Raw genomic sequence first — 115,343 nt, 5'->3', positions numbered from 1 at the left:
CGGCCTTTCGTAAAAATACTAATGGTTTGGCTACTCGGATCATATTCTGAATACCCAGCCCTGGTTACTTCTGTTTCTTTAATCAATTGTTGATCCGTATCTTGGTAAAAATAAGTAATCGGCAGTGGCGTCAGATCAAATTGATCTTCGTCTCTTCGGTATAAAAAATAATTCTGGAGCAGTTGATAGGCCGTCGAGCCACAAACAAGGTGCACAAGATACTCATCTTCACCCACACGGTAAACATTAGAGGCCGCTTCTGTGAGCTCCGATTCAAATCTAAACTCTTGGCAAAGCCCCAATTCTTCCCGGTTTTCCATAAGCTCCGGAATGATTGCTTGGCTAATATCAGGGGAGGAATAATTCTGATCTACTGCTTCTACTTCCTTCGTATCGGCCCCTTGAGAATTGACTAGGGGCAATGGTTCAGCGGGAACAGGAATTGGTTCTTCTGTCGGATCGGTAGGTGTCGTTCCGTCGGGTTCAGGGGCAGAAGGATTAGACTGATTTTGGCAACTGCCTAACCCCAAGCCAAGGCTGATCAGGGTACTAAAAGCAATGCATTTAAACCTCATATATCTGACCTCCACGCACTAAATCATAAGAAAATTGACCAGTTAATTAAAGAGCCAGGGAAGAACTTAATTTCGCAAAAATCATCCGTCCCGCAGAGGTTTGTAAAGATGAAGTAACGGTTACAGCAACATCGGAACCCATAAATTGTTTTCCTTCTTCGACAACAACCATCGTGCCATCTTCGAGATAACCCACCCCTTGTTTTTCTTCCTTTCCTTGCTTAAGAATTTTTACATCTAAATTATCTCCAGGGAGATAGATCGGACGAATCGCTTGGGCAAGGTCATTAATATTTAAAATCTCGACTTTTTGGAGATTAGCAACCTTTTGCAGATTGTAATCATTGGTCAAAAGAATCCCATTAATTTCCTGGGCTAAATGCACTAGTTTAGCGTCCACAGTAGCAATGTCATCGTAGTCTGCGGGGTTGACAGAAACCCGTTTGGGAAAACGATTTTGCATACTCTGGAGAATATCTAAGCCCCGACGACCCTTGGCGCGTTTCTGGTCGTTACTGGCGTCGGCGAGTTGCTGTAATTCGTTGAGGACAAAAATTGGAATGAGAATTTGTCCTTCAATAAAACCTGTTTTAAGGAGTTCTTCTAGGCGACCGTCAATGATACAGCTTGTGTCGATGATCTTTGTCGGCGAAGGACGGAGGGTTCCTTCAGCAACGAGCAGAGTATCTAAACTATTGGGGTTGATCAGCCGCAGAAAAGTGCGCCCGTGAACATCGGCGAGGCTCACACCAAGGTAGGCAAAGGTGATACTACCGAGAATGGCAAAGGTGGGCTTAAGAAAACCAAACTCTGAAGGAATGGGCAACAGAAAAATGGGAGCAAGCATTAAATTTGCCACCAAAAGCCCAATCACTAAACCCACAGCACGGGTGACGATAATTTCGATGGGGGTGCGCCGAAATTGTTGCTCGAAGCGGCGATAGGTACTCTGGGCGAGAAGACCGATGGAAAGGCCCAGGAGTGAGGCAAAACCGGCCCCCACCCACCGGAGGGCGTCAATGTTGGAGGCTTGGTCACGCACAGAGGCAGGGAGTAAATCAATGACATCAAATCCCACAAGGGCGATCGCCACCACAAAGATCAGAACAAGGAAAATATCGAACATAGGTCTTACCCGGCTATAAGTCCCAGTTTTAGGGGGAATTTGGGGTTTAGGATAATGGAGAATAATGCCCTCATTATATCGGTGGGCCTTCCATTCCTTCGCGCCTCTGGGAATTAACAAAATTTGTTGATTTCTGCGCCAATTTTCCAGCTAAATGCTCCCTATTCCCCATTGAGACTGTTCTACCGTGGTTACCAGTGCCTACCTCCATCTCCCCTTCTGTTTACGCCGCTGTTTTTACTGTGATTTTCCGATTACGGTGACGGGGGAAAAACAAACGGCGGGGATTCGCGCCCAGATGGAGGAATACGGGGAGTGGCTCTGTCGGGAAATCCGCGCAACACCGATCCTGGGGGGCGAGTTAAAGACGGTGTTCTTTGGGGGCGGCACACCCTCTTTATTTCCGGTTGACCTTTTGGAGAAAGTTTTAAGTACCCTTGATCAGCGATTTGGCATTGCCCAGGGAGCAGAAATTTCCCTCGAAATTGATCCAGGCACTTTTTCTTTAGAACAATTGATCCGGTACAAAAATATTAGTATTTCTCGCCTAAGCCTTGGGGTACAAGCTTTTCAGGATAATTTGCTGGCAAACTGTGGGCGATCGCACAGGGTAATAAATATATTTACTGCGTGTGATCACCTGGAGCGATCGCAGATCCCCTGGAGTTTGGATCTGATCTCTGGATTGCCAGATCAAACCCGCGACGATTGGCAGGCTTCCCTTGATCAGGCGATCGCCCTTAATCCCCACCACATTTCCTGCTATGACCTAGTGATCGAACCCCAAACCCCCTTTGGCAAACAATACGAACCTGGTGAACGCCCCCTTCCTTCCGATGAAAATACCGCTGCCATGTATCGCCTCGCCAGTGAAACCCTCCGCAAAGCAGGCTATGACCACTACGAAATCTCCAACTACGCCAAACCTGGCTACCAATGTCAGCACAATCGGGTGTATTGGGAAAATCACCCCTACTATGGTTTCGGCATGGGGGCCGCCAGTTTTACCCAAAATCAGCGCTTTTCTCGGCCCCGCACCCGCGCCGAATATTACGCCTGGGTTGAACAATACGAACAAAATAATGGTGTTTTAGACGTGGCGGTCTTAACAAAAGGCGATCGCCTCCTTGAAACCTTGATGTTGGGTCTCCGTTTAACGGAAGGTTTGGATTTATCTCAACTGATCACAGAATTTGGCCAAAGTAGTGTGGATCAGATTCTAGAAATCCTAAAACCCCCTTTCCAGAAAGGCTGGGCTTTCCTTTCCCCCACAACGCCACCACGTCTTGCCCTAAGCGATCCAGAAGGATTACTGTTCTCCAACACCATTCTCGCGGAACTTTTCCACCATCTCGACCCAGAAAACCCCGTAGAATAATCACGCCTTTCCCTTTCTCTTTCCCTACCCATGATTGATCTTTCCCAGAAAAAAATCCTTGTCACTGGCGGCGCTGGCTTCCTCGGCCAACAAGTAATTCACCAATTGCTCCAAGCAGGTGCTCAACCGGAAAATATTACCGTCCCCCGTTCTTCCAGTTGTGATCTACGTCGTCTCGAAGCCTGTCAAAAAGCAGTCCAAGGTCAGGATATCGTCATTCACCTGGCGGCCCATGTGGGGGGAATTGGCCTCAACCGCGAGAAACCCGCTGAACTTTTTTATGACAATTTAATGATGGGCACCCAGCTCATTCACAGTGCCTACGAAACGGGGGTCGAAAAATTTGTCTGTGTCGGGACGATTTGCGCTTACCCGAAATTTACCCCTGTACCTTTCAAAGAAGAAAATCTTTGGGCAGGCTATCCCGAAGAAACCAATGCCCCCTATGGCATCGCCAAAAAAGCGCTCCTCGTGCAACTAGAAGCCTACCGCCTGCAATATGGTTTCAATGGCATTTATTTACTACCAGTTAATCTCTACGGCCCTGGGGATAATTTCAAGCCGGAAAGCTCCCACGTGATCCCCGCTTTAATCCGTAAAGTCTACGAAGCGCAACGGGATGGCGTTAAACAGCTCAAGGTTTGGGGGGATGGCAGCCCGACCAGGGAATTTCTCCATGCAACGGATGCGGCCCAGGGCATCGTTTTAGCAACGCAAAAATATAATGAGGCAGCCCCCATCAATCTAGGAACCAATACAGAAATTTCTATTAAGGATTTGGTCGAGCTAATTTGTGAACTAATGGCCTTTGACGGAGAGATTATCTGGGAAACGGATAAACCCAATGGACAACCCCGCCGTTGCCTAGATACCCAGAAAGCCAAGGAAAAATTTGGTTTCGAGGCGGCGATTGGTTTACGGCAGGGTTTACAGGAGACTATTGATTGGTATTGCCAGAACCCAGGATAAATATTTCCCTTTGGGGAAAATCTAGGGATTGGCCGCGTTCTGTAGATCGGTAACGGTGGGTTGTTTTAGCTTACTGGCTAATCCCATACGCTCCAAGAGACAAATAAAAGAATAGGTAAAGTCCGGTAGGTATTTCACCTTACCTTTTTGAATCGTGATTCCGTGGCGTACCGACCAACCAAAGGCGTGGTGCAGATTGTGCCAACCTTCTCCAAGGGCAAGGACGGCAACCCAACCATTGTTACGACTGTGATCGGTGGTTTGGAAAGGGCGATCGCCCCATTTGTGACAGACAGAATTCACGAAAGCGACACCATGGAACAGGAGGGTGGTGCTGATAAAAAATGCAGCCAGATATTCCAGGCCGCCGACCCCATAGGACAATGCGCCTAGGGCAATGAGGGGCACAAAATGGAAGCGATCAATCAGTTTCAGGATTGGATCTCGCTCAATATCAGCGGGCAATTTTTTCGGGAAGGTATTGGGAGAAATGAGCCAGCGGTAATGAGCCCACCAAAACCCCTCCTTAGAGCTGTGGGGATCGCCTGGGTGATCGCTAAACCGATGGTGATCTTCGTGATGGGCTTTCCACCAACTCGGCCCCATTTGCCCCGCCGAGGCAGTAATAAAACTGCCGATCCATTTCACCCAAGGGGAAGCTTGGTAGGCTTTGTGGGTGAGGAGACGATGGTAAATGGCGGTGGTACCGAGCATTCTCAGCCAGTACCAAAAAATAATCCAAAGGACAGCTCCCCAACTGAGACCTGTAAAAAAGGCGATCGCCATGCCGAGATGACAAAGGATAATCCAGACTGGGCCAGTGGCATAGCTGAGGAGCGTTAGTCGAGAATAGTTGCGGGGACGGGGATTAGGTTGTGGTGGTGTAGAGGGAATCGGGTCAAGAACGTTACTGTAATGCGTCAAAATGCTTTCCTAACGAGTTGAGAATATCTTCTATGAAACCGTGTTTTTACATAACTTTACAACTCGTAAGTCCCGAATCCCTTGCGGTCGGGTCAAATAAATTCGGAAATGTCTTCGTCACAGTCATCGGCTAAATAAGATAAGGAACGGAAGCGGAGGCCGACCAATTGTTCATAGAGGGGGTTGAGTTTGCACATTGGCGGAATATGGACAATTTTTTTGCCAAATAGCTTGATATCCCGCTCAAAGGGGCATTGGGGCGGCACCATCTTACAGATGAAGCGGGCCACGCGGGGATCGTCAATGTCCATGCCATCGAGCCAGTTGCGGATTGGTTTAAGGGCATCAAGGTGAACTTCTGGTTGGGGGGTTTCGGTGGTGACAGTTTCGGGGTCGTAGAGGGTTTTTTCAAGGTTATGGAGGGCGCTGAGATCTACCCCAAGGGCTTTCCCAAAGGCTTTGATTTGATCGGCTTCAACAATGGAGTAGACCCCATCGGCGATCGCCATCATCACCGCTGTCCGGAGAAAATTTTCGCGGATATTGAGATCTTCTCCGAGATCAGCCGCCAACTCTTGACCCGCAATCGGTTCTAAGTCTCCTAGGCTACTGTGGGGGGCGAGTTCGTCCTGGGTCAGTCGCGTAATGAGCTCTTGCTCTTCGGCATCAAAATGACCGTCGGCCCAGGCAATGGTCAGTAGTCCCCGTAACCAAGCCGTGATTTGGCGATCGCTGTAGACAGTTGTGCTCGCAGAACTCATAGCTGTTTCAAAAATCTGTAACTCTTTCCCCATTGTAGGCAAGAAATCAAGAAGCCATAGAAAATACAGTGAAATTAATCCATGCCCCAACAAGATTAAGATCTAATTATCAATTTTTCGGGCTGCTTTAACTAAATTAATGAGGTAAAATCGATGTTATTTATTGATTTTTAATAAGCTAATTTTCTAAACACTGTTTTGTGATTTACAGAATATTTTCTAAGTATTTGTTTGGGGTAGATCAAAACCAAAAGTAAAACAAAATTTAGCCCCTTGATTAACCCGTGTTTCGGCCCAGATCTGTCCCCGATGCACTTCGATAATACGTCTAACAATTGCTAAACCAACTCCCGTTCCTTCAAATTCAGATTGGGTGTGGAGTCGCTTAAATGGCAAAAAAATCTCTTCTAAATGTTCTGCGGTAAAACCAACACCATTATCTTCTAGGCAGTAGGTTTGAGAATCGATTTTATAAAATTTTATTTGAGGATTTTTGACCTTGCTGGTGTATTTCCAGGCATTTTCAAATAGGTTTTCAAAGGCCATCTTAAGGAGCGGGCGATCACCTAGGATAATTAGAGCCGGTTCGATTTTAATTTCTATGGCTCGATCAGGGGTTTCACCTTGGAGATCCTGAATAATTTCTATGGCAATTTCACTTAAATTAATCCTCTCAAGGGTTAATTGCTTTTCTTTAATTTCTGCAAGGCGCATCAAGTCAGAGATGATATGATTCATTTCCTTAGCAGAATTCGCAATAATCTCTAACGTCTCTAAGGTCTCTTCGTCAAAGGTATCAACATCACCTAAGAGCAAGTCACAAAACCCTAACAATTTCGTTAATGGCCGCCGTAAATCATGGGAAACCATATAGTTAAAGGATTTTAGATCTTGATTGATCTGGGCTAACTGGTTATTTTTTTCTTCAAGCTCCTGGGCATTACGCAAAATCTTAAGTTGATTTTCAACGCGTACAAGCACCTCATACATATCAAAGGGCTTATTAATATAGTCAACGCCCCCTAAGGAAAAAGCCTTCACCTTATCGAAAACATCATTTAAAGCACTGATGAAAATAATGGGAATTTTGGCGGTGTCTGGATTAGCCTTTAGCCGTTGACAAACGCCATAACCATCTAAGATGGGCATTTTAATATCCAGCAGGATCAAATCAGGGGGATCCGCTGCCACTGCTTTGAGGGCTTGTTTACCATTGATCACCTGTCGCACTTCGTGGCCCTTTTCAACCAAAATTTCTGAAAGAAGTTGTAGGTTTTCCGGAACATCATCAACAATTAAAATATCGCCTCGGTGCTGCAGATAAGAATCTTGAATCATAATGCTTAAGTTCACCACATTGGCTTTGGAATTACCCCTGGCAGGATGGCATTGAAATGATGAGAATTACGCGCGTTAAAACATTGGTTTGGCTTAAACCCTAGTTTTCTTTTATTATTCCATTAATTTTTTTAGAAAAATGTAAAGAGTTCAAAAAGTATGCCATCCGGCTTTCATGATGCTTATTCTGATGATACAAACGTTAAAATTCTGGGGCGCTCTGGATTGTGTGTGGGTTTTTGGTTTCGGGGTGCATAAAAGTTAAGGCTGTGGCCTGGAGATGTAGACGGGGGGCGGCCCGGTTACCATAGAGGCGATCGCCAAGGATCGGATTGTTTAACCCGTCGGGATGGGCGCAATGGACCCGGAGTTGGTGGGTGCGGCCTGTAATTGGCTTGAGTTTGAGGCGATGGGAATCTAATTGAACGAAATAGGTTTCGCTGGGTTTGCCCCGTTGCGCATCTACTTTTTGCCGGGGGCGATCGCCAGGGTCTGCCCAGAGGGGAAGGGTAATCATTCCTTCTGGACGCTGAATTTTTTCCTCTAGGAGAGCTTCGTATTCCTTATGAATTTTGCGGCGGCGAAACTGGGTTTGCAGATTCTGTTGGGTTTCAGCGTTTTTGGCAAATAAAAGAATTCCGGACGTATCTTGGTCGAGGCGATGGACAAGGAAAATATCCTGATAATCGCGGCGCAATCGGGAAAAGGCACTGTCATAGGTCTGGCTACTGCGCCCTGGAATCGAGGGGAGACCAGCAGGTTTGTGGATGGCAATTAGGCTGTGGTCTTCGTAGATGATTTCTAGGGGAATTTCTGGGGTCGTCAAAATATCTTGAAAAGATTTCCCCCCCAAGCCCGAAAGCAAAAAGCCGAGGATCGGTTGGCAGCGCTCTTCACAAGCTAAATAGAATTCGCCTACTTGTTTGTCAGGGCTGTTTTTCCCCCACCAGAACTCGGCCATGGCCAAGGGTTTAAGGTTCTGTTTCGCGGCATAGTTGAGAAGCTTAGGCGCACAACAATTGCCGGTGCCGGTGGGTAAACCAGTGGGAAATAAATCGGCGATCGCCTTTGATTCTCCTTGAAAATTTTTGAGGTGATAGACCTGGTGCATCCGTTTTTGGAGGGTGCGAGACAGGGTTTTGCGGCGTTGGCGGAGCCTTTGTAAGTCTTGATCGGCCTGGTGAATCATCGCAGTGAGAGGATTAATCTCTTGATCCCTGGCCTGTTTAAGATCGCGTTTGTGGTTGCTTTCCTGGCGACTTTCTTCTTCAAGGGCGGCGATCGCTTGCGCTAATTCGGCTCCCGTTAAATGGGTCTGGTAAACTTCGCGTTTTTGGCGGCGTACCTGTTTTTTCTGGCGACGCTCTTGATTAAACTGCGCGATTTTTGTTTGCCATTGTTGCTGCAACGTTTGGTAAGTTTTTCGTTCTGGTAGGGTTTCTAGGCGTTGGATTTCCCGGCGGATCTGGCGTAACTGGGCGAGAATTTCTTGCTCTTCTAAAATCAGGCGATCGCCCCCATCCATCGGTGGCACCCAACCGGGGAGGACTTTTTCGCCTTTAAGTAGTCCCGAAAATGCCTTGAGAAATACCCGTTGCCCGGTGGCCGTTTCTGCTAGCAATACCCCATACATTTTCCTTTCCCAATTAAAATCCGGATTTTCCCTCAGTTCCGCCATTAATTCACGGGCGATCGCCTCAGCATTTTTGGTGCGGGGGAGACGACAAAGTTGTTTGGTAGCCGGACAAACCCCCTCATACCAAGCAGTAACAACATCGGGTTCCAATTGTGGTTGATAGGGGAATCGGGGCGAAGCCATGACAATACGACGCTCATCTTTTGTAAACGTAAGCCCTTTATTTTAGGCGTGAGCACACCGTTTGTCCGCTGGTGACCTATGCGATTGCCAATAGTTGGCGCAAACATAATATTGATTGGCGTGCCTCAAACTTAAATGCTGCCGTGACAAAAATATAGCCGAAAATAAGCATACCCACGGGAATAAAACCGATTAGAACAGTAGATAATTCTAGTAAATGAAAAGCGGCGATCGCTAACAATCCAGAAGCAAAACCCAGCCAGCCAACCATGAAGCAGATTATTAAAATATGCGGGGCCATTGTCACTTTAATAACGCTTCCTTCCCCTGTGGACTTAATTTTACCTTTCATAATCGGCAGAAAAGAATTTGTGTAATGGATCACACGTCGAATTTCAAATGTGTTTTGGCTGACGGTACCTCGAACAATCTGATTTTGAATGGCATCGGCTAATCTTTGTCGTACTGCTGCTGGTTGAAGATGTGTCTTGAGAATTAACTGAGTAAAAGGGCGAAAAGTCATCGGTTGGTTTGGTCTTGGTTGCGTCTTTAGAATACTTCGCCGCCGTCTAGGAGCTGAGCCATTGGTTGCGGTTGCTTCTGGAGATGCTGCTGGAGGTGACGGGGATGATCAGTAATGAAATAATCAATGTTTTGTTCTACAAGGCGATCAATCTGGGCTAATTCTTGGGCCAATTTTTTTGGGTTTTGACTTTTATGGGGTGGTGAAAAGATCGTCCAAGCGCCGACGGCTAATTGGTGTTGATGGAGTCGCTGAATGGTTTGTTTTTTAAATAGATTAACGTTGAGACTGACTAAGCTGGCATCGAGGATTTTTTCTAAAATGTGACTTTCAGTAAATTTGCGAATGAAGAAATTTTTGGTCACCAAAGGCGAGTAGAGAATGCCTGTTTCAATGGGGTGATGGGTGAGCTTCAGCCAGATCAAAGCCCAAATACTAAAGGAGGTAACAAATGCTTCCTGTTGCAGCCCCATTTTTTCAATCAATTGGGCGACGGCAATGCCTGTTTTCCGTTGCTGGAGGTTGAGGCGGGGGGCTTTCATCTCGATATTGATTAACAATTTGCCCCGCAGTTCGCTCAACACATCTTCAAGGAGAGGAATTTTTTCGGGTTGGGGATAGGTGTAGGTTTGTTTGCCGATTTTGAGGGACTCTTTAATGCGCAGGGTTTGGATCTCTGGCCAGGTCATTTCGGTAATTTTCCCCGTGACCCCCGTCAGCCGTTTGGTATAGAGGTCATGGAAAACTACCAATTTGCCATCCTTTGTGAGAAAAGTATCGAGTTCAACGCCGTCTAAACCCAAGGCGATCGCCTTTTGGAAACCCGCCATGGTATTTTCTTGGTGATCGGTCACAACTCCCCGATGACCCAAGATTAGGGGATGTGCGGACGGCTGAAAAAATCTCGATTGCATCGCGGAAAAATCCTCTAATCACTTCTCCCACGGTAAAAAGTAACAGCGCGACAGGGCATAATGGGGACAGTAAACTTTACAAACAGTTACAAATTCCATGACATCTGCGGCGGTTTCCCTCGATAAAGTCACCAAGGTTTTTAGTAAAGTCCCGGTGGTCAATGAGCTTTCCTTTGCGATTCAAGCTGGGGAAATGTACGGTCTGTTGGGGCCAAACGGGGCGGGGAAATCCACCACGATCCGGATGTTGATCACCCTCACCGAACCCACAAGCGGCAAAATTTCCATTGCTGGGGAAGATGTGATGCAAAATCGCGCCCATGCCAAACGCAATATCGGCGTGGTGTTGCAACAGATGAGTGTGGATGTGGATCTCACTGTTTGGGAAAATCTAGAGTTCCATGGCCGCCTACACCATATCCCCAACCCTCGTCGGCAACGGTTAATTCGTCAGTCTCTGGAGTATGTAGAACTGAGCGATCGCCGCGATGCTCTGGTGAAAACCCTATCGGGGGGGATGAAACGCCGTGTCCAGATCGCCCGTGCTCTGTTGCATGAACCCAAAATTCTCTTTCTCGATGAACCCACCGTTGGCCTCGATCCCCAAACCCGCCGTCGTCTCTGGGAAATTATTCGTGACCTCAACAAAAATGGCATGACGATTCTCCTCACCACCCACTACATGGAGGAAGCTGCTACCCTCTGCGATCGCATTGGCATTATGGAAGCGGGCCGCCTGATCGACGAGGGCACTTTCGAGGAACTCCAGGCAAAACATGGCAAAGGTTTAGTCGTCAAACAAAAAGGCGATCGCTGGGAATACAAATTTTTCCCGACCCTCCAAGAGGCAGAACATTATCTCGACAACTTGCCCGATAAAACCAGCATGATGGTGCGCGAATCCAACCTCGAAGATATTTTCGTCGAACTCACCGGGCGGCAGTTGGACTAAGTTTTGAACGAAGTCAACGCTCACCAAATGGTGCTCAAATCCAATTGAAAATTCGGTAAGACAGTTGCGCCATCGAGAAACTCAGGTTGCTCAAGAATTTCTACGGGTTGACCGCTGCGATACACCTCAACTTGCCGATTTTGACGATTAATTAGCCAACCCAACCGCGACCCATTGTCGATAAATTCCTGTAATTTGGCTTGGGTGCGGGCTAGGGAATCCGTCGGTGACAATAGCTCCACAACAAAATCTGGACAAAGGGGTAAAAACCTCGTCTTTACTTCCGGTGCGAGGGCTTCCCAACGGGCTACGGGAATCCAGGCAGCATCAGGCGATCGCATCGCCCCATTGGGCAAAATAAACCCGCCGGAAGAATCAAAGGCCATACCTAGCTTTGTACGACGGTTCCAAGCCTGAAGTTGATAGGACAGATCAATATTGCGGTTGCTAGTTTCGCCTCCAGTGGGGGACATAATCGCTAAATCTCCTTGGGCATTCCGCTCAAAACGGAAATTTTTATTTTGCTGGCAGAGTTGAAAAAATTGTTCGTCGCTGAAATTGCAATTTTCAAGATTTAACTCTAAAGGAAGGGTCATGTCCATTGCCTAAACTTCCACCGGTGGGCTACTACTGCCATTATAGTGAGCTTGTCTAAGGCTTAAATTAACCTCAACTATGTTTCAGATCGGTTTGCGGCGGCCTGCTGAAAAAGAGCTGTGTATTGTTCAAACCCTCCCGGAAAAGCAACGTTAATTTGTAACGGATCAGCCGGATCGGTAATGCCTTCAATCACTTGGGTTTGACCATTGATTGTCCCCAGTTTTAAAGGAATCCGGTTTTTTAATTCTCCCTGGGAGCTGTCGATATACACGACGAGATTGCCGCTCTTTGCCCATTTACCAATGTCTTGGACAAGCTGAAGGAATAGGCGATCGCTCCCTCCCCGTCGAACTTGATCGCCTTCGGTGTGGCTTGTGACCGTATCGCCGACGCCAACGATTAATGGCATCAATTGCGGATCAAAATTCTCTTGGACAAGCTGTAACAATTCCTCGTGGTTTTGGGGCGCTTGGCGGGCGTTAAAGGTTTCCCCTAGGGGATAGTGGCCCGTGCGTTGGGCATAGTAATAATTCAGCAGCACTAAAACCCCCGCTTCTTTGACGGCACCACGCACCATAAACTGAAAATCTGTGGTGCCAGAATCCTTGGCTGTGGCAAAGCGGACAATTTCTTTCCCCACATTATCTCTGCCTAAATTGGGCGCATAGTGCACGAAAAAACTATTGTCTAAACCCTGTTGACTCGCTTTTTCAAGCAAATCATTCATCAGGGTTTCCATGGTGCGCTGGAGGTCTTGGTAAATCTCAAGGCGATCGCCTAAATATTCGGCCAGGACATTTAAATTTGCCGTTGGCGAAACGAGATTATCTAAAACAGAAGCATGGATCAGCTCAGGTTGAAGCTCAGCGGGGAAAATATCAGCGTATTGAGTAAAAAATTGCCCTAAACATTGACCAATCAAATCTGGTACCGTCCCAAGGAAATCCAGTTCTGCTCGGCTGACACCGGGATGGGAAATTTGACCATTATCCGTCTGCCATTGCACGCCCCCCGCCGCTAAACCGGGTAAATAGCTTGTTTCATCTTTGGCTTCAACATTGCGAAATGCCCGTTCGACGATGCGATTTACTCCCCTTCTGCCTTCATGTTCACCGTTGGTGAGGACAAAAAAGTGGTCTTTAAACTTGCGTGTGGCACGAATATAGCCAGGATCTATTTTGCGGGTTAAAGGGTCTTTGACTAACCCCATGCAAACCCCATCAAGATCCTGAATAATGAGTAGATTTTCTGTGTTGCTGAGGGTTGAAAGGAAAGCTTCATGATCAAGGGAATAATGTTGGTCATGGAGCAGTAAAGCAGTCATAAAGTCTTTTTAAATTCAATGGGTGTGCAGTAGTTGGGGGAATTCGCATTCCCTAGATCTTCTTTGTGAAGGGGGACTTGCTGTGGGCAGAAGCCCTCCCCAAGGAGGAAGTTTAGGCCCAGTTTTTCGCTCGTTCAACGGCTTTTTGCCAGACTTTGAAATGGGCTTGGGCTTGGGAGGCGTTGGCACTGGGTTTAAAGACGTAATCAATTTTGCGGTTTTGCACCAGGGTTTGGTAATCATCCCAAAAACCGACGGCTAATCCGGCGGCAAAGGCTGCCCCCTGGGCCGTGGCATCGAGGACAGCGGGACGTTCTACAGGAATGCCCAATACATCGGCTTGGAATTGCATCAGAAAGTCGTTATTGCACGCGCCGCCATCGACTTTTAATTCTTGGATTGGCGTACCAGAATCTTGGTTAATTGCTTCGACTACTTCTTTGGCTTGGTAGGCGATCGCCTCTAGGACAGCCCGTACCATGTGTTCTTTTTTGACGCCTCTCGTTAAACCGAGAAATGCGCCCCTGGCACTCATATCCCAGTGGGGGGCCCCCAGGCCACTTAAAGCCGGAACAAAATAAGCGCCGCCATTATCATTCACCCCTTGGGCAAGATCATTCGTTTCCGCCGCCGTTTCGATAATTTGTAGGCCATCGCGCAACCATTGGATACAAGCCCCAGCGGTGAACATACTCCCTTCGAGGGCATAGCCAATATCGAGATTTGTGCCATCGTGATGGGCTTGGGTGCAGGCGATGGTCGTTAGGAGCTTATGTTTGGAGCGTTTAATCTCGTCGCCCGTGTGCGCCACCAAAAACGCCCCTGTGCCATAGGTGCATTTCAATAAGCCGGGGCGATCGCAACCATGGGCATAGAGGGCCGCCTGTTGATCCCCAAAGATGGCGGTGATCGGAATTGCCGCCCCCAATAAACTTGGATCAGTTTTACCAAATTCCCCTAGGCTCGACTGCACCGTTGGCATCATCTGGCGAGGAATATCGAATAAATCCAACAAATCCGGATCCCAATCTTTTTGGTTGAGATTAAGCAACATTGTCCGGCTGGCGTTGCTGTGATCTATGGCGTGGACTTTGCCTCCCGTGAGGTTCCACAAGGCCCAGGTGTCAATGGTTCCAGCGAGAACATTATTGGGATTAATGGCGCTATTTTCCTTAGCCCAGCTTAATAACCAATTCAGTTTCGTCGCCGAAAAATAAGCATCCAACACCAAGCCCGTTTTATCGTAAATTTCTGCCGCTTTGCCTGCCGCACTGAGGGTTTGACAGAGGGGAGCCGTCCGTCGATCCTGCCAGACAATTGCTTTATGAAGTGGTTTGCCAGTGGTTTTATCCCAGAGGACACAGGTTTCCCGCTGCACCGTCAAGCCGATCGCCGCGATATCCTGGGTTTCAATGCTGCTATTGTTGACGACCTGTTGCATGACGGCTTTGGTGTCGTTCCAAATTTCCATCGCGTCATGTTCGACCCAACCGGGCTGGGGATAATATTGGGTTAATTCTTTATAGGCTTGGGCAACAATATCGCCTTTGTGGTTAAACAAAAGGGCACGATTGCCAGTGGTACCGAGGTCTAACGCAAGAATGTATTTTTGATGGGCCATGGTCATTATTAAATAAAGTTTTTTAAATGGGTTAAATTAGGTTAAAAAAGTGTGTTTTCTAGGCTCGAAAGACATTATTTAAGGAGGAATTTCAGATAACAGAAAACCTTCGCCATTGTGCAGGTGAATTTGGGCTAAGTCATGGATGGTGTTGAGCTTCAAAGTCGGTGTGGCGATCGCCACCTGCCAACGATCCAAATCCAGGGCGAGCCATTTGCCAATCTCAACGGTCTTCGGAGCCCCGGCCATGTGCGCCACTAACACAAGCCGCTGTTGGGTGTCGGGATTGGTGCGCCTGCCGTAGAAAATGGTGCGTTGGTGATCCGACCAATGGTGCAGGCGATCGCCCCCTGTCGGATCGAGATGATTTCGCAGCCAAGGCTGGGCCTGGCGATATTGCCGCAAACGTAAATTAAAGCTCGCCCGCTCATCCGGTACCGATCCACAATAATGGGAGACCCGACAAGTCTCGTGGCCATCCTCCATAAAGGCGATCGCTATTTCCTTCAGGTTGGCAATGGTAATCGGCTTTAAAAAATCAAATTGTGGTTCTAATTCGGTTTGCAGAAAAATCGCCAGCTTTGGTAGATCATAGCCAATCGCTTCAATGGCCTGTTCCACTGCCTTAAAGAACTGCCGCATTAACGAGAGATCATAAAAGCCCATGGTTTTAAACCGCCGAAATGCCCAGGATTGTCGGTAAATTTCCGGCGTAATTTGCCAATAGAGAAAGCCAATTTCGTCCGCCATAATTTTGACGGCATATTGGTCATCTGTATTCCGAAAAAAGCCCCAGGGAGTATGCATTAATGCATTTAAAAAATCCATCGGAATTCCTGGACTAAAGCCATGAATCCACAGTTGGGTTGCCGGATTATCGTAGGCATTTTGTAAAATTTCCGGCAAAGAATCCCCTAAATATTCATTAATGCGAATTGCGGCGGTATTAATGTGGTTGCCCTTGCGTACCGTGTCGTGGTTGGCGCAACCGGTCACCCAGCGATCGCCATGGGCCATAATTTTGCACACATCCCGCCATTCCCGTTGCCAAAATCCCTGTAACGTGGGCGTATTATGCTCAAAGATCAACGGACTCCACTGAAAACAATCGGGCTTTAGGTAAATCAAATCTAAATGGGTGGCCATATCTTCCCAACCGACATTGGGCCAGGGGCGGCCATCTTCATAAATGGTGTACAACTCGCGGGTCGCTGTACCAACGGTTTGGGGTACCGCAGCCATCTTCAGCAGAAAATCATTGTCATAGTCTAGTTGGCCGGAAATGGCGTCGGACACCTGAAAATCTTGACCCCCATCGACCCGAATCCCATCGGCCCCTAAATTAATTTTTCGCCGTTGCAACTCCAGGAGGACAGCCCGCACCATCGGATTTTGCTGATTTGTATCATGGCCATACATATTTGCACCCCGGAAAAATTGCGCATTGATTAATCCCAGGGCTTGGTGATGGATATGCCCATAAACCAGGTCAAAAATAATCTGGATCGGGCGGGCAAAGGCGGTGTGGAGCGTGGCAATAAAATCCACAACTTCGGCGGGTCTGAGGGTACTGAGGAGGGCGGGACTGGTGGCCGCGGCCCCTAAAATCAGATCGTCGTAGCCCCAATTTTGGGTGTCTGGTTTTTTCAGGTGGACTTGCACTTCTTGGTTGGCGATCGCCCTAATTTGCCAAAAAGCATGGATTGTTTCGTTTTCTGCAGGGCGAAATTCCACCGTGGGTTCAATGGGTAACAGTTCAATCGCATCAAAGCCCACATAGTTTTTTTCAGCGGCGGTGAGGGGCTGATGATTCCCTAATTTGCGGGCGAGGTCACGGTAAATGCGTGTGAGTCCGGCTAGGGTGCCGGTGGGGGAGGCAGTGCCGACATGGATTTGCAAAATATTGCGGGGCGGTGTGACCCAAGTTTCCTGGTGAAAATAGTCGCGGTCGGCCCTGTCTCGCTCCAGTTGGGCTATGTCGTAGAGCTCGGCTGGCGCAAACACACCGTAGGGGAGGGAGTGGGCAAAGACATCGCGGACAATCTGTTCACCACTGCGCAACCAGTAAAACGATCCCGCTTGGGTACGGGTACCAGCCTTGAGACCCGCCACAACACCCCAGGCAAATTCCCCTTGGCGCGGCAGTTCTAGCACCTCCCGACGGAACGGAATGACTTGATCGGCAAGGCGAAAATCGATTGCCTCCATGGGCGTAAAAATTTCGAGGTAAACGGGGCGATCGCCCACCTCCGGAATCCAGAATCCTATTTGGGTTAGGCCATCACTGCCATAGGTTGCGCCCAATTTCTGACTCAGTTGTTGCCCCCGCTGAAATGGGTCTGGGGTGCCCGTGGCGATCGCCTTAGCCCAGGTCAATAAAGCTTGGGTGGGGGCTTCGACAAGTTGAATGGGGGGTGAAATATTCACGCGAACCTTAGGGCAAAACTGTAATTGACAATTTACCCGTGCTTGCTACAGTCGCCATTTTACTATGTTGACCTTAGTGACAAAAAATTCCAAAGCTAGTTTGTCACAATAAAGTTGATCGATGCAGTGCTCCCAATTATGGGACAGAAAATTTTTTTGACTGTGGCGATCGCCTTGGATTATCTGCCAAAGATGATCGGAATAATAATCGCCAATGTTGCCGCCACAATCAGGCTAAAAGCAAGGTTAACGACTTGGGTAGAGGCTTTTTGGTATGTATCGACGCGGTCATTAATAATCCGCACATCACCATCTAACTTGCCGACCTTATCGCCAAGGGAACTGATTTCAGAACCCAATTTTTCCAAAGTAGCTTCAATTCGGTCTAGTTTTTCACTGGTTCCACTTTCAGGCATGAGCATCATTGCTTAGGATAATCTCATTTTACACTGCCCAGTAAAGTGGCTAAAACACCATCAAGGGCATCGGCTCTGGGCAAATAGTGTTAGTTTTTAGACTGTTGCGTGAACTTGTTAATGTCCAATCCGTCTTCTAATCCACCCCACCAGGCCCTTGCTCCCCTCAAACTGAGTACCCAACTGGCCTATGGTGCAGGCACCGTTGGTGTTTCTATGACTGGGAATATCCTGGTCTTTTTTGTCTTATTTTTCTTTACGGATGTGGCGGGTTTACCACCGGATAAAAGCGCCTTAATTCTGATGGTGGGCAAGGTAATGGATGCCATTAGTGATCCTGTTGTGGGCTGGTTGAGCGATCACACTACTTCTCGCTGGGGGCGGCGTTTTCCCTGGATGATCTTTGGGGTGGTTCCCTTTGCGTTGTGCTTTGTGGCTATGTGGGGCATTCCTACCACGAACACCCAGTGGTTGTTGATCTATTACATTACCTTGGCGCTGATTTTCAATACAGCCTACACGGTGATTTTTTTACCCTATGTCGCCCTCACCCCAGAGTTGACGTCTGATTATAATGAGCGCACCCAACTCAATAGTTTTCGGTTTACCTTTGCCATTGGGAGCAGTATTTTGGCGCTGGCGCTGGCCCAGGGAGTTTTTCGGGTGGTGCCGGTGGTGTCCCAGCGTTATCTTGTGTTGGCGGTAATCACAGCGGCGATCGCCCTTGGCAGTATGTATTGGTGTGTGCGTGGTACATGGCAGCGGGTGCAGTTCATGGAACAGTATCGCCAACAGCACCAACAGCGCCACCAACCCCGTTTATCCTTGGTGCAGCAACTACAGATTGTTTTTAATAATCGCCCGTTTCTGCTGGTGATGGGCATTTATCTCTGTTCCTGGCTGGGGGCGCAACTTACGGCGGTAGTGATGCAATATTTTGTGGTGAGTTGGCTGGGACTTTCGGATTTTGTCTTCACCCAGTTTGCCCTAGTGGTGCAGGGAACAGCCCTACTGATGTTATTTGTCTGGAGTCGCCTCAGTCGCCGTTGGGGTAAACGCACCGTTTATGCCCTGGGCATGGGGTTCTGGATTGTCGCCCAGGCAGGGTTATTTTTCCTGCAACCGGGTCAAGAAAAATGGCTGTTTTTGTTGGGATTTATGGCGGGCCTGGGGGTTTCAACGGCCTATTTGATTCCCTGGTCGATGTTGCCGGATGTGATCGAACTCGATGAACTGCGCACCGGGCAGCGACGGGAAGGGGTTTTCTATGCGTTTATGGTGATGCTCCAAAAGCTCGGCATTGCCTTTGGGATTTATATTGTCGGCAAAGCCCTTGATTGGGCGGGCTACATTGAGCGGGTTCCGGGTAGTCCCCCGGCGGTACAGCCAGATTCTGCCCTCTGGGTGATTCGGTTGGTGATTGGCCCTTTGGGGACGGTATTGCTCATTGGGGGATTGATCTTGGCTTATTTTTATCCAATTACCCAAGGGTTTCATGCTGAGATCCGCCGCAAACTCCAAGCGGGCGATCGCCTATCCAGTCCAGCCAAATAAAACAGGATTGATCCTGTAAGTAAATACTTAATTTTTTGTTCTCTAGATTGGTTGGGATAGCTTAGTTTTTTATCGCAAGATTGCAAGATGTAAGGCTTTTATAGCGGGCTAAACGTTCTTCGCTATGGTGAAAAAAATTGTGGCGGCATAGAACAAGTTTATGGCAACCAAACAGAACAATATTCTTTGGCGACGGGTAATGGCGATCGCCGCAATCCAGGCAGCGATCTCTTTAATGTGGATTGCCTATCGTGCCTATCTCGGTACGTTGTTGGGTGGGTGGGGATTCTCAGAGGATTTTACGGCGCAACTGTTGACGGTAGAGGTTTTACTGGCGGTAGTGATGGAACCGGTATTTGGGGCCTTGAGCGATCGCCAACAGCGTTTCTTGGGGAGTCGGCTGCCTTTAATCAGCTTGGGGGTGATTTTAGCGGCGGCTATTTTCATTGGCCTGCCAATCTTGGGGGCGCTGCAATTGCCATTGCGGTGGGTGTTGCCCGCAGTTGCCATTGCTTGGGCCTTGGCGATGACGATGTTTCGTACCCCGATTTACGTGCTACTGCTCAAAAGTACCCCCAGCCGCGCCGAGTTGCCCCTCGCCATCTCTGTGCTGACGATGGTGATCGGGGTGATGGGCGTTCTGAAACCGAGTATTCAAAATGGATTGTTAGCGGTGGGAGCTTTACCGGCTTTCCTCGCGGGATCGGTGACGTTGTTAATCGCCTCTTTGTGTTTAGGTTTGGTGCTACCGAAGCCTGCTGCGCCCCTAATTGAGGAAGCACCAACCCCAAGCCCCTTACCCTGGTTGGGTTTTGTACAAACGATCCTCATGGCGATCGCTTTCACGTGGGGGAGTGCAATTGTTTTACAGCGGTGGCTCGATTTATTTGGTTCAATTCCGCTGACGTTAGGGATCAGTGTCGGCCAAGGCTTAAATTTGCTGGTGGCGATTTTGGCGATTCCTGTAGGTTGGCTAACGCTCCGGTGGCAGCGATATCCCCTCTTGGGTGTTGCCTTTGGTTGGTTGACCGTCATTCTTTTACTGCTGTTGGGGGCGCCCGCCCAGGATGGCGGTTATGTGGTGATTGCTCTGCTCTGGGCCTGGGCCTTGGCGACCGTCAGAAACGGCACTTTACCCTACATTTTTAAGACAATTCCGGGGGATTGGGCTGGTTTGGGGATCGGCATCTTTTTTGGAATTTCTGGCCTTGCGGGGATGGTTTTGTCCCAGTGGATACCGGCAGAGGCTAATCGTTTGCAGGGCTTAGTCGGAGTGGTTTGTTTGGCGATCGCCACGACTCTGGCTCTCATCTCCCAACATAAAAATGCGAGTGCATCCCTAGCTAACGAAGCCCCAAAATCATAACTGTGCAAGCTGCCACTTTTGTCTTGATGCTCCCTTTGTTCGGGGTTGAAGCCACTTTCTTCAACCGACTATATTTGGCCGTATTTTATTACGGTCTGCTCTGGATTAATGAGGGGAATCTATAACAGAACACACTTCAAGTCGATGAAGAAACGGCGGTGAAAATAACAGATTTTTCAATGGAGAAATTGTCAAAGTTAGGCCTCAAGATTCGGAAAAGTTCATAAGAAATATTTCAATGCAAGCTGTTTTGTAAAACAGAATACTTTTTTGCTGTAATATGCAGCTTTAGGATGCAAAAGTAATGGCATTACTTGAATTTGCTTGCATTCAGCTTAAATAAAACGACTCAGCACTCTCAGCAAAGATACAAGTTTTTTGAAGTTTTTCCCACTGAATCTTAATAATTTTCTTTGGATATAAGTTTGGATATAAGACAGATTACGTGTGGTGTCTATATCCAATGATTAAAATCGAAATTTTCCTGAAACTCTCTTTTGGCAGTAGTTTCGAGGCTTCATTAATAATAATTCCAGTTCATAACCATCAAAAACTGCATAGGACAAATTTTTCTATAACTACTACCTTGCAACTGATTCATAACTGACTAACTTTTTACAAAGACTAAGAATTATGTTTAACTTTGATTCCTCTCCCCTCCTCAAAAATGCCGCCCTTGGAAGCTTACTAACGCTGGGATTCGTGGGCACAGTCCAACCCGCCCAAGCCCAAAGCACCATTCCCTACTGTATCTCTGTCAAAACTTACACAGATTCCGGCTCTGGTACAGATAATCCCATTTACATGACGATGCACGGCGAAAACGGCACGAGTGAACAATTCACACTGCAAGGTAGCCATGAAAATAATGATTTAGATGAATTTGTCCATGAAACCTTAGATATTGGCCTTATCAATAGAGTCACCATTGATGTCGATGGCTGGCTAGCCGATAAATGGGCCGCCAACTATGTCCGGGTTTACCGTGATACCACCTGTAATCGTAAAGATGATGCAGACGGATGGTCTGAATTCTCAATTCGTAAATTTTTAGATTACGATCCCGTCTCCTTCAATCGCACAGGGGGAGCACTGCCTAGGGTAACGGTTACGCCTGCTGGCCCCGTTGTGAATAACCCGATCAGAATTACTTTGGCCCAATTCAGCAATAACCCAGGTACTCTTGAGCAGGAAGTAATGCGCATTACAGAAAGCTGGAGTCGGGTTGATGGCGTTTCTGTATCTAAAGACACGACTAATACCGTCGGCGCTGGAATTTCGATCACCTATGAAAGTCCGGAGACCGTGGCTGGAACCTTTGGGGCAGAGGCCCGTGCAGAATGGCAACGTTCCATTAATGAAGCAAGTTCCGAATCCCAGGAAAAAATGAGCGCTTCGGAATTTAATTGGGCATTTATGGCACCAGCTCATACAGCGATCATCCGTAAGATAACGTTTGAAGTTCCCTATGCTGAACAGGTGTATCGCTCCTCTACGGGTGAAAGTCGTGCTATCCGCAAAGTTGGTGCGCAAATTCGTCCCGTTAGTTCAGGTGATTTCCTCGTTATCCCTCAGCGCAACGAAGATGGTTCAATTACAACAATTGGCTTAGATACACTAGAAGACGAATGGTTTACGCATCTCGATCCTGACCAAGTCAATACGATTCGTCGTCAATATTTACCCAAGTGGTTGCAAGCAGGTTGGGTTGTCTCTGGTCAAGGCGGTCAAACCATTGGTCAAACACCATCCACGCCAGCACCTCCCACAAACCCGACACCGCCCGTAAACCCAACAACTCCTACACCGAATGCCGTAACCGGAACCCTGATCAAATTTGCGAATGGCTATCTGCAAGAAACAAGTCCTGGGGTTTGGCAAGAGTTCAATGCCAACGGTCAAGTAACATTCACCTTCCAGGAAACAGGACGCGACGACTGGTCTGTTTATCTCAATGACGCCTCTCGGAATGTCCAGCTTCAGTTGGATTTGTACCGCAAGATGATCTCCTATGGGCAAAATAACGGGCCGAAAAGTGATCTATATCCGATTACGGCTTCTGACGTCACCCTAGCGAGATTTGCAAATGGTCATCTACGAGAAACAAGTCCTGGGGTTTGGCAAGAGTTTAATGCTAATGGTCAAGTAACATTCACCTTCCAGGAAACAGGACGCGACGACTGGTCTGTTTATCTCAATGATTCCTCCCGGAATGTTCAACTTCAGTTAGATATTTATCGCAAGATGATCTCCTATGGACAAAATAACGAGCCGAAGAGCGATCTATATGCTGTGACTTCTTTCTACCGCTAATACCGGATATGACGATCAACAAATTAGTAATCTAAGGGCTTCAAAACAAGGAGCCTATTTTACTTATCAAGTATTTTACGGTAAGCATCTCAAACACAAAGTAATCAGATCAAATATTATTTAGGTCAAATTCAACCTCAAAATACACCCCAGTAAAGCAACAAAATTACTACTCAAAGCGACAAAAATTATGTTTAACAAACTTGCTCTCTTTTCCTGTTTCACAACTTCAACGATTAGCCTCCTATTTTCTTTGAGTTTACCTGCAACTGCAAATACAACTCGTGCCGTTGAAGCTGGACCAATTTGGAATCAAAGTGATGCGAATATCAAGTGTCCCCGACTCGCTCAGGAAGAAGGAGGAACCTGGACTGGTCACTGGTGGACAACAATTTCAGGAGTTATGTCTGTCTGCCAGCTTGAATTTTCAAATAATCTTGAGAGCAAAAGTTTCTCTATTCTCAATTACAATGTAATGCTCTTAAGCCGCAATATTCCCGGCCAAGGCAATCTCATGCAAAATTACCGCGCCCAAGAAATTGCCACAGCGATTCGTAATTCAAACCCATGGGATGTCATTGTCATTAATGAAGCCTTCGATAATGAAGCTCGAAACAACTTATCGCGCAGTTTAAAAGAAGCGGGGTATTCCTCTGCTACTGAAGTAGTAGATACAAATAATGGAAAACTAGAAGATGGTGGGGTATATCTGCAAAGTCGCTGGCCGATCATGGCAACTGACCAGATTATTTTTTCTGATTGTAGTGGCTTTGATTGTCAATCCAATAAGGGGGCTGTGTACGCCAAAATTAATAAAGAAGGGATCGTTTATCATATTTTTGGGACTCATCTACAAGCAGATACGGAAAATAGCGGTGTCAGAGCAAATCAATTAAGACAATTGGAGACTTTTATTAATCAAAAAACAGGGGGTGCACAAGCACGGAGAGAAGCAATCATTATCGCTGGTGACCTGAACTTTAATTATCAAACTGCTGAATATGACAATGCTCTTGAGACTTTAAATGCTCAGTTTTTAGGAAATATTCCCCAAGGTTATACTTTTGATCCTCGCATGAATGATCTCGCAAAATATCGCTATCCAAATGATCCATCTGAATGGCTAGACTATGTATTGGTTAGTAATGAAAGTATTCAACCGAATCGCACAACACTTGATCTTACAAAGTTTCGTACAACCTCCCAGTATGAACTGCCAGGGAAAGGTGATTTTTTGAATTTATTTGGTGGAACAATGGTGCGTGACTTGTCAGATCATTATGGACTATCTGCAACCTATCTTTTCTGATTTTGCAACATCATTCGATGATCCTAGGATTAATGATCTAACAAGACCATTAGCTTTTACTCGTCAAAAATACGCTCAAGAACGAGGCCTTGGCTATCTTTTAGTTCAAAGATCTTTAGCGCATCTTCTGTTTGACCAATGTCTAAACCAGGGGTGGCGATCGCCACACGCCATTCAGAAAGATCCAACTGGAGCCAATCACCGAGGGTAATGGTGGTTGGCTCGCCGCCCATGTGGGTCACCATCACGATTTGTTCTGGGGTTTGATCGTTCTCTTCGGCAAGGGGTTCCGTGCGCAGACCGTAAAAGATTGTGTGTTCTTCGTTACTGAGACGATTAAAGCGATCGCCTTCCTGGAGATTTTCCCGCAGCCAAGGGTGAGCGCGACGATATTCCCGCAGGGCTAAGTTAAATTTCGTCTGGGCGGAATCAACCCGGTCGAGATAATGGGAAACCCGACAGGTTTCGTGGCCATCCTCCATAAACGCCATGGCAATGGTCTTCAGTTTCGGCACCGTTAAATGGTCGAGGAAAGCCTGGTGATCGGACTCCCCAATTTCTTGCATCGGTTTAACTTCACAGACCCCGTCGGGATTGCCGATACAGCGTTGGCACAGATCGGCGGTTTTCTGTAAATCGTAATCTGTGACGATCATCGCCTCGTTTAAGGCGCGCATAAACCGCTTCAGAAAATCTAGATCCTCAAAGCCCAACTGTTTGAGATGCCGAAAGGCCCAGGGTTTAGCAAATAATTCTGGGGTAATCTGCCAGTCCAAAAAGCCCACTTCCTCCGCCGCGACTTTGACCCCATAAAGTTCGTCAGTATTGCGGAAAAAGCCCCAGGGTGCCCGCATCAAAGAATTAATAAAATCCATCGGCAGGCCGGGCATAAAGCCATAGACCCAGAGGGTGGTCGCCGGATTATCGTAGGCATTTAAAATAACTTCGTTGAGGGTCGCGCCCAAATGCCAGTTAATGGCGGCGGCTTGGGCATCGATTTGGTTCCCCCGGCGCACCGTATCGTGGTTGGCACAACCGGTGATCCAGCGATCGCCTTGGAACATCACTTCAATAATGCGGTTCCATTTGTAATCCCAAAACCCTTCGATGGTGGGTGTATTGTGGGCAAAAATCAATGGCCCCCATTGGTAGGATTCTGGGCGCAATTCGATCAAATCGCGATAGGTTGAAGAATTTTCCCAACCTTCTTCGGGCCAGGGCCGACCGTCCTCAAAAATGGTAAAGAGTAACCGTTGGCGATCGCCAATATCCTGAATCACATCACTCATCGCCAACAGATAAGCATCATCCTGCTCAACCCGACCGGAAAGGGGATTAAAGAAGCGAAAATCTTGCCCGCCATCAATGCGAATGCCGTCAGCCCCGGAGTTAATGCGTCGCCGTTGCAACTCTAGAAGGATCGCCCGCACTTGGGGTAACTGGTGGTTCAGATCCTGCCCGTACATGTTTGGGCCTTTGAGGTATTGATTGTTCAAGAGCTCCAACGATTGATTGTCCGCATGGCCATAGACCAGATCATAAATAATTTGGATCGGCCCCCCCGCAAAATTATGGAGGGTACTGATAAAGTCCACCAATTCATCGGGACGAAGGCTACTGAGGATCGTTGGGTTGGTCGCCGCTGACCCTAAAATCGGCACATCATAGCCCCAATTTTGGGTTTTGGCCTTGCGGAGGGTGACTTCTACTTCGAGGCCACAGGCCATTTCTCCCGTTTCAATAGCTTCATTGGGGGCGATCGCAAAAAATTCGTGGTGGCGGTTGTCCCCCTCAAGGCGATATTCAATGGTAGGTTCAATGGGAAGCAATTGCAGCGCGTCGTAACCGACATAATTTTGTTCGGCAGCGGTGAGGGGTTCTCCGGCAGCAATCTTTTCCGAGAGGCGCTGGTAAACCTGGGTCAGGCCCGCCAGGGTTCCTTCGGGGGAGGCTGTTTTGAGGTGAACCTGCAAAATATTTAAAGGGGCTGGCACCCGGGGCAGCACTTCATTGGCATTATCAAGGATCGGCCGTTCCCAGGGGGCTTGGTCGGGGTCGAGGGGGGTCGAATGGGCCTCAAAATAGGCAAGGTCTGTCCGCTGCCGCTGGAGGCTGTCCATGTCGTAGAGTTCCGCTGGCCCAAAAACCCCATAGGGCAGAGAATAGGCCAAAACGTCGCGGATGATCGAAATTTCATTCTGGAGGCGATCGCAGTAGCGCAACCAATACAGAGAGCCCATGTGCTCCCTCGTGCCTGGGTGCATCCCCGCAACCACACCCCAACAGAATTCCCCCTGCTGTTTGAGTTCTACACAGTCCCGGCGGCACTTAATGGTTTGGCTGGGAGCGCTAAAGTCCACCGCTTCGAGGGGGGTAAAGACTTCCAAGAAGATGTCGCGGTTTGTTTGGATCACTTCCCCTGCCAGTTCCGGTGTCCAAAAACCGATCTCCGTGAGGCCATCCGCCCGGTAATGGGCCCCCAAGCGTTTGGCGAGGCGTTGCCCCTTGTGGAAATAACTTTCATTGGAATGGGTCACTTGGGCTGCCCAATCTAACAAAATTTGGGTGTCTGCTTCGCTAAGCTGAATTTGAGAGGCCGTATTCACTATCTAAGTAACCGTAACAACAACTAATTCATTGGATCGGGTGCCTGGGGCGATCGCCCGTTGCCAACCCATGCATCCTCGCATCTGCCGAATGACTTATCTTTTGATCGCAAAACAGCAAAGATAACTGATGAGTCGATGAGATAAATCAATATATCCTGACAGAATCAAATTATTTTTTCGGCTATCAATTTGTCGGCGATCGCCCCCAAAAAATCACTTTAAAATGCGGCTATTCATACCTTAATTACTTCAGAAAGCATCAGGAATCTTTGTGATGCATCGATTTTTTGAGCTTAAAACTACCTTAATTTAAGATTAAGTTTTGCCCGAAAGATTAACCTTTCGACGGGCTTTCACCCCACAGATAACCGTTTAAATAAAAAGTCCCACCCATAATAAATCATTATCTTTCCCTCCGGCAAGCCATCACTAACTCAGCCAAAAACATAAACTGAGAAAAATGTTATAATGAAAAAGTGTCTAATTGAATACGATGGCCATTTATCGACCATTTTTGTAGTTTTTACGGCCCATGAAACAAGCCCTCGGAAGTTTTGAAACCCAGCTTCCCCAGGTGAGCTTCCCCACTAAATTTGCCGTTCATCGGGAAATAATGGCAACGCCCTTTACACTGGGCCTCTAAATATTTGTTGGTGAGCATCGCCCCAGTGTTGTGCCTCTGGTTGTGGGGAGTGAGTTCAAGGCTAGAGCCAATGGTTGATTTGGGTGCTGTGTAACGGCGATCGCCAACGGTTTGCCTCCCAAGATCCAGGTTGCAAATCATTTTTACCCGGTGCCCCCGGCCCACAACATCTGCTGGACACAGGCCCATTGTTACCGCAAGCGGCCTTTTTTTATCTGAACCATACCAACCCCTGGAGGTCTTAATGAAATCTTCTCTCGTCATTCTCTACCATAGGGAACCCTATGATGAGGTGCGCGAAAACGGTAAAACCTTCTACCGTGACAAAACAAGCCCTAACGGGATCATGCCGACCCTCAAAAGCTTCTTTGCCAACGCCGAACAAAGCACCTGGGTCGCTTGGAAACAAATCTCTGGCAAACAACAAGAAAATTTCCAAGCCAAGATGGCATTTCCCGGTCAGGAAAACTCCGTGGTTCACCGCATCCCCCTGTCCGCCGACCAGGTCAAAAACTTCTATCACATCACCTCAAAAGAAGCCTTCTGGCCAATTCTGCACTCCTTCCCCTGGCAGTTTACCTACGACTCCTCAGACTGGGAAAATTTTAAGCAAATCAACGAGATGTTTGCCGAGGCTGCCTGCGAAGATGCCGACGATGACGCCCTCTTTTGGGTCCATGACTATAATCTCTGGCTGACCCCCTACTTCATCCGCCAGAAGAAACCCAACGCGAAAATTGCCTTTTTCCACCACACGCCATTTCCGAGTGTTGATATTTTTAACATTCTGCCGTGGCGTGAAGCAATCGTAGACAGTCTCCTCTGCTGTGACCTGTGCGGTTTCCATCTGCCCCGCTATGTGCAAAATTTTGTCGCCGTCGCCCGGAGTTTGCGCAAGGTCGAAATTACCCGCCAAGTGCCCGTCGATGAGCACGCCTTTACTGCCGTAGGCACCGCCCTCGCAGAACCCGAAATTACCACCCAGTTGAAATATAAAGATCACCTGGTGAATTTGGATGCTTTCCCCGTGGGCACAAACCCCACCCAGATCCGCGCCCAGGTAGAGAAAGCCAGTACCCAGGAGCGAATCCGCAAAATCCGGGAAGAACTGGGCAGCAACAAGCTGATTTTGTCCGCTGGCCGGGTGGACTACGTGAAGGGCACCAAGGAAATGTTGGTCTGCTATGAACGCCTGTTGGAGCGGCGACCGGAGTTACAAACCAAGGTAAATCTGGTGGTTGCCGCGGCCAAGGCTGCCTCTGGGATGCGGGTTTACAAAAACGCCCAAAGTGAAATTGAACGGCTTGTGGGTCGGATCAATGGTCGCTTTGCCAAGTTGAACTGGACCCCGATTTTGCTCTTTACCAGTGCCCTCTCCTACGAGGAACTTCTCGGTTTCTTTGGGGCCGCAGATATTGCCTGGATTACGCCGCTGCGGGATGGCTTGAATCTGGTCGCTAAAGAGTATGTGGTCGCCCATGGTTGCGATGATGGGGTCTTGATCCTGTCGGAATTTGCGGGATCAGCGGTGGAACTGCCCGATGCGATCCTCACCAATCCTTACGCGGCGAAACGGATGGATGAATCCATTGATCAAGCCCTGGCCATGCCCGTCGAGGAACAACAGCGGCGCATGAAGAGTATGTACCAGGCGATCCAACGCTATGACGTGCAGCAGTGGGCGAATCATATGTTCCGGGAAGCCAAGGCAACGGCAGTCCTGGGTAAGGAGCCGACCCCCGTCTAGGTCGTTTTTTTGCTTAACCTGGGGGAGAGGCGATCGCCGCCCCAAAAATCCCCTGGGTTGGGTAGTGAGACAAAAACGGTGGATTGCACCAGTCATGACCCAAGCCAACTAACCGCACAAGTTTGACCCTAATTCCCAACCTGAATAATGCGAGATTTTCAAACCATTCAAAACACAACCTACGATCTAATCATCATTGGTGGCGGCATTAATGGCGCTGGGATCGCCCGGGACGGGGCCTTACGGGGCTTAAAAACCTTGCTCATTGAAAAGGAAGATTTCGCCAGTGGCACCACCAGTTGGTCTACCCGTCTGATCCATGGGGGCCTCCGTTACCTAGAGTATTTAGAGTTTCATCTAGTGCGGGAGTCCCTCCACGAGCGAGAAGTGCTCCTGCGTACCGCGCCCCACCTGGTGCAACCGCTTCAAATGACGATCCCCCTCTACAAAGGGGCGGCCCGGGGCTACTGGCTCATCCAAGCGGGGATGTTGCTCTACGATATTTTGAGTTTTGATAAAACGGTCCCCTCCCACCGGATGTTGAGCGCCCGAAAGTTCCAGAATCTTTTCCGCACGGTGCGATCGCAGGATGTGGTTGGGGCCGCCCAATATTACGACGGCCAGGTAGAATACGCCGAGCGACTCTGTTTAGAAAATATTTTGGATGCCCAGGCAGCGGGGGCCACGGTTTTAAATTACACCGCCGTCACAGCTCTCCAACGGGATGAGAATACCGCCACAATTCAGGCGATCGCCTGTGAAGATCAGCTCACGGGCCAAACCTTTACGGTTCAAGCTAAAGGCAGCATGGTCGTGAATACCTCCGGCCCCTGGGTTGATGAAGTCTGTCAGTTAGGCCGCGCCGCCGGCGAAGCTAAACCCATCGGCACAGAACAAAAAATGGGTGGTACCAAGGGAAGCCATATTGTTGTCGATCCGTTCCCTGGAGCTCCCCAAGCCGCCCTCTATGTGGAAGCGGCCAGCGATAATCGCCCCTATTTCATCATTCCTTGGTTGGGTAAATACCTCATTGGCACCACGGATCTGAAATATACCGGGAGCCTCGATCATGTGAAGGCCGACAACGACGAAATTGATTATCTCCTCGCCGAAACCAACCGGGTATTACCATCGGCCCAGCTCAGTCGGGCTGATATTCGCTTTACCTATTCCGGGGTGCGGCCCTTACCCTATGTGGGGGACAAAAAACCCGGCAGCATTACCCGCAGTCATATCTTGTTTGACCATAGTCCTGAAGGGGCGAGAAATCTTATTTCCCTAATTGGTGGAAAACTGACCACTTATCGGCAAGTGGGCGAAGAAATGGTGGATTTGGTCTACCGCAAGTTGAATCGTCCCGCTCCCCCTTGTCCCACTCGCAAACGGACTTTACCGGGGGCGATCGCCGCCGATTCCCACACCATTGAGACCATGATCCGTCGTTATACACCCACCGTTGATCGCACCACGATCCAACATCTGTTCCGGATGTATGGCGCTAAAGCTCCGGAAGTCCTCGCCCTTGTGGATGATGCCCCTGACCTGGGCGATCGCCTGGTGCCCTATCTCCCAGATATCAAGGCCCAAGCGGTCTATGCGGTGCGCTCTGAACTTGCCCATAACCTCAAGGATATTTGCCGCCGCCGCACCACCCTCGCGATGTTGGCCAACTACGGCTATGATGCCCTGCCGACCCTCGTGGCGACCCTCAAAACCCACTGTGGTTGGGATGATGCCGAAGGCGATCGCCAAGTGGCCGATTACAAAACCTTCATTGAGCAGAACTGTCTGCCTGACTATCGCATTGAAGCCCAGGCCCAGGCCTCAAAAACAGAAGTTTATTCCTAACGGTTTTGCCGTAGATCCTTACTTACACTAAAGCAAACAACTTCACCGGTAGGCGGTTGGCGTTGTTTTCGTTCCCGACTCAAGTTTGTTAGACCCGATTTTTCTGAGAAGATAGATGACAACCATTTCTCCCAATGACCTTGACCAAGACGCCCAATCCCTTAATACTGTTGTCCCGACAATACGTCTAAAGTCTGTGAATACAAACCGTAAAACCATTGCCATGCTGGGGACTGGGGCCTGGGGTTCCGCCCTCGCCACCCTCGCCGCCGTGAATGACCATGATCTGCGGCTCTGGTCGCGCCGGGGTGAGCTTTCTCTCGAAGAGGCGATCGCCGACGCTGACATCATCATTTCGGCCATCTCCATGAAGGGGGTGTCCGACGTGGCAGAGCAACTCAAGGCGATTTCCCTCCCCGCCAAGGCAATTATTGTGACGGCCACCAAGGGTTTAGATCCCAAGACCACCCGGACTCCGTCTCAAATTTGGCAAGAAACTTTCCCTGACCACCCAGTAGTCGTGTTATCGGGGCCGAACCTCTCGAAGGAAATTGAAGCTGGTTTGCCCGCCGCGACGGTAGTAGCCAGCACTGACCTAGAGGCCGCGGAAACTGTCCAAGAAGTGTTTGCGTCCGACTGTTTTCGGGTCTATACCAACAATGACCCCCTGGGCACTGAATTAGGCGGCACCCTAAAAAATGTGATGGCGATCGCCGTGGGAGTCTGCGAAGGCCTCAAGCTCGGTACCAATGCCAAATCAGCTTTAATTACGCGGGCGTTACCGGAGATGATTCGCGTAGGGGCGCACCTGGGAGCCCAGCCGGAAACCTTCCTGGGTCTTGCAGGGCTGGGGGATATGCTTGCTACTTGTACCAGTCCCCTCAGTCGCAACTATCGCGTGGGCTACGGTCTGGCCCAGGGCAAATCCCTCGAACAGATTCTCGAAGAGCTGGGAAGTACCGCCGAAGGGGTAAATACCACCGCTGTATTGCTCGATTTGGCTAACCGTGAGGAAATTCCCATCCCCATTTCCCGGCAAGTTTATCGTCTCCTCAAGGGCAAAGTTACGCCCATGGAAGCGGTGACAATGTTGATGGAACGGGATCTGAAGCCAGAGGCCTGTGATCTGCTGGAGTAAAAGTAATCTCTATGGCCCCAGAGCTCTAGTTGCAAAGATTTCAAACATGATTAGGGGCGATCGCCGCCTCTTTTTTTGCAGTGTTGTGCTAAATTCGCACCATGGTTATGGCGTAGGGAACTTTCATGCGGATAAAAATTTGTGGGCTGACCCAGATAGACCAGGCCCAGGCGATCGCCAAGGTGGGAGTAACGGATCTGGGATTTATTTGTGTCCAAAAATCGCCCCGGTATGTGACGCCCACCCAACTAGCGACCCTGACGGAAGCCTTGCCCGCGCACATTGGCAAAGTGGGTGTTTTCGCGAACCAGACATTGCCTGAAATGCTGGCAATCATTAGTCAGGGCAACCTCACCACCGCCCAACTCCACGGCGATGAATCCCCAGAGTTGTGCCAGCAACTCCGCCAGCAACGGCCCGACCTGGAAATTATTAAAGCCCTGCGAATCCGCGATCGCCATTCTTTAGCCCGGGTAAAACAATACGAAACTGTGGTCGATGCGCTGCTCCTCGATGCCTATGATCCCCAACAACTCGGCGGGACGGGCCACCAGATTAACTGGGATGATCTACGTCAATTTCACCCAGCAATTCCTTGGTTCCTCGCAGGGGGGCTCAATCCCGATAATATTGCCGTCGCCCTGGGCCAACTGCATCCCGATGGCATCGATCTGTCGAGCGGCGTAGAACTGTCCCCCGGCATTAAAGACCTCAGCAAAGTTCAAGCCTTGATGACTGCCCTCCAGCCACTCCATGTCTAATTCTGTACCAATTTTTATTTTGCTTGGTGGAAAAAGCCAGCGCATGGGCACCGACAAAGCCCTTTTGCAATGGGGTGAACAAACCCTGCTCCGGCGTACCCTTGAGATAGCCACGGCCCTCAGTGACGAAATTTATCTCTTGACCCCCTGGCGTGATCGCTATCAACCCTATCTCAGCACCACTGTCCACTGGCTCGATGATCCGGCTCAACAGGGGGGACTCGTTGCTTTACATCAGGGTATGAAAACCCTAAATCTCCAGGGCTGGGTTTTACTGCTCGCCTGTGATCTGCCCAAGCTTGATCAGGGGCAATTAGAGCAATGGCTCAAGCAACTCGCAGCAATTCCAACAAAGTACACCGCCGCCCTCGTCAAGCAAGGGCAACTTTATGAACCCTGCTGTGGTTTCTATCGCAATACGGCCCAAACTTCGCTCCAACAATTTATCGAGCAGGGGGGGCGCTCTTTTCAAAAATGGTTAGCTACTGTGCCTGTTTTTTCGCTGGCGATCGCCAACCCAGCAATGCTCTTTAATTGCAACACCCCCGCCGATTTCGCTACCTTGAAGACGCAACCGCCCTCGCCGTAGCCAATCAATTGACCGACCCAGTGCCATGCAACAAACCGCCCTTAACCTAATCGCCATTGGTGTTTTCTTGATGACCATGACCAGCCTTTTGGGAGGGATTTTTCAGTTGTCTCCCTTTGTCCCCGCTGGCATTACCGCTGCCGTGATGGCCTTTGCCACCGTGGATACGTTCAATTGGCAAGGGCGAGGCATGACCTTATTCCTTGATTTGTTTACCCCCGCCGAACAGCGCCAACGCATTTTGCACCACGAAGCGGGCCATTTCCTGGCGGGTTATCTCCTCAGCATTCCAATTACGGGCTACAGTCTGACCCCTTGGGAAGCGATTAAGCAGGGTCAAACGGGTCAAGGAGGCGTCAGTTTTGATCTCGAAAGCGTCGAAGCTTCCCTCAAAAATCCCCAGCAGATGAATCTTTTACTCGAACGTCTCAGCACCACCCTAATGGCAGGGATCGCCGCCGAAACGACGATCTACGGCAAAGCCCTAGGGGGAGCCAACGACCGCGACCAACTCCGCCAACTGTTAGCTAAACTCGGCATTTCTGTCGCCAGCTACCAACAACGGGAGCAATGGGCCCTACTCCAAGCAAAAAACCTCTTAGATCGCCACCAAGATGCTTTCCAAAATTTGGTCACCGCAATGGCTGACCGCGCCCCCCTAGAAGAATGCTTTTCCCTTTTAAATGACGAATCCCAAGCCTAATAATTTGATCAAACTCAAAAATAAGTGTTGTTGGCGAACATTACATTTACATTAAAAGCTTTATCTTATTAAGCCTGCTAACGATAGCTTAAGTGATTATTTGGTAAGCTAATCATCTTGGCAAAGTTGCTGATAACGAAACTTACTGTCAATTTGATGAAGATATGGCTGTACCCAGGCGCAACCATAGCCCACAATCTGTTGCATGTCGATTAAATGATCCATCTCCCAAAGAATCACCACATCATCTAAACCACCAGAAACCAGCAAAGGACGATGGTTCTCATCCACAGCACGAAAGGCGATATCCAGAACCCGGTCTTCATGACCCTCCAGGGTGAGATGGAGAGTGCCATCTAGACTCCATAATTTAACCGAATTATCCCAACTTCCTGTCACGATAACGGTACCCCACTCCGTTGGTAAGCCAGTATTGGCGGGAATAAAAGTTACCGTATTCACCCGTTTTTCATGACCCTTAAGGGTTGTGAGTAAAGTACCATCCATGGCCCAGAGCTTCACTGTTCCATCTTCACTCGCCGTTGCAATCCTCTGACTGTCGGGGCTGAAGGCTACATCCAGGATGGTATCGCTATGACCTTGCAGTGCAAATTGGGGCTGAAGTGAAAAATGATCTGTTTCACTCCGTCGCCATAGCCAGAGAACTTTTTCTTCCCCCGCAGTTGCAATCCATTGATTGTCAGGGCTAAAGGCGACTGTATATAGTCGGTCATGATCTTTAGTTAAGGCTTGTATCAATGTGCCTTCTTTCTGCCATAACTTGACGGAGCCGTCCCAACTGGCTGTTGATAGTTCCTCGCCGTTAGGACTAAAGGCCACATCAAATACCACATCCTGATGGGCGTTGACCGTTTTTTGTAATTGGCCATCTATGTTCCACAAACTTAATTGACCATTGTTATGGGCGGCGGCGATCGCCTGACCATTTGGACTGACAGCCACCGACCATATTTCACCACTGGCACCGGCACCAAAGGCTAAGGTTTGCAGGAGTTGTCCGGCTCGATTCCATTGTTTAATTGTGTTGTCAGCACTGGCTGAAAAGATTGTGCCGTCAGGGGCAATGGCAACCCCCCATATCGAGGATTGATGGCCTCGCAGAATTGTTAAATTATGCGGCTGCGGTTGCCAGGTGCGGAGCATAGCGTCCCCTCCCCCCGAAACAATTTGTTGACTATCCGGGGTGAAATTTGCTTCCCAGGTGCCAGTAACATGACCCATCAAACTTTTAATCTGGTGGCTAGCTTGATCCCAGAGCAGCACCCGATTATCCCAACTGGAAGAGGCGAGGGTTTTTCCATCAGGACTAAAATTTAGATCCACAACGGCACTAGTGTGGGCGGCAATGCTTTGCTGTACCGTCCCATTTAAATTCCACCAAACCAGATTGCCATACCAGTCCCCGGTCACCAAGGTTTGCCCATCCCGGCTAAAGGCAACGCTGACGAGACGATTTTCGCCACGGTTACTTTCGGTGGGATTAGACCATGTTTGCAATGTATCACCCTGCAAATTCCAGAGAATCAGCGTATTGTCCCAACTCGCAGAAGCGAGGGTTTGGCTATCCGGACTAAAGGCCACATCCCAAACAAAGTTCTGATGTCCTCTAAATGTGTTGACCAATTCTCCCTCTATCGTCCAGAGCTTGACGGTGTTATCTTCGCTGGCCGTCGCGATCCATCGTCCATCGGGACTGATATCAAGGGCCATCCCTCTGCCCCGGTGTCCATCGATGGTTTTGAGCAGAGTGCCATCCGCGGCCCACAACCGCAGGGTGCCATCTTTCCCTGTAGAGGCCAGGACCTGACCGTCCGATGAGAACGCAATGTCATGCACTTCCCCTTGATGGCCGGCAAGAATTTTTATCTGGGTCCCCTCTGCATTCCAGAGGACGATTTCCCCCTGGTGATGGGCCGAGGCCATGTGTCCATTGATCGGATTTAAGGCAAGGCCGAGGATGATTCCCTGATTTGTATTAATCCGGTTACGTTCCACGGCTTGAAATGTTGCTTTGCGTAGGTTTTGTTCAACCTGGTGCACCAATGGACTGGGGGGCCACCAGAGTTTTTGGATACGGTTTTCGGCCTGGAGGGCAGTGACTAGAGCATCAAGGCGATTCCCAGAAGCGAATTGGGCTTCCGATTGATTGGCGATCGCCGCAATTTCTTGCAGAGCAAACTGATGCTTTTGGTGCCATGCAAAGACAGCCAATGTACTGGAAATTAAAAAAGCGGCACTGACTGAGCCGAGTAACCAGCGTTGCAGGCGCTGCCGTTTTTCCTGTTCAACGAGGCGGGCTTCTACTTCCCGTAGCCGTTTTGCTTCCTCCTTACGTTTGACTTCATCGAGGTCGGTACTTGTCCCAAACCATTTGATCACTTCTCCGTTATGGTCACAAATGGGCACCGCTCGATTTAAAAACCACCGATATTGTCCCTGGGCGTCCTGCATCCTCAGCTGTACTTCATAGGCTTGCTTGGTGGCAAAAGCCCGGTCCCAAGCCGCTAAGCTGGCATGAAGATCGTCGGGATGGATCAGACTATGCCGCTGGGTGCCAGCCAGATCTTGGAGGGACAGACCCGAAAAATCATGGCCCTGTTGGTTGGCATAGGAGAGATTACCATCCGGTTCAACAATCCACACAATCTGAGGAACCGCCTCCGCCAACTGCCGAAAAAAGCGTTCACTCTCTTGTTGAGCATTAAGTGCTGCCTGAATCCGTTGCCGTTCAATATCCTGACTGGCCGCTAAAAACTGATAATCTATATCACTCAGGCTTTTGTCTCTGGCCCACTGTTCAGCATCTCGCAGGGATTGCCCCTGTAATAGATAGGATTTATCTTGACGACCCGAGGCCAGCCATTGCTCCAGGATATTAGCGTATGGGCGCAGCTGATGGAGTTGACGGTCAACCCAGTTGAGGCTAAAAACCTGCTGGTAAATGCGGTTCTTGATGGTGAGTTGATTTCCCTGACGAACGACTAATCCCGAGAGTACTAAATCGGTTTGTTCACGGCTGTCATCGGTATAGACAGGTTCCTCCTGCAGCAGTTGTCGATAAATACCGAGTAAACGACCTGTGCGATTTTCACGCCAAAGTAGATGATCGCGGATAGTACGTAAATGAATAGGCTCATCCTGAGATTCCCAGTTTTCGATGAGGTGCGATCGCACAATGCCTTCAACCCAAACTTCGACCATCCCTGCTGATAACGCTAACGGCACCTGATCAGCCTGTTGCGCAGTCTGTAGCACAAGATCACACAGCTTTTGGGTCAAAAACGGTTGCCCGCCTGTCCAATCGAGAATGCACTTCAAAACCTGTTCTGGATCGCTAACCCAAGGCTCTAAGCCCGGTTGGAGGGGTTTACTTTCAGCTAAGGTGAAACCTGTGAGGGGAATAGCACGGCCCAAATTAAAAGGAGTACGTTGCTTATCAGCGATCAGATCGGAAGGGGTTGTCACCCCAAATAGCCCAAAGGTTAGACGACAGTAGCGTGGATCATGGGAGCGCTGGTTATAGCAGGAACGCATCCAGGCAAAAAAATCGTCGGTAGAAAAATCTAGGCTCAGCAGACTGTCAAGCTCATCGATGAAGATATACAAGGGTGGCCCCTCAAGGTCAGGAAGTAACAGTTCTTCTACAAGCTGATTTAGGCGTTGTACTAGGGTTAAGGCTTGATTTGCCTGCCACCATTGACAAAAATCCTTCTGGTACCCTAACCCCAGACTCTCAAGTATACTCATGCTCACCCCGGCATACCATTGGGTTTGAATCAGACCGATACTGCCCAACCGTGTCATATCCACATAGGCACAGCGGGCTCCGGTTTGTTGCAATTGTTGTTGCACTCGCACGAGGAGAGATGATTTACCCATCTGGCGGGCACTGAAAACATAGCTAAACTCTCGCGCTTTTAATGCTTCATAAAGCTTGCTATCCGCCTGTCGCACGACATAATCTGGAGAATCTGCTTGTAAACAGCCACCAACGTTATAGTGCAGGTTAGTCATGCGGCTACATCCATCTAAGACCCTACTTAAGGGCTGAATTTATAAATCAATTTTGCCTTATGTTTGGGAGAGAGCATGGGTTAGGTAGTCTCGATATAGATTTAACTTAATGAACCACCCTCCGGAAGTACGCTCAATGAGCCCTGCTGCCTCTAATTGATAAGCCAAAATTGTGTCTAGGGAAACGGGGTCATCGCCCATGACTAAAGTTTTGAGTTGAGCAGTTTGTTCTGGGCCATCTTGTACGTTGACCAAGAGCCGTCGTAGATATGAGTAAAAGATACTGTTGGGCGTTGCCGCTGTACGAATCAATTCGTCGAAACTGAGGTCGGCCTGGCTGAGATGGTAAAAGGCGAGATTCAGGAGATATGGGTGACCACCCAATAGAGCGAAGAGGCGATCTAAATTGAAACTTTCCAGCGATAAGCCATAGTTCTGCGCTAGGGTCTGTACCTGGGCCGGGGTAAACTCTGACAACAAAAGCGGCAAACCAATATTAAAAGGTGATTGGTTGATATCTAGTGGTAGGTAGTGATCCGTCGCATAGGTCACCACCTGTCGTAATCTGCCCCAGATCCCATTGCGGCGGGATTCTTCATGCCAAGATCGCAACATGGGCAAAAAAGCTTGGGCACTTGCTGGGTAGGCAAAGAGCCGATGTAACTCTTGGATACTGAGTAGTAATGGGGTGGAGTGGGGTTCTAGTAGTTGTTCTCGTACATAGGTCGTCGCGCTGAGGGTATTGCCTAAAATATCGCTCCAATGATCTTCTAGGTTTGGCGATCGCCCAAGACTAAGGGCAAAAACACTGCAAAACCAGCGCAAGAAATTGCCACTATCGGCCAGGATATCAGGATCTGCCTGTTTCAAATCAACAAAGGCAATCCCGTGATTTAGTTGTTCCCCATGGGCCAAAATCCGTAGCAGTAATGAACGCTTGCCAAACCCAGATGGTGCTTTCAACCGGACAACACAGCCTGGTTGTTCAATTTCATGGCAGGCCCTGGTCTCAAGGGGAGGACGGGGAATGTAAAAGGGGGAATCTAAGGGGAGAGGCCCGCTGGGATAGGTTAATCCTTGGGATGGCTTAGCTGCCGCAGCAGACGCGGTGACTGTTGTTATTCCTTGTGCTGCGTAATGATCCTCAGAAAATTGATAATCAACAATATCTAATTCAAGGTCAAATGCTCTAAACAAAGCAACCAACGACCGTCTATCAACGCTAGAGTCATTGGACCAGATCCGACTAATAGTTGCTGCCGAAATCCCTGCCCGCTGACTAATCTCTTTGAACAGGAGTGGCTTGCTCTGATTCTCTGTTTCTTCTACTTGCCGGATGGCTTGTTGTAAACGCTGGCGACCATAGGCACTTAAGACAACCCCTCGTTTTCGCTGGCTAGAAAGATGATCACTCACTTTTTGATATTGAAAGACACTAAATATATAAACAAATGTAAAAGACCAGAGATATTAAGATTGTAAGCGAAATCTGTTTTATTTCCATAGTTTTTTGTTGATTTAGGTAGCAACCTCTTCTCTATCTTTTTTGTGACACAATTCTTTGTGCTTATTTCATTTATTTCATTTAAGGTTGTCCCTATCTGGAATTGATTGGTAGTCCCAAATGTGAATGTTAATAAAAATTGATTTGCGAAAAGTTTTTTATCTTCTTTTCATATTTGTAAGGCGGCTATCGTCATGTTTATGGAATAGTATTAAGGGACTAAATAATCTTATTAAATTATGTCGGTAACCCTAAAGAAAATTTCAACCCTAAGCATTGCCAGTGTGCTCATGACCAGTCAGGGGCTGGTGTGGAACCTTGCAGCTTCTGCCGAAGTGCTCAGTCGTTACCACGGACGTTGTAAGCTCAGTATCAATAGCTCAACAGCCTATGATGGTTATTGCACAACGCAGCATCTGCAAAATGGTCAGTATGACCAGTCAGTTGTCATTCAATTGGATAATGGAACCCAATATGATTTTCGTGGTAGCAGTCTAGACTATCTAGAAGTTCAGGATTGGGATGGTATTCACTCAGTTACCCACCAATATGACCGAGACCGTGAAATTTTCATCTGGAATACGGCAGGGAGTCAGAATCGTCTCTCTGTGAAAGTAGACACCGCACATCCGCCCCAAGCATCCCATGATGATGACAGCCATGGTAATGGTAGCACCGTCGGAGCCCTCGTTGGTGCCGGTTTAGGCTTACTGATCGGCAGTTTGTTTAGTGGTGGTGGTGATAATAAATCTCCGAGCAATTCATTGCCGGACAATCCCTACGCAGACAAGATGGATTACTACAATGCAACTGCATATTTCAAATGCTCCGTAGGAGATGCGGATAAAGATCAGCAATGTCCTGGGGGTATTAAGCGCCATGGTGGCGGCGATGCCTCTATCACTGTACTTTTCCCTAATCGTAATGAGGTTACCTATAATTTCAATGGTGGTGATGTAACCAGTTCTTTTAGTAATGATCTCACTTGGGGCAAGTCAGGGGATACTTGGTCTATTGGTATTGATCGTAATTTGTTCATCGATATTCCCGATGCTGCAGTTTATGGTGGTTAAGACTTCATTCGAAAAAAATTACGGCATTTCCTCAATTAATTAAGCTGGTGTTCTCGCAAGAATGTCTCTCCAAATAAGACCTAAAAATCATAGGTTCTCGCCCAGAGAAATTTCATTCTGGAAGTGCTGCTTCATTCAAACAAGAATGATTCAATAATTGTGTTTAAATTTGAGTAAAACGCTCATTTGTTTTCACAAAAACTTAATATTTGATGCCAATCAATCCTTTCAATTTAACTAAAATGTAGGCGTGTGACTTGTAGTTAACAACTCACTCAGTCCCACCTCGCTACTCTTCTAAATTTATGAAAAATACAGTTCAGAAATTAGGCTTTGCTGCGGCCACCCTGCTTATCCCTGGTGCTGTGGTGTTGAGCCCTGCAGCCCATGCGGAGATGTGTCACCATCGTGATATTCGTTATGACTGTGGTGATGAGCATGTAGACGGTCGATTGTCTAAATACAACTTCATCAGTGCTCCCTTCCTCAGAATTAAAGACTATCCAACGATTGTTAAAGATCTCCAGGTTCTACTACATGAGTTAGGGTATTACGAAGGAAAAATCACTGGTGAATATGACTCCGCCACAATGCTAGCTGTCAGAGCATTTCAAGATGCCTATCAGCTCGAAGTAACAGGTGAAGTGAACGACATCACTTGGATGGCGCTCAAAAGCCATGAGGAAGATGTTGTCTTTGAGGCAGGCGATCGCCTTGACATCGCCACCGGCACCTACATCAACGTTCAGAGCAGTTCTGCCGCTGCTGTCGAGTCTACAACAGCTAGTTCTTCGGCATCCGTCAGACAAACAGAAGTGGTCGAACAAAGAACTACTGTTCGTCAAACCGTGACCCAAACGAGTGGTAGTGCGACACAAATTAGTGAAACAACCCAAGCCAAGCCTGTCCGTGGACTTTGGTAATTCGACTTTTCTCAATCCTGCTCTTTTCTTGAGTTGCTTTCAGTAAAACTGTTAATTAATACAGTTTTCATCCTTACCTAAAACATCATGTCGTGAGGAATTTCCCATGGGACTAAATCCTAAATTATTTACCCTGTTTGTTTCTTGGTTTATCACCAGCATTTTGACAGTTTCTTTCGGCCCAGAAGCTGCTCAGGCGAGAAGTTTGAAGCCAGTGGCCCCTGAAAGCCCTGCTGCTTCTCTGGTTGCTCAGGGACCCAACCAAGCTGAGTATCTAGATGCTTTCTTCAACTCCGGAAAGTACACTTACTGTGATGCCCAAGTTCTGGGGAACTACTGGGGAGAATCTGCCGGTAACGCGAAAGTTCGTATTGGGATGATCTTATTAGGCGAGATCAGTAGTCCCAATCAACTCAGTGCAGATCAAAGACAGGCTCGTCAGGTTGCCGTTGATCGCCTTTGGTCTAGTCAGCAGCTCTGCTTTTTTGATCAAAAGGGTCTTACCTATGATGATGCTGTTGATCTAGCGAACTATTGGGGTAGTCAAGATCCGTTCCACGCTAAATTGTACGTCGAAAAACTCTTAATTCGGGGCGACTATCAAGAATTTGGTCGTTCGATGGACGCCGCTCGTCGTCAATATGATGGCGTCTAAGGCAACTTGATAATATTTTTGAACTAGACAGGGTAGTTTGCCCTGTCTTAATTTTTTCTACTCAATAATGACGACCCTAAATTGGAAAATTGGCTTCGAGCTTGAACTGCTTGCCCCCAAAGGCTTCAGTCGACAAGATTTAGCAGAAGCGATCGCCGAGAAATATCAAGGCTCCGTCCAGCGTTTCTTTTCTCTCCAGTCAGAACCCAGTAAAGTCCCCGGTAAACCAGTCTTTCAGAACTTAACTCATGGTTTCGAGGTTCTGGATGCAAAGGGAAATTTTATCGCTCGCTGTGTGGATGATCTCACTATCCAAGCAGATCTAGATAAAAGTTGTCCTAGCCTACCGGATTGGTATCGCATTGTGAGTGATGACGCTAGGCTTTTACATCTCATCAAACGTCAGGTCAATCCAGAGGATGCGATCGCCGATATTTTGCAACCCATTGCCGAATTATTTGGCACACCAATGACAGAGAGTGAGGGAATGTTTCGTGTCAGTGATGAGGTTGGTGCCTCTGTGGCGATCGCCGTGCCCTTACCAGGGGAGCGGGAACGTCCCTGTGAATTAGTGACAGCCCCCATTGAAACGGATCATTTTGCTGTCTTAGATAGTCTCTTAGCCATTGCTCGGGAACTGGGATTTACAATTCCCACAGAGGCGGCTACCCATTTCCACTTTGATGCCACTCGTCTCTGCTCTACCCCTATTTTTTATAATCTCGTCAATACCCTATGGGAAGAAGGGGAGCATTTACGTCAAAAAGTAAGGACAAATCCCCATTGTCAACGCTTAGGAAAATGGCCCGAAGAACTCCTTTTCTTGGTTAATACTCCAGGTTTTACGGCTCTTAGTTGGGATGAAGCGGTGACACATCTCAAACAACTGGAATTGACGAAATATTGTGATTTTAATATTAAAAATTTTATTTACCGACTTCCCAATAAAAATACCTTTGAGGCGAGAATTTTTCCCGGTTGGCTAGAGACAACGCCGGTTATCGAAGCCGCTAAACTCATGGAAGATATTTTATGGTCAGCCGTCGGTTGATCTCTGCTTTTAGGTTGCAAGTTTATAAAAAATACATTACCGACAATCCTACTGATTATGCTGCACACTCAATTTCACCAATCTACCTTATCGCTCTTTATCGGCTTTATCGCTGTGGGTAATGTTTTGAGTCTGCCCCAGTTGGCGATCGCCCAAGATGTTCAACCTTCCGAGGTCTCCCTCAATGATCTATTGCTGTCTTCAGTCAAAGCGCCGCTACCTCCTTTAGGCAGTCCGACCACTTATCTTCCAAGCATTAACCAGCCAGTGCGTCTTCATCTGCAGCTTGGAGAACGAAAAGTTTATGTTTACCAGGGTGACCAATTGAAAGCGAGCTTTCCTGTGGCCATTGGCAAAGCAGGTTGGGAAACCCCCACCGGTGAATTTTCTGTGATGCAAATGATCAAAAATCCCGCCTGGGAACATCCCTGGAACGGGAGTATTATCCCCCCAGGAAAAGATAATCCCCTCGGGGAACATTGGATTGGTTTTTGGACAGACGGCACAAACTTCATTGGTTTTCATGGCACACCAGACGAAAGCGTGATGGGTCAAGCGGTTTCCCATGGTTGTGTGCGAATGCGCAATGCAGACATCAAGCAACTTTTTGAACTGGTCAGTTTAGAGACGGCAGTCGTCGTTCAACCTTAGGCTCTGATTAATCGAGAGGAAGGAGCAAAGACGTTGCCACATCCTTTTTAGACATCCTCTAAGCTTCTTTGTGGAAGGACGCTTACCCCAGTTATTCTCAACTCTAGCTGAATCATTGGGAGAAAATCATTTCTATCTTCGATTATTTGATGGAGATTCGGAAAGTCATTTATGCCACTAACACCATTGACTCTTTAAATCGCTCTCTGTATAAAGTAATTAAAATAAAAGCTGTATTTCTTGATCAAGATTCCGTATTTAGGCTAATGTATTTAGCAATGAGGAATATTGCTCATAAATGGAAACGTTTCATGCGAGATCGAAAAGCTACTCTATCCGATTTCTCCATCTTTTTCCGGAATGTTTTCTTCTTCAACTCTCTCTACATAAAACTTAGATCACTCTCATGCAGGTCTACACAAGCTTTGTATTTCAGGATATTTTTCTTGATTTAATAATCTCAACATGTTTCATGAGCTCTTTCCACTCAAAATTCTTCAAGTTATCGAAACTCTAGAGATTTATCTTGTATATTTAATTGAGGGATTTTATTTTGAAATGAGAACTACAAGACTCCGAAGATTAATACAAAGTTTAGCGTATTTCATTAATCTTTTTCTACTGATTTTTACATTGCTCATAAGTTGTCTATTTCCAACTTTTGCTCAATCGTTTACTAATTCAGAATTGCCGGAAAATACTCTGATCTCTGATAATAATACCCCAATGTTCAGGAGAGGAAATCTAAACGTTTCCCCTGTTTTTCTGAGTGGAAAAATGCTTGGGACTATCCCCTCATTCGTCGAATTAAGAACCGACAATGATATTCTGGAAAGCATCTATGATGCGTCAACCCGCTCTTATATTTTACATAGCAAGCTTGTCAATGTCTTAGAGAATATGCTCCGTTATACTCGAGAGATTGTTCCCCAAAATATTGGATTAGAACAACAAGAGAAAATCCTAGAGGAACAATTAATTACCAGTGTTGATGAGCAAAAAGGTATAACTGTAGTCCTTGTTTCCTTTCCAAAAGAAAATTTACCAGAGGTACTGTTTTCAGTAACTCAAGCTGATATTGAAAGGCCTCGATTGGGAGGCTCACAACCTTTTCAGATCGCAGATAACGTAGCGACAAGAGCTAAGAGTGATCTTATTCAAGCTTGGAAAGAACGTCAAACTCCTCACTTATTATCTCAGGCTCAACAGGCCCTTTTGATTCTGACTGCTCTGATTGGAGCTAATTTTTGTCTATCTCGAGGGCAGAAATGGTTATTTGCTAAACAAAACAATCTTGATGAATTCTTTTTAAATTCAGAAGATAAAGCTTCTCAAGATCAAATCGTTGATCAATTAAAGAGTTGGAGAGGCATGGAAGTCACTGAACTGCAATTTCAGAACTTTTCAATGAGCCCAAAATCCAACTTGAATGCATTGTATAGATCAGTTTTATTTTGGACTCAATGGCTGGTATGGCTCCTTGGAATTGGTTATCTTTGTAGCCTCTTCTATTGGTCTCGTCCCTTCAGTAATTGGATTTTAGGGGTTACGATCCGTGGGACTTGGGCTGGAAGCGTTGTTCCGAGTTGGGCTCCCATAGATTGGTTGATTAGCCTTGGTCGGCAAGCAACACTAGGTACACCATTACTTATGTTAGTGCTCGTGCTGACCTCAAGGTTGGCAATTAAAATAGGTGATGTTCTCTGTGAATACTTAGCCCAAAAATCTTCTGAAAGGCAACTACAACAGCGCCTGACGATACGATCTCGTACCTTGTCCAAAATGTTCAAAGATTGGCTCAGGACGATAATTTATTTGTTATTAGGTTCTGCCATTGTTTATCATCTTCATGAGCTAGGTAGTATCAACCAATCGGTTGCCTTTTTCTTTGGTTTCTTCGGCTTTGCAATATCTTTAGCTTCCCAAAGCTTACTTAAAGATTTAATTGCTGGGGTGATTATTTTATGGGAAGATCAGTACGCTGTGGGGGATACTGTAAAAATTGGCGATCAAAATGGTTCAGTGGAGAAAATTTCTTTACGAGCGACCCAGTTACGTAATTTAAATGGTGAATTGATTACCATTCCGAATGGGTCAATTGGAGTGGTACAAAATTTATCGAGTGATTGGTCACAAGTTAATTATGCTATTGAGGTAAGTTATGAAGCTGATGTCGATCACACCTTAGAAGTGATCGACAATGTGGTACAACAACTGTATAGTGATCCAGCATGGCATGAGAAAATTATCAAGAAACCTGAGATCTTAGGAATTGATAAAATTGCTCATACAGGTATCTTGATTCGTTTGCTTATTAGAACTAGACCACTCGAACAATGGTCTGTGGAACGGGAATATAGCCGTCGCTTGAAAAAAGCTTTTGATGAAAATAACATTGAAATAGGCATTCCAAAACTTCAATTAAAAAGTAATAGCAATCCTTAGATAGTATTTATAAATTTAAAATAAAGAAGACAAAAAGTCTTTTTCTGGGGCAGAGTAACAAATTATATGAGAGAGAAATAAAAAAATGATAATGAAGCGTAATTCTTTTTCCCAGATATCAGTGTTGACGGGTGTCACAATGCTGCTGTTAAGTTCTCCGCTCATGGGCTGCCAGACGACGGAGACAAAAATGCCCAACTCATTTTCTGAAGTATCCATGGAACAAACAACACAAGATTCACTGGATCCAAACCATTCCCTTGCCGATACAGACTGGTATCTTGTGGAGTTTCAATCGATGGATGACGCAATTGGCACCATTCGTCCCGATGATCCACGCCTGTACATTATGCGCTTAAAAGGCGACGGGACAGTCTCTATGAAACTAAACTGTAATCGTGGTGTTGGTGATTGGTCTGCCGAAGCTAACAACGAAACAAGCGGCGGTTCCTTTCAATTTGGCCCTTTAGAAACAACCCGTGCCCTTTGTCCTGAACCTAGTCTAGATGAAAAAATTGCCGCTGATACAGCATTTATTCGCTCTTACATCTTAGAAGATGACAAACTTTATCTGAGTTTGATGGCCGATGCTGGTATTTATGTTTGGCAACGATATGATTCTTCCATCGGTGCACTGTTCCAAGCAGAACCAGACCCAGCCATCGAAGCGGCCATTCTCGATGCTTTCCCTGACTATAGACAAGAAATTATTGGTGAAGATGGACAGCAGGCACGCTATGTTTACAGTCGAGTAGACTTAAACGGAGATGGAAAAGAAGAAGTTTTAGTCTATCCAATGGGTTCTATTTTCTGTGGCACAGGAGGATGTGATTTATTGTTGCTAACCCCGGAAGATTGCGCTTATTCCCTAATCAATTCTTTTCCGATTAGTCGTCTGCCGATCATTGTCACTGACGAGGTTGCAGCAGGCTGGCAAAATCTAATTCGCCCCGAATCTGGTGGTGGTGCTACACCGTCCTATGTTCTCCATGTTTTTGACGGTCAGCAATACATTGAACAGGAGCGGCTCCCAGGGGATGTGCAACCTGATGGGATATCTTACCTCCTGGGGGAACCCACATTTGATGAAGGGGCCATCCTCAAACTTAATTAACAATAGTTGGTCATGATCGTGACTGCAGGCGAATCCAGGCATTAATCTCGTCCCCTACCGAGAAAGACCCCACTGCCTGATATGATTTGTGCTACTTACCCTTGTCCGTTTACTATCACCATCCATGTCTAAAAAACATCCTATTGTTGCTGTCACTGGATCCTCCGGAGCCGGGACGACCACCGTAAAACGCGCCTTTGAGCATATTTTCCGTCGTGAGCAAATCAACCCCGTTGTCATCGAAGGTGATAGCTACCACAAATATAATCGGGTCGAAATGCGCCGCATGATGGCCCAGGCTTCCGCCGCCGGGAAAAACTTTAGTCACTTTGGCCTTGGGGCGAACGTCCTCGATAAGCTCGAAGCCCTCTTCAAAGAATATGGCGAACAGGGCTCTGGACAACAACGCTACTATCTCCACAGCCCCGAAGAAGCCGAACACCACAATGAAAGACTCGGTGTCAGTTGTCAGCCCGGAGAATTTACGCCCTGGGAAGATATCAAACCCAACAGCGATATGCTCTTTTATGAAGGGCTCCATGGGGGCGCCGTGGGTAATGGCATCGATGTGGCCCAGTACGTTGATCTGTTGGTGGGGGTTGTGCCCATCGTCAACCTAGAGTGGATCCAAAAGATTTCCCGGGATAATGCCGAGCGTGGCTACAGTGCAGAAACCATCGTTGATACGATTTTGCGCCGGATGCCTGACTATGTGAACTACATCACGCCCCAATTTTCCCGCACCCACATCAATTTCCAACGGGTGGCAACGGTTGATACCTCTAATCCGTTCATTGCGCGGGACATTCCCACCCCCGATGAGAGCTTTGTGATTGTCCACACCAATCGCTGCTTCTACGAGAGATTTTCCATCGATTTCCCTTACCTGCTCAGTATGATTCCGGGTTCTTTTATGTCCCGCCATACGACCCTGGTTGTTCCGGGGGGCAAAATGGGCTTTGCCATGGAAATTATTCTGTCACCCCTCATTGACCAAATGGTCGAAGAAGCCCGGAAAATCCGTTAGGAGTTGTTCTTAGATTTCTAAGCTTGAAATTAATCATGGGTTATCCAATCGCCTCTGCCGCTGGTGGAGGCGTTTGCTTAGGAGCCAGCAACCGTAACAAAATCTGCGGTTTGTGCCGGGGCGACTCAGCCAGGGGATAAGATAGAAACCACTGTGCTTTCCTGAAAATAGCAATGGTTTTTTCGTCAGTATCCGCAACGCAACAACGAGATTGGCCTTGGATTCGGCGGCGACTGGTGGCAATTGTCGGGCGGGATGGCGTTGTCCGGCGCAAGGAAGAAATTCTTACCTATGAATGTGATGGCCTCAGTGCCTACCGTAAACGGCCTGCCCTGGTGGTGCTCCCTAGAACCACTGCAGAAATTGCGGCGATCGCCAAATTTTGCCACGAGCAAGAAATCCCCTGGGTGGCGCGGGGGGCTGGGACAGGCTTATCGGGGGGCGCTTTGCCCCTAGAAAATGGCATTTTAATCGTGACCGCGCGGATGCGAGAAATCCTGAATGTGGATCTCGAAAATCAGCAGATTACCGTGCAGCCAGGCGTGATCAATAATTGGGTCACCCAAGCGGTGAGTGGGGCTGGCTTTTACTATGCCCCCGACCCTTCGAGTCAAACGGTCTGCTCCATTGGGGGCAATGTGGCGGAAAATTCTGGCGGTGTCCATTGCTTTAAATATGGCGTCACCACGAACCATGTGCTCCAACTCAAAGTCGTCACCCCCATGGGGGATGTGGTCACCCTTGGCGGCGTTGTGCCAGAAATGCCGGGCTATGACCTGATGGGCGTCTTTGTGGGATCAGAAGGAACTCTGGGCATTGCCACGGAAATTACCTTGAAAATTTTGAAGCGACCGGAAGCGGTTTGTGTGCTTCTGGCAGATTATACGTCCATCGAGGCGGCGGGAAATTCGGTGGCGGCGATCGTCAGTGCGGGGATTATTCCAGCGGGAATGGAGATTATGGACAACTTCAGCATTAATGCGGTGGAAGATATCGTCAAGCTGAACTGTTACCCCCGTGATGCGGCGGCTATTCTGCTGATCGAAATTGATGGGATGGCGGCAGAGGTCAAGGCAGCAAAGGAACGAATCAAGGAAATTTGCTTGGCCCAGGGAGCGCGGCACATCACCAGCGCCAATGATCCAGAAACCCGGCTGAAATTGTGGAAAGGGCGTAAATCAGCCTTTGCGGCGGCGGGTAATATTAGTCCCGATTATTTCGTTCAGGATGGCGTGATTCCCCGGACAAAGTTGGCCGAAGTTCTAACCGAGATTAATGCCATTGGCGATCGCCACGGGTACAAAATTGCCAATGTCTTCCATGCGGGGGACGGCAACTTACACCCGTTAATTTTGTATAACAGCGCCATTCCAGGGGATCTAGAAGCCGTAGAAAAAGTCGGTGGCGAAATCCTCAAGCTCTGTGTTGCGAAGGGGGGCAGCATTTCCGGAGAACATGGCATCGGTGCGGACAAAAAAATGTATATGCCGGATATGTTCAATGAGGCCGATCTCGAAACCATGGGCTACGTGCGAGAAGCCTTTAATCCAAAGGGATTAGCGAATCCCGGCAAGCTGTTTCCAACCCCCCGCACCTGTGGTGAATCGGCCAAGATGACCAATGTGGCGGATCTAAAAAATAGCGAGATTTTTTAATGGGTCAGCCTAGGTTCGCTGCCCACAAAATTGCTGGAAGATGATTAATTTGCTCCCATAGCCCTAGCGGGGCAAAACAAACCCCTTGCGCGCCAGTTGACTCCGCAGGGCTTGGATCATCACGTAGTCGAGGGTATCTTTGGCGTCTTCATCGCTGGGCAAGCTGCTGAGATAAGCTTCCCGTTGGGCCGTCAGGTCACGAATTTGGGCCTGAATTTGTTCGCGTTCTGCTTGGGTATTGGCGATGTAGGCTTCTTGTTCTGCCAGACTAAGACCCTGCAATTCCTCTGGGAGGGCCGTTTCTGCGAGGGTTTCAAGGCTTACTTCTGCTTCGGCGATCGCATCGACAAGATCCCAAGAACTATTGCGGTAGTAGGCAGAGCTTTTTGAGATTCCCCGCGTCACAATGGCGGCCCCAGCGTTCGCATCCTGTACCAATTGTCGCTCTAAGCCCTGCTCACCCAGACTGCCGTAGGGCAAATAAGTTTGGTTTAGTTCATCGTTTAGGCGACGAATTTCAGCGTCATAGGGAGAGGGTTGAATCACCACAGCGCGATTTTGGTCGATGTTAAAGTTGGCTCCGTCCCCTAATTCGGCCCCAGCAGCCCACAGATCCCGCTCGCGACTTTCGGCATTGCCGCAGTAGATCGTATTGACCAGCACATCTTGATTTTTGGCGAGATTCACCGCCTCGGCCCAGTTCACACTCCCCTGATCAAAGGGTTCATTCCCCGCAATAAAAATTGTCCGGAAGTCTTCGGGGTCGCTATCCCAATTGAGTTGGTTAATGGCATCTTGGATCACCCAGCCGCTATATTCCTGACCGCCATTGGTGCGGATCGTAAATAATGCTTCTGAAACCCCGTCCAGTTCCGTTGTGAAATCTGTCAGTTGACGGTTAAAGCCTTCGTCGGGGGGTAAAGAATCATTGCCATAGTGGTACAGGGCCACCTCTAGGTCGGGGATCTCGCCATCTTTGCGTACATCTGTTAGGGCATTGACCACCGTCCACAACTGCCGGCGGGTCTGGTCAATGAGGCCATCCATACTATTGCTAGAATCCAGCAAAATCGCAATTTGGATCGTGGGTTTTTCTGCCGCCCAAACTCCCCCAGTGATCATGGTTAAGCTAGTGGCGATCGCCCCTACCGATAACGTTCGTTTGAATTGAAACATCTTTACCATCTCCCCTTGAATGTTATAGAAAACGTTTATTCTTCCCTGACGTGAAAATCCCTCCTTTTGTTCAATGTCACTCATCCAAATTGCTTTCAGCTAAAAATTAAGGCTTAGATAAAGAGTCAAGTTTCCCTAAATGAGAATAGGTCTAAATAAAATTTCACTCAAGCAAAGAACATTACTCCCAATCTGTCCAACGCAAACCATCAACACGACTAAACTCCTTGACATTGTGTGTTACTAAGACCAAGTCATTTGCTAAGGCGATTGAGGCAATTTGTAGGTCATATGCCCCGATAATCAATCCACGCCTTTCTAAATTGGCTTTGACCTGCCCGAATGTCTCGGCTGCTCGACCATCAAAAGGCAAACTGACATACTGATCGCAAAACTGGCGATATATCCGTAAATTTTCCTCTCGTCGTTGACTTTTCCAGGCTCCATGGAAGAGTTCTGCCTTGACAACATCACACATGACGATTTCTCGACGAGGCACTGTCCAGAATTTTGCTAATACCCCACTACTACGGTTTGTCAAAAAACGAATACAGGTATTTGTATCAAGGAGATAAATCATTAATCCCAATCCCGCGGCGTTACCTCACCCTGATCTGCCCGCTCGAACTCACCCATCCAGCCCCCCGCAACTGTCTCAAAAAAATCTGCCGGATAACCTAATGCCTCAACGGTCTCTAGGCTTGGTTCTGTTTCTACGGTGATCAGCAGCTCAATTTCTTGACCCATCAATTCCGGTGGCATTTGGATATGAACCTTTCCATCTTGATCCACTTGGGAGCGAATCCGTAGTTGTGTCAGCATTTAACCTCTTCTCCTTGGCTTTTTTCCTTGGACAATATCAATTTAGCTAAAAACCTTGGACTTTTGAGAGACCCCCCTCTAACTCCCCTCCAGGGGCACCCCTCTAACTCCCCTCCAGGGGAGAATACCCTGCGGCCACTTCCCTCTAGGGAGGATAGTTCGGGGAGGGAGTAAAGGCGATAGACTGAAAGCTGTATTTAATCATGAGATCAGCCCGTCCCTATGAGTCTGTTTGCGGAACCCCCTGTCATCCCCGATTGTGCCTGGAAACGTCCCCTTGGTTTAGGATGGGATCACCCCTACACCGTCCGCTATGGCAGTAATTTAGACGATGGCCCCTGGCATGGGATGCCCCTCGGTGGGTTTGGGGCGGGTTGCATCGGGCGATCGCCCCGGGGAGATTTTAATCTGTGGCATTTAGACGCGGGGGAACACACCTTTCGCAATGCTGGTGCTTGTCAATTTAGTGTCTTTGAACAGCCGGAGGGAGAAGCGGCCCAAGCCTACGCGATGAGTACCGTCGCCCCAGAGGATGGCACCTTGGACAGTTGGCAATGGTATCCCGCCGAAAAAGGTACCTATGCGGCCCTATACCCGCGCAGTTGGTACGAATATCAAGGGGTTTTCGCCGCAGAGCTGACCTGTGAGCAGTTTTCGCCGATTATTGCCCAGAATTACCAAGAAACCAGTTATCCCGTTGCCGTGTTTGAATGGACGGCCCACAACCCCACCGATAAGCCGATCACTGTCAGTATTATGATGACTTGGCAAAATATGGTGGGTTGGTTTACCAAGGCCCAAAAAACGCCGGAAGTGGTGCTGCGGGATGATGGCTCCCCGGTGTACGAATACCAATCCCGTTGGGGCGATAGCACTGGCAATTTAAACCAATGGGTGCAAGACCGCTACCGGGTCGGCTGCCTGCTGAATCGGGTGCGGCCCCATGCGGATCTCAGCGAAGGGGAAGGCCAACTGTGTTTTGCGACGGTGACGAATCCGACTTTGGAAGTCTTTTATCACAACCGTTGGAACCCGGTGGGGGATGGCCGCGATGTGTGGGATTATTTTGCCGGGAATGGCTCCCTGCCAGACATTGAAGATGAAACACCGGCTGCTCCTGGGGAACAAATTGCCGGGGCGATCGCCGTACGCTTTACCCTCCGACCCGGCAAAACCAAGAAAATCCCCTTTTTCCTCGCCTGGGATTTGCCTGTGATGGAATTTGCGCCGGATATCACCTATTTTCGCCGCTACACAGACTTTTTTGGCCGCAGTGGGAATAATGTCTGGACAATGATCCGCACGGCGATGAAACATAGCGATCTCTGGAAAGAACGGATTGCGGCCTGGCAACAACCGATCCTGGGGCGGGATGACCTGCCGGATTGGTTAAAGATGGCGTTATTTAATGAGCTGTACCTCTTAACCCAGGGGGGAAGCCTCTGGACGGCGGCCACGGAAAATGATCCCGTCGGTCAGTTTGGGGTTTTAGAATGCCTCGACTATTGCTGGTACGAAAGCCTCGATGTGCGGATGTATGGTTCTTTTGGTTTGACGATGCTCTGGCCGAGACTGGATAAAGCGGTGCTAGAAGCCTTTGCCCGGGCGATTCCCACCAGTGACGATACCCAACGGATGATCGGCTACAACAAGACCATGGCCACCCGCAAAGTCGCCGGGGCAACGCCCCATGATCTGGGGGCGCCGAACGAACATCCTTGGGAAGCCACCAATTACACCGCCTACCAGGATTGCAACCTCTGGAAAGATTTGGGGTCAGATTTTGTTCTGCAAGTGTACCGGGATTTTGTGATGACCGGGGCCGAGGACACGGAATTTCTCTGGAGCTGTTGGGGAAGTGTCGTCACGGCCCTCGATTACCTCAAGACCTTTGACCTAGACGGCGATGGCATTCCCGAAAATGGGGGCGCACCGGATCAAACCTTTGATGACTGGAAACTCAAAGGGATCAGTGCCTACTGTGGGGGGCTGTGGATTGCGGCCCTTGAAGCGGCGATCGCCATGGCAAAAATCCTCCAACAAAGTCCCAGTCACTTTGAAGAACACCAAAATCAAGTCTCCGCAGCAGAATTTGAGCAGGCGATCGCCACCTATCAAGCCTGGCTCGACCAGGCCCGGCCCCGCTACCAAGACACCCTTTGGAACGGCAGCTACTACACCCTAGACACCGGTAGCAATTCCCGCGTGGTGATGGCCGATCAACTGTGCGGTCAATATTACGCCCAACTGCTGCGTCTCCCGGATGTGAACCCCGGCGATCGCACTGCCACAACCCTAGCTACCATTTACACTGCTTGTTTTGAAAAATTCCATGGCGGTCAATTTGGTGCGGCCAATGGCCTCAACCCCGACGGCACCCCCGAAAAGGAAAATGATACCCATCCCCTCGAAGTATGGACAGGGATTAACTTTGGCATTGCCGCCCTAATGATTCGTAATGGGATGCAAACCGAAGCCCTGCGGATGGTGGAAGCCGTAGTGAAACAGGTTTATGACAATGGGTTACAGTTCCGCACCCCCGAAGCGATTACGGCCAATGGTACCTTCCGCGCCTGTCACTACCTGCGGGCCATGGGGATCTGGGCGATCTACGATGCCCTAGGGGCAATCTAACGCCTCAACTAGGGGCAAAAGGGAAGATCCTCACCAAATTTGTCACCGTCCCCTGCTAGTTTTTACGAGCCAACAGGACAAAATAGAAATAGCGGGCAAAATTAGACTGCGATATTTTCCTCCCCCGGCCCGTGGAACTCCAGGCTGCTGATGAAACGTTTTCCCTTTTCTCAAGCCCTGATTTATCTTGGTGCTGCTTCGGTCTGTACCCTAGGGATTGCTGTGATCTTGGGTTGGTATTTGCGCCTACCAGAAATCATTCAGCTTCATCCTAGTTTTGTGCCGATGCAGTTTAATACGGCCCTGGGGTTTGTGTTGGTGGGGCTGGCTATGTTTGCCTTGGGGCCGATGAAAAGAGTGGCGATCGCCCTAGCGATCCTCATCGGCCTCTTGGGAGGATTGACCCTAGCTGAATATATCTTTGGCCTAAACCTCCCCCTGGATGAACTTTTCATGCACCATTACATTGTTGTGGCGACCTCCCATCCAGGACGCATGGCCCCGAATACCGCCCTCTGTTTTTTCCTGACCAGCATTGCATTGTTTTTGATTACGCAGCCGCAACAAAAAAGAAATTTGCTGGGGGGAAGTTTTTTGGGGGCGTCGGTGATGGGATTGGGGACGGTGGCTTGTTTGGGCTATCTTGCGAACATTGAGACGACCTACGGTTGGGGGAAGCTGACGCAAATGGCGGTTCATACCTCCGCGAGTTTTATGGTGGTGGGTCTGATCGTCATTCTCCAGGCGCGGCAGTTGAGTTTGCAAATTCACCGTCGGGTATCAAATTTTTTCTTTCCTCTGGCATTGTTATGGCTGGGACTAACTTTGACGATCGCCCTGTGGCAGGCTTTTTTTTCCAAGAGATTGCTAGTGGCCGAGGACACCAGCCAGAGTTTATTTGAGCACCCAGTGGCTTTAGGGATCTTAATTTTAGGCAGTTCTTTATCTTTGGTATTGGCGATCGCCGTGTGGTTTGCGATCCGTTTGCAGGCCCAGGTCGAAGCGTTAAAACAGGCCCAGCAGAAAATTTTGATGTTAAATCAGGAACTTGAGGAACTTTCCCACTTGGATGGGCTGACGGGCATTGCTAACCGCCGCATGTTTGACCTCACCCTAACAAAGGAGTGGCAGCGGGCGGTGCGATATCAGTACCCCTTGGCCCTAATGATGATCGACATTGATTTTTTTAAAAACTACAACGATCACTATGGGCACCAAAAAGGGGATAAATGTATTCAACAGGTTTCCTCTTGGGTAAATTTGATGGCCCGTCGCCCAACGGATCTAGCGGCCCGCTATGGAGGGGAAGAATTTGTGCTGCTATTGACCAATGTCGATTTTGCGAGCGCGAAAAACATTGCCCAGGAACTGATCAAGGCGATCGCCAAGGCCAAGATTCCCCACCCAAAGTCACCGATCAGTGAATTTATTACGATCAGCATCGGTCTCCATGTGGCCCAACCCCAACCCCAGGCGGATATGGGGCACTTCATTTTTCAGGCCGACAAAGCTTTATATCAGGCGAAACATGAAGGGCGCGATCGCATTGTGACATCGAGGGTTTCGGGGTAGAACATCACCCCTCTAGCTCCCCTCTATGGGAGAAATTCATGGGGCTTGCTAGCCCACCGGCCAACTGTTCCCCTCTTGAGAGGGGTTAGGGGAGTGTTAGCTCCAGGGGCCACCCCTCTATCTAACTCTTCTCAAGGGGAGAATAGGCCACCTTCCCCAGGGAAGGATTTATTTGGTGGGGGGATGGGCCATTTTAGTTTGTACTTCGGCAGCGCGGCTAAACCAACGTACCAACATCCCCGCTAGACGTTCGTGGTTGTGACGGACATAGCCTGTGTCTGGGTCTTCGTCCATGATGTTGGCAATCACCACCCGTCGCCTTAGTCGCCCCACTTCTTCGCGGTCGAGAAATACAGGGTGGGAACGTTCGAGGGCATATTTACGGAGGGCCGCTTCCGACGGCGATCGCTGGTGGACAAGGACGGCATCAAAGAGTTTTTTGCCACAGGCGCGGTCAATGGCCTTGATGTGGTCAGCAACGGTATAACCATCGGTTTCTCCCGGTTGGGTCATGATATTGCAGACATAAATCCGGGGGGCACCACTACGGGCGATCGCCTCACGAATTTCCGGGACTAAAAGATTGGGGATCACGCTGGTGTAGAGGCTCCCCGGCCCCATGATAATAAAGTCGGCTTCTTCAATGGCCTTGACTGCTGCGGGGAGGGCTGGCGGATTTTCGGGCCAACAACCCAACTCCATAATGTGTCCCCCAGCCTCTGGAATATTAGATTCTCCTTCTATAACTCGGCCATCGGCCATCCTCGCCCAAAGCTTCACATCACTGAGGGTCGCTGGCAAAACTCGACCGCGAATCGCCAAAACCTTAGAACTAGCCAGCACCGCCTGTTCGAGATCCCCGGTAATTTCGCTCATGGCCGTGAGAAATAAATTGCCAAAACTATGGCCCACTAACCCATCACCAGCCTTAAAGCGATATTGAAATAATTCCGTGAGGAGTCTTTCTTCGTCCGCAAAGGCCGCAAGACAGTTACGGATATCTCCCGGCGGCAGCACACCGATTTCCCGGCGCAGTCGTCCCGAAGAACCACCATCGTCGGCCACGGTCACCACGGCGGTAATGTTGCTGCTGTATTTTTTGAGGCCCCGCAATAGGGTAGAGAGACCCGTCCCACCACCAATAGCAACAATTTTCGGCCCCTTATTTAAGCGCCGGTGGTTGTGGAGCATATCAACTAATTCTTCGTCTCCATCGGGATTTAGCACCGTGGTAATTGCCCCAAAGGTACGATTTTGGCCCCAGAAAATCAGACTCAAACCGGCGGCGATCGCCACTGGCCCAGAAATATTACTCGGAACCACCGCCGTTAACCATTGCAGGAGTGCGCCCATCAAAGCCAACAGCCGGGAAACAGGGGTTAAATTCAGCCAAATCGCCAACCCCAACGCCGTAAATAGAACCCCCAAAGCACTCATCAAGAGCCATCGCTTGACCGAGAGGCCCGGCATCATCCATTTGAGCCAATGGTTGAGGCGATGTTGTGGGTGATTTTTAGTGACTGCCATTGGTCGTGGATAGGCCCGGAGGTTTTTGCGGAAAGGACGACGAAATGGGTTGATCAGCATAATGGTGCATCGTTGAACAGCAGAGTCACCCCAGGGGGAGCATTGCTTAGGGTTGTTAAAAAAAAGAACACCCCAAGATCAAACAGGAAAAGAACCCCTTTTTTACAAAAATTTCCAGAATTTTTGCCTAGGTCTACCATAGGGCGGAATGGCGCTTCTGAATGTAACAAACTCCACTCCTACACCCTTGATTTGCGGGGTAATAGTCCAATGATGGGCAGAATTTAGATTTTTGGTGGACTGGCCCCGTCACCATGAGTATAGGCATTTAAACGGGGGGAGCGAGGGGAAATTTCCCCCAGAAACCTAAAAAAAGCCTAAAATTTTCTATTGATAAATTACTTTTTAGTGATATACTCATATTTAACGACCAGCTTAGTCACTCAGCTGCTGTCTTTGTGAACCATGCTCTTTCGCCAACTTTTTGACTACGAAACCTATACCTACACTTATCTTGTGGCTGATCCTGAAAGTGGTGAGGCGGCCTTGATCGACCCCGTGATTGAGCAAGTGGAGCGGGATCTTAAGCTTCTGCAAGAACTGGGTCTGACGTTAAAGTATTGTCTCGAAACCCATGTCCATGCTGACCATGTGACGGGGACGAGTCGGCTCCGGGAAAAAACGAACTGTTTGGGGATTGTCCCCCAGGGGGCAGAAGTCGCCTGTGCGGATCGTTCCGTTACCGATGGGGAAGTGCTCAATGTCGGTTCCATCGAAATTCAGGCGATCGCCACCCCGGGACACACCGATAGTCATATGGCCTTTTTAGCGAATGGCACCCATCTATTCACGGGGGATGCCTTGTTTATCCGGGGCTGTGGCCGTACCGATTTCCAGAGTGGTGACGCGGGCACCCTCTACGATTCGATTCAAAAACTATTTCGTTTACCCCCCGAAACCTTGGTTTATCCGGGCCATGATTATCGTGGGCAAATGGTTTCGACCATCGCTGAAGAAAAGCAATTTAACCCCCGCCTCAAAGGCGATCGCCAAGCCTTTGTTCACCTGATGGATAACCTCAATCTCCCCGACCCGAAAAAGATTATGGAAGCAGTGCCCGCAAACCAAGCCTGTGGCAATGTTTAACTCTTTTTCCCTGGCAAGCAAGCCATTTTTCGTCTCGGATTACACCCAATCATCACCATTTTTTTTAGTGCAATGACTACTACCCAACAACAATTACTTGAACTTTCACCCGCCGAGTTTGCCGCCCAGGTCAATTCTCCCAATACCGTCGTTTTCGATGTGCGCGAACAGGCTGAATACGCGAGAGAACACGTGGCGGGGGCGCAAAATATTCCCCTGTCTCGCTTAACCGTAGACACCGTGCCCCAGACAACGAAAAATGTGATCCTTTATTGTCAAAGCGGCAATCGCTCCCGACGGGCGGCAGAATTATTCTTTGCGGCAGGCTATTACCAAGTTGCCCATTTTGACGGCGGATTTACGGCCTGGAAGGGCGCTAACTTGCCCTACAACGAAGATAAAAAAGCGCCTTTACCGATGATGCGCCAGGTGCAAATTGTCGCCGGGGGTCTAGTCCTTGTCGGTACATTACTAAGTGCGTTTGTCTCCCCTTGGTTTTTGCTCCTCACCGGATTTGTCGGCTCTGGGTTGATGTTTGCGGGCTTTACGGGCTTCTGCGGCATGGCGAAAATTTTGGCCCGTCTCCCCTACAACCGAGTCAAATAAGTTTAACGAACGACATTGCTCCCCACAGTTGCTGGGGGCTTTTTTTTGGAGGATATGATGCAGCTCTTGGGATATTTTTTAGCGGCTTGTATTGGAATCAGTCTGGGCTTGATGGGGGGCGGTGGTTCGGTGTTGGCGGTGCCGATTTTGGTCTATGTGATGGGGGTTGACCCAAAAAGTGCGATCGCCATGACGTTGTTTATCGTCGGCATTGTCAGTGCCGTGGGGTTGGTGCCCCACTGGCGACAGGGGAATATTAACTTGAAAAAAGCAGGAATTTTTGGCTCGGCGACCATGGTCGGGGCTTTCCTGGGAGCGCAGTTAACCCGGTTGCCCTTCATCACAGGGACGGTGCAGCTATTGCTGTTTGCGGTGATGATGTTGATCGCGGCGATTTTTATGATTCGTAAAAGCAGCAAGGCGATCGCCCACCAAGCAAATGAGCCACACCTTGAAGATTATCCGGCCCCGGTGTGCCGTTACTGTTGGCTGTGGTTGCTCACGGAAGGTTTGGGGATTGGCATTTTGACGGGGCTAGTGGGAGTTGGTGGGGGCTTTGCGATTGTGCCCGCCCTGGTGTTACTCGGTAAAACGGAAATGAAAGAGGCGGTGGGCACTTCCCTGGTGATTATTGTGATGAATGCGATCGCCGGATTCCTGGGTTACTTTGGCCAGGCTGATGTGGTTTTTGATTGGCATCTGATGGTGAACTTTACCTTTGTGGCGAGCCTGGGAATTTTGCTCGGCGGCTACAGTGGTCGCTATTTCAATGCAAAACAACTCCAAAAGGGCTTTGGGTATTTTCTCTTGGCGGTGGCGGCTTTTATTTTGTTTCAACAGCGCGATCGCCTACCCCTGTTGACGACCTTGCCCGAAACGACTGTGGCGATCGCCCAACAGAAATAGACAATCCCCTTAGCGAAAGCAATCTTTTGGTTTTAATTTTCCACGAAAAAAAATTAGAGCAGATACCCCAGATTTACTTTTTTCCCATCACCGTGTTACATTTCTACACATAACGCCTTTGATTTTCATAAACCAAAATTAAAGCGAGCCAACATTTTTCGCGCGTAGCCACCCCGCTAGTCCGAGGTTTGACCCCGAACCTCCAACATTTTTGAGATAGCAATTGGCATCTACAGCGCAATGATTGTGGCACTTAATGAAAGAAAACATCCTTACAGAAACAGCGAACATCCAATTATCTGATGGCAAATAGCTAGGTTTCTTTCCCCGAAAAAATGTTCCACCAACGCCCTGAGATGCTGAGTGAATATGTCTCCTAACAACCTTCCTGCTCAAAATGATGTTTCCTCTGGCCTGCAAAATCCCGGAGAAATCACGACGATTCTCGTCATTGAAGACGACTACGTTATCCGTAAACTGACTCGAAGAATTCTTACAAATGCTGGCTACATCGTTATCGAAGCGAGTGATGGTGAAAAAGGAATTCAGGCAGTCAAGGAATATCACCCGGATCTTATCATCTGTGATGTGATGATGCCCCATTTGAGCGGTTATGACGTTTTGGCACGGCTCCAGCAACAAGAAGCAACGGAAATGATTCCCTTCATTTTTTTGACGGCCCAAGCAGAGGGTCAGCAACTCCGCCAGGGAATGGCATCCGGAGCCGATGATTATTTGATGAAACCGATCCAAGCTGCAGAACTCCTCAAGGCTGTCGAAGTACGTCTCAATAAATACTCCAAGGTCAAACAATACTATTCCGAGCAGTTAAACCAACTGAGTGAGAAAGATAGTCTCACCGGTCTACCGAATCAAAATAGGATTACCTATGCTTTTGAAAAAGTGGTGGCACAGCTACCCCTCGGTCAAGAAGATAGTGAGACAGTGCCCTCCACTCCGCTTCTCTCCATTGGTCTAGACCGCTTTCAACTCCTTAACGAATACCTTGGCCACGGTATTGTCAGCGCTTTACTCAAGCAGGTAGGCGATCGCCTACAACAAACCTTAGAGAAATACGGCACTGTCGTTAGTCTCAACACTTCAGAATTTTGTGCGATTCTTCATCCCCTAGAACATCGCCACGAAGTCGTCAATATTGCCGAAGAAATCCTCGCGGCCTTTAGCTCCCCCTTTACCACAGAAGACCAACAGGATGTCTTTATCAGCCTCAGCATCGGCATCGCCCTCTACATCAGAGATGGCATTACCCTTGATGAACTGCTCAGTAATGCCCACACAGCCATGTTGCGAGTTCAAAAACAAGGGGGCAATCAACACGCCTTTTATTCCGTCGCAATGAACGTGGGCCGCTTAAATACGGTTTCCCTCGAAGCCGATCTGCGGCAAGCTCTCGAACGCAACGAACTCGAAGTTGTTTACCAGCCGAAGATGAACTTGCAAACGGGCAAGGTGGTTGGTGCCGAAGCCCTCCTACGCTGGTTTCACCCAACCCGTGGTTTGGTTTTGCCCAATCAATTTATTTCCCTGGCCGAAGAAACCGGTTTGATCATCCCGATTGGGGAATATGTCATGGAAGAAGCCTGTTGCCAATTGCGTCGTTGGCAACTTGCGGGCCTCAAGGACTTTTATATGTCGATCAATCTTTCGGCAAAACAATTTACCCAACTCAATCTGCACCATCGCCTCAGCCAAATTATTATCAACAATCAATTGCAACCCCAAGATATCCAACTGGAATTGACAGAAAGCACCCTCGTGAACAATGGGGAAGTATCGATACGACGTTTAAAGGCCTTGCGGTCTTTGGGTTTGAAAATTGCTTTAGATGATTTTGGCACGGGTTATTCTTCTTTAAGCTATTTGCAGCAGTTTTCCTTTGATACCCTCAAGCTAGATCGCTCCTTTATCCATGGGATTCATCGAAACCGTGTTAATGCAACGATTATCACCGCAATTATCGAAATGGCTCACAATCTCAACCTTAAGGTAGTTGCTGAAGGGGTTGAAGATGAGGGAGAGTTGGAATTTTTGACGCGATTTAACTGTGATGAAATCCAGGGCTTTTTGTTTAGTCGTCCCATCAAAGCAGAGGAGTTTTTGAGCTCTCCTTTCATGGATCTGGAGCCCTATAGTTCTCCTTTTATGGATTTTGAAGCCTATACGGATGTTGCTTAGGTCACCGAACTGTTCCTTTGAACTCGCTTAAATCAAATCAAGAAATAAGATCACCCCGGTCAAAGTTTTCAGAAAACAGCACCATGGTGATCTTGTTTTTTGTGAGTTATCTTCCGGGCAGACCCAAATGCATTTTTTGAATAGCAGGAAGGAGAAGTTCCGCCTGGGGTTGGGGAGTCGGGGTCACAATAGTGCCGGGTAGACAAGGGCCAAGTTGGAAATTCACTTCCTGGGGCCGGGGTTGCCAACCTTCTGGGCAGGTCAGAGGTTTGGGTTGAGCCTGCTGAGGACTTGGTAGAGGCGTGGCAATGGTACCGGGTAAGCAAGGGCCAAGCTGGAAATTTACTTCCTGGGGACGGGGGGCCCAGCCGGTCGGGCAACCGCTAGGGGGTGGCGGTGCTGCGTTAGCACTAAAGCTACTCCCCATTAAAATCATGGTGCCAAGCATTAAACCTTTGCCAATGGTACGTCGTGTGATTTTCATTGAGTTGTTCTCCGAAGGATATGTTTCATTTCGTGGTGCTATGTAGTGGCCGGGTAGCAGACCCTATGCACTTGGCGATCGCCTGACCCACAACCTACGGGAGAACAAAAAACTGCGTCGGCCTTCTTCCTTAAAATTTCAAAGCTTGGGCCGTTTTGACCAGTTGGATAAATTCACTGCGATAGCCTTCGGGATCTGCTCCTTTGCTGCCCTGGGCCAGTTCTAAAACTTGATCAAAGGAACTTTCGCCACGGTAGGGGGAGTCCCGCAATAGCATCCCAAATTCTGCCACCGCCGCCGCAAACCGAAAATCTGGAGAGGCTTGACCTAAGGGTGTACTGTCGTTGGCGATCGCCTGGGTGATCAGTGCCGAATTATCGCCAGTGGGGGGTTTATAGCGGAGCTTCAATTGCAGCAATTCCCCCGCAAAATTCCCCGAATTGGATTGCGTTTCTTGGTATTTCAAATCATCCACCGTCGGCAACTCCACGGGCGAGTCAACACCCACCGGCACAATTTCATAGAGAGCCGTCACCGCATGGCCAGCCCCCAATTCCCCCGCATCCTTGGTGTCGTCGTTAAAATCTTGGGCCGCTAACAGACGATTTTCGTAACCCAACAGACGATAAGCTTGCACCTGGGCCGGGTTAAATTCCACCTGAATTTTCACATCCTTTGCCAAAGTTAAAAGCGTGCCGCCCATTTCCGTCACTAGCACCTTTTTCGCTTCAAGGATGTTGTCGATGTAAGCGTAATTGCCATTACCGTTATTGGCGAGCTGCTCCATCTTGGCGTCCTTGAGATTGCCTGTACCAAAGCCCAGCACCGTGAGAAAAATATTCTGTTCCCGCTTTTGTTCGATCAGACGAATCAGTTCTGCATCGCTGGACATCCCCACATTAAAATCCCCATCGGTGGCCAGAATAATTCGGTTATTGCCATTATCGAGAAAGTTTTCCGCCGCCTCCTGGTAAGCCAGTTCAATGCCTTCACCACCCGCTGTGGAACCCCCTGCTTCTAAGTTATCCAAGGCCGCCAGAATGGTTTCTTTTTCGGCTCCAGACGTCGAGGGCAAGACTAAACCCGCTGCCCCGGCATACACCACAATGGAAACGCGATCCTCTGGGCGCAACTCGTTCACTAATAACCGAAACGCTGACTTGAGAAGCGGCAATTTATCGGGATCATTCATCGACCCCGACACATCAAAGAGAAACACCAAATTGCTGGGGGGGAGAGCCTCATTTTCAATTTCCTGGCCCTTAATACCAATGCGAAGGAGTTGGTGCTGGGGTTGCCAAGGGGCTTGGGAGAGTTCAGTGTTGATGGCGAAGGGTTGATTGTCTGGAGCGGGATAGTCGTAGGTGAAATAGTTAATCATCTCCTCCAGGCGCACCGCATCAGCGGGAGGAAGCTGACCATCATCTAAAAAGCGCCTGACATTACTATAGGCCCCAGAATCTACATCAAGGGCAAAGGTAGATAGAGGTTCGGTGCGCACCAATTGGAAAGGATTATCGCGGATGAGGTTGTAATCTTCTTGGGAGAGATCCGGCACTTCCTGGGGAATGTCTCCATCGGGGGGTGGCATCACCGGCATGGACTCCGTTTCTGCCACTTGGGGGGCCATGGCATCCATCCCTGTGTCTGAAGTTCTCTGGGAGGCCATCTGACAACCCGCAAGGATCTGTCCCCCCAACAAACAACCACTGAGGAGGAGGGTGAGGGAACGTTGGGACAACGGTTTACGAGATGATGAAGTGGCCATGGGCTGACCTCCAGGAGAAGAATTACCTTCAACCTAACACCGTCTTTTGGGGCGATCGCCTAGGTTCAAAAAACTGTAACGGCAGGACTCAATGGGGATTGAATTCCCTGGGCAATCGTGGGTTAGAATGAAACACGCTCAACGCCAGTGCTTACCATGTCCCTCAGTCTTTACAATACCCTCCATCGCCGTTCTGAACCCTTTGAACCCCTCGAAGCTAATCGGGTGCGGATGTACTGCTGTGGGATTACGGTATATGACTATTGCCACCTGGGTCACGCACGCACCTGTTTGATCTGGGATGTGGTGCGACGTTACTTGCAATGGTCAGGCTATGAGGTGCATTACATCCAAAATTTCACCGATATTGACGACAAAATCCTCAATCGGGCGCGGGCAGAAAAAAGTTCCATGGGGGCGATCGCCGAAAAATTTATCGAAGCCTATTTCGAGGATATGGAAGCGCTCCACATTCAACCCGCCGACGAATATCCTAGGGCAACCCACAGTTTAGACGGCATTCAAAAGCTGATCCACGACCTAGAACAACGGGGTTTTGCCTACGCCTCCCAGGGGGATGTGTACTATGCGGTGCGCAAGTTTGATGGCTATGGGAAACTCTCTGGCCGCAAATTAGATGATATGCAAGCGGGGGCCAGCGGTCGCGTCACAGAAGATCCTGATGCGCCGAAAAAACATGACCCCTTCGATTTTGCCCTCTGGAAAGCCGCCAAAGCAGGGGAACCCGCCTGGGATTCTCCCTGGGGTGCTGGTCGTCCCGGTTGGCACATCGAATGTTCGGCGATGGTGCGCGATCGCCTTGGGGAAACCATTGATATCCATGTGGGGGGCAGTGACTTGATTTTCCCGCACCACGAAAACGAGATCGCCCAGTCGGAAGCCGCCACGGGTCAGCCTTTAGCAAAATATTGGCTGCACAATGGCATGGTGAAGGTGGAAGGGGAAAAAATGTCCAAATCCCTCGGCAACTTCATCACGATCCGCGACCTCCTGCAAAAATATGACCCGATGGCCGTGCGTTTGTTCATCCTCCAGGCCCACTACACCAAGCCCCTGGATTTCACCGACGAAGCCCTCACCGCTGCGACCAAGGGCTGGGAAACCCTTAATGATGCGCTGCTATTTGGGGCAGAACATTTGGATACGAACAATATCACTGCGGACAAGGGCATCCTGGCGAAATTTAAAGCGATTGTTGACAATGATCTCAATTTTTCCGGTGGACTGGCGATTCTTTTTGAATTGGCGAAGGAACTGAAAAAAGAAAGGAATATCCTCGTCCACGAAGGTAAACTTCAGCAAAATCCGCAAATTCTCGCCTCCCTCTGGCTCACCCTTAAGGAATTGGCCGATATCCTCGGTTTTGTCCCGGAAACAAAGCAACAGGTCGCTGGTTTAACCGATGCTGAAATTGAAGACTTGATCCAACAGCGCAAAGACGCCCGCGCCAATAAAAACTATGCAGAAGGCGATCGCCTCCGGGATTTACTCACCGAAAAAGGAATTGTGCTGGTGGACAAACCAGGCGGCATTACCGAGTGGCACCGGGAGTAAAAAAGAACTCTTAGTCCCCCTTCATAAGAGGGATTTAGGGAGATGTAAATTCTCAAACTTTTACTGAGGCAAAATCCCATGACAGATTTTTTTGGGTTCGAGCAGGACTTCATTGCATCGCTGCGCTGCATTCCGATGATCATGCGCTACAAACTCGATACCTGTGGCGTCAAAATGAAACTCGACCATTGGCACAAACTCACAGAGGCCGAAAAAACGCAATTGATTCAGATGCCCTGTGAAACCCCTGCTGAGGTGCAGTTCTACCACGAAACACTCCAAGGTCTGATTACAGAGAAAACTGGCACACCAGCCAAAGTCCTAGCCATTGACCCAAATCCCCCTTGGCTACAAACGGAAATTCCCGCCCAAGTGCTTGAAAAAGCCCGCAGTTGCAACGTAGAAATTACTCCCGATCAATGGCAAGCTCTAACACCTCTGCAACGGTTTGCCCTACTGAAGCTGAGTCGCCCCAGTCACGAAAATCATAACTTTGTCCCTGCTCTAAAGGAGTTTGATGTTAATTGATAACTTCAAACTTTTTCACCCATAGTTTCAATGCTATTTCTGCCAAAAACATCAAAAGAGATTCCGCACTATCGAGGGGATTAGGCAGGTTTTCCATTGTGCAATATTTTACAAGATGTTTTGATAACTCATCTGGATTCCACTCACAGTCAAGATCAAGTTCTGCATACAAAAAATCATATATATAGAAACTCAACAAATGAGATGTTGCACCTCCCATCCATCCTTTGCTCTTCCCTTGTGTATTTCTTTCTAAGTGGAAGCGATTAAGATTCCCTTCTATCTTAAAACTTTCAATAAGAGGATACATTTGAAAATGTGAACTCGTCAGAGTATATCGACTGAATCTATAGGGCTTTGAGAATGAAATAGGTAGGCGGAAAGATATTTCTAACTCGTAACGAAAAAAATCCTTAAATAATTTTCTTTTGATAAACCTTAAATCAATACAGAAGTCCTTTTCATTTTTTCCAAATAAAAATAAGTTAGGGGTTCGTTTGATTTCACAGACTCTATGATCAAATGCTAGTATCTTTTCTCTGATTTTCAAAATAAGATGAGTGTCATAGTTTTTTTCACAACGAGCTAGTATGTTCAAAAAAGCTTGTGATGGTGGTGAGATTTCGTGATTACCCTCTAGCTTTGGTTTAAGAGGTGTTTCAAAACAGTGAATAGCATCTTCTTTGATTTTCTTCAATTTGAATTGTGGATGCAAGTCACCGACTATTGAAAATTGAAATAATTCAAATGCAAGTTTGTGATATAAGCAGTTAATTAAGGTTTCATCGTGAAATGTAGGAGCAATAATAATTAAGATTGCAGGCTGGTCATAATCTATTTTATCTGAGAATGGCTTCTGTTTTGAAGTGGCATAATAGTATCTCGTTAACTGTTGAATAACATGCCGATCTCCTGCATTTTTAAGTTCTATAATTGCCAGTTCTTTATTTTTGGAAATGGCCAAGATATCGCAAATGTTATTGTCGATGTAATGCTGTCTCTTGAGAGGAGTGAGATCAAAAATATCTTTCAGATTATCCCAGATAAAATTTTCCAGTTCTGCTTCACTGCCAAAATGCCATTGCTCTTGTTTTTTAATAAGACGATAACTTTGTTGCATGGAAAGAAAAGAATGTGTTTACAATTAAAAGACTAACTTTTTTCAATATTGTTTATTTTATTTGAAATCTGTGGCGCAAGATCCCCAATGGCTTTGGCAAGAAGTCCTGACAAAACTTGAACAACAACTGAGTCGTCCCACCTACGAAACTTGGATTCAGCCGACGGCGATCCAACAGTGGCGAGAGGATGAAATCGTACTCTGTGCCCCAAATGCCTTTGTCCTGAACCATATCCAGAAATACTATGGTGCGTTGATTACCGAAACCATCGCCGAATTATTGCAGCAGCCCGTTAAGGTACGCCTCACTTCTCCAGAAGGGAATACCCTCGCAGCGACCCAGAGTTTCTATAGTTCCCGCAGTGGCCAATCGACCCGTCCAGGCAAAAAGACCCCAGAACTCAACTCGAAATATACCTTTTCACGGTTTGTGGTTGGCCCAACCAATCGCATGGCCCATGCGGCGGCCTTAGCGGTGGCGGAATCACCGGGGCGGGATTTTAATCCCCTGGTGCTCTGTGGGGGGGTGGGTCTGGGAAAAACGCACCTGATGCAGGCGATCGGCCATTACCGTTTGGATACCCAGCCGGATGCGAAGATTTTCTATGTTTCCACGGAGCAATTTACCAATGATTTAATTGTTGCGATTCGCAAGGATAGTCTGCAAACGTTCCGGGAGCATTACCGCACCGCCGATATCTTACTGGTAGACGACATTCAGTTCATCGAAGGGAAAGAATACACCCAAGAAGAATTTTTCTATACCTTTAATACTCTCCACGAAGCGGGTAAACAAATTGTCCTCGCGAGCGATCGCCCACCGCATCAGATTCCAGGCTTGCAACAACGGCTGTCTTCCCGTTTTTCTATGGGTCTGATTGCTGACATCCAACCCCCCGACCTGGAAACCCGGATGGCGATCCTCCAGAAAAAGGCTGAGGCGGAAAATTTAAACCTATCCCGCTCGGTGATTGAATATATCGCCACCCACTACACGGCGAATATCCGCGAATTGGAGGGGGCGCTCCTGCGGGCAGTGACCCACATTGCGATCTCTGGGTTGCCGATGACGGTGGAAAACCTCGCCCCCATTTTGAACCCGACGGTGGAATATGCTCCGGCGGCCCCGGATGTGATCTTGCAAATTGCCGCCGAAGCCACGGGGGTGAGCATTGAAGATTTGAAGGGGGCTTCTCGACGACGGGAAATTAGTACGGCCCGGCAAATTGCAATGTATTTGATGCGCCAACACACCGATCTCAGCTTGCCCCGCATTGGTGAACTGTTCGGTGGCAAAGACCACACTACGGTGATGTACAGTTGCGACAAAATTGGTCAGTTACTGACGAAAAATCAAAAAATCTCCCAATTGGTGAGCCAAATTAGCGATCGCATTAATCACCACCACCAAAACCTCTAGGGACAAGCGGCCCACATCGTGCCAAAAAAGACACCGCTACAATGAGCAGTAGTTCATCGATTGTGTTTTATTCATGGTTGCTTCCTACCGGATTGTTTCGCTCTTGCCCAGTGCCACCGAAATTTTAGATTGTCTGGGTTTAACTCCGGACGTGATGGGCCGGAGCCACGAATGCGACTATCCCCCAGAGATTGGCGATCGCCCCGTGTGTACCGCTGCCCGCCTCGATTCAGAACGTCCCAGCGGCGAAATTGACCAAGAAGTTTTGGCCTTACTCCAAGGAGCCTTGGGGATCTATGAAGTGAAGCTCGATGTCTTGCAAGCCCTACAACCCACCCACATTGTCACCCAAGATCAGTGCGATGTTTGTGCCGTCACCCTGGCCGATGTGCAAAAGGCGATCGCCCAGTTGAGTGATCATCCGCCGCAGTTGATTTCGCTCCAGCCCAATACCCTAGCGGACGTTTACCAGGATATTCGCCGTGTTGCCCAGCAGTTTAACCGTGATCCTCAACCCGTTTTGCAGGATCTACAACAGCGGGTACAAGCTTGCCAAAAACGAGGCAAGACTTTAGCAAAACGGCCCCGGGTAGCAGCCATTGAATGGATTGATCCCCTCATGGGCGGCGGTAATTGGCTCCCGGAACTCATTGAACTTGCGGGCGGCGAGAATATTTTAGGAAAATCAGGCAAACATTCCCCCTACATCAGTTGGGAAACCCTCTTGGCCAGTGATCCCGATGTGGTGGTGGTGATGCCCTGTGGTTTCGACCTCGAACGTACCCGCCAGGAAATGTTCGCCGACTTGGAGTTGCACCCTGAGTGGAAACAATTACAAGCTGTGCAAAATGATCAGCTATTTATCTGCGATGGCAACGCTTATTTCAACCGACCAGGGCCGCGCCTCGTGGATTCCCTAGAAATTCTCACGGAAATTTTGCAACCGGCTGGCGATCGCCTTTATCCAAAAACTGCCTGGCAAAAACTCTCTTTGCTCGAATAAGTAATATTTCAACAAATAGTAACTATCCAAAGAAATATTACATCCTGACCTAGTTTTACAACATTTTCTATCAAGTTTATGTTGGCAAAAAAGGAATTATTAGGACAAATTAGGGGATATTTTCGCAAAAATGAGCATCCTCCCCAAAAAAGCATCCCTTTGGCTTCGCCTGGGAATTTGGCACATTAAAGACATAGCAAGATTTTGAGGGCAGGCGTTTCGTGATGTACCGCCGCTTTTCGATTCAAAAAATATTATCTAAGGTGAGGATGCTGTCTATGTGGCTCAAAATTAGGCACCTAGTCGATCCTGTATTTCAATATCTCAATCAACCCGTGGGACACACAGATCGGCATACCGTATGGAACCCGAATCGGTTTTGGTATCTCTATAAAATCAACCTGTTAGAAAAATGCTGGCAAAAAGAAGCGGCCAATAAAGGCCAACATACCTATTAACCCCTTAACTTTGATGCCAGTTACGACGTCAATTTTTGGGGATCTGCTTGGGAACTCTCCTGGGCCGCTTCAGCTTCGGCTCGCAGTCGGCTGACCAATTGGCCATGGACATTGACACAGTAGGGCACACAGTAGGTTATGGCCGCCGCCAGCCAGCGGGTACTGGTCATGGTGCCATTCAACACAGCAACACCATGGTTGATGCAAAAATGGACAGTCCCCACAAACAGGGCAACCCGGATCGCCGTTGGTCGAAAGGTGCGATCGCCTAAGGCTCGGAAATAGATTGTCAAGCGCATCGGTGCAATCCCCAAACTAATAAAAAAGTGGCTCTAAATCTTTATGGCTCGGAAGAGGGGTGGACTTTGGCTTGCTGGCGCATCCGGCTGGCTATTTGGCCATGGAGGTTAACGCAGTAAGGTACAAAGTAGGTCAAAACCATGGACGTCCAACGGGTCCGGGTCATTGCCCCATGGAGAAAGGCACTACCGTGGTTAATGCAAAAAATCACAGTGCCCACAATTAGGGCGACACGGATGGCAGTGCTGTGGAGGGTGCGATCGCCCAGGGTCTGAAGATAACTTTTTAGGCCCATTGGTGAACCTCTAATTTGTATATCTGAATTTTACTCATGGGTGGCCTGGGGCGATCGCCTGACAAAATTTTTGTGCCAAGAGATCAACACCGGTAATCGCTGTCCCAACAACGACGCTATCAGCTCCCAATTGGAAGGCTTTTTGCAGCATTTCTGGGGTGTGGATGCCTCCTTCACAGATGATCGGCTGGTCAAAATCCTGGACAAGTTTTTCGAGCAACCCAAAACCAGGGGGCGTTAAATCTTTGGTTTCCCCCGTGTAGCCGTAGAGGGTCGTCCCCAAAATATCAGCACCAGCTTGGGCGGCCCATTGAGCATTTTCGTAGGTGTCGAGATCCGCCATCACCAATTTACCTGTTTGCTGGTGAATCCCGGCAATCAGATCCGCGAGGGTTTCTCCATTGGGCCGTGGTCGGTTTGTGGCGTCGATCGCCACAATATCAGCGCCGGCTGCCACCACCGCGAGGGCATCTTCTAGGTGCGGTGTAATGTAGACTTCCGATCCCGGAAAAGTGCGTTTCCAGAGGCCAATGATCGGAATATTGGGTAATTTTGCGCGTACAGCGCGGATGTGGTCAGGGCTATCGATGCGAACCCCAACGGCCCCTTGATTGACGCAAGCTTGGGCGATCGCCGCAATCATTTCAGGGTCATGGAGGGGAGAATCAGCGGGAGCTTGGCAGGAAATAATCAGGCGATTTTTAAACTGGGCAATCAGATCAGACATGGGCTTGATGGGAAATTTCTAGGAATATTGGGACACAGCTAAGGCGATCGCCGCCGGAAAAATGCGGTGTTCTTGCACTTGAATTCTGGCATGGAGCGTTTCAGGAGTGTCATCGGCCAAAATGGGCACCACCGCCTGCATAATAATGTCGCCACTATCAACTTCTGGGCTAGCAAAATGTACCGAACAGCCCGTCACTTTTACGCCAGCCGCCAATGCTTGTTCCACAGCGCGAATCCCTTTAAAACTGGGCAATAGACTGGGGTGAATATTCAGGATGCGATTTTCGTAGCCAGTGAGCAAAACATCCGTAACGATGCGCATCCAACCCGCCATAATTACCCATTCCACCCCGTGCGATCGCAAGACTTCTAAAATCGCTTGGTCACAGGCTTCCCGGGAGGCAAAATCCCGGTGGTTAATCAGTTGGGTTTTCGTGCCAAATGTTGCGGCCCGTTCTAAAACCTTTGCTTTGGGGTTGTTGTAGATCAGAATCGGAATTTCCGCCTTGAGTTGATTTTCGGTAATGGCCTTGGCGATCGCCCCGTAATTACTGCCGCTACCGGAGGCCAAGACTCCCAACTTTACCGGACGGGATAAGGGCACATCCGCCAGGGTTACAGGGGGAGAAATTAAAGCAGAATTTAGCGTAACATTACCCATCAATCGCGGTAATCCTCGGAAGTACAACCACTAAGCATATCGGTTCCCTAGTCGAAAGTCAGATATTTTTGCTCGGTGGCGTCGGGGTGGAGCTAGGCAGAATCGCGATCCTCGAAACGAATAATATCTTCGTCTCCCAAAAATTCGCCGTTTTGAATTTCGATCATCACCAGATCAATGACCCCTGGATTTTCGACCCGGTGCCTGGTATTCATCGGGACATAGGTAGATTGGCGGGGAGTCAAGATAATTTCTTGGTCGTTGCAAATCACCTTCGCTGTCCCGGAAACGACGACCCAATGCTCGCTGCGATGGTAGTGCATTTGGGTGCTGATGTGGTGACCGGGTTTCACTTCGATGCGGTTAATGCGGTAGCGATCGCCTTCTTCGAGAATCGTGACTTTGCCCCAGGGGGGTGTGCGGGTTTCAAGCATAGGGATAGGTTATAGATTCAGCGGGATTTCAAGATTATTTTAAAGGCTTACTGAGTACCGAGGCGATCGCTTAGTTCCGCTTCACTGGCCCGAAATCCCACCAAGACCGCTTTGTTATCCCGCACGAACAAAGGCCGTTTTAAGAGCATCGCATCTTGACTAAAAGCTTCGATCCACTGGTTGTCATCCCAGGTTTTCTTTTCTTCTCCCAAGGCGCGGTAGGCTTGCCCAGAAGTATTGCGCATCGGTTTGCTGCCGAGGTCACTGACCCATTGGGCGATCGCCTCTCTGCTGGGAGGTTGCTCTTTGGTATTGATAAATTCGTAGGAAATTCCGGCTGTTTCTAGCCATTTCAAGGCTTTTTTACAGGTGTTGCAGGTGGGAATGCCGTAAACTTGCAGGGCCATTTTGATCGGTTAAACAAAAGATAACTTCGTTTATTATCCATGATCCTCAGGGCAGCCCACTTTGGCAGAAGTGTTACAACGGAACTGTAGCAAGTCCCCACATTTTTCACCATGACGACGACCATTTCTGCCGAAAAATCAATTGCAGCTTGGCTTGGAGAGGAAGCAGAAAGTCTCTTGGGTCACAGCGCGAAAATTAATCAAAATCTGCTCACTCTCCCCGGGGCGGATATCGTGGAACGGGTCTATGCCCAGAGCGATCGCCCCACTCCAGTCTTACGTTCCTTGCAACAACTGTTCGGTACGGGACGGTTGGCGAATACGGGTTATTTGTCAATTTTGCCCGTTGATCAGGGGATTGAACATTCCGGGGCGGCTTCCTTTGCCCCAAACCCGATTTATTTTGACCCCGAAAATATTGTCCGTCTGGCGATGGAAGGGGGGTGTAACGGCGTGGCGACGACCCTCGGCGTGTTGGGGATGATGTCCCGCAAATATGCCCACCGCATCCCGTTTATCGTCAAACTGAACCATAATGAACTGCTGACTTATCCCAACGGTGCGGATCAAATTATGTTTGCGACGGTGGAACAGGCTTGGAATTTGGGGGCGATCGCCGTCGGTGCAACGATTTATTTTGGCTCTCCAGAATCGAGTCGGCAAATTCAAGAAGTTAGCCGTGCCTTTGCCCGCGCCCACGAGCTAGGAATGGCGACGATTCTCTGGTGTTATCTGCGCAACGATGTGTTTAAACAGGACAAGGATTACCATTTGGCGGCGGATTTGACGGGACAAGCAAACCACATGGGCGTAACCATCGAGGCGGATATTATCAAACAAAAATTACCAGAAACCAATAACGGTTACGGGGCGATCGCCAAAGCGACGGGCCAAAAATACGGCAGAACTCACCCCAAAATTTACGACGAACTCACCAGTGATCACCCCATCGATCTCACCCGTTATCAAGTGTTGAACTGTTATGGCGGGCGGGCTGGTTTAATTAATTCCGGTGGCTCCTCCGGCGAAAACGATTTTGCCCAAGCAATTCGCACTGCTGTGATCAATAAACGTGCGGGTGGTTGTGGTTTGATTTCTGGTCGTAAAACCTTCCAACGCCCGATGGCAGAAGGGGTTAAACTCTTTCATTTAATTCAAGATGTCTATCTTGATCCAGAAATTACCATCGCTTAAAGAAGGTGTCGTCCTGGGGTAAAGGAGGACTGTTCCTTAAATATTGATCAAGTCTCAGTAATGATTGCCATGGCATTTTTTAGCAGGTTTAAGCAAAAGACAATTATGCGCGTTTTTTAGTCTGCCAAAAGCACCATTAGCTCGTCATCTAATACCGCTTAAGTATCTTTGATTCCAGAAATGCTATAACGGTGAGTATCCCGATTGCAAGAAAGACTATATGGTTATTGCTGAAGAAAAATTTCCCCGATTCACTCCTGACGAATATTTACGTTGGGAGGAACAGCAAGCCGAAAAATATGAATATATCGATGGTCAAATCTATGCCATGGGGGGCGGCAACAAAAACCATAGTCTAATTGCCGTGAGACTGTCGAGTTTATTTTTTAATCATCTGGATGGTAGCGGTTGCGAAACCGGAAATTCTGATCTCAAAATCAAAATTCCCAACAGCCATAACTATACCTATCCAGATATCAGCGTCACCTGCGATGAGCGAGATCAGTCCACCACCCAATTCATTACATATCCTTGTCTGGTTGTCGAAGTTTTATCAAAAAGCACTGAGGCTTATGATCGGGGTGGCAAATTTAGACTCTATCGTCAAAATCCGGTCTTAAAAGATTATTTACTGGTGAGTTCTACCGCCATTGAGATGGATTTGTATCATAAGAATAAATCAGGAGAATGGCTGATCACTAACTATCAAGCCGGAGATATGGTCACCCTAGAAAGTATTGGCCTCACTTTTTCTATTGAGCAAGCTTACCAAGGACTAAGATTTTTATAAAAAAGAATAAGTTCAGCACTTTTTAGGTCTTTGATAGCGTTAACAATACAAAATCTAGCTAGGATAGAAAGAGCATATTTTTTTAGTAAAATAATGAAAAATAACGATTCTCAATATTTAATTTCTCCAGAGAAAGTTCTTCGTGAGAAAACGCTTTTACAAGCACCCGTTGATTGAAAAAAACTCATCGATAATAGAATTTTAGAGAAGGTAGGGCTTAAAAAATATCGATGCCTTGTTAACTCCGATGAATTGACAGAGGAAGTCAGAGTAAAAATAGAGTCAGTAAAACAATGCACAACTGGGGTGATTATTGGCATTTATTGAAACATACTCAATGAGCCTCAAAGATTGTGGAAATTTAAAGTCATCCGTAGAAAGCTTTTGACGAAGGTATGGGGAACATTTGATAATGAATCGATGTTCTGTTGTGCGTCGGTAAACCATGTCCAATCTGCCCCAATCCTTTGAAGAAACCCTCGAACAAGCGAAAGCCGCAACCTTAAACAGTTTAGAAGCAGGCTGTGGGCGGATTTTAATTGAATTATGCTTTCCTGAAATTGCCCTACAGGCCCAAGCGCTGGCGTGGAATTGGGCGCAACTATTTGTCGAAGAGTACGGTTCGGGACTGAAAATCTTCTTTCCGGATACAGGAGCAGCAGCTTTGGCCCGCCGGGATTGGGGCGAAATTCCCTTTAAGGTGACGGATATCGGCACATCGCGATCGCCGATCGAAAATAAAATCGGCGATGATGACCAGATTTTTATTATTGTCTGCCCGTCGGCGGTGGAAGTTGCCCAGGTCGAAAAGCTCTGTAACTTTGCAGGCGATCGCCCGGTGATTATGCTGATTCCCCAACTGGAGGATGTGTCCATTGTCGGGATTGGCTATGCGGCGCGGCAACTGCGGGAACGGTTTATCAGCACCCTCGAAACCGCCTACTACATCCGACCCTACGAAAGCGCGATGGTTTGGCGTTCTTACCCCTCGGCGTGGGAAGTGTATCTCGAAAAAGAAGCAGACCAATACGAACTGATTGCCAGCGAAACGACCAAACCCCTCGGCGAATATTTAGAGCGGCTGCTGTTGGCGGCGGTGGAACCCGAAGCGGGGGAAGCGGCTAATCCCACCGCACCGAAAATTAAGAAAACAGGACTGCTTGGGGGGCTGCAAAACTTCCTAAAAGCCCTCAGCAATTAAGTTTGAGACCGCATAACTAATGATTGATAACCGTTCACTAACCATTGCCGTGGTGGGAGATGTCCATGACCAATGGGATGCCGTTGGCGATCGCCAAGCCCTAGAGATTCTTGGGGTAGATCTCGTGTTGTTTGTCGGGGATTTTGGCAACGAAGCGGTGAAATTAGTGCAACAAGTGGCGGATCTTCCTTTCCCGAAAGCCGTGATTTTAGGGAACCATGACGCCTGGTACACCGCCTCTGATTGGGGTCGCAAAAAAGCCCCCTACGACCATGCCAAAGAAGACCGTGTGCAAGCCCAGCTAGAGATTCTAGGAGAAACCCATGTGGGCTACGGCCATTTAGATTTACCGGAATTTCAGCTTTCGGTAGTCGGGGCGCGGCCTTTTAGTTGGGGGGGCGAAAAGTGGAAGAATGAGAAATTCTATGGCGATCGCTATGGCATCCATGACTTTACGGAATCCACCGCGTTAATTGAGAAAAATATTGCGGCCTGTCAGTACGAAACTCTGATCTTTCTTGGACATAATGGCCCTACCGGATTGGGTTCGGAACCAGAAGATATGTGTGGTCGCGATTGGAATCCCCTGGGGGGTGATTTTGGTGATCCGGATTTTGCCCTGGCCCTGGCGATCGCCCGCCGTCAGAATAAGACAATTCCCCTAGTCACCTTTGGCCACATGCACCACAGCCTCCGGCACCGCAAGGATCGCCTGCGCACCCAATGCCAATTTTCAGACGAAACCCTCTATTTCAATGCCGCCCGTGTCCCCAGAATTCAAACCTACAACAATGGCGATCGCCACCACAGTTTTTCTGTGATTACCCTCACCCAAGGCCGACCGACGAAAGCCGAACTGGTGTGGATCAACCCAGCCAACCAGCAGCAAACGAGGGAAACCCTCTGGTCGCAGCCCCTCAGCTCTCTTCCGTAACCTCGATCACGTTGCCGTCTGGATCTTGCAAAAATAAGGCTCGTCGCCCCGATGCGCTCATCTCATAGGGATAATTTTCTCCGTCCAACTGCGATCGCACTGCATTCAGATCCTTCACACCGAAAGCAATGTGGGGATTCCGACCTAACTTTTCTGGATTGGCTAATTTCGCCTGGAACGTCGGGTCTTCGATCAAATGAACCTGCATCTGGGGTAATTGGTACCACACGCCACCATAGTTGAAGGGTCGTTCTACCTTTGGCAGCCCCAGCAGTCGATCATAAAAGGCCGCTGCCCGCTGCACATCCGCCACCAAAATTGCTGTGTGTAGACAACGGGTTACTTGAATCTGAGGCGTTACCATACTGAATTGCTTGCTTAATGCTTAGTTTGACTGCTCACGTTTCCTAAATTCAAGGGGGAGACAACTCCCTAGGAATCCGTAGTTGCAAAATTAATCCAGCCTTCAATTTTAGGCCCGAGGCGAAACAATAGAGATTGGGCTAACCCTAAATGGTCAGCAACTAACAACAACATCATTGCCTGGTCTTTTACGGTCGCCAGTTGGGTTGGGCAGGCCTCAAAATCTAGGGTTAAGACAGTAGATTCGCCCCAGACTTCACGATAAATTTGGCACCGACTGGGAAGCAGGGCCGTGAGTTGACGAAAGCGTTCTAAGGCTTCTTTTTCAAAGGCAGCACTACTACCTTGGGTCGAAAAAGGTTGGTGGTTCATAGGGGGATTGTCGTTGATGACAAAACGCTGGCTTCTTCTTTTACCTTAAGGGTTGCTTTGGAGCTGTGGGGGCAGGCGTTAGAATTTTTATCTTTGTGAATTGAGCATGACAATATGTGAAGAAATGTCCCTGTATTTTTGCTGAGCCAGGGGCGAAAGCGTAAATTTAGAAGCGGTTTAGAAAAATAACGTAAGATCAAAATACCGTTTTCTTTTCACGGCCAATGTTTTTGTGGGGAACCTCAATGGTTGAGTTTAATCGGCTGGTCAAAAAGGGAATTGATCGTAGTGTGAGACGGGGTCTCCTGAATCAAATTCGCCACGGCCTTGACATCAAATTTCCCCAGGATGCAGATCGCATTTTTGCCGATATTCAACAAATTCCCAGTCTGCACGGCCTCAAAATGATTGAAAATCAACTTTATCACCTCCAGACAGTCGAGGAACTCCGTTTGCTCTATCGCAATTTACTCTAAGTCGGGTCGGGAGTTTGGGGAGAACCATGGGCTTTTTGGATAACATTCACAGTTTAAAAACCTTCATCTGTGCGTTTCATCCGATCATCGTCATTGAGACTGTCGAAGAGGAACGGGTAGAGGCGCTCCTGCGGGAAGTGGTCAAAGATTTACACATGCCCTTATTTGAATGGACGGTGAATTTGGGACTGGCCCCGACCCCAGGGACAAAATATGCGCCCCGCACCAATGACTATGCCCGGCCTGGGGCGAACAAACCGATCGCCTTTGAAAATACGGCAGATCCCCTCGATGTACTGAAATATATGGGCCAGATTGAACGCAATGGCATTTTTTGGCTCAAGGATTTTGCGCCCCACCTGGAGGATCCTAAGGTCATCCGGGAAGTACGGGAGTTGGCTGAGATTTATGGGGTTGTGAATTCGGCGATGGTGCTGACGGGGGAGTCGATCACTTTACCAAAGGCGATCGCCCACGATGCGGTGTATTTTGAACTGACCCTCCCGGATGGGGACGAACTGTACCAAACCCTGTCGGAGGTGATGCGGGAACTCAAGGTGCGCCACAAGCTAGCCATTACGCTCCAGGGGGAAGAACTGAATCAATTTGTTCACGCCCTCAGTGGGATGACCCTCAAGCAGGCGCGCCAGGCGATCGCCTATGCTGCCTTGATCGACGGAGAACTCAACGGGGCCGACATCCTCAAGGTGATCCACCGCAAGGCCCAGATCCTCCGGGAAGAATCTCTCCTGGAACTCTTTCCCGTGGAAGAAAATACGGCGAAATTGGGGGGCTTTGTGGGTCTCAAACAATGGCTCAAACGGGCTCAAGTGGGCTTTAGCTCGGCGGCAAAACGGGTGAATCTCCCGGCTCCGAAGGGGATTTTAATCGTCGGGGTGCAGGGTTGCGGGAAATCCCTCGCGGCAAAAACCATTGCTAGGGAATGGCAACTGCCCTTGTTAAAATTGGATGCGGGCCGCCTGTACAACAAATTTGTCGGTGAATCGGAGAAAAATTTCCGCCAAGCAATCAAACTAGCTGAATCCATGGCTCCGGCGGTGTTGTGGATCGATGAAATTGAAAAAAGCTTTGGTAATCCCAGCGGTGAGGGCGATGGGGGTCTGAGTTTACGTTTGTTTGGTTCGTTTTTGACCTGGCTTCAGGAGAAATCCCAAGAAGTTTTTGTCGTTGCAACGGCGAATGATCTGTTGCAACTGCCGCCGGAACTGCTGCGGAAAGGGCGCTTCGATGAAATTTTCTTTGTGGACTTGCCCAATGTCCAAGAGCGGGCGGCGATCTTTTCGATTCACCTGGTGCGCCATCGACAAAATGTCCAAGATTTTGATTTGCGCATCTTGGTGACGGCGGCGGCGGGTTATAGTGGCGCAGAGATTGAACAGGCAATTATTGCCGGGCTATACCAGGCTCTCTACGCCCAAACTCCCTTAACGACGGATGCGCTGGTGGCCCAGATGAAAAGTACGGTGCCCCTGTCGGTGTCGCGGCGAGAGGATGTGGAAAAATTACGGGCGATCGCCTCGGAACGTTTTGTGTCAGCGCGGTAAAATACCGGGATGCGCATCTATGGCAATCGACAAATCAAAACCCTTCCTGGCGAACTAACGCGGCCCACCCTGGCAAAGGTGCGGGAGGCAATTTTTAATATGTGGCAAGGACAGGTGTCTGGCTGCCGCTGGCTGGATCTTTGTGCGGGTTCTGGCTCCATGGGGGCTGAAGCATTATGTCGCGGCGCGGTGAAAGTTGTCGGCATTGAGAAAAATTCCCAGGCTTGCCGCATTATTCAAGAAAATTGGCAGAAAGTGGCTAAAGTTGACCAGGAATACCAAATTTTAAAAGGTGATCTCCTCAAACGCTTAGAAAATTTAGGGGGTGAAACCTTTGATTTGATTTATTTTGATCCACCCTACGCCGCGAAACTCTACGACCGGGTTTTAGCCAAAATTGTTGATTTAGAATTGCTCGCTCTCACCGGAGAATTGGCCGTAGAATACGACCCGAAGCTCTGGCAACCCCTTGAATTACCGGGACTAGAGCTATTTAAAAAAAAAAGCTATGGCAAAACGGCGATCGCCTTTTACTGCCTCGCTGAATAACACTCCCCTGACCCCTCTCAAGAGGGGAATGGTTTGTGGGTGTTCTGGAAAGTCCCTAACATCCTCCCTAGAGGGAGGTGGCCGCTAGGCCGGAGGGTGTTCTCTCCCCTGGAGGGGAGTCAGAGGGGTGTCACCTTGAGGAAGGTGGCGAAGCCGGAGGGTGGAAGGGTTTACCCCAAACGTTGCAACCAATCAAGGATCAAAGAATTAACCAAACTGGGATTTTCGTCGTGGGGACAGTGGCCCGCCCCCGGAATGGGATGAAACTCGACCCCGGCATTTTGCGCGGCGAGATCTTGGTAAATTTGCGAGCCTTTGATCGGTGTCCAGGGATCGCGATCGCCCCAAAGCACCAGTAAAGAATGTTGCCGTTTTGGTAAAAGTTCCGTCGGGCTATCCCCAGGGGGAGCCGTAATCACCGAGGCAAAGACCTGTTGCGCCCCTGGATCACAGGAGGGTCCGTAGAGCATCTCGACCAATTCATCGGTGACGGCTTGGCGATCGCCATAGACTTGATAAAGGGTATTTTTGATGCGTGATTTTTGACGCACTTGATTAAAAATAAATGGCCCCGTTAACCGCGAACTAACCAATTTCGCGAAAGTACCCATCACCACCCGGAGCGGTAGAGCCAGTTCATCGGGACGATGGTTGAGGCCGCCAGCGCAGTTAATTAACACGCCCCCTGCACAGAGTTCGGGATAATTCGCCAACATTGCCAAACTGAGCAGACCGCCGATGGAATTGCCCACAAATACCGTGGGTTGTTGGATTTTCGCTTGCCAAAAATCACGGAGTAAATCTTGCCATAGGTCGAGGCTATAGTCCCAGGCGGGTTTCGCTGAAGCGCCGAAGCCTAATAAATCTAAAGCAAAAACTTGATATCCTTGGGCCGCCAGGGCGGGAATGTTGTGTTTCCAGTGACCGATCGAAGCGCCAAACCCATGGATCAGCAGGAGGGGTTGACCTTCCCCTTGGACGGTGTAGCGGATTTGTTGGTCGCGCCAAGTCCAATCGAGGGGGGTTAGGGCGGAAAGAGGAGTGACGGCCTGGGTCATGGTTTTTGCGAAATGAAATCGGTGTAATGAAGTGAATGACTTACTTTTGTGAGTATAACGTGCTACTCCGGTGGGAGGTCGAGGAGGGCCGTACACAATTGGCGATCGCCTGGGCGTTGGCTGGGAGAAATTTTTAAATCGCCATAGATTAATAGTCGGCAACTTTTCTGGAGTAATTCATCGAGATCGAGGTTCCAAAGAATAAGTTGATTGTTTTGATCTAAAGTGGCGATCGCCTTTCTTTGGGGCTGCCAGTGGAGTTGCGTGATCGGAGCTTGGTGCCCCGTGAGGCTCCCGAGGTAGGTGCCATCCAGTTGCCAAAATTGCAGGTGGTGGTTCTCTGTATTGGTGATCAGTAAAGGTAAAGCGCCGTAGAAACCGATGCGGTCGGGGCCATTGCTTTGGTGGTTGATGGCGCTGGGTTCCCCAAAGACGGGATTATTATTTTCGTAGGTCATTGGGTAAACGAACACCTGATGATCCCGCCCCGTCAAGCCAAGGTGGCGACTATCCGCCCCAAATTGGAGATCCATGATTTCCGTGGCAAAGGGGGGAAATTGGGTCACAAGGAAGAAAGAATTATTCCGTCGCCGCTGCCAAATTTGCACGGTGCGATCGCCCGCCGCCGTTGCCAATAATTTTCCGTCGGGGCTGAATTGTAGGGCGGTAATTGGCCCCCGATGTTCCGTCAAAATTTGCAACAGTTCCCCAGTTTCTGTCCAGAGGCGCACCGTTTGATCCTGGCTGCCCGCCGCAAACATTTTTCCATCACGACTCCAGGCAACAACGTTCATTTTGTCCTGGAAGCCCCCCAGGGTTTGCACAATTTGTCCATTTCTTTGGCGGAGCTTCACCCGGCGATCGTCTCCCCCAGTGACAAAGAAGTGACCCCGTGGTTGCCAAGCGAGATTGGTAATCGACTCATTGCTGGATTTTAAGACTTGATCCTGGTTGGGCCACTGCCGCAAAGGTTGGTTGGGCTGGGCGAGCAGAAGCTGGAAACTATCCCCCACAAAGGCAAAGTCCGTAATGGGCACATCTGGGGTCATGGTTTGGCGATCGCCTGGGGGCCGAAAAACAGCCGGAATAAAATTTTGACTAAAGTCCCGCACCGTTGCCGAAGTAGTCGATGCAGCGAGGGTGCTGAAATTTTGTTCTAGGGCAAGGAGCACCTTAAGTCTGGTTGCGGGGGTAACGACATCATCGTCCTTATCATCCAGTCGTTGCAAGACCACCGCCGCCCGGATACTTTCCCGGAGAGCCTCGACAGGTTGGGCACCATCCTGGAGCACCTTGGCAGCCTCGGTCAATTTCATCAAAATGGCGTTTTGCGCCCCTTGCCACCGTTGGTACCGTTGCAGTTCCACCCAGCGCAGGCCAAATCCCAAGGCGATCGCCACCAGCCCCAAGCGCCAAACGGTGCCCACCGACACCTTCCACCAGCGCCGCCAGAGCATTTCCCGTTCCCGGCCAGTGATGCGTTGGAGCCACTGTTGGGACTGAAAGGCTTGGTAGTGGTGCCGAATGGGTTCCACGAGATCGGGCCGAGCCAGTTGGTAGGACTCTTGGCCGCCATAGAGTTGAGCGCGAATTAGCCCCGTTGTTTTAAAAATATGCAAAATGAGTTCTGCTTTTTCTTCCCCCAGGCGGCGATCGCCAAGGAATTGACGACCCAGTTGGAGGATATCCGCTTTGGTGAGCACCAGTTGACTATGGCGCAAATCCGTAAAGTAATGGAGAAATTGCCAAGCCAAATCACGATTTTCATCGCCGCAGTAGCGAATGATCCCCAGCAGTGATCGCTCCAACAGCAGCAATTTAGGCGGAAAGCCCAACCCTAAATATTCCTCCCTGGTATAAAGATAATCCTGGTGCAGTTGCGCGCCGATGACCTGGAGTTCGAGGGGGCGAATTTCCCCGTGGCCATCTTGCAGATCCTGAATTAGTTGCTGTATTAACGCTTTATCTAGGGGCAGTTTCGCCCAGGTTGCCACCCGTTCTAAAAGGGCGATCGCCGCATCGGGACGCAGATTTCCCAGGCGATGGCGGAGACGGTGGTCAAAAAGATTGTGGTTCGCCTCCCCTAGATCCGCCCCTGCTTCCCAATCCAAAAGGGGCGCTAGGGCCTCGTTACGACAGGACAGGATTACTTTCACCGTTGGCAGTTGCAGACTTTGGGCCAAGAAACGTAAAAAATCCTGACGCTCTTCCGGGTTGGGATATTGCAAGAAAAACTGCTCGAATTGATCAAAGATCAACACCGTCAAAGGGGCAAAATCTTGCTGCTGTTGGAGGTGAACGAGGGGATCTAAGTTGGGGGGATTGGGCCAGGGACAAAAGGGGCGATCGCCATGGAGTTGTTGCACTAGGCGGCAGGCCCACTGACCATAATTTTTAAAATAAATGACCTGTACTGGCCGTCCATCTAGGGGTTGGCTTTGTAGCCTGGGGATCAATCCCGCTCGAAGAAGGGAGGTTTTGCCCACAGCGGTGGCCCCATGGAGCAAAATCAGGTTGGGTTGGGGGCGCTGCAAGCGGGCGATCAAGGCCTGGAGATCCCGATCCCGTTGGGAACCCCGGAGCATCACCAGATTAAGGGGCTCAGGGGGCGAATACAGGTTGTGTCGCTGCTGATCTGGTAGGGGTTGAGTCCCCACAAAAGGCCGCCAACCCCAACTTTGTTCGTATTGCTGGCGTTCCCAGGCGAGGTCAAAGGCCTGGCGATAGTCCTTACCTTGTCGGTAAAGATCACCGAGACAAGCAAAAATCTGATCATAGAGCCGTTGTTGCCAGTGGCCCCAGGGAATAGGTGATGTTTTGGGCGTTGTAAGTTGGCTGCGGCTAGGCGGCAGAATTTCTTCTAGGGTGGCGATCGCCTGAGCAAATTGACCAAGGGCTTGGTTTGCCTGGGCCGAAATAAGGGCACTCCAAGCTCTGACCACCACTGGGGGCGTTTCATCCAGGGCTTGACAATGTTCTAGGGCTGTTTGGGCGAGGGTTTGGGCTTTGTGCCATTGTTGTTCCTGTAGGGCGATCGCCGCCATCAGACCGTAATGCTGGGCTAGTAGTTCGGGTGGCCAAGGTTCCTGAATCCCCTTGAGGAGTGACCAAGCCAAATCCCCTAGGGCTGACCTGCGCTGCCACTGCTGTAAAAATACGCCGATCAGTAAACTCAGTTGACTAACCCAAACCCATTGTTCCTGTCGTTCCCAGAGGCAACGGCTCAGATGGAGATAATGGAGAGCTTGTTCTCCTTCTGGACTGGGGGCCTGATAATGCTGGGGGCGATCGCCTAAGAGTAGACCCAAATGAAACAAAATCAGAGCTAGCTGTTGGCCCTGAGAACGCGATAACTGCTCTAGCAACGGCGAATTTGGGTTGTCCCGCAGTACCTTGAGCCAATCGATCCCCTGCTCCCCACGGCAATAGTGGTGCAGACTCTCCTGATAGGCTTGCTGGGCTGTTTGCCATTGCTGATCTTGGTGGGCTTGTCGTCCCTGAATAAAACAGAGCAAACCCGCGCCTTCACTCAGGGTCTTGGTGGCTAACTCTAATTCTCGATAACCCCGTTGACCGGGCGCTAAATTCCAGTGGCGATGATCGAGAAAAGTGAGGGGGCCAGCGGCGGCTAGTTTTTGAAAGTAGTCCTGTTCTGTACGTTGCCAAAAATTCTGAAGCGCCTGGGAAGGCCAGGTAATTTCTCCCAAATCCGTTGCGGTGGCCAGCCCATCAGAAACTTGCCGTTGTTGATAATTTGCCGTTGGTAGCGTCACAATCCAGGGGGCAATTTGGCTTTGAAACGTTGCCGCAGTTAAGTTAATGGCTGGGGTTAACCCAAAAACCATGGCTCCATTAATGTGAGACGGTTGGATACCCAGATTGGTTAGGGTTGTCTCTAACAGATTTAAAATCGCTCCGAGATCATCGGCCTGGGGTTCTAACCAAAGACAAAGTAGCCCCTGGGCGATCGCCTTTTTTTCTAAATCTGCCAATGCCTGGTCACTGTAGTATGCCGCCGTAAACTGAGAGAAAACCTGGTGCCATCGCAGTTTTAGATTGCCCTGGAGTTGTGCCAGAAGTTCCTGTTCTTGGGCTTGATAGTTGCAGCGAACGAGATAAAGTCCTGGTTGAGCATCACTACGGGGAGAAGACCACAATCGGTCGGCCAACCGCTGCACAATGGGGCGGGACGTGGGAAATGGCGGGCCAGGGCGATTGATCATGGCAAATCCAAGGGTAATTTCCAGGAAAGAGAACTAACTTCAGTAAGATAGTCATACATTGTGTCGGTTTTAACGTCACCTATGACAGAAATCACCATGGCAACACGGGAGCAGCTCCGGGAACAACGGAAGCAAAAACAACGACAGCGTACCCTCCGCTGGTTCCAGGGTCTATGGCGATCGCTGGCCCTGATAGGGTTGGCCTATGGGGCATTCTGGGTCTTAGACCGACCCGATTGGATTATCAAAAGTGCCGCCCAAATCACCATTGAAGGCAATCAAGTCCTGCCCGCAGAGCGGATTCGTCCCCTGATCCCCCTCACCTATCCCCAACCGATCCTAACCCTCAAGCCCCAGGAACTAGAGCAAGCCATTGAAGCCCAAGGGGCGATCGCCGAAGCCCTGGTTTCCCGTCGTCTGGTGCCCCCCAGTCTGGCGATCCAAGTCCAAGAACGCTTCCCCGTCGCCCGCTCCCAAACGCCCATCTCTAGCCAAGGCGATCGCCCCCTCGAACCGGGATACCTAGATGCCGAAGGGCAATGGTTCCCCGCTGCAGTCTACGAACCCCTCAGTGAATATCAGCCCTTACCGACCCTCGAAGTGACCGGAGTTCGGGAACTACAACTGCCCCTCTGGCCCGAACTCTATCGCACCCTAGGGCGATCTCCCGTTGAAATTTTGAGCATCAACTGGCAAGACTCCAACAATTTGATTTTGAACACCGAACTTGGTAGTTTTCACCTGGGGCCAGATCTGACGCAACTCGAGGCCCAATTAGCGGCGATCGCCAAGCTCCAACAAACCCTCGGCACAACTATTCCCGCCCAGGATATCCAATACATCGATCTGCAAAATCCTGACGAGCCGATTATCCAGAGCAACAAACCCATCGTTCCCCCAGCCTCCCAGCCCGAAACCCCCCAAACCTAAAAAAATGATGCCCCTGTAACAGCAACATCTTCCAAAATCTGGCAGTCTAAAAAAGCTTGAAGGTCTTATGATCTAAGAAATTTCTCCCAAAAGATACTTAATAAATCCTGTTAAACGACTAAACTTAAATATTCATATCCATCACACTTTTTTTGTGACCGTGAGCCAAAACCATCTATTCCAACCCCATAACGCCTCTTTCGATGCGACTGGAAATCATTCCGCCAGCGCCGAAGAAACCGCGTCGCAATTTCCGATCATGCCCAGCAGCGTTGCTCAAATCAAAGTCATCGGTGTGGGTGGTGGTGGCTGTAATGCGGTGAATCGGATGATTGAAGGAGGCATGTCGAGTATCGACTTTTGGGCGATTAATACCGATGCCCAGGCCCTAACCAACTCCAAAGCAAAAAAGCGCCTGCAAATTGGTCAAAAAATCACCAGGGGCCTTGGGGCTGGCGGTAACTCAGCCATTGGTCGCAAAGCCGCCGAAGAATCTCGCGATGAAATCGCCCAGGCCCTCGAAGGCGCAGATCTCGTCTTTATTACTGCTGGCATGGGGGGCGGTACTGGCACTGGCGCCGCCCCCATCGTCGCCGAAGTCGCAAAAGATTTAGGTTGTCTCACCGTTGCGGTGGTGACCCGACCCTTTAAATTTGAAGGCCGCCGCCGCTCGAACCAAGCCGAAGAAGGCATCAAAGAACTCCAGAGCCGCGTCGATACCCTACTGGTTATCCCCAATACAAAGCTCCTGGATATGATCCCCCAGGAAACGTCGATGTCCGAGGCTCTGCGCGCTGCCGATGAAGTGCTCCGCCAAGGGGTACAAGGGATTTCCGATATTATTACCATCTCTGGCCTGGTGAATGTAGACTTTGCCGATGTGCGGGCGGTAATGGCCGATGCCGGTTCTGCTCTGATGGGGATTGGTGTCGGTTCTGGTAAATCCAGAGCACGGGAAGCAGCCTTGATGGCTATTTCTTCGCCACTGATGGAGTCGTCCATTGAAGGAGCCCAAGGCGTTGTCCTGAATATTACCGGGGGCCACGATCTGACCTTGCATGAAGTCAATGATGCTGCGGAGGCCGTTTACGAAGTGGTCGATCCCAATGCCAATATTATTTTCGGGGCGGTGATCGACGAACATCTCCAAGGGGAAATCAAAATTACGGTCATTGCCACTGGGTTTGCTGTAGAGTCCCAAGCCGCAGAAACGCCCCAGCCTTTACCCCAACAGCGACGGATGCAGGCGGTTCCCCAGCCGGATCTTTCCCAGGCTCCACCAGTACCAGAAACCCCTAGGCCCCGTCCCGCTGCACCACCCCAGGCCCAGCAGCCCCCCGCCCCCCGGAATGGTTTTCCGGATATTCCTGACTTTTTGATGCGTCGTTCTAATCGTTCTAAGCAGTAGGTCGATGGCAATCACTCCGGCGATCGCCTTAACCATTGCCGGCTCCGATAGTGGTGGTGGGGCAGGCATCCAAGCCGATCTCAAAACCTTTGCCTTCCATGGTGTCCATGGCACCAGTACGATCACCTGTGTCACAGCCCAAAATACCATTGGCGTCACCGATGTGGTGGCCCTGAACTCAGCCATGGTGACTGCGCAAATTGAGGCGGTGGTCAAGGATATTGGTGTCCAGGCGGTGAAAACAGGGATGCTCCTGAACGAAAACATCATGGCGGCGGTTTTGACGGCTGCAGCAATCGATAGGCTCCCTAACTGGGTTTTGGATCCGGTGATGGTTTCCCGCACGGGGGTACAGCTCATCGACGATGGGGCGATCGCCTTTTTGCAAAAGCAATTAATTCCCCTCGCCCAGATCCTCACGCCAAACCGTTACGAGGCGGAAATTCTCAGCGGCCTAGAAATTATCGATCTCGCCACCATGGAACAGGCAGCCCAAAAAATTCACCAACTTGGTTGTGGGGCAGTGCTTGTTAAAGGGGGAGCGATGACCGGGGCATTACAAGGGGTGGATGTGTGGTTCGATGGTGAACGGCTCGAAATTTTAAAAACAGAATGTATCCAGACCCCCCACACCCACGGTACCGGTTGTACCCTTTCGGCGGCGATCGCCGCTCGCTTAGCCCTGGGAGATCCTCCATTCCAGGCTGTTAACAAGGCAAAGACCTACGTCACAGAAGCCCTAAAACATAGCCTAGCCATTGGTCAGGGGACGGGGCCAGTGGGCCATTTTTATCCGATTTTGCCCTAAACTGCGGCGATCTCTGCTTGTAGCCGATATAGCAGGGTTTGGCGATCGCACTGGGCGAGAATTTCTTTGATCGTCGTACTTGCCCCCAGATTTCCCCAACTGCAGCCATTTTGCAGATAGGCCTGGGTCACTTTTCCGATCACATAGCTACCATAGGCAGCAATTCCCCCCTGGGCGAGGGCGGCGGTGCCATAGAGACCGAGGGTACTCGGATTGGTTAGAGATTCAAAACTGAGGGCTGTTTTACCTAAACCCAGAAAGACACCGCTACCCAGTTCCGCCACAAATAAAATTCCCGCACTGATTAGAATATTGCGCCAGAGTTTGGCTGCCTCGTGGCTGGTCATGGGTAATCCATACAAACGGGCGAGGGCACGGATCAAGGCTAAATCAGCAAAGGTCCCCCCAAGGAGATCCAAAAAGCCAATGGGATTTAGGGCGATCGCCGCACCTTTGGTTTTGGCATAGTTCCAGATCAATTCTTCGGCTTCAGTTTGGCGATGGGAAAGCGTTTTTTGGGCGATCGCCGTTTGCAGGTGACGCGCCTGGACAAGGGCATGGACAGCCATCAAAGATTTTCCTTCACGGCTGAGGATCGTAAAAATCTTTTCCCGTAGGGGATCAATCTGGGCGTCGGGAGTTTCCCAAGCTTCTTCGACACGGCCATCGGGATGTTCAATGCGGACGGCGAGGGGTTGGGGTTCGGCGGCAACCATGACAATTTCTTCGGGACTGAGGGGAAACCGGGTGCCCGTTGATTCTTGGCTCAGTTGTTGGAGTTGCTGGAAAATACTTTGGCGATCGCAGTCGGGATAGAGATCAATTTTGTTAAATACCACCAGTAATGGTTTGTGCTGTTGGCGCAGTTCGTAGAGAGATTCGTACTCGGTGCGGGTAATATCGCCGGCAATGATAAACAAAATCAAGTCAGAGTTTGCCGCCACTTCCGCCGCCATTTTTGTGCGGGCTTCCCCGGCAATTTCATCGAGGCCTGGGGTATCGACTAATTCAATTTTGAGTTTTTCCGTGGTCAGGGGCCAACGCACCGCCCGTGGATATTGGGTCACCCCGTGGAGGGGGCCAGTTTCGAGCATTTTTTCGCCAATGAGGGCATTGATCACCGCTGATTTGCCGCGACTGACCAGGCCAAAGGTGGCGATGCGCAGGAGATTTTGATCCAGTTTGGCGATCGCCGTTTGGAGTTGTTGTAATTCAGGCCGCACAGCCGCTTTTAATGCTGGATCAGGGGGATAGTGCCAATGGCGGCGGGTGTTGCCATACCAAGCCAGGGCCTGCTGGAGACTGGCCCGCGCCAGGGTAAAGTGCCTTTCCTGTTGTTGACTATCCATCGGCAGCGAAAAAATTAGTAGAACCCATTTTCTATGATATCGAGTTGTCGTGAGGCGATCGCCAACTTTTCGATCCGGTTTGAGGCATTTGGGTTTACCCTAAAGCCAAGTAATTGCCGGGACATGGGCAAAGTTTCATCATGCAACTGGAAACGATCTTAATCAACTGGTTAACGGTTCAAGAAACCCAAGCAGCAGACTTGCTCTACTTATTGGAACAAGCCCAAGCGGATCCAAACCAAGCCGCAGCCCTCGATTATGATCTGAGTCTAGCCCGCATTACCCATCGGGCTAAGGATTTTTTGGCGATCGCCCCGGAAATTCTCCAACTCTGTAACACTCTTAATTTCCACGATCAAGGCGCAATTCTCAAAACCCTCTGGGAACTGTGGTTGCCCCTGGCCCAACAAATTCGTACCGCTCGCCAACAGCAGGATCAACCGCTAATTTATGGCATCCTCGGCGGCCAAGGCACAGGCAAAACGACCCTCTGTCGGGTGTTGCAAACGATTCTGGCGCGATGGCAATATCCCTGTGTGGCGATTTCCATTGATGATCTTTACAAAACCTATGCCGAACGTCAGGATTTACGAAAAACTCAGCCGGAACTAATTTGGCGCGGCCCCCCCGGTACCCACGATGTAGACCTGGGCCTAGAAGTTTTAACGCAACTGCAACGGGCCAACCTGGGGGATAAAATTGCCATTCCCCGCTTTGATAAGTCTTTACATAATGGTGCGGGCGATCGCCTTGGGCCGGAGTGGATTGATCCGGTGGAAATTGTGCTTTTTGAAGGCTGGTTTGTGGGTTGTCGGCCCGTTGCCCCGGAAGTTTTTGAAACAGCCCCAGAACCGATTTCAACCGCAGGCGATCGCCTTTTTGCGCGAAATGTAAACGAGGCTTTAGCGAAATATGTCCCCCTGTGGGAAAAGCTGGATCGATTGTTGGTGCTCTCCCCGGAAGATTATCGCCTGAGTAAACAGTGGCGCAAGGATGCAGAACACCAGATGATCGCTCAGGGTAAAACAGGCATGAGTGATGCTGAAATTGATCAGTTTGTGGATTATTTTTGGCGATCGCTCCACCCAGAACTCTTTATCCAGCCCCTCACCCAAAATCCCCATTGGACAGATCTGGTGATTGAAATTGATGCCGCCCATCGCCCCCACAAAATCTATCACCCCAGCGATTTAAAGTCAGTTTCTCTTTTCCCTCGCTAGATTCAACATGGGTTGTTGGCAAAAATCACTGCTTGAAAATCAGATAAGTGCCACCACAAACCATTGCTGTTCCTGCCGCGACCCTACCTGCTTTTTGAGCCTTGGGTGATTTGACTCGCTTGACTAATTGTTCTGCAAAATAAGCGTACACAGCTTTGACTCCTCCCACCGTCACAATGGTGGTAAGCACAATAGTGATTGCTTCAGAAGATCCAAGAGTTTTCAGATCAACGATTGCCGGAAATAAGCTGGCATAGAAAAAAATAGCCTTAAGATCCCCAAGGGTAAGAGCAAACCCACTCAGAAAACTTTCCAAAAAATTTGTGCGACGTTGATTGTTTACCTTGAATTCAAAAGTCTGTTTTGTCCGAATTAAGCCGATCCCCAGCCAAATTAGGTAAAGTCCCCCCATGATTTTAATGAGGGTAAATACTGAGCCGAGTTGTTGCGCTAACGCACTCAACCCCAACAAAGCAAGGCAGACAAAGACTAAATCTCCAGCGACAATCCCAGAGGCCACAGCCAAGCCATTGCGAAAGCCTGCCGTCGCAGAACGGGTCACAACAAGGGCAACACTGGTACTAGGCAGTGCCGCCAACGCGATCATTGTTGTAAAGAAGTAAACAAAATTTAAATAGTCCATGGACGCATTCAAGCCTCTGTTGAAGATTTTTGTTTCTAGGGGGACATAGCCCGTCACTCAACTTTAGGCGGATAATTGGGCGCAATCAAACACGCCGATATAATAAAGCCTATCTTTTCGTTAACGACACAATGCCAAATGTTGTTCTGTGTGGCTATTACGGTCAGGGAAATGCCGGGGATGAAGCCCTGCTATTGACTCTGTTGCAAATGTTGCCCCCTGGGGTGACGCCCATTGTCCTCTCCCACAATCCCACCGCTACCGCCCAAGCCTATGGTGTGACCGCAATTCCCCACAAATCCTGGGCAACCCTCAAGGCGATCGCCAAAGCAGATGGTTTTATCTTTGGGGGCGGCAGTTTGTTGCAGGATGTCACGAGTTTAGGAAGCCTGCTATATTACGCTGGTTTGATGAAATGGGCGCAACTCCTAGGAAAAAAGACCATCGCCTGGGCGCAGGGCATCGGCCCGTTGCAGTCTAGTTTGGCGAATCAGGTTACACGCTTTGTGCTGCGGGGTTGCACAGAAATCACCGTGCGGGATCAGGCTTCAGCAGATTTATTAAAAAATTGGCAGATTCCCCACAGGCTCGCCCCAGATCCGGTGTGGGCTTTAGCAGCAAAACCTTGTCTGGAAATGCCAGATTTATCCCGTCCCCGCATTGCGGTCAATCTCCGCTCCCACCGCACTTTAACACCCCAAAAAATTGCCGTTCTGGGGGAAGCCCTCAAACAATTTCAACGGCAGCACCAGGCCAGTGTGATTCTTTTGCCGTTTCAAAAAAGCCAAGACGAGGCGATCGCCAAGCAACTTTACGACGAATTAGCAGAACCCAAGGCAATCATCACCCCATTGCAACCGCAACAGTACAAAAGCCTTTTTGCCCAAGTCGATTTTCTGATTGGGATGCGCCTCCATAGTTTGATCCTCGCCGCCGCCGCTTGTCCCTGCTTTGCCCTGAGCTACGATCCCAAGGTGGCCCAGCTACAGCAACAATGTCACCTGCCTGGCCTTGATCTGGATCAACTCCCCCGCGATGCAACTACGATTACCGAGCAGTGGACAACCGCTTTGCAAACCGCCGAAAAGCTGACCCCAGCCCAGCAGCAAACGATTCAATCCCAGGTACAGACCCATCAGGAAATACTGACAATCTTTCTTTAAAAATGCACTCGGTTTTAACGCCTAGGATGCGATCGCCGAAAAAATTGTTGATAATGGGCGTAAAAGTACTCTAATTGGAAAATCCTCACATAATGGGTAGTAAATCCAAAACTAAGACCAAAGCCAAAGAAGAAGTAGCCATGAGCACTGTCTCTGGCCCGATGCCCATCAACACTGGCATTAGCGAAGCCGATCGAGAGGCGATCGCCAAAGGCTTAAGCCACCTCCTCGCCGACACCTATACCCTCTATCTCAAAACCCATAATTTCCACTGGAACGTCACTGGGCCAATGTTCCAGACCCTCCACCTCCTCTTTGAAACCCAGTACAACGAACTCGCCCTGGCCGTAGATCTCATTGCCGAACGTATCCGCGCCCTGGGTGTACCGGCCCCCGGTACCTACCAAGAATTTGCCGAACTCTCCGCCATCCCCGAAGGCACAGGGGTACCCACTGCCGAAGAAATGATTCGTCTTTTGGTAGAAGGCCAAGAAACCGTTGTCCGCACTGCCCGCTCCATCTTCCCCACCGTGGACAAGGCCAACGATGAACCCACTGCTGATCTGCTTACCCAGCGGATGCAGGTTCATGAAAAAAATGCCTGGATGCTCCGGAGTTTGTTGGGCTAGAACTTCTTACGAGAAAAAATGGGAGGCGATCGCGAACTTGATAGCGGGTTTTCCCCCCCTAGGAACCAAGGCCCAATGCTATACTAAATACATTGCACGGGGCCGCAACGGTTTCGACAGGTTGGCGAAAGCTTCCACTGTGATGCAGGTCGAGAGTGGGTCTCCTCTCGCAAATCAAAGATCCAAACAAAATGTAACTGCGAACAACATCGTTCCTTTCGCTCGCAAAGCTGCTGCTGTAGCTTAATAAGAACACCTTAACTTAGGTTCGAGCATTCATAATTCGACTCCGTTAAGGATTATGACTAAACCCCCAACGGATGCTCTCTAGGAATACATCTGGTTTGCACTAGAGCTAAGACTAGACCAGAGATTCTTGGCGACTCGGAACAAGCAGTCGTTCCTGTTCTGAGGATTAGAAGGACTAAACCTGTGAATGAGCTAGGGGTGAATACCCAGTTTGGACAGCAGTTCGACTCTGCTCGGCTCCATTTCTTTTGATCAGTTACAACAAAAAGCCCCCTAAATTAAACGAGGGGGTTTTGTTTTGCGTTAAAGCCTAGCGAATTTTAAGCTTGGTCAAGTTCCTTGGCATCCAGCAGCGAAACCAAAACTTTGTCCACTCTTGCGCCGTCCATGTCCACTACCTCAAAGCGGATCCCACTCCACTCAAAATGCTCACCCGATTGGGGAATATGGTTTAGGAGGTGCGTCATAAATCCGCCTAAAGTATGGAATGCTCCTGTGTCTTCATCGGGGAGCGTTTTCTTTTCCAACAAGGCTTTCAATTCATCAATGTCTAAAAGTCCATCTAATAGCCAGGAATTGTCATCCCGCTGAATAATCATCGGTTCCTCATCGTGTTCCATAGAGGGCAAGTCCCCAACGATCGCCTCCATCAGGTCATTTAACGTCACCACACCTTCGATTCCGCCATATTCATCTGTGACCAAAGCAATGTGAATCCCTGTGGCTTTGAATTGTTCAATCACGCTCAGGGTGCGCGTTCCTTCGGAAATGTAAAGGGGAGGTTGGAGCATCGCTTGTATATCGATGGGCTGACCCGATAGTTGCGCACTTAATAGGGTTGTCCCTCGCACTGTCCCCAGGCAATGGTCAAGGGTGTCGCGACCCACAGGAAACCGGGAATGGTTACTCTCCATCACTTCTTTGAGGTTTTCTTCTAGGGGAGCGGTGATATCTAGCCACACAATGTCTGTGCGGGGGGTCATCATGGCTTTAATGGGGCGATCGCCCAGTCGAAAAACCCGTTGGACAATGTCATGCTCTGCCGCCTCAAAGAGACCAGATTCTGCCCCTTGACGAATCAAAACCTTAATTTCTTCTTCTGTGATGTCCGGTTCATTGGAATCCTGAATCCCCAAAAGATGTAACAGAGCCTCCGTTGAACTGCCCAAGATCCGTACTAATGGCGTTGTTAAACGAGACAGCCAGCGCATGGGCTTAGCGACAGTACAGGCAATTTTTTCCGGAGCATTAAGGGCAATCCGTTTTGGCACTAATTCCCCAATGACGAGGGATAGATAGGTGATAATCGTCACCACGATCACGACGCTAATGGCTTCACTGTAGGGTTGTAAGCGCGGAATATTATCAAAGGCAGGTTTGAGGCGTTGGGCAATGGTTGCACCACCCACTGCGCCGCTCAGGATACCGATTAAGGTAATGCCAATCTGTACAGTCGAGAGAAATTCATTCGGATTATTCGCTAATTTCAGCGCCGCTCTCGCTTTTACGTTTCCTTGCTCTAACAGTTGCTCTAATCGGATTTTTCGGGCAGAAACGACAGCAATCTCTGAACCGGAAAAGATGCCATTCAGGATCGTTAGCAGAAGAATGACCAAAATTTCAAGGACACTCGAAGACATGGTGGCAAATCAAAAACAAATGAGTCTCTTTAGCATAAGGGGTGATTGTGGGAAAAGGTGTAAATTCCTGGTTTAACCCTCGCCGTCGTTGATATGGGTCATGACCCCTTTGATTTCAACCTTGCTTTTTGTGACGAACTATGTTCGATCTAGTTCTGCAAGGATGGCGATCGCCTGTTCACAGAGTTCTGCATGACAGGTTCCATTAGACGCCATAATGCCGCCCCATTTCACCACATCGCCTTGGTTATAGAGCACTTCATTGCCCTCAAAGTAGCTAAATTTTCCACCTGCTTCCGTGAGGATTAGTTCTGGGGCCGCAAAATCCCAATCTTTTGCTGCAGATTTCCCCGATAGAGAAATATAAACATCGGATTTTTGTTCGAGAATATGGGCAATTTTACAGCCGACACTCCCCACATAATTTCTATCTTTAAAGGGCAGCCGATCTAACAAATCCTGGAAGCGTTGATCCCGGTGGGTACGGCTGGCGACTAAATATAAATCTTCTGGTTGATTGCGCTCAGAAACTTTAATCGGGGTGACGGTGCCATCACGAGTTTCCACAAAAGTGCCATTCCCTTTCGACGCGAAATAAAGCTTTTCTGCTTCGGGGACGACCACTACCGCAATGACCGGGCGACCTTCATGAACAAGGCAAATGTGGACAGCATATTCTCCCGTTTGGTCAATAAAATCACGGGTGCCGTCGAGGGGATCAATAATCCATACCCAAGGATGTTCAACTTTATTGCCGTCGTAGGTTTCTTCGCTGAGATAGGCAAAATCTTCAGTGCCTAACTTTTCTTGAAACGCTTCCAGAATATAGTGATTTGCTGCTAAATCTGCCTTGGTGACGGGGCCATCTTTTTTATCAGAAATATTTTTAATATCTCCTTTGTAATAACTTTGGAGAACATCCCCTGCGCCCCAACCGATTTGTCGGGCGATCGCCAAAACTTCTTCTAACCGTTGCTGATCCATTGTTCTCAAATTCTACCCAAGTAAATAAGCTTTAAACTGATGTTTTCTCTGCTGGAGAATCATCTTCAGTTTCTTTGCGGTTTTTCAATAGCGGGAAGGCGATTACATCGCGGATACTTTCAGCATTAGTCAACAACATCACTAGGCGATCAATCCCAATCCCTAGACCAACCGTGGGAGGCATGCCGTATTCCAGTGCTGTGACAAAATCCTCATCCACATCACAAGCTTCCTCGTCCCCCGCTGCTTTTTTGGCGGCTTGTTCTTCCAACCGTTGCCGTTGATCCACGGGATCCGTTAACTCAGAGAAACCATTGGCAAGTTCTCGGCCCACAATAAACAATTCAAAACGCTCCGTTAAACCCGGTTTATCGCGGTGAGGCTTGGCGAGGGGAGACACTTCCACAGGATATTCCGTCACAAAAGTGGGCTGAATTAAAGTTGCTTCTACTTTTTGCTCGAAGGCTTCGTTTAGCAGTTGCCCAATAGTTTTACATTTTTCGGGAATGTGCATTTCTACAGATTCAGCGGCTTGCTTTGCGGCGTTAAAGTCATCAAAGCTGAGAAAATCGATCCCGGTGGCTTCCTGGACGAGGTTTTGCATCGTTTCTCTGCGCCAGGGAGTACCTACATCAACCACAGCCTCGCCATAGGGCAGTTGAGCTTGACCGACGACATCCTTAGCAAGGGTACGAATTAGATCCTCTGTGAGATCCATCATGTCGAAGTAGTCGCCATAGGCTTGGTAGACTTCGATGGAGGTAAATTCGGGGTTGTGCTTAGTGGAAACGCCCTCATTACGGAAGATGCGCCCTAATTCAAAGACTCGCTCAAAGCCACCGACGACCAAGCGCTTCAGGTGTAATTCCGTGGCGATCCGCAGATAGAGCGGCATATCGAGGGTGTTGTGGTGGGTAATGAAAGGACGGGCTTCTGCGCCGCCAGCTTCAGCTTGGAGGACGGGAGTTTCAATTTCGAGGAAATCGCGGTCTTCAAGATAACGGCGGATGGCGGCAGTAATTTTGGCGCGACGGCGGAATGTCTCTTTTACTTGGGGGTTAATAATCAGATCGACGTAACGCTGACGGTAGCGTTTTTCGATGTCGGTAAGACCGTGCCATTTGTCGGGTAGGGGCAGCAGGGACTTGGTGAGCATGGCAAACTGACTCACTTTAATGGAGAGTTCCCCTTTTTCGGTGCGTTTGATAATGCCTTTGACACCGATGATATCGCCCACATCGGTAAGCTTTTTGAGGTGATTGAATGCGCCTTCGAGGTCGGGCATTCCGCCATTAATTAATTTCTTATCGAGGTAAAGCTGGATCGTGCCAGTTTCGTCCTGGAGGCTAAAAAACGCAAGTTTACCGAAGACACGACGGGCGAGAATTCTCCCAGCAATGGATACGGTGTCTTCGACTTCTTCTCCAGCTTCGATGTCTTTATATTTTTCCTGTAGTTCGGCGGTGTGGTGGCTGATCTCCCATTTGTAGGCGTAGGGATTCATGGCGATCGCCTTGAGTTGATCAACCTTTTCTAATCGGGTAGCGCGAATGTCATCGAGGGAGGAATGGCTAGACTCAGACATGGGAAAATTAAAGACTGTGAAGGCTCGTCGCAGAACTCGGTTATTATAACGGCTTCGTTCTCAAAACAGAACCGCCACGGCCTTTAACTCACGGGGAGCGAGAATAGCTCAGGGGAATTTGGGGTGTAAGGTGCCGGAGGAAGCCGAGGAAAAATTGGGCCGCCGCTTCGGTGGCATAGGCACGGAAGGGCAGGGGGGGCTGAGGATTACCGTAGCTCTGCACCGCTTTGATCACAATGGCAGGACAGTCTATTGCAGTAGCCAGGGTTGTGGCGGCGGCACTGCCGATATCTAGGCCAAATAGGTGAGTCTGGGTCGCAAAAGGATCCTCCTCGGTCTGGAAATTGGTATGGGTCACATCGGCGATCGCCCCTAAATGCACGCTGGGAACCGCTGGATCGTGGGGGAAACCCGTCGCTAAATGGAGCGCGTGATTATCACGGATTAAATCGATGGCCAAGGCCGTGAGGCGAACCGGATCGGCAGTGAGTAATTTTTCGGTGACTAATTGCTCGAAAATCAAAGGCCAGTCAGGGCAGTGGTGGCGGCGCTCAGGGTGGGCCTGGGGTGGGGGGCAATGGTCAGGCTTGAGTTCGTGGTCGTAGAGGGTGTGGAGTAACCAGCCCCGCTGGTGCAAGCTTGATTTAGGACGTGGCGTTTGGATTTGCTGTTGCCAAGCGCTAGATTGCCCCAGGAGTCGTCCTTGCCAAGGTTGGGCGAGGATGTAAGCGGAGTCACTGGTGCGGTTTGCCGTTGGTAGCGTGAAAATTTTCTGGGCAACGATAATATCCCCTAAAACAACTTTAGCCGGATTGCCGCGACAGATGCCAACCATCACAATCAACTGCGGCTTTAGATGGTCGCCTAGGGAAATAAGACGCTGGGGATTAGCAAGGGATTTGGCAGAAAGATGCACAAGGGCGAGTTGTAACCCGTTGTAGTCGGTGGCGAGGTAGGGAGTACCACAAGGGGTTAAGGTTTCCTGCCAGGGGTGATGGATCGCCCTTTGGAGCGCAAGAAACTCATCGGGAAAAACCGTAAGACAAAGAATTTTCATGGCATGGGCCGCAAGACAATACTGGCGCAAATGACCGCAGGAAATCTCAAAAATTGTGCCCTTAAAATTAACGGGAAAAAAGGGGCAAATTTTAGGATCCTGTATCTCTATTGTAATCTGACCTCTTGGTGATAAAGCCTGCTAAAAGGAAGGCGATCGCCCCTGGGCTTTGTCAGGCAACTTTACAGTCTGAAACATTTGGCCGATAATCATTGGGGCATTCCACACCGTAGCGATCCATGGCGAAACAGCGCATTCTCTCTGGGGTACAACCCACCGGTAATCTTCACCTCGGCAACTATCTCGGGGCGATCCAAAACTGGGTGGAAATTCAACAGGACTATGACAGTTTTTTTTGTGTGGTAGATCTCCACGCGATTACGGTGCCCCATGACCCCAAGGTTCTAGCAAATAATACAAAGGTGATCGCCGCATTATATTTAGCCTGTGGCATTGATTTAGAGCACTCCACAATTTTTGTTCAATCCCATGTTAAAGCCCATAGCGAATTGGCCTGGTTGTTAAATTGTGTGACGCCCCTGAACTGGTTAGAGCGGATGATTCAGTTCAAGGAAAAAGCCCAAAAACAAGGGGAAAACGTCAGCGTTGGCCTGCTCGATTATCCGGTGCTAATGGCCGCTGATATTCTCCTGTATGATGCCGATAAAGTTCCCGTGGGCGAAGACCAAAAACAACATTTAGAGCTGACCCGCGACATTGTGATCCGCATTAACGACAAGTTTGGCACGAAGAAAAATCCTGTGCTGAAAATGCCGGATCCGTTGATTCGGACGACGGGCGCTAGGGTGATGAGTCTCACCGACGGCACCAAAAAAATGTCCAAGTCCGATCCCTCAGAACTGAGCCGGATTAATCTTTTGGATCCCCCCGATGTCCTGACGAAGAAAATCAAAAAGTGCAAAACCGATCCCGAACGGGGCCTAGAGTTTGACAATCCGAACCGCCCGGAATGCAATAACTTGCTGGGGTTGTATGCTCTGCTCAGTGGTAAACCCAAAGAAACTGTAGCCGCCGAATGTGCCGACATGGGCTGGGGTCAATTTAAACCCCTCCTCACAGAGACCGTCATTGCCGCCCTAGAGCCAATCCAAACGAAATACCATGACATTATGGCGAACCCCGATTACCTCGATCAGGTGTTGCGGGAAGGCCGTGAAAAAGCTGACACTGTTGCAAATGCGACCCTCAAGCAGGTGAAAGACGCCCTTGGTTTTCTGCCGTCCCTGTAGAATGGTTCATTACCTGTGATTTTTTAACCCTAAAACTGCTTCCATGACCACCCGTCTGCGTCGTGCCATCGAAAATCGAGACTTTGTCGTTACGGCTGAGGTTGCGCCTCCAAAGGGGGGTGACCCGACAAAAATGCTGCGGATGGCAAAATTGCTTGGCGATCGCGTCCATGGGGTGAATGTGACCGATGGGAGCCGGGCCGTGATGCGCATGTCGTCCATTGCCGCCTCAACTTTACTCTTGCAAAGCGGTATCGACCCAATTTTTCAGGTGGCCTGCCGCGATCGCAATGTCATTGGTCTCCAAGCAGATTTAATGGGTGCCCATGCCCTGGGTTTACGGAATGTGTTGGCCCTCACGGGGGATCCCGTCAAAGCGGGCGATCACCCCAAAGCCAAGGCGGTTTTCGATCTCGAATCGGTGCGTCTGTTAAAGCTGATCACCAAATTAAATAACGGCCAAGACTTTAACGACAAAAAAATGCCCGATGGCCCCCTGGATTTGTTCCCTGGGGGCGCGGTGGATCCCCAGCTTAAGAGTTGGTACACCATTGAATCTCGCTTTGCCCGAAAAGTAGAAGCCGGGGCGCAGTTTTTCCAGTCGCAAATGATCACGGATTTCCAGCGACTCGAAGAATTTATGAACCGGGTGGCTAGTCAATATGATGTGCCCGTATTTGCGGGAATTTTTCTGTTGAAATCAGCAAAGAATGCTCAATTTATCAACCGCTGTGTACCGGGGGCGCAAATTCCCGATGCGATTATTGAGCGCCTAGCCCAAGCCGAAAATCCCCTCGAAGAAGGTCTCAAAATTGCGGCAGAGCAGGTAAAAATTGCCAAAAATCTCTGCCACGGTGTCCATATGATGGCCGTCAAAAAAGAAGATCTGATCCCGCAAATTCTTGATTTAGCGGACGTTGCCATTCAAATCTCCACGGCACCGGCCTTAGTTTAATAATTTTATTTCTATCCTGTATGTCACAAACCTGTACTTTCCATACCCTCGATGTGTTTACAGAGCAAATTTTCGGGGGTAATCCCCTGGCGGTGTTCCCCCAGGCCCAAGGGTTAAGTTCGCATCAAATGCAGGCGATCACCAAAGAGCTTAACCTTTCAGAAACTGTCTTTGTTTTTCCCACAAAAGATCCTGATACGGACTTTCAACTGCGAATTTTTACGCCCGCTGCCGAGATTCCCTTTGCGGGCCATCCCACCGTGGGAACCGCCTACCTTCTGGCCCATCTCGGTTATCTACCTGCAAATTGTCAGCTTGTGCGTTTCCAAGAAGAAGTCGGGATTGTCCCTGTCTCTATCTATTGGGAACAGGATCAAGTTCGTACCACTGCCCTAAGTGCGGCCCAGTTGCCCCAGTTTATTGAGCGATCGCAGCCCATCGATTACGCTTCCCTGGTAAATCTCCAGGCCCACGACTTACACCCGGTGCTAAAACCGGCGGTGATTTCCTGTGGACTGCCCTTTTTATATCTGCCCCTCAAGGATCTAGATGCCCTGAGCCGCTGCTCCCTCAACCGCACCTTTTGGGAAGAAGCATACCAACATCAATTGACGGCCCACATCTATCCTTTTGTCGTAACCGAAGACAATCAAATTTATGCGCGGATGTTTGCCCCCGGCCTGGGCATTGCTGAAGATCCGGCAACGGGTTCAGCGGCCACGAGTTTAGCGGGTTATCTACATCGCTACCTACCCAGCCAGGCGACATTACAAACTTGGCAAATTTACCAAGGCATTCAAATGGGGCGGCCCAGTCAGCTCATGCTGACCATGCAACAGCAAAAAGGGGAATTGACGGAGATCGCTGTGGGCGGGTCTTCTGTGCTCGTCAGTGTCGGCCACATTAATGTGCCAACGTTTTAGACAAAAAAAGATCCCTAAAACAATTAGGGATCTCGTTTCTCACCGTAGTGATTAGCAATAATTCAATTTTCCGAGTCGCTTAAGCTGCGGTACTAGAGAAAGCGGCCATTTGCACGTCACTTTCCATGAGTAGGGTTTGTAACTCCTCAGCGTCAACGGTCTCTTTTTCGACGAGCATCGCTGCTAATTTATCGAGGACACTGCGGTTACCGACAAGCACATCTTTCGCGCGCTTGTAGGCTTCTTCCACGAGGCCCCGGACTTCTTCGTCAATCACAGCGGCTGTTTCATCGGAGAAGTCCCGATCAGAGGCAATGTCACGACCCATGAAAACGTTACCGTTTTGGCGACCCAAGGCTACAGGCCCCAGGCGATCGCTCATCCCGAAGCGGGTAATCATTTGTCGGGCAACATTAGCGACCTGCTGTAAGTCATTAGAAGCACCTGTGGTCACTTCTTCTTCACCGAAGATAATTTCTTCAGCAATGCGGCCACCGAGGGCAACGGCCATCTGGTTTTGTAAATAGGCACGGGAGTATAGACCAGAATCCATGCGATCTTCACTGGGGGTGAACCAAGTCAAACCGCCAGCACGACCCCGGGGGATAATGCTAATTTTTTGGACTGGGTCATAGTCAGGCATCAACGCACCAACGAGGGCATGGCCCGCTTCGTGGTAAGCAACAAGGGTTTTGCGCTTTTCACTCATGACGCGGTTTTTCTTCTCAGGGCCAGCGAGGACGCGATCAATTGCATCGTTCACTTCGTCCATGGAAATTTCCGTCAAATTGCGACGGGCTGCCAGAATTGCTGCCTCGTTTAGGAGGTTCGACAAATCTGCACCGGTGAAGCCGGGAGTCCGACGGGCAATTTTTTCGAGATCCACATCCTTCGAGAGGGTTTTACCCCGGGCATGGACATTGAGAATTTCTAAACGACCGGAATAGTCGGGGCGATCGACGACCACTTGACGGTCAAAGCGACCGGGGCGCATTAACGCCGCATCCAAGACATCGGGACGGTTAGTCGCAGCGATGATAATGATACCAGTGTTGCCTTCAAAACCATCCATTTCTGTCAGGAGCTGGTTTAGGGTTTGTTCCCGCTCATCGTTACCGCCACCGAGGCCCGCACCACGGGAGCGACCCACGGCATCAATTTCATCGATAAAGACGATACAGGGGGCATTTTGTTTGGCCTGTTCAAAAAGATCGCGGACACGGGAAGCACCGACCCCGACGAACATTTCGACGAATTCAGAACCAGAGATAGAGAAGAAAGGGACACCAGCCTCCCCAGCAACGGCTTTTGCCAAGAGCGTTTTACCGGTTCCGGGAGGGCCAACGAGGAGCACCCCTTTGGGAATTTTTGCACCGATTGCAGTGAACCGATCAGCGTTTTTCAAGAAGTCAACAACTTCGGTTAACTCAAGTTTGGCCTGCTCAATCCCTGCCACATCACCAAAGGTGACTTGGGTCTGGGGTTCCATTTGAACCCGTGCCTTTGATTTGCCAAAGTTCATGGCCTGGGAACCGGGGCCACTCTGGGCGCGCCGGAGCAGGAAGAATAACCCCACGAGTAGTAGGATTGGGAAAATGAGTGTACTGAGGGCGCGGAAAATCCAATTGTCGTCACTCTGGGGTAATACGGCAATATCGACATTGTTTTCGCTGAGAATGTCGATTAACTCCGTATCACCGGGGGGGAGGTTGACGAGGATAGGCGTGCCATCCTGGGCTGGGACAAAAGCTTTAGTGCGATCGCCACTGATTTTGACACTTTCGATATTGCCCTGCTGGACTTCTTGGAGGAACTGACTATAGCGCCAGGTCTCTCGACTTTGGGGTTGCTGATCCAAGAAAGACACAGCCAAGGAGATCACGACGATCGCCAATAGGGCGTAAAGCCCGGTACTGCGCCATTTTTTGTTATTTTTGTTCACTACTGAGAGCCTCCTAGGATTTGAGGATAAGCAGAATAATTATGCGATTCTTAAAAGAGCGTCTTATCCTGTGTTTCAGGTTGGTTATTAAATAATGTTAACGTTTCTCAGGAAAGATTGTTAAATTTTCTGCTTTTGTGTCTAAAATCGCAGGTCATATTCGACAGAAAAACGATTATCGTTGTTGAGATCCGTTGAGCCTCGGACAAAAATCTCATCGTTGACCCGATACCGGAGACCAAACTGAGCGGGCTGGCTACTATTTAGAATTTGCAGCACCGACAGGGACAAATCTGGGCTGATATTGGCACTGAGTTCTGCCCCCAGCCCCAAGGTTGAACTGCTCTCATCTTCATCTTCTGTAATCACCGTGGGGAAGAGGCGTAGCTCGCTCAAACCAAGGGCATTGCCAATGACATCTTGGATATTACTCAAAAGGGCGGAACCAGCTAGGTTAGCCAAAGCTAGGGTTTCGTTGGTGCTGCCCCCGGTGAAGTTTTCTAAGAAAGATCCCCCTAAGAGAGAAATCAACTCCGTTTCACTACGGGGCGGACTACTGGTCAATTCAATATTTTCATCTAAATTGCTCGCCCGTCCCCGCACATTGGCTTGGATACGGATGGTTTCGACGGTGCCGATCTGGCTGGGGCCAAAGACGCTATTGTCACGAATTTCAGCAGAAAGGGGATCGGTAGTGGCAAGAAATGACCGGGAATTTTCCAACAGAGAAGTCTCTAGGGTGATGTCAAGCTCTGGGTCGAGGCCAAAGTTGGGGGTAAAGGTCGCGGTATTACGATTGCCCGCAAGCCGCAGTTGGGCAGCAAAGAGATTGACTTGACCTCGATCTAACTGAATCACCCCGGCAGGACGCAAATCATTGAGGGTGCCATTGAGGGTTAAATCCCCCGTTGCGAGGAAGTTCAGAATCGGTTGCCGGGTAATTTGCACGCGATCGCCAAGGGTAATCTTCAGGTCTTTAAACTCTGTGATCGCCCGCAGATCGACATTGGAAACGCGTTTCGGTGTTGGGGATGTCCCTGGGTCAAGCTGTTTATTCCCGGCCGTGGTTTGTTGGTCTGTGGCTGCGGCTGAGTTGCCATTACCATTGCCATTTTCTTGGTTCCCTGCCAGCGAAATACGCCCTTCTCGGAGGGTTAAATCGCCCCCAATGGTCGGCTCTAGGCTGGTACCAGCAATGATCAAATTGCCCGCAACGCCCCCTTGGTAGAGATCAGGCAGCACAAAGTTGAGATCTTCTAGGCGCACATCGAGGGTTTGGCTCTCGGTCGTCGCCCTGGCGAGGGGTAGTTGCCCAGAGATTGCCACCTGGCCACCACTAAAATCGCCGGTGAGTTCTTGGACGGTTAGGGTATCTAGATTAAAGTCAATTTGCCCATGGACATTGGTCAAGGGGGCATCGGGCAGTACCTGGGCTTGGATCTCTGCCTGGGCGATCGCCACCTGACCGTCCGCCACCAGATCCACTGGCCGCCCCGTATCGGGATCAATTTCTCCGTCAATGGACAGATCCACTTCCCCTTCACCGCCCAGCCAAGCCACTTGACCCCGCGTCAAAATATTTAAGAGGGCAAATCCTTCATTTTCAAGGTTAAACGTGAGATTGAGCGCGTTACTCTCCGGGACAACCATCGCATTGGGGAGTTGGTAGGGAATACTGCCCGTAATTTGGAGGGGGTCAGCCTCGGCCACCAGTTCACTATCAACGATGAAATCGAGGCGGGCATCATCATAGGTGAAGTTCCCCTTGACGCTATTGATTGGCGTGTCATTAATACTAGCGTTGGCCATGGTCATTTCGCCCCGGGCCGAGGGATCATCAGGAGTTCCCGCAAGGGCGGCATTGGCATTAATAAAACCGTCGATCGCCACCGCCTCAGGTAAATCAACAAACTTTTCTAAAAAGGCTACAGGGACTTCGGTGAGGCGCAATTGTCCCGTTTGGGTATCGCCCCCAAAGCTACCAATAAAGCTTAGGCGTCCCCCGCCATCTTGTTCCGAGAGACGAATGCCCACGGGCCGCAACGTTAAGACCCGATCCCGCAGCACACCCCGCGCGATAATTTGGGGCATCGTGATTTCGCCCCACTGCCAAGGGGAACCGACAATCTGTGATTCGCCAAATACGGCCACTTCGCGATATCCGCCAGTGAGATCAAAATCCGCCTGGAGGCCAGTCTCTGCATTGTAGGCAAGGCTCAAATCGCCGCTAAATTCTCCCCTTAGGTCTGCTAATTCTGCGGGCAGGAGTGGTTTACTCTCGGCGACATCTAGATTGAGTTGGCTTTGGACGCAACTGAGGAGAGCGATTCTTTCGGCAAAGGATTGTTGGCGATCGCCACGGCTGTAGAGGGCCGGATTTTCGCCATTATTTTCCGGCGGAGTCGCTTCAGCCATGCCGTTGAGGAGGGCATCACAACGATATTTTTCCCGTTCAGGGGGCGTGGCATCGGCTAATTCCAGGGTGGGTTGGGCTGGCACCGCCACAGACTCAATTTCGGTGGTGATGGGGGGCGGATCCTGGGGACGGTTGGCATAGAGATCGGCGCTCTGATCGAAGCGACTGGAACGGCCAAAATAATCCGGTAGGGACAAACTGCCGAGATTTTGGAAATCGCCGTAATCGAAAATTTGCAGGGCCGCTAAAACATCTTCAATCCGGCCTTGTTCGATGGTGCCCGTGGTTTGAATAGTTGGGTTAGGACGGTTTTCGTTGGCTAGGGCAATGGTGCTATCGACGCTGTAGAGGCCACCGTTTTGCGCCCATTGGAAATCCTGGAGCCTGAGGGTATCGTTGGCAAAGTAAAAGTTTCCACTGAGGCGATCGCCTTCAAGATAACCCAGCATCGGTTGGGCGATCGCCACCTGACCGGACACCGAATTCGCCTGGAGATCCGCCCGCAGTTCACTGGAGAGTCGTCCCCCCAAGACCATCGTTTCTAGGGGAAAATCAAGCCGTTGCAAAGCGGGTTGTCCCTGGGCCACCTGTTGAATCAAGGTAACGGGGAGGTTGCCACTACTCAGTTGGAGTCGGGTCGGTTCGAGGCCCGCTTGGTTGTACTCCAGGGCGAGGTCTAGGGTCGAGCCATCGAGCTTGAGTTCGGCCTGTTCTGGGCGGAGACGGGAATTCAGACGGGCAAAAATCTGGTCTTCTTCCCCTTCGATAGCGATAATGGTGCGGCGATCGCTGCGGGTTTGAATGGTGCCCTGGAGGGTGGGGTCGAGGGTTAATTCGGCTAACTGCACATTATTGAGAGCGACTTGACCATTGATCTGGGGCTGCTGGAGCGTCCCTTGGATCGTGCCCCGAAAATCCCCTTGACCTACAACATCGAGGGCCTGGGCCACCTCCGGTAAAGGCAGTTGCTGGAGATCGAGATTTTGGGCTTCTAGGTTGAGGGCCAATTGTGTAATTGCTTGGCTTGCATCGCGACCGAGGCGATCGCTATCAATGGTTAAGACCCCATCGGCCCGGAAATTTTCGGCGATCGCCCTTTGGATTTGCAGTTGCTGCCCATTCCAAGCCCATTGACTGGTTAACGAAGAATTAATCAGGGCGACCCCTTCACTGAGGCGCAGATCTCCTTCGGCCCGCACGTTCTTTAGGTCTGGCTCGGTCACATCCGCCGTTAATTGCACAGCGCCACTGCCAATTCCCTCCAGGCTACTATTGAGGCGATTCAGAGCCAAATTTTGAGCGGTAAAATCCCCCTGGAGTTGGCCATTCTGAAGCCTTAACAATCCACCGTCAATGACACCGCCTGCTAGTCTGGCGCTCAGGGAACCTTGGGCCAAAATCCCCTCTACTGAGAGATCCTCTAAATTACCCCGCACCTCAAACTGACCTTGGCTGGGGACTGTATTTGCAACATTGGCCAATTGGGGGGCAAAGCTCACTAAATCTACATTATTTAGGGCGGTACGGCTGTACCATTCCCCCCCAGCGACGGTGACTCCCTCGGTGCGAATCTCGCCATTGCCCACCGTGAGGCGTCCGGAACCCGTTGCTTCGACAGTATTTAAGTTCACTTCGGCTAAAGTTCCCCCAGTCTGGAACTGGCCGGAGTAGTCCGCCACTAGAGTACGGGGAACAGCGGGTAAAATTTCTTTGAGATCGAGACTATTTAGGGCCAGGTCAGCACGCCACCGACCATCCCCAACGCGAATATTGCGGGCGATCGCCTGACCATTGGCAAAACTGGTGCGGGCCTGACCGGTAATGTCGAGGGAACCCGCTTGCGCCTGGGGTTCTGACCGGCCAAAGGTGCCCGCAACTTGGAAATCACCATTGACGATACTGCGCTGGAGAAAGGAGGGCAGTTCCTGTTCCGTAAGCTGGGCGAGACGCAGTCCCTGGGCGCGGGCAGGGGTTTGGAATTGGGTTTGGGTAATGCGCAGGTTGGGCATTGTCACCAGGCCCCCAGCCACGGGCACCACAGCGGTACCTGAGACGACAAATTCTGAGACTTGGTTCAGGGGCGCTTCAAACACCACATCTGTGCGGCCCGGCCCGGCAGTGACGGGTAAATTGAGTTCGTAGAGTTGGGCCAGGGCATTTGTCGGTAATTGATCACCCTGGGCTGCAATGGCGATCGCCCCAGGCGAAGATGTACTCTCATCGGCCAATTGAATCACCCCTTGGCCAGTGATATTGCCCCCCAGGGTAGGTTGGGCGGTGAACTGCTCAACCAGAAAACGATTACCCGTAATGGTCAGATCGCCCTGAAAACGCTCCAGGGTCAGGCGATCAACTTTTAATTGGCTGGCATTCGTTGCCGCAACGGCCAACTGAATTTGTTCCAGTGGCCCCCCAAAGGTCACCGTCGTTGCCAATTGACCCTCCACCGGAAAGGCTGGGGATTCTAATTCAAAGGTGTCCAGGATTTGGGCAATTTCGGCGGGGGCTGTTTCAATTTGCCCCGTAAAACCCGTTTCAAAATTGATATTTAGATCGCCATTAAATGGAAGCGTCCCCAGGCGGCCTGTCGTCTGTTGGAATTGAAGTTCTTGGTTTTGAAAGCCAATTTTGCCAGAAAAATCTTCTACGGGTTTGGCAAGGGCCGGAACGATTAGGGTCGAACCCTCGGCCATTAACTCTCCATTCCAATCGCTGAGGTCGCCTTCTTCTAGGAATAACTCGATGGCACCATCTACTACACCACCGGAAAAGGTGACAGGGGGAACCACCAGGTTAGAAATGGCGACAGGGTCTAATTTCTGGGCGCGAATCCTGAGATTGCTGGTTTCTTGGTCAAAATCGAGGATTCCTTCGATGTTTAAGTCTCCCCCCGATGCTAACTTACCCTGGACATCAAAATTGATTACTTTGTTTTGGTTCGTGAGGCGGCCTTTCCCGGAGGCGATCGCCAACTGCACAGGGGGACTCAGGGTGCCGGAACGTTGGCGGGCAATTAACGTCAGTTGACCCCGGCGGAGGCGGATGTTGTTGATATTGACTTCGAGACCTTCGGTGTCTGGGTCATCGGGAGCAATGTTCAAATCTAGCCATCTGCGGGCTTGGTTTTGCTCAACGGTCACCTGGGGATTAATCAGGGTGAGGTTTAGGTCTAAGCGCCGCTGGGTGAGCAACGTCCACAGGTTAAAATCAACGGCGATCGCCTCAACCAGAAGCTGATCATTGGAATCCGCCGTTGGTGGCAGTTCAGACGGGCCAAACCGTAATCCCCCCAAGGAAAATCCTTGCACTGACCCCAGGTTAATGGGGCGATCAATTTGCTTATTAAGCTGCTGCTCAATTTGTGGTGATAAGCGCTGGTAGATGTAGTAACGCCCATAGCCTAGGCCCGCTCCCACGGCTAACACAAGGCCCACAGCTGCCCCCGTAATGAGACGTTGACGCCGACGGGATGGTGGAACTTGCACTGAGTTTTCGGAAGAAGGGGGAAGGTTTTGGCTCATGGTGGCAACAGTTTGCAAGTGTTGCGATCATTATAGAGAGGATGACCCTATCGCAATGGCTTTTGTCGCTTTTTAATTACCACAGATTTTGGATCTGCCCCAAACGGTCAGCGAAAAAATTTTGGTACCAATTCCATACAGCACAGATTCCCCGTGGCCCTAGTGTCAAAGATTTATTTTTTGACCGTCGCTACATTAATAAATTTGTCACAAAAAAAGAGAAGTAATCACTTCCCTTTCTCAACCCTAAATCATGAATGGATGTCGTTGTCCCTGACAGAAATTCTGTTGACTCAAGCCTCTTTCTAGAATTTGATGTTTTGGGCCATCGCTTTAAAAGCAGCCATGTTTGCCCCTGGGCGGCGACGATTGGAACGGTTGCCGGGTTTGAGGAGATAGTTTTCTGCAAAGGCTCCAACTTCTACTGTCTGTGCGAGGACGGCTTCTCGGCTTGCAGCTTGAATGGCGGCAACAATCACATCGGTGGGATCATTAACATTGGGGGCCGGGGCACTAGCTACGGGAGCGGGGGCCTCTTGGGAAGCTTCAGTAGTAGGGGCTTCTACCTGAGGTGTTTCCTGTACCCGCACTTCGGGCGCAACAGATGCTTCGGCGATTGTGTCGTTACCTTGGGAAGGTAATTCCATGAAAAAGTTATCTTTCTTTTTTCCTAAAATTTTTCCTAGCACGGGCAAGCTCCTGAATATTAAAAATGAATTAAAACAGCACTCAACGCACCAAATGATTAAGCCTGAATATTTTGGCGGTGTTAAGTTACGCTGATTCTATTGATTAAGTTTTATGAAGTCAAGGCAATCCCGGAAATTCAAGATTTTTTAAGTATTTATAACCATCACTCCCAGGGAAAATGATAAAAAAGAGCCACAGTGTGCAGAAAAATGAGAGGCGATCGCCATGGGTCAGGTAGAAACAATTTTGGGCGCAATGCCAGGGGATCCCCTCAAGGGGCTACGGGCCGCTGATCAACGGTGGCAAAATTGGCGACAGGGTCAGATTGGCGCTCCGGCGATGGTGCAAATTGGTACGGAAGACTGCCCTGACTATGATTGTGATGTGCTCGTCTGTGGGGGCACTTTAGGCTTGCTCCTCGCGGCGGCCCTGCAACGGCGGGGCTGGCGGGTGATTATCCTGGAGCGGGGGCCATTGCAAGGGCGCGTTCAGGAATGGAACATTTCCCGAAGCGAGTTACAAACATTCCTCGATCTCGATCTTCTCAGTGAGACAGAACTGCGCGAAGTCATCGTGACGGAATTCAACCCCCTGCGCATCCAGTTCCATGGGGGAGACCCCCTTTGGGTGAAAGATATTCTGAATATTGGTGTGAGTCCCCGGCGGTTGCTGGCAATTTTGAAGGAAAAATTCCTTACCTGGGGTGGCAAGATTTTTGAAAATCATCCTTGCACAGGGATTACGGTTTCGCCGCAGGGGGCGATCGCCAGGACTGAGAAATTCACGTTCCACACCCGCTTAATTTTGGATGGTATGGGGCATTTTTCTCCCATTGCCCAACAGGTGCGCCAAGGCCAAAAGCCGGACGGTGTCTGTCTAGTGGTGGGAAGCTGCGCCCAGGGGTTTGCGGCGAATAGTAAGGGAGATTTAATCTATTCATTCACGCCGATTCGCAACCAATGTCAGTATTTTTGGGAAGCCTTTCCCGCCCACGATGGCCGCACTACTTATCTATTTACCTATCTCGATGCCCATCCCCAACGGTTTGACCTGGCTTTCCTCCTGGAGGAATATCTCAAACTGCTGCCTGACTATCAACAGGTGGATTTAGCGGCCTTAGATTTTCAGCGGTTTTTGTTTGGCTTTTTCCCAAGCTATCGTCGCAGTCCCCTGCGTTATCCTTGGGACCGCATTTTGCCCATTGGCGACAGTAGTGGCGGCCAATCCCCCGTTAGTTTTGGTGGCTTTGGGGCAATGTTGAGGCATCTGGAGCGACTCACCAACGCTTTAGATGATGCCTTGACCCAGGACTGTTGCGATCGCCAAGCCCTCGCCCAGCTACAACCCTACCAACCGAATCTTTCGGTCACCTGGCTGTTCCAAAAAGCGATGAGCGTTGGGGTCAACCAAAGCTGTCCACCAAACCAGATTAATGACCTGTTAAATGCAGTCTTTGGGGTGATGGCCCAGTTAGGGGAAGATACCCTCAATCCATTTTTGCAGGATGTGGTGCAGTTCCAAGGCCTAACGAAGACATTACCCAGGGTGAACTTTAAAACGGTGTTGCCCCTGTTGCCCCATTTGGGGGTGGGCGCGTTGGCCGATTGGTTGCGCCATTACCTTGCCCTGGGTCTCTACACCTCAGGCTATGCCCTCAGTCAGCGTCTGCCCATGGGAGATAGTTACCAGGCCAAACGACGGCGTGAAGCGTGGCAATATGGGTCGGGCCAAGATTTTCATCAGGCTGGACTCACGGAACAGGACTAAGCACAGCCCACAAAAGCGAGGTCTCAAAAGGCGATCGCCCCCAGACGATTTTGCAACATCTGAGGAAACTGGGCGTAGTAGCGTTGATTTAGGGGGGATGGGTGGGGCAAAGGCGACAAAGTAACGATCTTTTGGTGTTCCATTCCCAGATCGTCCACCGCCCGGAGGGTCACTTGCAAGGATGTTTCAAAGCGATCACCCCGCCGGAAGAACCCGTTTACCTCTCCCCGTCGTCCGTAGGGGTCAAACCACTTAAAGGCTTCCGTACCCAGGGTGATGATTTGGTTGCCCTGCCAGTGCAACACCAACAGCCGCTCCACAAAAGGGCGAAATCGTTCCTTAACCGACACCGGATAGGCCTTGTTGCCCGGTGGTTTGTAGGGCACCGTATTGGTCAGCAAAATGCGATCGCACACCGTCGCCAATTGCGCCTTGTCATGGATTTTTTTGTGGTGAACTGCATAATAAAATCCCTGGCGTACCAGGGTGCCCGCAGCACCATAGAGGGGTTGGCGGGCGTGCACCTCATCCCGTCCCAAATCCCGCCCGAAAAAACACAGGGATGCCTTGAGATTCCCCGCATAGAGCACTGGCTCCGTAGGATTAAGGCGTGCTGCTTGGTACACAGGCACATCAATGGGAAATGGTTCCCGCTCTGCCTCTGTCTTTACCTGGGCAATTAACGTCGCAATATCCGTCATGGTCTCAACTGGAGAGGGCTAGAAATCTATGTCATTGTTGGCGATCGCCACTGCCCTTTGTCAACCCAAATCATCGCTAACGGCGTCTTTTTCTCGCCTAGAACAGCAAAAGCTACATCAAATCTTCACAAAATTGTCTAGGAGAAATCTCTATAATTTTTTCTTAAGAATTACTTTCAAACGTCCCACAGTCAACATGTTCTTGAACTTCACAAAAGTTAAAACAAGCTTCAGTGTTTATACGTAGAAAGCAACAACGGAATTAAGAACCGCCTCAATACTTGTGCGGCAATAAAAATCAAAATAAAGCGAATAAATTCCCATGCAAAGAAAATATTGTTTGGGTTTATTGTACTGTTAATCGCTTGATTTCTAGGGTTTTAAATCAATAAATTGATTTGTATATTGTTGCAAAGTTTTTGTTAGGTGATCGTGATGTTATGGGTATATTAAAATCGAGAATGCTCTAGACACAGAATATGACTGCTGCAGGCAATACACTCAGTTTCATCGCCGATCAACTAAACCAGTTGTGCCAAACCCGGGCTACGGGGGAGTTGATTGTGGGGAATAGTCAATACCAGGGGCATATTCATCTCCTGTCCGGGCGTCTTCTCCATGCCACCGCCGGTATCCACTCT

Annotated in this window: 96 protein-coding genes and 1 other RNA gene (2 of these 97 cut by a window edge); 52 read left to right on the top strand and 45 right to left on the bottom strand. The window is 49.4% G+C overall.

Features of this window, described 5'->3' with window-relative positions; genetic code table 11:
* Together AACT35_RS11090 and AACT35_RS11085 are read right to left on the bottom strand one after the other, a co-directional pair.
* On the bottom strand, positions 1 to 575 hold the 5' portion of the coding sequence (locus AACT35_RS11090) for a DUF1176 domain-containing protein (protein WP_099240063.1). It extends 136 nt beyond the left edge of the window; 575 of the gene's 711 nt are visible here — the first part of the coding sequence; its start codon is at positions 573 to 575; its stop codon lies off the left edge, out of view.
* A 46-nt stretch (positions 576 to 621) separates the two neighbouring features.
* The gene (locus AACT35_RS11085) at positions 622 to 1,701 is read right to left on the bottom strand and encodes a PIN/TRAM domain-containing protein (RefSeq protein ID WP_012308417.1); all 1,080 of its coding nucleotides are present in this window, start codon (positions 1,699 to 1,701) and stop codon (positions 622 to 624) included.
* A gap of 187 nt (positions 1,702 to 1,888) precedes the next feature.
* Here AACT35_RS11085 and hemW point away from each other — a divergent pair, with 187 nt between their 5' ends.
* Positions 1,889 to 3,079 (top strand): radical SAM family heme chaperone HemW, encoded by a 1,191-nt coding sequence (hemW, locus tag AACT35_RS11080; protein WP_099240062.1) that lies wholly within the window; start codon positions 1,889 to 1,891, stop codon positions 3,077 to 3,079.
* A 30-nt stretch (positions 3,080 to 3,109) separates the two neighbouring features.
* Positions 3,110 to 4,048 (top strand): GDP-L-fucose synthase family protein, encoded by a 939-nt coding sequence (locus tag AACT35_RS11075; protein ID WP_099240061.1) that lies wholly within the window; start codon positions 3,110 to 3,112, stop codon positions 4,046 to 4,048.
* Positions 4,049 to 4,069: 21 nt separating this feature from the next.
* On the opposite strand, the gene AACT35_RS11070 is transcribed toward AACT35_RS11075, so the two are convergent.
* From AACT35_RS11070 to AACT35_RS11045, 6 genes are all read right to left on the bottom strand, one after another.
* The gene (locus AACT35_RS11070) at positions 4,070 to 4,972 is read right to left on the bottom strand and encodes an acyl-CoA desaturase (RefSeq protein WP_099240059.1); all 903 of its coding nucleotides are present in this window, start codon (positions 4,970 to 4,972) and stop codon (positions 4,070 to 4,072) included.
* Between the two features lie 92 nt (positions 4,973 to 5,064).
* On the bottom strand, positions 5,065 to 5,733 hold the full coding sequence (locus tag AACT35_RS11065; protein WP_099240057.1) for a Mo-dependent nitrogenase C-terminal domain-containing protein: 669 nt from the start codon (positions 5,731 to 5,733) through the stop codon (positions 5,065 to 5,067).
* A gap of 219 nt (positions 5,734 to 5,952) precedes the next feature.
* Positions 5,953 to 7,071 carry a response regulator gene (locus AACT35_RS11060; protein WP_099240055.1) on the bottom strand — a complete coding sequence of 373 codons (1,119 nt, stop codon included), beginning with the start codon at positions 7,069 to 7,071 and terminating at the stop codon, positions 5,953 to 5,955.
* A 202-nt stretch (positions 7,072 to 7,273) separates the two neighbouring features.
* Complete coding sequence (locus AACT35_RS11055; protein WP_099240053.1) at positions 7,274 to 8,890, bottom strand: RluA family pseudouridine synthase; 1,617 nt, start codon at positions 8,888 to 8,890, stop codon at positions 7,274 to 7,276.
* A 76-nt stretch (positions 8,891 to 8,966) separates the two neighbouring features.
* Positions 8,967 to 9,413 (bottom strand): hypothetical protein, encoded by a 447-nt coding sequence (locus AACT35_RS11050; RefSeq protein WP_099240051.1) that lies wholly within the window; start codon positions 9,411 to 9,413, stop codon positions 8,967 to 8,969.
* Between the two features lie 26 nt (positions 9,414 to 9,439).
* Positions 9,440 to 10,327 carry a glycerophosphodiester phosphodiesterase gene (locus AACT35_RS11045; protein ID WP_099240049.1) on the bottom strand — a complete coding sequence of 296 codons (888 nt, stop codon included), beginning with the start codon at positions 10,325 to 10,327 and terminating at the stop codon, positions 9,440 to 9,442.
* Positions 10,328 to 10,424: 97 nt separating this feature from the next.
* On the opposite strand from AACT35_RS11045, the gene ccmA reads away from it, so the two are divergent.
* Entirely contained in the window at positions 10,425 to 11,279 is an 855-nt protein-coding gene (gene ccmA / locus AACT35_RS11040; protein WP_012308426.1) for a heme ABC exporter ATP-binding protein CcmA, read from the top strand.
* 20 nt (positions 11,280 to 11,299) lie between these two features.
* Here ccmA and AACT35_RS11035 read toward each other — a convergent pair whose 3' ends face one another.
* The 5 genes from AACT35_RS11035 to AACT35_RS11015 form a co-directional block, all read right to left on the bottom strand.
* The gene (locus AACT35_RS11035) at positions 11,300 to 11,875 is read right to left on the bottom strand and encodes a Uma2 family endonuclease (RefSeq protein WP_173867251.1); all 576 of its coding nucleotides are present in this window, start codon (positions 11,873 to 11,875) and stop codon (positions 11,300 to 11,302) included.
* 77 nt (positions 11,876 to 11,952) lie between these two features.
* Positions 11,953 to 13,203, bottom strand: coding sequence for a glucosylglycerol 3-phosphatase (gene stpA / locus AACT35_RS11030; RefSeq protein WP_099240045.1), 1,251 nt, complete (start codon positions 13,201 to 13,203; stop codon positions 11,953 to 11,955).
* Positions 13,204 to 13,315: 112 nt separating this feature from the next.
* Complete coding sequence (gene glpK, locus AACT35_RS11025) at positions 13,316 to 14,830, bottom strand: glycerol kinase GlpK (RefSeq protein WP_216820559.1); 1,515 nt, start codon at positions 14,828 to 14,830, stop codon at positions 13,316 to 13,318.
* A 72-nt stretch (positions 14,831 to 14,902) separates the two neighbouring features.
* Complete coding sequence (gene gghA / locus AACT35_RS11020) at positions 14,903 to 17,251, bottom strand: glucosylglycerol hydrolase (RefSeq protein WP_099240043.1); 2,349 nt, start codon at positions 17,249 to 17,251, stop codon at positions 14,903 to 14,905.
* Between the two features lie 179 nt (positions 17,252 to 17,430).
* Positions 17,431 to 17,673: a hypothetical protein gene (locus AACT35_RS11015; protein WP_339374612.1), complete on the bottom strand. Its 243-nt coding sequence runs from the start codon at positions 17,671 to 17,673 to the stop codon at positions 17,431 to 17,433.
* Positions 17,674 to 17,787: 114 nt separating this feature from the next.
* On the opposite strand from AACT35_RS11015, the gene AACT35_RS11010 reads away from it, so the two are divergent.
* From AACT35_RS11010 to AACT35_RS10995, 4 genes are all read left to right on the top strand, one after another.
* Positions 17,788 to 19,221 (top strand): MFS transporter, encoded by a 1,434-nt coding sequence (locus tag AACT35_RS11010; RefSeq protein WP_012308431.1) that lies wholly within the window; start codon positions 17,788 to 17,790, stop codon positions 19,219 to 19,221.
* A 160-nt stretch (positions 19,222 to 19,381) separates the two neighbouring features.
* Positions 19,382 to 20,587, top strand: a complete 1,206-nt coding sequence (locus AACT35_RS11005; protein WP_099240041.1) for an MFS transporter — start codon at positions 19,382 to 19,384, stop codon at positions 20,585 to 20,587.
* A 633-nt stretch (positions 20,588 to 21,220) separates the two neighbouring features.
* Complete coding sequence (locus tag AACT35_RS11000; protein WP_099240039.1) at positions 21,221 to 22,900, top strand: PLAT/LH2 domain-containing protein; 1,680 nt, start codon at positions 21,221 to 21,223, stop codon at positions 22,898 to 22,900.
* 190 nt (positions 22,901 to 23,090) lie between these two features.
* Positions 23,091 to 24,209: a mannan-binding protein gene (locus tag AACT35_RS10995; protein WP_099240037.1), complete on the top strand. Its 1,119-nt coding sequence runs from the start codon at positions 23,091 to 23,093 to the stop codon at positions 24,207 to 24,209.
* Between the two features lie 56 nt (positions 24,210 to 24,265).
* Here AACT35_RS10995 and gghA (AACT35_RS10990) read toward each other — a convergent pair whose 3' ends face one another.
* Positions 24,266 to 26,815, bottom strand: a complete 2,550-nt coding sequence (gene gghA / locus AACT35_RS10990) for a glucosylglycerol hydrolase (protein WP_173867249.1) — start codon at positions 26,813 to 26,815, stop codon at positions 24,266 to 24,268.
* A 526-nt stretch (positions 26,816 to 27,341) separates the two neighbouring features.
* Entirely contained in the window at positions 27,342 to 27,602 is a 261-nt protein-coding gene (locus AACT35_RS10985; RefSeq protein ID WP_143596807.1) for a hypothetical protein, read from the bottom strand.
* A 103-nt stretch (positions 27,603 to 27,705) separates the two neighbouring features.
* Here AACT35_RS10985 and ggpS point away from each other — a divergent pair, with 103 nt between their 5' ends.
* The 6 genes from ggpS (at position 27,706) to AACT35_RS10955 (ending at position 34,247) form a co-directional block, all read left to right on the top strand.
* Entirely contained in the window at positions 27,706 to 29,208 is a 1,503-nt protein-coding gene (gene ggpS / locus AACT35_RS10980; protein WP_012308437.1) for a glucosylglycerol-phosphate synthase, read from the top strand.
* A 147-nt stretch (positions 29,209 to 29,355) separates the two neighbouring features.
* Positions 29,356 to 31,056, top strand: a complete 1,701-nt coding sequence (gene glpD / locus AACT35_RS10975; RefSeq protein ID WP_099240031.1) for a glycerol-3-phosphate dehydrogenase — start codon at positions 29,356 to 29,358, stop codon at positions 31,054 to 31,056.
* 115 nt (positions 31,057 to 31,171) lie between these two features.
* The gene (locus tag AACT35_RS10970) at positions 31,172 to 32,194 is read left to right on the top strand and encodes an NAD(P)H-dependent glycerol-3-phosphate dehydrogenase (RefSeq protein ID WP_099240029.1); all 1,023 of its coding nucleotides are present in this window, start codon (positions 31,172 to 31,174) and stop codon (positions 32,192 to 32,194) included.
* 125 nt (positions 32,195 to 32,319) lie between these two features.
* Positions 32,320 to 32,955, top strand: a complete 636-nt coding sequence (locus AACT35_RS10965; protein ID WP_099240027.1) for a phosphoribosylanthranilate isomerase — start codon at positions 32,320 to 32,322, stop codon at positions 32,953 to 32,955.
* On the top strand, positions 32,948 to 33,544 hold the full coding sequence (locus AACT35_RS10960) for a molybdenum cofactor guanylyltransferase (RefSeq protein WP_099240025.1): 597 nt from the start codon (positions 32,948 to 32,950) through the stop codon (positions 33,542 to 33,544). The genes AACT35_RS10965 and AACT35_RS10960 overlap by 8 nt, the downstream gene beginning before the upstream one ends.
* Positions 33,545 to 33,569: 25 nt before the next feature.
* Complete coding sequence (locus tag AACT35_RS10955; RefSeq protein WP_030007713.1) at positions 33,570 to 34,247, top strand: hypothetical protein; 678 nt, start codon at positions 33,570 to 33,572, stop codon at positions 34,245 to 34,247.
* Positions 34,248 to 34,355: 108 nt separating this feature from the next.
* Here AACT35_RS10955 and AACT35_RS10950 read toward each other — a convergent pair whose 3' ends face one another.
* Both AACT35_RS10950 and AACT35_RS10945 read right to left on the bottom strand, forming a co-directional pair.
* A complete protein-coding gene (locus AACT35_RS10950; protein ID WP_099240023.1) occupies positions 34,356 to 38,282 on the bottom strand; it encodes an AAA-like domain-containing protein in 3,927 nt (1,308 codons plus the stop codon).
* Between the two features lie 57 nt (positions 38,283 to 38,339).
* Positions 38,340 to 39,698, bottom strand: a complete 1,359-nt coding sequence (locus tag AACT35_RS10945) for an AAA-like domain-containing protein (RefSeq protein ID WP_158227972.1) — start codon at positions 39,696 to 39,698, stop codon at positions 38,340 to 38,342.
* 327 nt (positions 39,699 to 40,025) lie between these two features.
* On the opposite strand from AACT35_RS10945, the gene AACT35_RS10940 reads away from it, so the two are divergent.
* The 7 genes from AACT35_RS10940 to AACT35_RS10915 all read left to right on the top strand — a co-directional run bounded on the left by AACT35_RS10940 (position 40,026) and on the right by AACT35_RS10915 (position 46,584).
* Positions 40,026 to 40,859, top strand: coding sequence for a hypothetical protein (locus AACT35_RS10940; protein ID WP_099240019.1), 834 nt, complete (start codon positions 40,026 to 40,028; stop codon positions 40,857 to 40,859).
* Positions 40,860 to 41,164: 305 nt separating this feature from the next.
* The gene (locus tag AACT35_RS10935) at positions 41,165 to 41,782 is read left to right on the top strand and encodes a peptidoglycan-binding domain-containing protein (RefSeq protein ID WP_099240017.1); all 618 of its coding nucleotides are present in this window, start codon (positions 41,165 to 41,167) and stop codon (positions 41,780 to 41,782) included.
* A 106-nt stretch (positions 41,783 to 41,888) separates the two neighbouring features.
* On the top strand, positions 41,889 to 42,437 hold the full coding sequence (locus tag AACT35_RS10930) for a hypothetical protein (RefSeq protein ID WP_052349741.1): 549 nt from the start codon (positions 41,889 to 41,891) through the stop codon (positions 42,435 to 42,437).
* Between the two features lie 67 nt (positions 42,438 to 42,504).
* Complete coding sequence (locus AACT35_RS10925) at positions 42,505 to 43,488, top strand: amidoligase family protein (RefSeq protein ID WP_065711566.1); 984 nt, start codon at positions 42,505 to 42,507, stop codon at positions 43,486 to 43,488.
* 57 nt (positions 43,489 to 43,545) lie between these two features.
* Complete coding sequence (locus AACT35_RS10920; protein ID WP_099240015.1) at positions 43,546 to 44,139, top strand: L,D-transpeptidase; 594 nt, start codon at positions 43,546 to 43,548, stop codon at positions 44,137 to 44,139.
* 107 nt (positions 44,140 to 44,246) lie between these two features.
* Positions 44,247 to 44,594, top strand: a complete 348-nt coding sequence (locus AACT35_RS15835; RefSeq protein ID WP_371410754.1) for a transposase — start codon at positions 44,247 to 44,249, stop codon at positions 44,592 to 44,594.
* Positions 44,595 to 44,604: 10 nt separating this feature from the next.
* On the top strand, positions 44,605 to 46,584 hold the full coding sequence (locus AACT35_RS10915; RefSeq protein WP_099240011.1) for a mechanosensitive ion channel family protein: 1,980 nt from the start codon (positions 44,605 to 44,607) through the stop codon (positions 46,582 to 46,584).
* A gap of 15 nt (positions 46,585 to 46,599) precedes the next feature.
* Here the strand turns inward: AACT35_RS10915 and AACT35_RS10910 are convergent, their stop codons facing one another.
* Positions 46,600 to 46,803, bottom strand: coding sequence for a hypothetical protein (locus AACT35_RS10910; RefSeq protein ID WP_030008313.1), 204 nt, complete (start codon positions 46,801 to 46,803; stop codon positions 46,600 to 46,602).
* Between AACT35_RS10910 and AACT35_RS10905 the strand changes: the two genes are divergently transcribed.
* The 3 genes from AACT35_RS10905 to glcD all read left to right on the top strand — a co-directional run bounded on the left by AACT35_RS10905 (position 46,802) and on the right by glcD (position 50,380).
* Positions 46,802 to 47,698 carry an META domain-containing protein gene (locus tag AACT35_RS10905; RefSeq protein ID WP_158227971.1) on the top strand — a complete coding sequence of 299 codons (897 nt, stop codon included), beginning with the start codon at positions 46,802 to 46,804 and terminating at the stop codon, positions 47,696 to 47,698. The two genes, AACT35_RS10910 and AACT35_RS10905, sit on opposite strands and share 2 nt — an antisense overlap.
* Before the next feature lie 124 nt (positions 47,699 to 47,822).
* The gene (locus tag AACT35_RS10900) at positions 47,823 to 48,725 is read left to right on the top strand and encodes a phosphoribulokinase (RefSeq protein WP_030008311.1); all 903 of its coding nucleotides are present in this window, start codon (positions 47,823 to 47,825) and stop codon (positions 48,723 to 48,725) included.
* Positions 48,726 to 48,898: 173 nt separating this feature from the next.
* Entirely contained in the window at positions 48,899 to 50,380 is a 1,482-nt protein-coding gene (glcD, locus tag AACT35_RS10895; RefSeq protein WP_099240007.1) for a glycolate oxidase subunit GlcD, read from the top strand.
* Between the two features lie 63 nt (positions 50,381 to 50,443).
* On the opposite strand, the gene AACT35_RS10890 is transcribed toward glcD, so the two are convergent.
* The 3 genes from AACT35_RS10890 to AACT35_RS10880 all read right to left on the bottom strand — a co-directional run bounded on the left by AACT35_RS10890 (position 50,444) and on the right by AACT35_RS10880 (position 52,378).
* Positions 50,444 to 51,556 (bottom strand): VWA domain-containing protein, encoded by a 1,113-nt coding sequence (locus AACT35_RS10890; protein WP_254048042.1) that lies wholly within the window; start codon positions 51,554 to 51,556, stop codon positions 50,444 to 50,446.
* A gap of 181 nt (positions 51,557 to 51,737) precedes the next feature.
* Positions 51,738 to 52,136 (bottom strand): type II toxin-antitoxin system VapC family toxin, encoded by a 399-nt coding sequence (locus tag AACT35_RS10885; RefSeq protein ID WP_099240003.1) that lies wholly within the window; start codon positions 52,134 to 52,136, stop codon positions 51,738 to 51,740.
* Positions 52,136 to 52,378 (bottom strand): hypothetical protein, encoded by a 243-nt coding sequence (locus tag AACT35_RS10880; protein WP_099240001.1) that lies wholly within the window; start codon positions 52,376 to 52,378, stop codon positions 52,136 to 52,138. The genes AACT35_RS10885 and AACT35_RS10880 overlap by 1 nt, the downstream gene beginning before the upstream one ends.
* Before the next feature lie 222 nt (positions 52,379 to 52,600).
* On the opposite strand from AACT35_RS10880, the gene AACT35_RS10875 reads away from it, so the two are divergent.
* Together AACT35_RS10875 and AACT35_RS10870 are read left to right on the top strand one after the other, a co-directional pair.
* Positions 52,601 to 55,012 carry a GH116 family glycosyl hydrolase gene (locus tag AACT35_RS10875; protein WP_099239999.1) on the top strand — a complete coding sequence of 804 codons (2,412 nt, stop codon included), beginning with the start codon at positions 52,601 to 52,603 and terminating at the stop codon, positions 55,010 to 55,012.
* 150 nt (positions 55,013 to 55,162) lie between these two features.
* Positions 55,163 to 56,584, top strand: coding sequence for a diguanylate cyclase (locus AACT35_RS10870; protein ID WP_099239997.1), 1,422 nt, complete (start codon positions 55,163 to 55,165; stop codon positions 56,582 to 56,584).
* Positions 56,585 to 56,752: 168 nt separating this feature from the next.
* Here AACT35_RS10870 and AACT35_RS10865 read toward each other — a convergent pair whose 3' ends face one another.
* Positions 56,753 to 58,111 carry a gluconeogenesis factor YvcK family protein gene (locus AACT35_RS10865; protein WP_232309007.1) on the bottom strand — a complete coding sequence of 453 codons (1,359 nt, stop codon included), beginning with the start codon at positions 58,109 to 58,111 and terminating at the stop codon, positions 56,753 to 56,755.
* 465 nt (positions 58,112 to 58,576) lie between these two features.
* On the opposite strand from AACT35_RS10865, the gene AACT35_RS10860 reads away from it, so the two are divergent.
* From AACT35_RS10860 to AACT35_RS10845, 4 genes are all read left to right on the top strand, one after another.
* The gene (locus AACT35_RS10860) at positions 58,577 to 59,257 is read left to right on the top strand and encodes an MBL fold metallo-hydrolase (RefSeq protein WP_099239995.1); all 681 of its coding nucleotides are present in this window, start codon (positions 58,577 to 58,579) and stop codon (positions 59,255 to 59,257) included.
* Between the two features lie 72 nt (positions 59,258 to 59,329).
* Positions 59,330 to 59,863, top strand: coding sequence for a rhodanese-like domain-containing protein (locus tag AACT35_RS10855; protein ID WP_099239993.1), 534 nt, complete (start codon positions 59,330 to 59,332; stop codon positions 59,861 to 59,863).
* 54 nt (positions 59,864 to 59,917) lie between these two features.
* A complete protein-coding gene (locus AACT35_RS10850; RefSeq protein ID WP_216820557.1) occupies positions 59,918 to 60,769 on the top strand; it encodes a sulfite exporter TauE/SafE family protein in 852 nt (283 codons plus the stop codon).
* A 369-nt stretch (positions 60,770 to 61,138) separates the two neighbouring features.
* A complete protein-coding gene (locus AACT35_RS10845; protein ID WP_254048049.1) occupies positions 61,139 to 62,965 on the top strand; it encodes a two-component system response regulator in 1,827 nt (608 codons plus the stop codon).
* Positions 62,966 to 63,071: 106 nt separating this feature from the next.
* On the opposite strand, the gene AACT35_RS10840 is transcribed toward AACT35_RS10845, so the two are convergent.
* Both AACT35_RS10840 and AACT35_RS10835 read right to left on the bottom strand, forming a co-directional pair.
* Positions 63,072 to 63,449, bottom strand: coding sequence for a hypothetical protein (locus AACT35_RS10840; protein WP_099239989.1), 378 nt, complete (start codon positions 63,447 to 63,449; stop codon positions 63,072 to 63,074).
* A gap of 130 nt (positions 63,450 to 63,579) precedes the next feature.
* Positions 63,580 to 65,217, bottom strand: a complete 1,638-nt coding sequence (locus AACT35_RS10835) for a vWA domain-containing protein (RefSeq protein ID WP_099239987.1) — start codon at positions 65,215 to 65,217, stop codon at positions 63,580 to 63,582.
* 156 nt (positions 65,218 to 65,373) lie between these two features.
* Here AACT35_RS10835 and cysS point away from each other — a divergent pair, with 156 nt between their 5' ends.
* Together cysS and AACT35_RS10825 are read left to right on the top strand one after the other, a co-directional pair.
* A complete protein-coding gene (gene cysS, locus AACT35_RS10830; protein WP_099239985.1) occupies positions 65,374 to 66,792 on the top strand; it encodes a cysteine--tRNA ligase in 1,419 nt (472 codons plus the stop codon).
* Between the two features lie 78 nt (positions 66,793 to 66,870).
* On the top strand, positions 66,871 to 67,320 hold the full coding sequence (locus AACT35_RS10825; RefSeq protein WP_099239983.1) for a nitrate reductase associated protein: 450 nt from the start codon (positions 66,871 to 66,873) through the stop codon (positions 67,318 to 67,320).
* On the opposite strand, the gene AACT35_RS10820 is transcribed toward AACT35_RS10825, so the two are convergent.
* Positions 67,313 to 68,440 (bottom strand): endonuclease NucS domain-containing protein, encoded by a 1,128-nt coding sequence (locus AACT35_RS10820; protein ID WP_099239981.1) that lies wholly within the window; start codon positions 68,438 to 68,440, stop codon positions 67,313 to 67,315. The two genes, AACT35_RS10825 and AACT35_RS10820, sit on opposite strands and share 8 nt — an antisense overlap.
* A 70-nt stretch (positions 68,441 to 68,510) precedes the next feature.
* Here AACT35_RS10820 and dnaA point away from each other — a divergent pair, with 70 nt between their 5' ends.
* Positions 68,511 to 69,860, top strand: a complete 1,350-nt coding sequence (gene dnaA / locus AACT35_RS10815) for a chromosomal replication initiator protein DnaA (RefSeq protein ID WP_062431512.1) — start codon at positions 68,511 to 68,513, stop codon at positions 69,858 to 69,860.
* A gap of 73 nt (positions 69,861 to 69,933) precedes the next feature.
* The gene (locus AACT35_RS10810; RefSeq protein WP_099239979.1) at positions 69,934 to 70,863 is read left to right on the top strand and encodes a cobalamin-binding protein; all 930 of its coding nucleotides are present in this window, start codon (positions 69,934 to 69,936) and stop codon (positions 70,861 to 70,863) included.
* A gap of 478 nt (positions 70,864 to 71,341) precedes the next feature.
* Here the strand turns inward: AACT35_RS10810 and nrtS2 are convergent, their stop codons facing one another.
* The 6 genes from nrtS2 to AACT35_RS10780 all read right to left on the bottom strand — a co-directional run bounded on the left by nrtS2 (position 71,342) and on the right by AACT35_RS10780 (position 74,147).
* Positions 71,342 to 71,620, bottom strand: a complete 279-nt coding sequence (gene nrtS2, locus AACT35_RS10805; protein ID WP_062431515.1) for a nitrate/nitrite transporter NrtS2 — start codon at positions 71,618 to 71,620, stop codon at positions 71,342 to 71,344.
* A 41-nt stretch (positions 71,621 to 71,661) separates the two neighbouring features.
* The gene (gene nrtS1, locus AACT35_RS10800) at positions 71,662 to 71,916 is read right to left on the bottom strand and encodes a nitrate/nitrite transporter NrtS1 (RefSeq protein WP_099239977.1); all 255 of its coding nucleotides are present in this window, start codon (positions 71,914 to 71,916) and stop codon (positions 71,662 to 71,664) included.
* Between the two features lie 34 nt (positions 71,917 to 71,950).
* Complete coding sequence (locus tag AACT35_RS10795; protein WP_099239975.1) at positions 71,951 to 72,643, bottom strand: N-acetylmannosamine-6-phosphate 2-epimerase; 693 nt, start codon at positions 72,641 to 72,643, stop codon at positions 71,951 to 71,953.
* An 18-nt stretch (positions 72,644 to 72,661) separates the two neighbouring features.
* Positions 72,662 to 73,306 carry a phosphoribosylglycinamide formyltransferase gene (gene purN / locus AACT35_RS10790; RefSeq protein ID WP_099239974.1) on the bottom strand — a complete coding sequence of 215 codons (645 nt, stop codon included), beginning with the start codon at positions 73,304 to 73,306 and terminating at the stop codon, positions 72,662 to 72,664.
* Positions 73,307 to 73,398: 92 nt separating this feature from the next.
* The gene (locus AACT35_RS10785) at positions 73,399 to 73,740 is read right to left on the bottom strand and encodes a phosphomannose isomerase type II C-terminal cupin domain (protein WP_045442496.1); all 342 of its coding nucleotides are present in this window, start codon (positions 73,738 to 73,740) and stop codon (positions 73,399 to 73,401) included.
* A gap of 47 nt (positions 73,741 to 73,787) precedes the next feature.
* Positions 73,788 to 74,147 (bottom strand): Spx/MgsR family RNA polymerase-binding regulatory protein, encoded by a 360-nt coding sequence (locus tag AACT35_RS10780; protein ID WP_099239972.1) that lies wholly within the window; start codon positions 74,145 to 74,147, stop codon positions 73,788 to 73,790.
* A gap of 111 nt (positions 74,148 to 74,258) precedes the next feature.
* Between AACT35_RS10780 and AACT35_RS10775 the strand changes: the two genes are divergently transcribed.
* The 4 genes from AACT35_RS10775 (at position 74,259) to AACT35_RS10760 (ending at position 78,266) form a co-directional block, all read left to right on the top strand.
* A complete protein-coding gene (locus tag AACT35_RS10775; protein WP_099239970.1) occupies positions 74,259 to 75,341 on the top strand; it encodes a class I fructose-bisphosphate aldolase in 1,083 nt (360 codons plus the stop codon).
* A gap of 220 nt (positions 75,342 to 75,561) precedes the next feature.
* Positions 75,562 to 76,131, top strand: coding sequence for a Uma2 family endonuclease (locus AACT35_RS10770; RefSeq protein ID WP_099239968.1), 570 nt, complete (start codon positions 75,562 to 75,564; stop codon positions 76,129 to 76,131).
* Between the two features lie 445 nt (positions 76,132 to 76,576).
* Positions 76,577 to 77,332 (top strand): DUF1995 family protein, encoded by a 756-nt coding sequence (locus AACT35_RS10765; RefSeq protein ID WP_099239966.1) that lies wholly within the window; start codon positions 76,577 to 76,579, stop codon positions 77,330 to 77,332.
* A 19-nt stretch (positions 77,333 to 77,351) separates the two neighbouring features.
* Entirely contained in the window at positions 77,352 to 78,266 is a 915-nt protein-coding gene (locus tag AACT35_RS10760) for a TIGR04168 family protein (RefSeq protein WP_099239964.1), read from the top strand.
* Here AACT35_RS10760 and AACT35_RS10755 read toward each other — a convergent pair.
* Positions 78,250 to 78,630, bottom strand: coding sequence for a VOC family protein (locus AACT35_RS10755; protein ID WP_099239962.1), 381 nt, complete (start codon positions 78,628 to 78,630; stop codon positions 78,250 to 78,252). The two genes, AACT35_RS10760 and AACT35_RS10755, sit on opposite strands and share 17 nt — an antisense overlap.
* Before the next feature lie 68 nt (positions 78,631 to 78,698).
* Positions 78,699 to 79,001 carry a hypothetical protein gene (locus tag AACT35_RS10750; protein ID WP_099239960.1) on the bottom strand — a complete coding sequence of 101 codons (303 nt, stop codon included), beginning with the start codon at positions 78,999 to 79,001 and terminating at the stop codon, positions 78,699 to 78,701.
* Positions 79,002 to 79,246: 245 nt separating this feature from the next.
* Between AACT35_RS10750 and AACT35_RS10745 the strand changes: the two genes are divergently transcribed.
* The 3 genes from AACT35_RS10745 to rsmD are packed head-to-tail and all read left to right on the top strand — an operon-like array spanning position 79,247 to position 81,591.
* Positions 79,247 to 79,477: a hypothetical protein gene (locus AACT35_RS10745; RefSeq protein WP_030006814.1), complete on the top strand. Its 231-nt coding sequence runs from the start codon at positions 79,247 to 79,249 to the stop codon at positions 79,475 to 79,477.
* A gap of 26 nt (positions 79,478 to 79,503) precedes the next feature.
* A complete protein-coding gene (locus AACT35_RS10740; protein ID WP_099239958.1) occupies positions 79,504 to 81,042 on the top strand; it encodes an AAA family ATPase in 1,539 nt (512 codons plus the stop codon).
* A 9-nt stretch (positions 81,043 to 81,051) separates the two neighbouring features.
* Positions 81,052 to 81,591: a 16S rRNA (guanine(966)-N(2))-methyltransferase RsmD gene (gene rsmD / locus AACT35_RS10735; protein WP_099239956.1), complete on the top strand. Its 540-nt coding sequence runs from the start codon at positions 81,052 to 81,054 to the stop codon at positions 81,589 to 81,591.
* Between the two features lie 170 nt (positions 81,592 to 81,761).
* Here rsmD and AACT35_RS10730 read toward each other — a convergent pair whose 3' ends face one another.
* Together AACT35_RS10730 and AACT35_RS10725 are read right to left on the bottom strand one after the other, a co-directional pair.
* The gene (locus AACT35_RS10730) at positions 81,762 to 82,649 is read right to left on the bottom strand and encodes an alpha/beta fold hydrolase (RefSeq protein WP_099239954.1); all 888 of its coding nucleotides are present in this window, start codon (positions 82,647 to 82,649) and stop codon (positions 81,762 to 81,764) included.
* A 62-nt stretch (positions 82,650 to 82,711) separates the two neighbouring features.
* Positions 82,712 to 86,872: an nSTAND1 domain-containing NTPase gene (locus tag AACT35_RS10725; protein WP_099239952.1), complete on the bottom strand. Its 4,161-nt coding sequence runs from the start codon at positions 86,870 to 86,872 to the stop codon at positions 82,712 to 82,714.
* A gap of 81 nt (positions 86,873 to 86,953) precedes the next feature.
* Between AACT35_RS10725 and AACT35_RS10720 the strand changes: the two genes are divergently transcribed.
* The 3 genes from AACT35_RS10720 to thiD all read left to right on the top strand — a co-directional run bounded on the left by AACT35_RS10720 (position 86,954) and on the right by thiD (position 90,018).
* Positions 86,954 to 87,802 carry a cell division protein FtsQ/DivIB gene (locus AACT35_RS10720; protein WP_254048041.1) on the top strand — a complete coding sequence of 283 codons (849 nt, stop codon included), beginning with the start codon at positions 86,954 to 86,956 and terminating at the stop codon, positions 87,800 to 87,802.
* Between the two features lie 259 nt (positions 87,803 to 88,061).
* Positions 88,062 to 89,210 carry a cell division protein FtsZ gene (ftsZ, locus tag AACT35_RS10715; RefSeq protein ID WP_083764478.1) on the top strand — a complete coding sequence of 383 codons (1,149 nt, stop codon included), beginning with the start codon at positions 88,062 to 88,064 and terminating at the stop codon, positions 89,208 to 89,210.
* A 4-nt stretch (positions 89,211 to 89,214) separates the two neighbouring features.
* Positions 89,215 to 90,018: a bifunctional hydroxymethylpyrimidine kinase/phosphomethylpyrimidine kinase gene (gene thiD, locus AACT35_RS10710; protein WP_099239948.1), complete on the top strand. Its 804-nt coding sequence runs from the start codon at positions 89,215 to 89,217 to the stop codon at positions 90,016 to 90,018.
* Here the strand turns inward: thiD and AACT35_RS10705 are convergent.
* A complete protein-coding gene (locus AACT35_RS10705; RefSeq protein WP_099239946.1) occupies positions 90,015 to 91,367 on the bottom strand; it encodes a GTP-binding protein in 1,353 nt (450 codons plus the stop codon). The two genes, thiD and AACT35_RS10705, sit on opposite strands and share 4 nt — an antisense overlap.
* Before the next feature lie 140 nt (positions 91,368 to 91,507).
* On the opposite strand from AACT35_RS10705, the gene AACT35_RS10700 reads away from it, so the two are divergent.
* Positions 91,508 to 92,587 carry a glycerate kinase gene (locus AACT35_RS10700; RefSeq protein WP_065715665.1) on the top strand — a complete coding sequence of 360 codons (1,080 nt, stop codon included), beginning with the start codon at positions 91,508 to 91,510 and terminating at the stop codon, positions 92,585 to 92,587.
* Positions 92,588 to 92,612: 25 nt separating this feature from the next.
* On the opposite strand, the gene AACT35_RS10695 is transcribed toward AACT35_RS10700, so the two are convergent.
* Complete coding sequence (locus tag AACT35_RS10695; RefSeq protein WP_234992824.1) at positions 92,613 to 93,287, bottom strand: LysE family translocator; 675 nt, start codon at positions 93,285 to 93,287, stop codon at positions 92,613 to 92,615.
* A gap of 74 nt (positions 93,288 to 93,361) precedes the next feature.
* Between AACT35_RS10695 and csaB the strand changes: the two genes are divergently transcribed.
* From csaB to ssrA, 3 genes are all read left to right on the top strand, one after another.
* A complete protein-coding gene (gene csaB, locus AACT35_RS10690) occupies positions 93,362 to 94,393 on the top strand; it encodes a polysaccharide pyruvyl transferase CsaB (RefSeq protein WP_099239944.1) in 1,032 nt (343 codons plus the stop codon).
* 140 nt (positions 94,394 to 94,533) lie between these two features.
* On the top strand, positions 94,534 to 95,022 hold the full coding sequence (locus AACT35_RS10685) for a Dps family protein (RefSeq protein ID WP_012305673.1): 489 nt from the start codon (positions 94,534 to 94,536) through the stop codon (positions 95,020 to 95,022).
* Positions 95,023 to 95,120: 98 nt separating this feature from the next.
* Positions 95,121 to 95,516: a transfer-messenger RNA gene (gene ssrA / locus AACT35_RS10680) on the top strand.
* A 75-nt stretch (positions 95,517 to 95,591) separates the two neighbouring features.
* Here the strand turns inward: ssrA and AACT35_RS10675 are convergent.
* From AACT35_RS10675 to AACT35_RS10660, 4 genes are all read right to left on the bottom strand, one after another.
* Positions 95,592 to 96,911, bottom strand: coding sequence for a hemolysin family protein (locus AACT35_RS10675; protein WP_030006803.1), 1,320 nt, complete (start codon positions 96,909 to 96,911; stop codon positions 95,592 to 95,594).
* A 138-nt stretch (positions 96,912 to 97,049) separates the two neighbouring features.
* Positions 97,050 to 97,895, bottom strand: a complete 846-nt coding sequence (locus AACT35_RS10670; RefSeq protein ID WP_030006802.1) for a 3'(2'),5'-bisphosphate nucleotidase CysQ family protein — start codon at positions 97,893 to 97,895, stop codon at positions 97,050 to 97,052.
* Positions 97,896 to 97,926: 31 nt separating this feature from the next.
* Positions 97,927 to 99,480, bottom strand: coding sequence for a lysine--tRNA ligase (gene lysS / locus AACT35_RS10665; protein ID WP_045441793.1), 1,554 nt, complete (start codon positions 99,478 to 99,480; stop codon positions 97,927 to 97,929).
* Between the two features lie 88 nt (positions 99,481 to 99,568).
* Positions 99,569 to 100,537 carry a hypothetical protein gene (locus AACT35_RS10660; protein WP_339374611.1) on the bottom strand — a complete coding sequence of 323 codons (969 nt, stop codon included), beginning with the start codon at positions 100,535 to 100,537 and terminating at the stop codon, positions 99,569 to 99,571.
* 239 nt (positions 100,538 to 100,776) lie between these two features.
* On the opposite strand from AACT35_RS10660, the gene trpS reads away from it, so the two are divergent.
* Genes trpS through AACT35_RS10645 form a run of 3 tightly spaced genes read left to right on the top strand, consistent with a single transcriptional unit; the run spans position 100,777 to position 103,665 of the window.
* Positions 100,777 to 101,787: a tryptophan--tRNA ligase gene (gene trpS / locus AACT35_RS10655; RefSeq protein WP_099239940.1), complete on the top strand. Its 1,011-nt coding sequence runs from the start codon at positions 100,777 to 100,779 to the stop codon at positions 101,785 to 101,787.
* A gap of 43 nt (positions 101,788 to 101,830) precedes the next feature.
* The gene (locus AACT35_RS10650) at positions 101,831 to 102,742 is read left to right on the top strand and encodes a methylenetetrahydrofolate reductase (protein ID WP_099239938.1); all 912 of its coding nucleotides are present in this window, start codon (positions 101,831 to 101,833) and stop codon (positions 102,740 to 102,742) included.
* Between the two features lie 20 nt (positions 102,743 to 102,762).
* A complete protein-coding gene (locus AACT35_RS10645) occupies positions 102,763 to 103,665 on the top strand; it encodes a PhzF family phenazine biosynthesis protein (RefSeq protein WP_099239936.1) in 903 nt (300 codons plus the stop codon).
* A 79-nt stretch (positions 103,666 to 103,744) separates the two neighbouring features.
* Here the strand turns inward: AACT35_RS10645 and ftsH3 are convergent, their stop codons facing one another.
* The 3 genes from ftsH3 to AACT35_RS10630 form a co-directional block, all read right to left on the bottom strand.
* A complete protein-coding gene (gene ftsH3 / locus AACT35_RS10640) occupies positions 103,745 to 105,607 on the bottom strand; it encodes an ATP-dependent zinc metalloprotease FtsH3 (RefSeq protein WP_012305681.1) in 1,863 nt (620 codons plus the stop codon).
* A gap of 141 nt (positions 105,608 to 105,748) precedes the next feature.
* Positions 105,749 to 111,544: a translocation/assembly module TamB domain-containing protein gene (locus AACT35_RS10635; protein ID WP_099239934.1), complete on the bottom strand. Its 5,796-nt coding sequence runs from the start codon at positions 111,542 to 111,544 to the stop codon at positions 105,749 to 105,751.
* A 305-nt stretch (positions 111,545 to 111,849) separates the two neighbouring features.
* Positions 111,850 to 112,191, bottom strand: coding sequence for a hypothetical protein (locus tag AACT35_RS10630; protein WP_062431571.1), 342 nt, complete (start codon positions 112,189 to 112,191; stop codon positions 111,850 to 111,852).
* Between the two features lie 268 nt (positions 112,192 to 112,459).
* Here AACT35_RS10630 and AACT35_RS10625 point away from each other — a divergent pair, with 268 nt between their 5' ends.
* The gene (locus tag AACT35_RS10625) at positions 112,460 to 114,001 is read left to right on the top strand and encodes an NAD(P)/FAD-dependent oxidoreductase (protein ID WP_099239932.1); all 1,542 of its coding nucleotides are present in this window, start codon (positions 112,460 to 112,462) and stop codon (positions 113,999 to 114,001) included.
* 23 nt (positions 114,002 to 114,024) lie between these two features.
* Here AACT35_RS10625 and AACT35_RS10620 read toward each other — a convergent pair whose 3' ends face one another.
* On the bottom strand, positions 114,025 to 114,702 hold the full coding sequence (locus AACT35_RS10620) for a uracil-DNA glycosylase family protein (RefSeq protein ID WP_012305685.1): 678 nt from the start codon (positions 114,700 to 114,702) through the stop codon (positions 114,025 to 114,027).
* A 479-nt stretch (positions 114,703 to 115,181) separates the two neighbouring features.
* Here AACT35_RS10620 and AACT35_RS10615 point away from each other — a divergent pair, with 479 nt between their 5' ends.
* Positions 115,182 to 115,343, top strand: the 5' portion of a protein-coding gene (locus AACT35_RS10615) for a response regulator (protein ID WP_030006794.1). The gene runs 1,047 nt beyond the window's last position; the window shows 162 of its 1,209 coding nt (coding positions 1-162); it begins with the start codon at positions 115,182 to 115,184; its stop codon lies beyond the right edge, outside the window.

Origin of the sequence: Synechococcus sp. BDU 130192 (genome assembly GCF_963876085.1) — a bacterium.
In the GTDB taxonomy this organism is placed as follows: Bacteria; Cyanobacteriota; Cyanobacteriia; order Cyanobacteriales; family MRBY01; genus MRBY01.
The sequence above is the reverse complement of the archived record's forward strand: the minus strand, read 5'-3'. Positions and strand labels throughout refer to the sequence as shown.

What these genes read in the sequence shown, in the direction of transcription:
- AACT35_RS11085 (WP_012308417.1), bottom strand. Translation starts at nt 1,701, where the DNA reads ATGTTCGATATTTTCCTTGTTCTGATCTTTGTGGTGGCGATCGCCCTT.
- AACT35_RS11075 (WP_099240061.1), top strand. Translation starts at nt 3,110, where the DNA reads ATGATTGATCTTTCCCAGAAAAAAATCCTTGTCACTGGCGGCGCTGGC.
- AACT35_RS11065 (WP_099240057.1), bottom strand. Translation starts at nt 5,733, where the DNA reads ATGAGTTCTGCGAGCACAACTGTCTACAGCGATCGCCAAATCACGGCT.
- AACT35_RS11060 (WP_099240055.1), bottom strand. Translation starts at nt 7,071, where the DNA reads ATGATTCAAGATTCTTATCTGCAGCACCGAGGCGATATTTTAATTGTT.
- AACT35_RS11055 (WP_099240053.1), bottom strand. Translation starts at nt 8,890, where the DNA reads ATGGCTTCGCCCCGATTCCCCTATCAACCACAATTGGAACCCGATGTT.
- AACT35_RS11050 (WP_099240051.1), bottom strand. Translation starts at nt 9,413, where the DNA reads ATGACTTTTCGCCCTTTTACTCAGTTAATTCTCAAGACACATCTTCAA.
- AACT35_RS11045 (WP_099240049.1), bottom strand. Translation starts at nt 10,327, where the DNA reads ATGCAATCGAGATTTTTTCAGCCGTCCGCACATCCCCTAATCTTGGGT.
- ccmA (WP_012308426.1), top strand. Translation starts at nt 10,425, where the DNA reads ATGACATCTGCGGCGGTTTCCCTCGATAAAGTCACCAAGGTTTTTAGT.
- AACT35_RS11035 (WP_173867251.1), bottom strand. Translation starts at nt 11,875, where the DNA reads ATGACCCTTCCTTTAGAGTTAAATCTTGAAAATTGCAATTTCAGCGAC.
- stpA (WP_099240045.1), bottom strand. Translation starts at nt 13,203, where the DNA reads ATGACTGCTTTACTGCTCCATGACCAACATTATTCCCTTGATCATGAA.
- glpK (WP_216820559.1), bottom strand. Translation starts at nt 14,830, where the DNA reads ATGACCATGGCCCATCAAAAATACATTCTTGCGTTAGACCTCGGTACC.
- AACT35_RS11015 (WP_339374612.1), bottom strand. Translation starts at nt 17,673, where the DNA reads ATGCTCATGCCTGAAAGTGGAACCAGTGAAAAACTAGACCGAATTGAA.
- AACT35_RS11010 (WP_012308431.1), top strand. Translation starts at nt 17,788, where the DNA reads ATGTCCAATCCGTCTTCTAATCCACCCCACCAGGCCCTTGCTCCCCTC.
- AACT35_RS11005 (WP_099240041.1), top strand. Translation starts at nt 19,382, where the DNA reads ATGGCAACCAAACAGAACAATATTCTTTGGCGACGGGTAATGGCGATC.
- AACT35_RS11000 (WP_099240039.1), top strand. Translation starts at nt 21,221, where the DNA reads ATGTTTAACTTTGATTCCTCTCCCCTCCTCAAAAATGCCGCCCTTGGA.
- AACT35_RS10995 (WP_099240037.1), top strand. Translation starts at nt 23,091, where the DNA reads ATGTTTAACAAACTTGCTCTCTTTTCCTGTTTCACAACTTCAACGATT.
- AACT35_RS10985 (WP_143596807.1), bottom strand. Translation starts at nt 27,602, where the DNA reads ATGATTTGCAACCTGGATCTTGGGAGGCAAACCGTTGGCGATCGCCGT.
- ggpS (WP_012308437.1), top strand. Translation starts at nt 27,706, where the DNA reads ATGAAATCTTCTCTCGTCATTCTCTACCATAGGGAACCCTATGATGAG.
- glpD (WP_099240031.1), top strand. Translation starts at nt 29,356, where the DNA reads ATGCGAGATTTTCAAACCATTCAAAACACAACCTACGATCTAATCATC.
- AACT35_RS10970 (WP_099240029.1), top strand. Translation starts at nt 31,172, where the DNA reads ATGACAACCATTTCTCCCAATGACCTTGACCAAGACGCCCAATCCCTT.
- AACT35_RS10965 (WP_099240027.1), top strand. Translation starts at nt 32,320, where the DNA reads ATGCGGATAAAAATTTGTGGGCTGACCCAGATAGACCAGGCCCAGGCG.
- AACT35_RS10960 (WP_099240025.1), top strand. Translation starts at nt 32,948, where the DNA reads ATGTCTAATTCTGTACCAATTTTTATTTTGCTTGGTGGAAAAAGCCAG.
- AACT35_RS10955 (WP_030007713.1), top strand. Translation starts at nt 33,570, where the DNA reads ATGCAACAAACCGCCCTTAACCTAATCGCCATTGGTGTTTTCTTGATG.
- AACT35_RS10950 (WP_099240023.1), bottom strand. Translation starts at nt 38,282, where the DNA reads ATGACTAACCTGCACTATAACGTTGGTGGCTGTTTACAAGCAGATTCT.
- AACT35_RS10940 (WP_099240019.1), top strand. Translation starts at nt 40,026, where the DNA reads ATGTCGGTAACCCTAAAGAAAATTTCAACCCTAAGCATTGCCAGTGTG.
- AACT35_RS10935 (WP_099240017.1), top strand. Translation starts at nt 41,165, where the DNA reads ATGAAAAATACAGTTCAGAAATTAGGCTTTGCTGCGGCCACCCTGCTT.
- AACT35_RS10930 (WP_052349741.1), top strand. Translation starts at nt 41,889, where the DNA reads ATGGGACTAAATCCTAAATTATTTACCCTGTTTGTTTCTTGGTTTATC.
- AACT35_RS10925 (WP_065711566.1), top strand. Translation starts at nt 42,505, where the DNA reads ATGACGACCCTAAATTGGAAAATTGGCTTCGAGCTTGAACTGCTTGCC.
- AACT35_RS10920 (WP_099240015.1), top strand. Translation starts at nt 43,546, where the DNA reads ATGCTGCACACTCAATTTCACCAATCTACCTTATCGCTCTTTATCGGC.
- AACT35_RS10915 (WP_099240011.1), top strand. Translation starts at nt 44,605, where the DNA reads ATGTTTCATGAGCTCTTTCCACTCAAAATTCTTCAAGTTATCGAAACT.
- AACT35_RS10905 (WP_158227971.1), top strand. Translation starts at nt 46,802, where the DNA reads ATGGAACAAACAACACAAGATTCACTGGATCCAAACCATTCCCTTGCC.
- AACT35_RS10910 (WP_030008313.1), bottom strand. Translation starts at nt 46,803, where the DNA reads ATGGATACTTCAGAAAATGAGTTGGGCATTTTTGTCTCCGTCGTCTGG.
- AACT35_RS10900 (WP_030008311.1), top strand. Translation starts at nt 47,823, where the DNA reads ATGTCTAAAAAACATCCTATTGTTGCTGTCACTGGATCCTCCGGAGCC.
- glcD (WP_099240007.1), top strand. Translation starts at nt 48,899, where the DNA reads ATGGTTTTTTCGTCAGTATCCGCAACGCAACAACGAGATTGGCCTTGG.
- AACT35_RS10890 (WP_254048042.1), bottom strand. Translation starts at nt 51,556, where the DNA reads ATGTTTCAATTCAAACGAACGTTATCGGTAGGGGCGATCGCCACTAGC.
- AACT35_RS10885 (WP_099240003.1), bottom strand. Translation starts at nt 52,136, where the DNA reads ATGATTTATCTCCTTGATACAAATACCTGTATTCGTTTTTTGACAAAC.
- AACT35_RS10880 (WP_099240001.1), bottom strand. Translation starts at nt 52,378, where the DNA reads ATGCTGACACAACTACGGATTCGCTCCCAAGTGGATCAAGATGGAAAG.
- AACT35_RS10875 (WP_099239999.1), top strand. Translation starts at nt 52,601, where the DNA reads ATGAGTCTGTTTGCGGAACCCCCTGTCATCCCCGATTGTGCCTGGAAA.
- AACT35_RS10870 (WP_099239997.1), top strand. Translation starts at nt 55,163, where the DNA reads ATGAAACGTTTTCCCTTTTCTCAAGCCCTGATTTATCTTGGTGCTGCT.
- AACT35_RS10865 (WP_232309007.1), bottom strand. Translation starts at nt 58,111, where the DNA reads ATGGCAGTCACTAAAAATCACCCACAACATCGCCTCAACCATTGGCTC.
- AACT35_RS10860 (WP_099239995.1), top strand. Translation starts at nt 58,577, where the DNA reads ATGCTCTTTCGCCAACTTTTTGACTACGAAACCTATACCTACACTTAT.
- AACT35_RS10855 (WP_099239993.1), top strand. Translation starts at nt 59,330, where the DNA reads ATGACTACTACCCAACAACAATTACTTGAACTTTCACCCGCCGAGTTT.
- AACT35_RS10850 (WP_216820557.1), top strand. Translation starts at nt 59,918, where the DNA reads ATGATGCAGCTCTTGGGATATTTTTTAGCGGCTTGTATTGGAATCAGT.
- AACT35_RS10845 (WP_254048049.1), top strand. Translation starts at nt 61,139, where the DNA reads ATGTCTCCTAACAACCTTCCTGCTCAAAATGATGTTTCCTCTGGCCTG.
- AACT35_RS10840 (WP_099239989.1), bottom strand. Translation starts at nt 63,449, where the DNA reads ATGAAAATCACACGACGTACCATTGGCAAAGGTTTAATGCTTGGCACC.
- AACT35_RS10835 (WP_099239987.1), bottom strand. Translation starts at nt 65,217, where the DNA reads ATGGCCACTTCATCATCTCGTAAACCGTTGTCCCAACGTTCCCTCACC.
- cysS (WP_099239985.1), top strand. Translation starts at nt 65,374, where the DNA reads ATGTCCCTCAGTCTTTACAATACCCTCCATCGCCGTTCTGAACCCTTT.
- AACT35_RS10825 (WP_099239983.1), top strand. Translation starts at nt 66,871, where the DNA reads ATGACAGATTTTTTTGGGTTCGAGCAGGACTTCATTGCATCGCTGCGC.
- AACT35_RS10820 (WP_099239981.1), bottom strand. Translation starts at nt 68,440, where the DNA reads ATGCAACAAAGTTATCGTCTTATTAAAAAACAAGAGCAATGGCATTTT.
- AACT35_RS10810 (WP_099239979.1), top strand. Translation starts at nt 69,934, where the DNA reads ATGGTTGCTTCCTACCGGATTGTTTCGCTCTTGCCCAGTGCCACCGAA.
- nrtS2 (WP_062431515.1), bottom strand. Translation starts at nt 71,620, where the DNA reads ATGCGCTTGACAATCTATTTCCGAGCCTTAGGCGATCGCACCTTTCGA.
- nrtS1 (WP_099239977.1), bottom strand. Translation starts at nt 71,916, where the DNA reads ATGGGCCTAAAAAGTTATCTTCAGACCCTGGGCGATCGCACCCTCCAC.
- AACT35_RS10795 (WP_099239975.1), bottom strand. Translation starts at nt 72,643, where the DNA reads ATGTCTGATCTGATTGCCCAGTTTAAAAATCGCCTGATTATTTCCTGC.
- purN (WP_099239974.1), bottom strand. Translation starts at nt 73,306, where the DNA reads ATGGGTAATGTTACGCTAAATTCTGCTTTAATTTCTCCCCCTGTAACC.
- AACT35_RS10785 (WP_045442496.1), bottom strand. Translation starts at nt 73,740, where the DNA reads ATGCTTGAAACCCGCACACCCCCCTGGGGCAAAGTCACGATTCTCGAA.
- AACT35_RS10780 (WP_099239972.1), bottom strand. Translation starts at nt 74,147, where the DNA reads ATGGCCCTGCAAGTTTACGGCATTCCCACCTGCAACACCTGTAAAAAA.
- AACT35_RS10775 (WP_099239970.1), top strand. Translation starts at nt 74,259, where the DNA reads ATGACGACGACCATTTCTGCCGAAAAATCAATTGCAGCTTGGCTTGGA.
- AACT35_RS10770 (WP_099239968.1), top strand. Translation starts at nt 75,562, where the DNA reads ATGGTTATTGCTGAAGAAAAATTTCCCCGATTCACTCCTGACGAATAT.
- AACT35_RS10765 (WP_099239966.1), top strand. Translation starts at nt 76,577, where the DNA reads ATGTCCAATCTGCCCCAATCCTTTGAAGAAACCCTCGAACAAGCGAAA.
- AACT35_RS10760 (WP_099239964.1), top strand. Translation starts at nt 77,352, where the DNA reads ATGATTGATAACCGTTCACTAACCATTGCCGTGGTGGGAGATGTCCAT.
- AACT35_RS10755 (WP_099239962.1), bottom strand. Translation starts at nt 78,630, where the DNA reads ATGGTAACGCCTCAGATTCAAGTAACCCGTTGTCTACACACAGCAATT.
- AACT35_RS10750 (WP_099239960.1), bottom strand. Translation starts at nt 79,001, where the DNA reads ATGAACCACCAACCTTTTTCGACCCAAGGTAGTAGTGCTGCCTTTGAA.
- AACT35_RS10745 (WP_030006814.1), top strand. Translation starts at nt 79,247, where the DNA reads ATGGTTGAGTTTAATCGGCTGGTCAAAAAGGGAATTGATCGTAGTGTG.
- AACT35_RS10740 (WP_099239958.1), top strand. Translation starts at nt 79,504, where the DNA reads ATGGGCTTTTTGGATAACATTCACAGTTTAAAAACCTTCATCTGTGCG.
- rsmD (WP_099239956.1), top strand. Translation starts at nt 81,052, where the DNA reads ATGCGCATCTATGGCAATCGACAAATCAAAACCCTTCCTGGCGAACTA.
- AACT35_RS10730 (WP_099239954.1), bottom strand. Translation starts at nt 82,649, where the DNA reads ATGACCCAGGCCGTCACTCCTCTTTCCGCCCTAACCCCCCTCGATTGG.
- AACT35_RS10725 (WP_099239952.1), bottom strand. Translation starts at nt 86,872, where the DNA reads ATGATCAATCGCCCTGGCCCGCCATTTCCCACGTCCCGCCCCATTGTG.
- AACT35_RS10720 (WP_254048041.1), top strand. Translation starts at nt 86,954, where the DNA reads ATGACAGAAATCACCATGGCAACACGGGAGCAGCTCCGGGAACAACGG.
- ftsZ (WP_083764478.1), top strand. Translation starts at nt 88,062, where the DNA reads ATGCCCAGCAGCGTTGCTCAAATCAAAGTCATCGGTGTGGGTGGTGGT.
- thiD (WP_099239948.1), top strand. Translation starts at nt 89,215, where the DNA reads ATGGCAATCACTCCGGCGATCGCCTTAACCATTGCCGGCTCCGATAGT.
- AACT35_RS10705 (WP_099239946.1), bottom strand. Translation starts at nt 91,367, where the DNA reads ATGGATAGTCAACAACAGGAAAGGCACTTTACCCTGGCGCGGGCCAGT.
- AACT35_RS10700 (WP_065715665.1), top strand. Translation starts at nt 91,508, where the DNA reads ATGCAACTGGAAACGATCTTAATCAACTGGTTAACGGTTCAAGAAACC.
- csaB (WP_099239944.1), top strand. Translation starts at nt 93,362, where the DNA reads ATGCCAAATGTTGTTCTGTGTGGCTATTACGGTCAGGGAAATGCCGGG.
- AACT35_RS10685 (WP_012305673.1), top strand. Translation starts at nt 94,534, where the DNA reads ATGAGCACTGTCTCTGGCCCGATGCCCATCAACACTGGCATTAGCGAA.
- AACT35_RS10675 (WP_030006803.1), bottom strand. Translation starts at nt 96,911, where the DNA reads ATGTCTTCGAGTGTCCTTGAAATTTTGGTCATTCTTCTGCTAACGATC.
- AACT35_RS10670 (WP_030006802.1), bottom strand. Translation starts at nt 97,895, where the DNA reads ATGGATCAGCAACGGTTAGAAGAAGTTTTGGCGATCGCCCGACAAATC.
- lysS (WP_045441793.1), bottom strand. Translation starts at nt 99,480, where the DNA reads ATGTCTGAGTCTAGCCATTCCTCCCTCGATGACATTCGCGCTACCCGA.
- AACT35_RS10660 (WP_339374611.1), bottom strand. Translation starts at nt 100,537, where the DNA reads ATGAAAATTCTTTGTCTTACGGTTTTTCCCGATGAGTTTCTTGCGCTC.
- trpS (WP_099239940.1), top strand. Translation starts at nt 100,777, where the DNA reads ATGGCGAAACAGCGCATTCTCTCTGGGGTACAACCCACCGGTAATCTT.
- AACT35_RS10650 (WP_099239938.1), top strand. Translation starts at nt 101,831, where the DNA reads ATGACCACCCGTCTGCGTCGTGCCATCGAAAATCGAGACTTTGTCGTT.
- AACT35_RS10645 (WP_099239936.1), top strand. Translation starts at nt 102,763, where the DNA reads ATGTCACAAACCTGTACTTTCCATACCCTCGATGTGTTTACAGAGCAA.
- AACT35_RS10635 (WP_099239934.1), bottom strand. Translation starts at nt 111,544, where the DNA reads ATGAGCCAAAACCTTCCCCCTTCTTCCGAAAACTCAGTGCAAGTTCCA.
- AACT35_RS10630 (WP_062431571.1), bottom strand. Translation starts at nt 112,191, where the DNA reads ATGGAATTACCTTCCCAAGGTAACGACACAATCGCCGAAGCATCTGTT.
- AACT35_RS10625 (WP_099239932.1), top strand. Translation starts at nt 112,460, where the DNA reads ATGGGTCAGGTAGAAACAATTTTGGGCGCAATGCCAGGGGATCCCCTC.
- AACT35_RS10620 (WP_012305685.1), bottom strand. Translation starts at nt 114,702, where the DNA reads ATGACGGATATTGCGACGTTAATTGCCCAGGTAAAGACAGAGGCAGAG.